This window comes from Micromonospora chalcea, assembly GCF_028768405.1.
GTDB lineage: Bacteria > Actinomycetota > Actinomycetes > Mycobacteriales > Micromonosporaceae > Micromonospora > Micromonospora chalcea.
This window is the reverse complement of sequence record NZ_CP118233.1, coordinates 6641799-6757141: the sequence shown is the minus strand read 5'-3', so window position 1 is coordinate 6757141 and position 115343 is coordinate 6641799. Positions and strand designations below refer to the sequence as shown.

General features: G+C 69.0%; 96 protein-coding genes and 3 pseudogenes (1 of these 99 only partly in view). 52 read left to right on the top strand and 47 right to left on the bottom strand.

Annotation, left to right across the window (positions count from 1 at the left end; translation table 11 throughout):
- Positions 1–390, top strand: partial view of a pentapeptide repeat-containing protein gene (locus tag PVK74_RS31265; RefSeq protein ID WP_420800542.1) — the 3' portion only. It extends 186 nt beyond the left edge of the window; 390 of the gene's 576 nt are visible here — the last part of the coding sequence; its start codon lies beyond the left edge, outside the window; it ends in the stop codon at positions 388–390.
- A 203-nt stretch (positions 391–593) separates the two neighbouring features.
- On the opposite strand, the gene PVK74_RS30640 is transcribed toward PVK74_RS31265, so the two are convergent.
- The 3 genes and pseudogenes from PVK74_RS30640 to PVK74_RS30630 all read right to left on the bottom strand — a co-directional run bounded on the left by PVK74_RS30640 (position 594) and on the right by PVK74_RS30630 (position 3237).
- On the bottom strand, positions 594–1352 hold the full coding sequence (locus tag PVK74_RS30640) for a formylglycine-generating enzyme family protein (protein ID WP_274477832.1): 759 nt from the start codon (positions 1350–1352) through the stop codon (positions 594–596).
- Between the two features lie 192 nt (positions 1353–1544).
- Positions 1545–2441, bottom strand: a pseudogene (locus PVK74_RS30635) (IS5 family transposase).
- 571 nt (positions 2442–3012) lie between these two features.
- Positions 3013–3237 carry a hypothetical protein gene (locus PVK74_RS30630; RefSeq protein ID WP_274477831.1) on the bottom strand — a complete coding sequence of 75 codons (225 nt, stop codon included), beginning with the start codon at positions 3235–3237 and terminating at the stop codon, positions 3013–3015.
- A 126-nt stretch (positions 3238–3363) separates the two neighbouring features.
- On the opposite strand from PVK74_RS30630, the gene PVK74_RS30625 reads away from it, so the two are divergent.
- The 3 genes from PVK74_RS30625 to PVK74_RS30615 all read left to right on the top strand — a co-directional run bounded on the left by PVK74_RS30625 (position 3364) and on the right by PVK74_RS30615 (position 6372).
- A complete protein-coding gene (locus tag PVK74_RS30625; RefSeq protein ID WP_274477830.1) occupies positions 3364–4617 on the top strand; it encodes a hypothetical protein in 1254 nt (417 codons plus the stop codon).
- 890 nt (positions 4618–5507) lie between these two features.
- Complete coding sequence (locus tag PVK74_RS30620; protein WP_274477829.1) at positions 5508–5906, top strand: hypothetical protein; 399 nt, start codon at positions 5508–5510, stop codon at positions 5904–5906.
- A 61-nt stretch (positions 5907–5967) separates the two neighbouring features.
- Positions 5968–6372 (top strand): hypothetical protein, encoded by a 405-nt coding sequence (locus tag PVK74_RS30615; protein WP_274477828.1) that lies wholly within the window; start codon positions 5968–5970, stop codon positions 6370–6372.
- Here the strand turns inward: PVK74_RS30615 and PVK74_RS30610 are convergent.
- Positions 6310–8259 (bottom strand): NACHT domain-containing protein, encoded by a 1950-nt coding sequence (locus tag PVK74_RS30610; protein ID WP_274477827.1) that lies wholly within the window; start codon positions 8257–8259, stop codon positions 6310–6312. The genes PVK74_RS30615 and PVK74_RS30610 overlap by 63 nt on opposite strands.
- A 1021-nt stretch (positions 8260–9280) precedes the next feature.
- Here PVK74_RS30610 and PVK74_RS30605 point away from each other — a divergent pair.
- Positions 9281–9517 (top strand): hypothetical protein, encoded by a 237-nt coding sequence (locus tag PVK74_RS30605; RefSeq protein ID WP_107162202.1) that lies wholly within the window; start codon positions 9281–9283, stop codon positions 9515–9517.
- Between the two features lie 24 nt (positions 9518–9541).
- On the opposite strand, the gene PVK74_RS30600 is transcribed toward PVK74_RS30605, so the two are convergent.
- Complete coding sequence (locus tag PVK74_RS30600; RefSeq protein ID WP_274479332.1) at positions 9542–10006, bottom strand: TraR/DksA family transcriptional regulator; 465 nt, start codon at positions 10004–10006, stop codon at positions 9542–9544.
- A 357-nt stretch (positions 10007–10363) separates the two neighbouring features.
- Here PVK74_RS30600 and PVK74_RS30595 point away from each other — a divergent pair, with 357 nt between their 5' ends.
- The 4 genes from PVK74_RS30595 to PVK74_RS30580 all read left to right on the top strand — a co-directional run bounded on the left by PVK74_RS30595 (position 10364) and on the right by PVK74_RS30580 (position 17272).
- On the top strand, positions 10364–13477 hold the full coding sequence (locus PVK74_RS30595) for a hypothetical protein (RefSeq protein ID WP_274477826.1): 3114 nt from the start codon (positions 10364–10366) through the stop codon (positions 13475–13477).
- A gap of 13 nt (positions 13478–13490) precedes the next feature.
- Entirely contained in the window at positions 13491–13616 is a 126-nt protein-coding gene (locus PVK74_RS30590; protein WP_274477825.1) for a hypothetical protein, read from the top strand.
- 103 nt (positions 13617–13719) lie between these two features.
- Positions 13720–14562: an esterase/lipase family protein gene (locus tag PVK74_RS30585; protein WP_274477824.1), complete on the top strand. Its 843-nt coding sequence runs from the start codon at positions 13720–13722 to the stop codon at positions 14560–14562.
- Positions 14555–17272 carry a hypothetical protein gene (locus PVK74_RS30580; RefSeq protein WP_274477823.1) on the top strand — a complete coding sequence of 906 codons (2718 nt, stop codon included), beginning with the start codon at positions 14555–14557 and terminating at the stop codon, positions 17270–17272. The genes PVK74_RS30585 and PVK74_RS30580 overlap by 8 nt, the downstream gene beginning before the upstream one ends.
- 244 nt (positions 17273–17516) lie before the next feature.
- Here the strand turns inward: PVK74_RS30580 and PVK74_RS30575 are convergent, their stop codons facing one another.
- The 4 genes from PVK74_RS30575 to PVK74_RS30560 form a co-directional block, all read right to left on the bottom strand.
- Positions 17517–18230, bottom strand: coding sequence for an alpha/beta hydrolase (locus PVK74_RS30575; RefSeq protein ID WP_274477822.1), 714 nt, complete (start codon positions 18228–18230; stop codon positions 17517–17519).
- A 45-nt stretch (positions 18231–18275) separates the two neighbouring features.
- Positions 18276–18437, bottom strand: a complete 162-nt coding sequence (locus PVK74_RS30570) for a hypothetical protein (protein ID WP_274477821.1) — start codon at positions 18435–18437, stop codon at positions 18276–18278.
- A gap of 376 nt (positions 18438–18813) precedes the next feature.
- Positions 18814–19347, bottom strand: a complete 534-nt coding sequence (locus tag PVK74_RS30565; protein ID WP_274477820.1) for a hypothetical protein — start codon at positions 19345–19347, stop codon at positions 18814–18816.
- Complete coding sequence (locus tag PVK74_RS30560; RefSeq protein WP_274477818.1) at positions 19340–21871, bottom strand: tetratricopeptide repeat protein; 2532 nt, start codon at positions 21869–21871, stop codon at positions 19340–19342. Before PVK74_RS30560 ends, PVK74_RS30565 begins: the two co-directional genes overlap by 8 nt.
- A gap of 1348 nt (positions 21872–23219) precedes the next feature.
- Between PVK74_RS30560 and PVK74_RS30555 the strand changes: the two genes are divergently transcribed.
- Both PVK74_RS30555 and PVK74_RS30550 read left to right on the top strand, forming a co-directional pair.
- On the top strand, positions 23220–23537 hold the full coding sequence (locus tag PVK74_RS30555) for a hypothetical protein (protein ID WP_274477817.1): 318 nt from the start codon (positions 23220–23222) through the stop codon (positions 23535–23537).
- 107 nt (positions 23538–23644) lie between these two features.
- Positions 23645–24427 carry a transposase family protein gene (locus PVK74_RS30550; RefSeq protein WP_274477816.1) on the top strand — a complete coding sequence of 261 codons (783 nt, stop codon included), beginning with the start codon at positions 23645–23647 and terminating at the stop codon, positions 24425–24427.
- A gap of 488 nt (positions 24428–24915) precedes the next feature.
- On the opposite strand, the gene PVK74_RS30545 is transcribed toward PVK74_RS30550, so the two are convergent.
- Positions 24916–25809, bottom strand: coding sequence for an IS5 family transposase (locus PVK74_RS30545; protein WP_274477815.1), 894 nt, complete (start codon positions 25807–25809; stop codon positions 24916–24918).
- Positions 25810–25987: 178 nt separating this feature from the next.
- Between PVK74_RS30545 and PVK74_RS30540 the strand changes: the two genes are divergently transcribed.
- Positions 25988–26647, top strand: coding sequence for a hypothetical protein (locus tag PVK74_RS30540; protein WP_274477814.1), 660 nt, complete (start codon positions 25988–25990; stop codon positions 26645–26647).
- Between the two features lie 40 nt (positions 26648–26687).
- Here PVK74_RS30540 and PVK74_RS30535 read toward each other — a convergent pair.
- The 3 genes and pseudogenes from PVK74_RS30535 to PVK74_RS30525 form a co-directional block, all read right to left on the bottom strand.
- A pseudogene (locus tag PVK74_RS30535) lies at positions 26688–27137 on the bottom strand (tyrosine-type recombinase/integrase).
- 656 nt (positions 27138–27793) lie between these two features.
- Positions 27794–28621, bottom strand: a complete 828-nt coding sequence (locus PVK74_RS30530) for an RNA polymerase sigma factor (protein WP_274477813.1) — start codon at positions 28619–28621, stop codon at positions 27794–27796.
- Positions 28614–28838: a hypothetical protein gene (locus PVK74_RS30525; RefSeq protein WP_274477812.1), complete on the bottom strand. Its 225-nt coding sequence runs from the start codon at positions 28836–28838 to the stop codon at positions 28614–28616. The genes PVK74_RS30530 and PVK74_RS30525 overlap by 8 nt, the downstream gene beginning before the upstream one ends.
- A gap of 282 nt (positions 28839–29120) precedes the next feature.
- Here PVK74_RS30525 and PVK74_RS30520 point away from each other — a divergent pair, with 282 nt between their 5' ends.
- Entirely contained in the window at positions 29121–29876 is a 756-nt protein-coding gene (locus PVK74_RS30520) for a hypothetical protein (RefSeq protein WP_274477811.1), read from the top strand.
- A 607-nt stretch (positions 29877–30483) separates the two neighbouring features.
- On the opposite strand, the gene PVK74_RS30515 is transcribed toward PVK74_RS30520, so the two are convergent.
- Positions 30484–30651: a hypothetical protein gene (locus tag PVK74_RS30515; protein WP_274477809.1), complete on the bottom strand. Its 168-nt coding sequence runs from the start codon at positions 30649–30651 to the stop codon at positions 30484–30486.
- 420 nt (positions 30652–31071) lie between these two features.
- Here PVK74_RS30515 and PVK74_RS30510 point away from each other — a divergent pair, with 420 nt between their 5' ends.
- Positions 31072–31593 (top strand): hypothetical protein, encoded by a 522-nt coding sequence (locus PVK74_RS30510; protein WP_274477808.1) that lies wholly within the window; start codon positions 31072–31074, stop codon positions 31591–31593.
- A gap of 16 nt (positions 31594–31609) precedes the next feature.
- Here PVK74_RS30510 and PVK74_RS30505 read toward each other — a convergent pair whose 3' ends face one another.
- Positions 31610–31834: a hypothetical protein gene (locus PVK74_RS30505; protein ID WP_274477807.1), complete on the bottom strand. Its 225-nt coding sequence runs from the start codon at positions 31832–31834 to the stop codon at positions 31610–31612.
- Between the two features lie 231 nt (positions 31835–32065).
- On the bottom strand, positions 32066–32905 hold the full coding sequence (locus PVK74_RS30500) for a hypothetical protein (protein ID WP_274477805.1): 840 nt from the start codon (positions 32903–32905) through the stop codon (positions 32066–32068).
- 236 nt (positions 32906–33141) lie between these two features.
- On the opposite strand from PVK74_RS30500, the gene PVK74_RS31260 reads away from it, so the two are divergent.
- From PVK74_RS31260 to PVK74_RS30485, 3 genes are all read left to right on the top strand, one after another.
- A complete protein-coding gene (locus tag PVK74_RS31260) occupies positions 33142–33363 on the top strand; it encodes a hypothetical protein (RefSeq protein WP_420800510.1) in 222 nt (73 codons plus the stop codon).
- Between the two features lie 157 nt (positions 33364–33520).
- Entirely contained in the window at positions 33521–33766 is a 246-nt protein-coding gene (locus PVK74_RS30490) for a hypothetical protein (RefSeq protein ID WP_274477804.1), read from the top strand.
- Between the two features lie 208 nt (positions 33767–33974).
- Positions 33975–34592 (top strand): RNA polymerase sigma factor, encoded by a 618-nt coding sequence (locus PVK74_RS30485; protein ID WP_274477803.1) that lies wholly within the window; start codon positions 33975–33977, stop codon positions 34590–34592.
- Here the strand turns inward: PVK74_RS30485 and PVK74_RS30480 are convergent.
- The 4 genes and pseudogenes from PVK74_RS30480 to PVK74_RS30465 all read right to left on the bottom strand — a co-directional run bounded on the left by PVK74_RS30480 (position 34568) and on the right by PVK74_RS30465 (position 37008).
- On the bottom strand, positions 34568–35575 hold the full coding sequence (locus tag PVK74_RS30480; protein WP_274477801.1) for a hypothetical protein: 1008 nt from the start codon (positions 35573–35575) through the stop codon (positions 34568–34570). The genes PVK74_RS30485 and PVK74_RS30480 overlap by 25 nt on opposite strands.
- Positions 35526–36137, bottom strand: coding sequence for a hypothetical protein (locus PVK74_RS30475; protein ID WP_274477800.1), 612 nt, complete (start codon positions 36135–36137; stop codon positions 35526–35528). Before PVK74_RS30475 ends, PVK74_RS30480 begins: the two co-directional genes overlap by 50 nt.
- Positions 36138–36329: 192 nt before the next feature.
- Positions 36330–36614 (bottom strand): annotated as a pseudogene (locus PVK74_RS30470) (integrase core domain-containing protein); the annotation flags it as partial.
- A 1-nt stretch (position 36615) separates the two neighbouring features.
- The gene (locus PVK74_RS30465; RefSeq protein ID WP_274479339.1) at positions 36616–37008 is read right to left on the bottom strand and encodes a hypothetical protein; all 393 of its coding nucleotides are present in this window, start codon (positions 37006–37008) and stop codon (positions 36616–36618) included.
- A gap of 337 nt (positions 37009–37345) precedes the next feature.
- On the opposite strand from PVK74_RS30465, the gene PVK74_RS30460 reads away from it, so the two are divergent.
- From PVK74_RS30460 to PVK74_RS30450, 3 genes are all read left to right on the top strand, one after another.
- Positions 37346–38377 (top strand): hypothetical protein, encoded by a 1032-nt coding sequence (locus tag PVK74_RS30460; protein ID WP_274477799.1) that lies wholly within the window; start codon positions 37346–37348, stop codon positions 38375–38377.
- Positions 38377–39354: a hypothetical protein gene (locus tag PVK74_RS30455; protein ID WP_274477798.1), complete on the top strand. Its 978-nt coding sequence runs from the start codon at positions 38377–38379 to the stop codon at positions 39352–39354. Before PVK74_RS30460 ends, PVK74_RS30455 begins: the two co-directional genes overlap by 1 nt.
- A gap of 1011 nt (positions 39355–40365) precedes the next feature.
- A complete protein-coding gene (locus tag PVK74_RS30450; RefSeq protein WP_069089497.1) occupies positions 40366–40998 on the top strand; it encodes an adenylate kinase family protein in 633 nt (210 codons plus the stop codon).
- A 156-nt stretch (positions 40999–41154) separates the two neighbouring features.
- On the opposite strand, the gene PVK74_RS30445 is transcribed toward PVK74_RS30450, so the two are convergent.
- Together PVK74_RS30445 and PVK74_RS30440 are read right to left on the bottom strand one after the other, a co-directional pair.
- Positions 41155–43419: an AAA family ATPase gene (locus PVK74_RS30445; RefSeq protein WP_274477797.1), complete on the bottom strand. Its 2265-nt coding sequence runs from the start codon at positions 43417–43419 to the stop codon at positions 41155–41157.
- A gap of 325 nt (positions 43420–43744) precedes the next feature.
- A complete protein-coding gene (locus tag PVK74_RS30440; protein WP_069089495.1) occupies positions 43745–44218 on the bottom strand; it encodes a hypothetical protein in 474 nt (157 codons plus the stop codon).
- A 234-nt stretch (positions 44219–44452) separates the two neighbouring features.
- Here PVK74_RS30440 and PVK74_RS30435 point away from each other — a divergent pair, with 234 nt between their 5' ends.
- Positions 44453–45697 (top strand): IS701 family transposase, encoded by a 1245-nt coding sequence (locus PVK74_RS30435; RefSeq protein ID WP_274479311.1) that lies wholly within the window; start codon positions 44453–44455, stop codon positions 45695–45697.
- Between the two features lie 241 nt (positions 45698–45938).
- Positions 45939–46961 carry a hypothetical protein gene (locus PVK74_RS30430; RefSeq protein WP_274477796.1) on the top strand — a complete coding sequence of 341 codons (1023 nt, stop codon included), beginning with the start codon at positions 45939–45941 and terminating at the stop codon, positions 46959–46961.
- Here PVK74_RS30430 and PVK74_RS30425 read toward each other — a convergent pair.
- Entirely contained in the window at positions 46931–48175 is a 1245-nt protein-coding gene (locus PVK74_RS30425) for an IS701 family transposase (protein WP_274479311.1), read from the bottom strand. The two genes, PVK74_RS30430 and PVK74_RS30425, sit on opposite strands and share 31 nt — an antisense overlap.
- A gap of 89 nt (positions 48176–48264) precedes the next feature.
- On the opposite strand from PVK74_RS30425, the gene PVK74_RS30420 reads away from it, so the two are divergent.
- Positions 48265–48936, top strand: coding sequence for a hypothetical protein (locus tag PVK74_RS30420; protein WP_274477795.1), 672 nt, complete (start codon positions 48265–48267; stop codon positions 48934–48936).
- A gap of 1155 nt (positions 48937–50091) precedes the next feature.
- Here the strand turns inward: PVK74_RS30420 and PVK74_RS30415 are convergent.
- On the bottom strand, positions 50092–50925 hold the full coding sequence (locus PVK74_RS30415) for a hypothetical protein (RefSeq protein WP_124778998.1): 834 nt from the start codon (positions 50923–50925) through the stop codon (positions 50092–50094).
- A 260-nt stretch (positions 50926–51185) separates the two neighbouring features.
- Between PVK74_RS30415 and PVK74_RS30410 the strand changes: the two genes are divergently transcribed.
- Positions 51186–51830, top strand: coding sequence for a hypothetical protein (locus PVK74_RS30410; protein WP_274477794.1), 645 nt, complete (start codon positions 51186–51188; stop codon positions 51828–51830).
- Between the two features lie 240 nt (positions 51831–52070).
- Here the strand turns inward: PVK74_RS30410 and PVK74_RS30405 are convergent, their stop codons facing one another.
- From PVK74_RS30405 to PVK74_RS30365, 9 genes are all read right to left on the bottom strand, one after another.
- The gene (locus tag PVK74_RS30405) at positions 52071–52229 is read right to left on the bottom strand and encodes a hypothetical protein (RefSeq protein WP_274477793.1); all 159 of its coding nucleotides are present in this window, start codon (positions 52227–52229) and stop codon (positions 52071–52073) included.
- Positions 52230–52647: 418 nt separating this feature from the next.
- Positions 52648–53556, bottom strand: a complete 909-nt coding sequence (locus PVK74_RS30400) for a septum formation family protein (protein WP_083297101.1) — start codon at positions 53554–53556, stop codon at positions 52648–52650.
- Between the two features lie 661 nt (positions 53557–54217).
- Positions 54218–54751: a hypothetical protein gene (locus tag PVK74_RS30395; protein WP_069089491.1), complete on the bottom strand. Its 534-nt coding sequence runs from the start codon at positions 54749–54751 to the stop codon at positions 54218–54220.
- A gap of 380 nt (positions 54752–55131) precedes the next feature.
- On the bottom strand, positions 55132–56268 hold the full coding sequence (locus PVK74_RS30390) for a tyrosine-type recombinase/integrase (RefSeq protein WP_274477792.1): 1137 nt from the start codon (positions 56266–56268) through the stop codon (positions 55132–55134).
- A 63-nt stretch (positions 56269–56331) separates the two neighbouring features.
- Entirely contained in the window at positions 56332–56634 is a 303-nt protein-coding gene (locus PVK74_RS30385; protein ID WP_209960675.1) for a helix-turn-helix domain-containing protein, read from the bottom strand.
- Between the two features lie 80 nt (positions 56635–56714).
- Positions 56715–56882, bottom strand: a complete 168-nt coding sequence (locus PVK74_RS30380) for a hypothetical protein (protein WP_274477791.1) — start codon at positions 56880–56882, stop codon at positions 56715–56717.
- A gap of 463 nt (positions 56883–57345) precedes the next feature.
- A complete protein-coding gene (locus PVK74_RS30375) occupies positions 57346–57828 on the bottom strand; it encodes a DNA cytosine methyltransferase (RefSeq protein ID WP_233607751.1) in 483 nt (160 codons plus the stop codon).
- A gap of 171 nt (positions 57829–57999) precedes the next feature.
- On the bottom strand, positions 58000–58923 hold the full coding sequence (locus PVK74_RS30370) for a TRM11 family SAM-dependent methyltransferase (protein ID WP_274479331.1): 924 nt from the start codon (positions 58921–58923) through the stop codon (positions 58000–58002).
- 58 nt (positions 58924–58981) lie between these two features.
- Positions 58982–59902, bottom strand: coding sequence for a hypothetical protein (locus PVK74_RS30365; protein WP_274477790.1), 921 nt, complete (start codon positions 59900–59902; stop codon positions 58982–58984).
- 834 nt (positions 59903–60736) lie between these two features.
- Here PVK74_RS30365 and PVK74_RS30360 point away from each other — a divergent pair.
- From PVK74_RS30360 to PVK74_RS30295, 14 genes are all read left to right on the top strand, one after another.
- Positions 60737–61621, top strand: coding sequence for a hypothetical protein (locus PVK74_RS30360; RefSeq protein WP_274477789.1), 885 nt, complete (start codon positions 60737–60739; stop codon positions 61619–61621).
- Positions 61622–62261: 640 nt separating this feature from the next.
- Positions 62262–62654, top strand: a complete 393-nt coding sequence (locus tag PVK74_RS30355) for a pilin (protein ID WP_420800541.1) — start codon at positions 62262–62264, stop codon at positions 62652–62654.
- Between the two features lie 2 nt (positions 62655–62656).
- On the top strand, positions 62657–63571 hold the full coding sequence (locus PVK74_RS30350; protein WP_274477787.1) for a TrbL/VirB6 family protein: 915 nt from the start codon (positions 62657–62659) through the stop codon (positions 63569–63571).
- Positions 63568–64530 (top strand): PrgI family protein, encoded by a 963-nt coding sequence (locus tag PVK74_RS30345; protein WP_274477786.1) that lies wholly within the window; start codon positions 63568–63570, stop codon positions 64528–64530. Before PVK74_RS30350 ends, PVK74_RS30345 begins: the two co-directional genes overlap by 4 nt.
- 92 nt (positions 64531–64622) lie before the next feature.
- The gene (locus tag PVK74_RS30340; RefSeq protein ID WP_274479330.1) at positions 64623–66368 is read left to right on the top strand and encodes a VirB4 family type IV secretion system protein; all 1746 of its coding nucleotides are present in this window, start codon (positions 64623–64625) and stop codon (positions 66366–66368) included.
- Entirely contained in the window at positions 66365–68875 is a 2511-nt protein-coding gene (locus PVK74_RS30335; protein WP_274477785.1) for a helicase HerA domain-containing protein, read from the top strand. Before PVK74_RS30340 ends, PVK74_RS30335 begins: the two co-directional genes overlap by 4 nt.
- A 362-nt stretch (positions 68876–69237) precedes the next feature.
- A complete protein-coding gene (locus PVK74_RS30330) occupies positions 69238–70077 on the top strand; it encodes a replication-relaxation family protein (RefSeq protein ID WP_274477784.1) in 840 nt (279 codons plus the stop codon).
- 471 nt (positions 70078–70548) lie between these two features.
- A complete protein-coding gene (locus tag PVK74_RS30325) occupies positions 70549–71361 on the top strand; it encodes a hypothetical protein (RefSeq protein ID WP_274477783.1) in 813 nt (270 codons plus the stop codon).
- A gap of 408 nt (positions 71362–71769) precedes the next feature.
- On the top strand, positions 71770–72606 hold the full coding sequence (locus tag PVK74_RS30320) for a hypothetical protein (RefSeq protein ID WP_274477782.1): 837 nt from the start codon (positions 71770–71772) through the stop codon (positions 72604–72606).
- The gene (locus PVK74_RS30315; protein WP_187691977.1) at positions 72603–72920 is read left to right on the top strand and encodes a hypothetical protein; all 318 of its coding nucleotides are present in this window, start codon (positions 72603–72605) and stop codon (positions 72918–72920) included. Before PVK74_RS30320 ends, PVK74_RS30315 begins: the two co-directional genes overlap by 4 nt.
- A 261-nt stretch (positions 72921–73181) precedes the next feature.
- Complete coding sequence (locus tag PVK74_RS30310) at positions 73182–74333, top strand: FAD-dependent monooxygenase (protein WP_274477781.1); 1152 nt, start codon at positions 73182–73184, stop codon at positions 74331–74333.
- 32 nt (positions 74334–74365) lie between these two features.
- Positions 74366–74716 (top strand): histone-like nucleoid-structuring protein Lsr2, encoded by a 351-nt coding sequence (locus tag PVK74_RS30305; protein ID WP_013284992.1) that lies wholly within the window; start codon positions 74366–74368, stop codon positions 74714–74716.
- 177 nt (positions 74717–74893) lie between these two features.
- Positions 74894–75889 (top strand): MarR family transcriptional regulator, encoded by a 996-nt coding sequence (locus PVK74_RS30300; RefSeq protein WP_274477780.1) that lies wholly within the window; start codon positions 74894–74896, stop codon positions 75887–75889.
- 95 nt (positions 75890–75984) lie between these two features.
- A complete protein-coding gene (locus PVK74_RS30295; protein WP_274477779.1) occupies positions 75985–76632 on the top strand; it encodes a GGDEF domain-containing protein in 648 nt (215 codons plus the stop codon).
- Positions 76633–76867: 235 nt separating this feature from the next.
- On the opposite strand, the gene PVK74_RS30290 is transcribed toward PVK74_RS30295, so the two are convergent.
- From PVK74_RS30290 to PVK74_RS30275, 4 genes are all read right to left on the bottom strand, one after another.
- The gene (locus PVK74_RS30290) at positions 76868–77014 is read right to left on the bottom strand and encodes a hypothetical protein (RefSeq protein ID WP_274477778.1); all 147 of its coding nucleotides are present in this window, start codon (positions 77012–77014) and stop codon (positions 76868–76870) included.
- On the bottom strand, positions 77011–77874 hold the full coding sequence (locus PVK74_RS30285) for an EcsC family protein (protein ID WP_274477777.1): 864 nt from the start codon (positions 77872–77874) through the stop codon (positions 77011–77013). Before PVK74_RS30285 ends, PVK74_RS30290 begins: the two co-directional genes overlap by 4 nt.
- A gap of 615 nt (positions 77875–78489) precedes the next feature.
- Entirely contained in the window at positions 78490–79008 is a 519-nt protein-coding gene (locus tag PVK74_RS30280; protein WP_274477776.1) for a hypothetical protein, read from the bottom strand.
- A gap of 172 nt (positions 79009–79180) precedes the next feature.
- Complete coding sequence (locus PVK74_RS30275) at positions 79181–79729, bottom strand: aspartyl/asparaginyl beta-hydroxylase domain-containing protein (protein ID WP_274477775.1); 549 nt, start codon at positions 79727–79729, stop codon at positions 79181–79183.
- Positions 79730–80787: 1058 nt separating this feature from the next.
- Here PVK74_RS30275 and PVK74_RS30265 point away from each other — a divergent pair.
- The 11 genes from PVK74_RS30265 to PVK74_RS30215 all read left to right on the top strand — a co-directional run bounded on the left by PVK74_RS30265 (position 80788) and on the right by PVK74_RS30215 (position 91895).
- On the top strand, positions 80788–81825 hold the full coding sequence (locus PVK74_RS30265) for a hypothetical protein (protein WP_274477774.1): 1038 nt from the start codon (positions 80788–80790) through the stop codon (positions 81823–81825).
- A gap of 108 nt (positions 81826–81933) precedes the next feature.
- A complete protein-coding gene (locus PVK74_RS30260; RefSeq protein ID WP_274477773.1) occupies positions 81934–83004 on the top strand; it encodes a M23 family metallopeptidase in 1071 nt (356 codons plus the stop codon).
- A gap of 113 nt (positions 83005–83117) precedes the next feature.
- Entirely contained in the window at positions 83118–83789 is a 672-nt protein-coding gene (locus tag PVK74_RS30255; RefSeq protein WP_274477772.1) for a hypothetical protein, read from the top strand.
- Positions 83786–84964 (top strand): DUF4314 domain-containing protein, encoded by a 1179-nt coding sequence (locus PVK74_RS30250; RefSeq protein ID WP_274477771.1) that lies wholly within the window; start codon positions 83786–83788, stop codon positions 84962–84964. The genes PVK74_RS30255 and PVK74_RS30250 overlap by 4 nt, the downstream gene beginning before the upstream one ends.
- 57 nt (positions 84965–85021) lie before the next feature.
- The gene (locus PVK74_RS30245; protein ID WP_274477770.1) at positions 85022–85504 is read left to right on the top strand and encodes a hypothetical protein; all 483 of its coding nucleotides are present in this window, start codon (positions 85022–85024) and stop codon (positions 85502–85504) included.
- A gap of 339 nt (positions 85505–85843) precedes the next feature.
- Positions 85844–87004 carry an AAA family ATPase gene (locus PVK74_RS30240; RefSeq protein WP_274477769.1) on the top strand — a complete coding sequence of 387 codons (1161 nt, stop codon included), beginning with the start codon at positions 85844–85846 and terminating at the stop codon, positions 87002–87004.
- A 30-nt stretch (positions 87005–87034) separates the two neighbouring features.
- Positions 87035–88672, top strand: coding sequence for a VWA domain-containing protein (locus PVK74_RS30235; protein ID WP_069089470.1), 1638 nt, complete (start codon positions 87035–87037; stop codon positions 88670–88672).
- A gap of 294 nt (positions 88673–88966) precedes the next feature.
- Positions 88967–89578, top strand: coding sequence for a hypothetical protein (locus PVK74_RS30230; RefSeq protein ID WP_274477768.1), 612 nt, complete (start codon positions 88967–88969; stop codon positions 89576–89578).
- A gap of 41 nt (positions 89579–89619) precedes the next feature.
- Positions 89620–90615 (top strand): HAD domain-containing protein, encoded by a 996-nt coding sequence (locus PVK74_RS30225; RefSeq protein ID WP_233607748.1) that lies wholly within the window; start codon positions 89620–89622, stop codon positions 90613–90615.
- A complete protein-coding gene (locus PVK74_RS30220) occupies positions 90608–91069 on the top strand; it encodes a DUF4262 domain-containing protein (protein ID WP_274477767.1) in 462 nt (153 codons plus the stop codon). The genes PVK74_RS30225 and PVK74_RS30220 overlap by 8 nt, the downstream gene beginning before the upstream one ends.
- Before the next feature lie 220 nt (positions 91070–91289).
- Positions 91290–91895, top strand: coding sequence for a hypothetical protein (locus PVK74_RS30215; RefSeq protein ID WP_141707687.1), 606 nt, complete (start codon positions 91290–91292; stop codon positions 91893–91895).
- Between the two features lie 498 nt (positions 91896–92393).
- Here PVK74_RS30215 and PVK74_RS30210 read toward each other — a convergent pair whose 3' ends face one another.
- The 6 genes from PVK74_RS30210 to PVK74_RS30185 form a co-directional block, all read right to left on the bottom strand.
- Positions 92394–93143, bottom strand: coding sequence for a hypothetical protein (locus PVK74_RS30210; RefSeq protein ID WP_069089466.1), 750 nt, complete (start codon positions 93141–93143; stop codon positions 92394–92396).
- Between the two features lie 157 nt (positions 93144–93300).
- The gene (locus PVK74_RS30205; RefSeq protein ID WP_420800540.1) at positions 93301–94233 is read right to left on the bottom strand and encodes a DUF2637 domain-containing protein; all 933 of its coding nucleotides are present in this window, start codon (positions 94231–94233) and stop codon (positions 93301–93303) included.
- Between the two features lie 101 nt (positions 94234–94334).
- Entirely contained in the window at positions 94335–97388 is a 3054-nt protein-coding gene (locus PVK74_RS30200) for a BTAD domain-containing putative transcriptional regulator (protein ID WP_209960625.1), read from the bottom strand.
- A gap of 732 nt (positions 97389–98120) precedes the next feature.
- Entirely contained in the window at positions 98121–101348 is a 3228-nt protein-coding gene (locus PVK74_RS30195) for an RHS repeat-associated core domain-containing protein (RefSeq protein ID WP_233607721.1), read from the bottom strand.
- A 639-nt stretch (positions 101349–101987) separates the two neighbouring features.
- On the bottom strand, positions 101988–103934 hold the full coding sequence (locus PVK74_RS30190) for an AfsR/SARP family transcriptional regulator (protein ID WP_274477766.1): 1947 nt from the start codon (positions 103932–103934) through the stop codon (positions 101988–101990).
- 46 nt (positions 103935–103980) lie between these two features.
- A complete protein-coding gene (locus PVK74_RS30185) occupies positions 103981–105822 on the bottom strand; it encodes an Hsp70 family protein (protein ID WP_274477765.1) in 1842 nt (613 codons plus the stop codon).
- A 203-nt stretch (positions 105823–106025) separates the two neighbouring features.
- On the opposite strand from PVK74_RS30185, the gene PVK74_RS30180 reads away from it, so the two are divergent.
- Complete coding sequence (locus PVK74_RS30180; RefSeq protein ID WP_274477764.1) at positions 106026–106976, top strand: DUF6745 domain-containing protein; 951 nt, start codon at positions 106026–106028, stop codon at positions 106974–106976.
- A gap of 190 nt (positions 106977–107166) precedes the next feature.
- Here PVK74_RS30180 and PVK74_RS30175 read toward each other — a convergent pair whose 3' ends face one another.
- Positions 107167–107841: an HNH endonuclease family protein gene (locus PVK74_RS30175; RefSeq protein WP_274477763.1), complete on the bottom strand. Its 675-nt coding sequence runs from the start codon at positions 107839–107841 to the stop codon at positions 107167–107169.
- A gap of 273 nt (positions 107842–108114) precedes the next feature.
- Between PVK74_RS30175 and PVK74_RS30170 the strand changes: the two genes are divergently transcribed.
- Positions 108115–109059 (top strand): endonuclease/exonuclease/phosphatase family protein, encoded by a 945-nt coding sequence (locus PVK74_RS30170; RefSeq protein ID WP_274477762.1) that lies wholly within the window; start codon positions 108115–108117, stop codon positions 109057–109059.
- Between the two features lie 423 nt (positions 109060–109482).
- Here PVK74_RS30170 and PVK74_RS30165 read toward each other — a convergent pair whose 3' ends face one another.
- The 3 genes from PVK74_RS30165 to PVK74_RS30155 form a co-directional block, all read right to left on the bottom strand.
- Complete coding sequence (locus PVK74_RS30165; RefSeq protein ID WP_274477761.1) at positions 109483–109791, bottom strand: hypothetical protein; 309 nt, start codon at positions 109789–109791, stop codon at positions 109483–109485.
- A 226-nt stretch (positions 109792–110017) separates the two neighbouring features.
- Positions 110018–112420 carry an ATP-binding protein gene (locus PVK74_RS30160; protein ID WP_274477760.1) on the bottom strand — a complete coding sequence of 801 codons (2403 nt, stop codon included), beginning with the start codon at positions 112418–112420 and terminating at the stop codon, positions 110018–110020.
- A gap of 28 nt (positions 112421–112448) precedes the next feature.
- Entirely contained in the window at positions 112449–113048 is a 600-nt protein-coding gene (locus tag PVK74_RS30155) for a formyltransferase family protein (RefSeq protein WP_274477759.1), read from the bottom strand.
- A gap of 222 nt (positions 113049–113270) precedes the next feature.
- Here PVK74_RS30155 and PVK74_RS30150 point away from each other — a divergent pair, with 222 nt between their 5' ends.
- Entirely contained in the window at positions 113271–114515 is a 1245-nt protein-coding gene (locus tag PVK74_RS30150) for an IS701 family transposase (protein WP_274479311.1), read from the top strand.
- Positions 114516–115343 lie beyond the last annotated feature (828 nt).

Here is a 115343-nt window from a genome sequence, read left to right as displayed (position 1 = left end):
GCCCGTTTCAGCTACGTCATGACGCACGATCCGGAGTACGGACGCACAGACGTCAACGGGGCACGGTGGAACGGAGCCAACCTTCGAGGCGTCACCGCCGAGCGCGTCATCGGGTGGACGCACGATCTCGCAATCCGCGGATACGTCCGGCTGACGTTGGACCAACCGACCTGGCACCGCGTTCACCCGCCTGTCCGCGCTACCCCAGCTAGTCACCTGCACCCGCCCCAGCCACGACGAGCGCCGCACTGGAGGACCCCGCTTACCACGCCGGTGACCGGGCCGTCCTGCGCCACGTCGGGCACCGCCGGCCAATCAGCATGCCCGCACGTCCTGGCGGTCCACCGGACAGAGCAACTGCCCTGGGCCACCGCTTCGATCAACAACTAGCGAAAGACGGAGGCTAACAGCGGTAGGTGCGGTCGCACCTGCGAATCTCTACCAACTCCGCCATGGCAGATTTAGCGCGCCTCGGCGATGCAGGATCGCCCCGGCGACTGGAGTCGGGCCGGGCCACGAACCAGTTCAACTGCAAGCGCCATTCGCGATATGAGGAGACGTTGCGGCGTATCCGTCTCGTCCGGCGGCTCTGGCTAATTCCAGGATGGCAGTGGTGCGACCGGGCGGACCGCGGTGAACTGATCGTGCTCATACCGGGTGGCGGCGAGCAGCAGTAGCCATTCGTCGCAGCCCTGCCATGGATAGAGGTCGGCGGCACCGCCGCGTACGGCCCTGGGCCCGTCACCGGTGCGTGGGCGGGCATCTGCCGGGGCGCCCACGAAACCGGGAATCCACACGTCGGCGCAAATCTCGGCTGCCGAGCCCATCGCGGCCAGCCCGAACGCGTTCTCAGCGGCGGCTGTCCGCCGCTCATCGCCGAAGTCGTCGAGCAGTTCCTCCTCGCCGGGTTTCTCGTCGCCGCGGAAGGTCAAGGTGGTGGTGCCGGCTCGGGCTGCGTACTCCCACTCGGCCTCGCTGGGCAGCCGGAACGGCAGCGCGTCGAGCAGCTCGTCCAGGTCGTCCTCGAGCCGGGCCGTGCCGGAGTCCGCGTTGGCGTAGTCGTCCTCGTACTCAGGCAACCAGTGCTGAACCTGCGCGACCGTCAACGGGTGCCGAGCAATCAGGAACGGTTCGACCCGCACCTCACGTACCGGCTGGGCGTCCCCGGCACCGGCGAAGAACGACTCAAGAGTGTCCTCTACTCCCCCACTGCGCTCGATCGCACGCACCGCCGCCAGTTCCGCCTCGGACAGACCCATGCGAAAGGTCCCGCCCGGCACCGCCCGAAAGACCACGCCGGACGGGACATGCCGCCAGGCCGGCCGCCCAGCCACGATCTCTTCGATCCACACGACGCCGAACGCTAGCAGCCCAGGCACCCAAACCGCACGGCCTCGGATGAGTACGAGCAGGCATGCCGCATCGACCGGACGAGCACGGATGACGCCGGACAGGGAGAGGCCGTCATTCCTCACCGTGCCTCACCAGTCACGTCAGCGTTCTCCCCTGGCAGGTGCGGACGTCTCAGGGGCCGCGGAGGCTGACTAGGCCGTGTTTCGTAGGGCACGAAGCCATTGGTTGATAGCGGCGATGGTGAGGGTGGCTTCGTAGCGCACGGCGAGTCTGTCGTACCTGGTGGCCATGGCGCGGTGTTGTTTGAGCTGGTTGATACCGCATTCCACGGCGTGGCGCAGGCGGTAGAGGTTGGGGTCGAAGGCGGGCGGTCGTCCGCCTTGGGATCCTTTGGCCTTGCGGTGCGCGTCCTGGTCGGCCTTGCTCGGGATGCACGCGCGGATGCCTCAGGATCGTAGGTGGGCGCGGTTGGCCTTGGACGTGTACGCCTTGTCGGCCAGGACGGTGTCGGGGCGGGTCCGTGGCCGGCCACCACCGGCTCGGGGGATGCGGACCCTGGCCCATACGGGGATGAATTGTGGGCTGTCGCCGCGTTGTCCGGCGGTCACTACCAGGGCCATCAGTTTGCGGCCCTGCTCGCAGGCCAGATGGGTCTTGGTGGTCCAGCCGCCCCTCGATCGGCCGAGCCCGTGATCTGCCGGCTCGGCCTGCACACCACCAGGAGGCTCCTTCTGCGCCTGACCCTCGCGGCGGGCTCCCGCCGCGTGCTGGTGGGCGCGGCTGATGGTCGAGTCCACGCTCACCGTCCAGTCGACCAACCCCGCCGCGTCCGCCCTGGCCTGCAACGAGGTGAGGATCTGCGCCCAGACACCCTCACGCTGCCACCGCCGAAACCATCGATACAACGTCTGCCACGGCGGGTAGGGCGCAGGCACGTCGCGCCACGGCGATCCGGTCCGGACCCGCCACCGGATCCCGTCGATGATCAGTCTCATGGTCCATCTGCGCGGCCGAGCACGACCTGTTCCGGCAGGCAGCAACGGCTCCAGCGCCGCCCACTGCCCGTCGGTCAGGTCATGTCGCCTCACCGCCGTTACGCTCGGCACGAGGTCTCCGGTGCGAAGTTCTAGCTTGGTCGCTGAACCAACTACCGGAGACCTCTCCCATTAGCGACCACCGCCACGCCCCAACAACGATGCCCTACGAAACACGGCCTAGGCGGATCCGATTCGATCGAGCCGGGTTCGGAGATTGAGCCGAGCCCGGGCATAGACGCAAAGCCGGATCCCCACGAGCAGGTGAGGACCGCCGAGGAGAGCCGACCGCCAGGTCGAAACTTGCGCCGAAAGGCGTAGGTCCATGCTCGACGTTCCTTGTGGATGTAAGCCAACCGCCCGTCAATCCACTGATCGATTGCACTGTCATCGACATGAGCCGACATCGCCGGCCCTTGAAGCGGAGTCTTCGGCTCTGACGCTTTCGGGCTCGCCGAACTGGTCACCGCCCAGGATGCCCTGCTCAGAAGCTTGCCGATGAGATTTGGGTCTCAGATCCCGGGATCCATACCGACGCCACCACGTCGACACCCAGATCCGGGCGTCGATGCGGTAGGACCCTTGTGATCGGCTTCGACAGCCCCAAGCCGATGGCCGCCACCAGTCAGACGGGAGCAGCGAAGCGTGACCACTTCGACTTTCTCTGGGAGGTCACGCCGAACCACTCGGCCGCCCCACCGGTGCTTCCGGTCAGCCAGAGAGCCACGTCGTCATCAGGGATGATCTCGCCGAGGTGCCGAGTCACCGTCCACGCGTGGACCTCATGCCCGTTGGATACAAAGTCATGGATGCGCCACTTGATCGGGTTGCATTGCAGGAGCCACTGCACGGAACACCTCCGAGAGCCATCTCTCGGATAATGCACCGCAGCTGGCGGTATCTCCTGCCGGCGCCTCACGGCAGGACGCCGAGCCCGTGTAGGCACGATCGCCATGGCAGGACTGAGGGAGGCGGCATGGCGAAGGATCCCGAGATCACCGAGTTGCCTGGGCAGGTCTGGGGCCTGGCGGCCGCTGACCCGGGCGGCCCGATCTACCTGACCAGCTATGCGGGTCGTAGCCCGAGCACACGCACCCTCTACACCACCGTCCTCACAGCGGTCGACGTGACCGGAGCGAGGCTCTGGCAGCGCTCATTCGCAGGCCACCCGTTCCCACCACGCGTCGGCGCGGACGGGATCGTGTGGGTGACCCACCACGATGGCGCCAGCGCACCCGTATTCACTGTCACCGGCGTGGGCGCCGACGGGTCGGTGCGGCATGCGGTGACGCTGAAGCAGGATCCGGGTGAGCATCTGGGCGCCGTCGTTCGGATGCCAGACGGCTTCTGCGTCCTATGGCTGCCCACCGCGCCACGTCGGTGGCCTCCTCATGGCAGCACTGCGCGCCTGGCTCGCCACAGCGACACCGGCAGCACCCTATGGTCTACATCCCTGCCCCTCCAGGCGGTTTCCTACCCCGGCGTGGTCGAAGCTGGCGCAGCGACCGGATGGCACGTCCGACCCAAGAAAGCGTGGACGCCATCCACCCTGCAGGTGGATCACCGTCAGCCGCTGCTCGTGGCCGGTGATCGGATCCTCGCTGGGATCAGTGACGGAGGCAGCGGCATCGGGATGTGCACCTTTCTCGACACCGCGAGCGGGCACATCATCTCGACCACCGATCCCGGCCCCTACCACCACAAGGCCATCGTCGGCCCCGGCAGTTTCCTCGTCGGCGCCCAAGGGTACGGGGCGTTCTCCAGCACCCTTTACGAGCGTGACGGCCAGGCAACACAGACCTGGCCAAGCCACGGCCAGATGGTCATCGACCAGCAGGGCACAATCCGCGGTCCGGAGTCAGAGAACATCCTGCCGTCCCGGTCACGGTTCCGAATCCTCCAACCCGACGGATCAATGTGCGACGGCCCGCGCCTCAACGGCTACTACACCAGTTACCCCGCGCTCGACGCCGACGGCACCACGATGTTCTGGCGCGACGGGACGCTCCTCGCCATCGACGCGGGCTTCGACCAGCACGAACTGTTCCGCGCCGATGACGACAGGACCGTCATGAGCAGGACACTTCTCCTCCACGACGCCACAATCGCCCTCGCGCTCGACAACGAACTGCTCCTGTTCCGCGACACCGGGATGGCACCACTCGCCACCGGCCCATGGCCCTGCGCGGACGGCAACATCCACGGCAACCCTGTCGTCCCGATCGCGTAACTCCCGTCCCCAGACACCAACCTGAACCGCCCCGACGGTTACTCGTTCGGGTACGCCGAAGAGGCCTCCGAGCAACAAGCACTGGTCAGAGGCTCGCTGATGGGATTCGAGTCTCAGTTGCCGGGATCCACACCGACAACAGAACAGCCCATCCCAGGGACATGCATCGATGCAAAAGACCGTCTGAACCGGCGCCAGCGGCCTCCACGACGACAGCCGGCACCGACCAGGCGGGGAGCAGCGAAGGCTGACCTCTTCGGTCTTCTCTGGGAAGTCACGCCTATCCAGTCGTCTGTACCGCCGCAGGTCAGAGCACCCGACTCGGCGCGATCTCGATGAGCACTTCGGGCGCGGTGACCACTTCGCCAACGTGCACCCAATCTGCACCCACCTGCAAGGCATCAACGCTTCCGAGGGCCTTACTGATTTGACCTGCAGACACTCTCCTACCAGGAGACATAGAGTGCCGTTGACTGCTGTTCAGTGCCGTTGAGTGCAGTTGTGTGAAGCAGGACGCCCCATCGACTCTGACCTGCGGAAACGAGAAGCCGCAGGCAGGGGTGGGTGCAGTTGCGTGCAGCCGGATGCCGTTCGGTGCAGTTGAGGGCCGTTCAGTGCACCCTGTTGCTCCCAACCTGCTCCCCCGGTCCGGGCCCGTGACCGGGTTGCTGCAGCGAGGCTGGGATGGGCCGTCCTACAGGTCGTAGATCGTGGCCGCTTACCCGAGCGGTCCTGGCTGGCATCAGCGCCCGGCCAGCGACCGTGAGGCTCAGTCGCTCCTGACCCGCTCCTACGGTCCGCTCGTCAACCGGACGTGCTCAGGAATGCCGCGCCTTATCAGCGGCATGAGAGGAAGCTGGATGTGGGTCCAAGTCCGCTACGGTTGGCTGATGCGGCGACTTACCGACGAGACGGTCATGGCCGTTGGCAGGCTGACGTTAGCCGCGACCGAGTTGGAGTACCTTCTCGCAGGCATCGGCGCCAGCCAGGCCGACGACGATCGTGCCGCGATCTTCACCGCTGCCGACGAGCCGTTGCGCACGGCGCGACGATCCGCTCAGCTCGCTTCACCGGACCACCGTGACGAGTTCACCGGGCTGATCGAGGCCGCCGCGACATACCTGGCGCAGGGCCGGACCGCCGTGCGCGCGATGTGGTTCGAGAACGGACTCGTCAGCGCGGCGACCTTCGACGAAATCTCCAGCCTCATCCTGCGATGCCGCGACCGGTTACAGGCACTGCTTGACGAATTGGATGGGACGCCTGCCGCTCTACCTCGATCTCGGTAGCAGTCAGGGCCACGTCCCCAGCGCGGCAGAAGAGGATGTCGCGTGACGGTATTCTGCCGCCGTGCCGAACCGCTTCTATCGCCGTCGTTGGAACGAGACCAGAGGCGATGAGTTCGACGACTGGGGCCACTCGCTCTGGTATCTCGAGGTTGGCGATGACGGTTGGCCCGTCCGCCAGATCGAGGTGTACGACGCAGGCCACGTCCTTCGTTATGGGCCCAGGTGCGGCGAAGACCGCTACGGAGGCCTCGGCCAAGCCAGCCTCTACGACTCGGATGAAGACTGGAGTGGCTTCGAGATCACGGGTGTCGAGTTCGAGCGGATCTGGCACTCGGACGGCGAGTATCGGCCCTGCTGGTCAGTACGCCCGGAAGGCGGCATGTCCGTGCGTCTCGTCGTCGTGTTAGTTGAGCCGATCGCGGAGCAGGCCGTGTCGAAACTGGTAGACGCCGCCGGCTTGGCGTAGTACGCCTCGTCGGTGGGCATCGGCGAGGAATGCCATGATTGGCCAGGGTAGATCGTTTCGAGTGCACCACCACAGCCGCGCGTACTGAAACGCACACCATGAGTTCGTCGCGAGCCCGTACGTGAGCCCGCCCGTGAGCCCGAACGTGAGCCCGAACGTGAGCCCGCCCGTGAGCCCGAACGTGAGCCCGAACGCGAGCCCGAGCGTGAGCCCGAGCGCGAGCCCGACCGCGAGCGACTCTGCCAGCGCTCGACGCCGGTCGTTGCGCAGGAGTGCGAGCGGGTCGGACGCCGCGATGTCGGCGTCGCCGCTGTCGAAGAAGGTGGTGAATTCCTGGACGAGCCCGAACGTGAGCCCGAACGTGAGCCCGAACGCGAGCCCGAACGCGAGCCCGCCCGCGAGCCCGACCGTGAGCCCGAACGCGAGCCCGCCCGCGAGCCCGACCGCGAGCCCGGATCCTATGCGATGGATCAACGGCCGGCTCGACCGACGCCAGCGAATCTGCCGTTGAGTGGGAGTCGCGAGCCCGACCAGGATCCCGCCGGTGAACCCGACCAGGAGCCCGACCGCGAGCCCGAACGTGAGCCCGAACGTGAGCCCGACCGCGAGCCCGCCCGCGAGCCCGAACGCGAGCCCGCCCGCGCGTCGTATATGGAGGGGAACGGCGCGGGCGAGTTCCCACCAGGCGAGGTCTTGGGTGTTGCGGCGGTGCATGTGTTTGGCGAGGTTGCGGAGGTATCGGTCGGCGTCTGCGCGCTGCCAGGTGTGGCCTGTGGGGTCTGGTTCGGGTGGGTCGGGGTAGGCGGCGGGGATGAGCCGGTCGAGGAGGTAGGTGTGGATGGTTTCGGTGTCGGGCAGGTCGAGGAGTTTGGCTGGTTGGTTGTCGGGTTGGTCGGGGTCGGTGTGGGTTATGCGGGCGAGGTCGATCCATAGAGGTGCGTTGAGTGCGGTGGCCAGTCGGCCGTCATGTTGTGTGGTGTCGCGGTTGAATGTGGCTTCCCAGTCGGCGGGCCGGCTGGTGGTCTGTGGCAGGTATGCGCGTACAACGTCAGCGTGGATGGGGGTGAGTTCCAGGACGGCAGCGGCGGCCATCGTGGTGTCGGGCAATGTGGTGAGGGTGTCGAGGTATTCCGTGGTGCGGCTGGTCAGCACGAGTGGCTGGTCGGGGTCGAACGTGTTGCTGATCGCTTGGACGGCGCGTGCCCGGCGGGGGGCGGGCATCTCGTCGAGGCCGTCGAGTAGCGGGAGCAGTTGGCGAGTCGGGATGGGGCTGCGGTAGCCGTATTCGGTGGCGAGCTGGCTGTTAATCCACTGTTCGAGGGTTTGCTCGTCGGGGTTCCATGTGGGTAGGCGCAGCAGCACTGGCACCCGGTCGGTTGGGGTGCGCACCTGGAGGAGTTGCAGGGCTTCGCGTAGCAGCAGGGAGGTTTTGCCCGCGCCGGGTTCGCCGAGGATGACGACCCTGCCACGCAATCGTTTGTCCCTGAGGACTTGGTGCAGGGCGTCGGTGTGTCGGAGGTCGAGGCACCCGTCAAGGTTCAGTGGCGTCGGGTCGCCGTCGCTGCGGATATTGCTCCAGTGATCGGCGATCGGCGGGCCGACCGTGGTCCAGGCGACGGGCAGAGGATGCGGGTTGGCAAGCCGCCGGCGGCTCAGCTCCCGACGCCATACCTGCTCCACCGCAGCAGCCAGTCCGTCCAACGCCGCCGGATCCGCATGCCTGCCGGGAGTACCGGTCGGGCCAATAGCAGACGGCAGCGCACGGACCGTCAGAACGAGCCCGAGGAAGCCGGATAAGCCCCCGACGACGCTGAAAACTTTGTCAAGCCCTTCCAGTACGTCGTTGGCATGAAAGGACTTGGCTAGCCCGAAGAGGACGGCACACATCAAGAGGAGTCCCAAACCCCACCCAAGGCGCTGCCCTCGGCCACCGAACCTCTTACCAGCCACTAACGCAGGGTACTCACGGTGATCAAAATGTCACTCACTCGATCATCCGATATGGCATCCGCTCATCGGCATGAGCGGATGTCGCCGACCCATGAGGCGGAGTCTTCGGCGCTGACGGTTTCGGGCACGCCGAAGAGGTCATCGCCAAGGAAGCGCTGGCCAGCGCGTTGCTGGTGGGATTCGAGTCTCAACCCTCGGAATCAACTCGACGCGAGCACGGCACGAGCCAGAGCCATGCGTCGATACGGCAGGGCCCTCTCGACCGGCGTCACGGATCCCCGGCGGCAGCCGGCACCAGCAGGACTGGGAGCAGCGCGCTCTGACCACTTCGGTGTTCTCTGGGAGTTCACTGCCACTCGCTCCCCAGCATCGTCGCAGGTCACGGCCCCCTCTCCGCCCAAAGCCAGTGAGCACTTCGGACACGATGACCACTTCGCCACGCTGCACCCAATCTGCACCCACCTGCAAGGCATGAACACTCACAAGGCCCTTACCGCCTTGAGCTGCGAATACTCCCCTACCAGGCGACATAGAGTGCCGTTGACTGCTGTTCACTGCCGTTGAGTGCAGTTGTGTGAAACAGGACGCCACACCGAGTCTGACCTGCGGAAACGAGAAGCCGCAGGCAGGGGTGGGTGCAGTTGCGCACCGTTGGGTGCCGTTCGGTGCGGTTGAGGGCCGTTCAGTGCACCCTGTTGCTCCCAACCGGCTCCCCCGATCCCGGGCCCGTGACCGGGTTGCTACAGCCAGGCTGGAACGGGCGTCCTACCGGTCGTTCGTCAGCGATCGTGGCCGCTTACCCGAGCGGCCTTGGCTGGCGTCGGCGCCCGGCCAGCGACCGTGAGGCTCAGTCGCTCCCGACCCGCTCCCACGGCCCGCTCGTCAACCGGACGTGTTCAGGAATGCCGCGCCCTATCAGCGGCATGAGCGTGCACCTCGCCTGAGGTAGCTTCTGCGGATGCCTCATGATCCGTTGCAGGACATGCCCGCCGAATCTCGCGCGGAGCTGACGGCGGCTGTCTGCGCTGCCATCGACATCGATCCGGCTACTGCGGAGGACATCATCCGCTCGACTGAGCCATTTTGGGACGCGATGGAACGAGCCGGTGGCCTCGTGGACTCATGGGGTGGCGGCGAGTTCTGTTACGTCCTGCCGAGGGTCTTGTCGTTCATCCGGCAGACCGCCAATCCGTAGCGCAATCGGCGATCCCCCGCCCTGTCACCGACGCGACCGGACGGCACCTGACTCACGCGATCGTGACGCTGCGCGGCGCACGGTCCGCGGCATGTGCGGATACCCCTGGCTGGGCCTGGGTGAACTACGCTTCGAGGCCGGCCTGCCCAACGCGCGGCGCCGGTACCGCGCGTCACTGAGCCAGGGGTGGCAGCACCGTTCGAGTCGGGCCAGGCTCCGGGGAGCCCGCTCATAATGAGCGGGCTCCCGAAAAATAACCCAGTCGGACCCAACCGTGCAACTGCAACCGCGCGGAGGGCGGCAGTTGAGCGCATCAGGTCGTGGCCTGCGTAAACGCTCCGCTAGAATTAGTGAGCGCCCCCAGTGTTCACTCTCCTTGATGCCCCATGCGCATGCCAAGCAGAAGCGGGCGAACGGCCGCGCGGCGAGCCATTCATCGCCGATCGGCTGCCCGCATCGCTCGCAGACGCCGTGGGTCGCCGCGTCCACCCGGCGCAGCGCGTCGTCAACGTCGGCTATCCGCTGCCGTGCCCTGGCCAGCAGCGCGGTCAACTGGGCGGCTGGCTGTCCCGCCCGGTGTGCGGGCAAGAGGCCTGCTTGATGAGGACCCCCAAAGGGACGGACCGCCGGACCTGGCAGCCTAGTTCAGCACCGTTTCGTCAGAGACCGCCGCTGTTGGGATTAATCCCTTTCTGGGGATCCCAGGTGGGGGTGCTGCGGCTATACACCGGCCGTGGCGTGGATGCCGGCCACCCGAGGTGGAATGATGGCCTTCATTCCCCGGTCATCACCATCCCGGGGGAATCCAGCCGCCACACCAACCCGCGCCTGGGACAATCGTATCCGATGATCAGCAACAGCTCCGGCATACAGGTCGGCGACGGCAACACTCAGCACAACCACTACTACGGGCTCCCCACCCCCGGCGTCCCGCTGACGGAGTGGTGGAACGACACATGGTTGCCGTTCACCGACCCGCCCCTCGGCGCGGAGATCGTGCTGGCCGGGCGCCAGAAGCAGGCCGCAGCCCTGTGCGCCGCGCTCGACACTGGTCCGGCCGTCGTCGAGGTTGGGGGCGAGCTAGGCGCGCTGGAGCTGAAGGCGTTCATCGCGGCGGCCCTGAACGGCACGCCGCTGGGCGATCGCACGCTGCTGATCGACGGTCAGGCGGCCCTCCGCGCGCACCTGGCGGCGCAGGAGCCGCGGATCCTGGCCGTGCCGACCAGCCTGCCGCTGAACGAGATCCCGCTCCGGCGCCCGCACACCATCCTGGTGTACGGCAAGCTCGTGCCGAGCCCGGCCGTGAAAGTGCCCGCGCTCGACGAGGAGGAGGTCGAGAGGCAACTGGCCGCCCCGATCGAGCCGGACCGGCCCCGGTCCCTCGGCGTCCTGGCCCGGCGTGGGCTGGGCCAGCTGTGGCGGGCCCTGGCCAAACACCGCTCGCTCGCGATCCCGCCCTGGGCCCGGTCGGCCGATGTCCGCCTCCGGCGGCTGGCGCTGTTGGGCGGCTGGCACGGCGATCACGACGGCGATCGGGCGATCGTCAGTGAGTTCACCGGGGTGGATAACGCCGAGATCGCCGAGATCGCCGCTCAGGCGGCCGCAGACCCCGACACGGCGATGCTCGGGCACCTGGGTCAGCGGTGGTACGTGCAGGCGCCCGAGGACACCATCGTCCTGCTGGCGCCCAGCTTCACCGAGGAGGATCGGGCGGCATTCGCCGGCCTGGCGGTCCGCGTCCTCACCACGCACGGCGGGTCGTTGGCGATCCGACGCGGCATCGCGGAGTCGCTGATCGTCCTCGCGGTCCGCGGTGGTTCGGCCGACCTCGTGCACCGGGTGGTGCGTGAGGTTATGAGCCAGGCGAACGTCTCCCTCGCGGACGTGTGGACGTATCTGGCTGAGGCATCCCCCACCGCGTTCCTCGACGCCGTGCGGACCGGCCGCCCCTCCTCCCGGGCGGCCCTGGAGCTCCTCGCCTGGCCGACCGAGCATTTCGGCGGTGCGGTCGAGGCTCTGGCCCGGATGGCCGCGGCCGATCCGGGCAGCGATCAGCCGGACCGGCCGGGCGCCTCGCTCGCCGACATCTTCGAGGTCACACGGCCCCAGACCAACGCACCCCGACCGGTCCGGCTGCGCGCCCTGAAGCGGATGCTCCGCGACCAGCCGGAGGTCGCCCGGATGCTGCTGCTCGACCTGCTCCGGTCGGCCCGGCACGGAACCATCGGTACGCTCCACCCGACGCCGCTCCTGCGGGACTGGCCGACACCGGGGGCACCGCCTCCGGCCGAGACCTACGCCGCCTTCCGGGACGTCGCCAGCCTGACCCTGGACGACCTCGACGACGATCCGGAACGCTTCCTCGCCCTCATCCCGCTGTCCGACAACCTGCCCGACGACCAGCGCTCCGGCTTCGTGGAACGGCTGATGTCCCTGTCAGGTTCGGTCGACGACCAGGAGATGCGGCGGCGTCTGTCTGAGGCGCTCCGCGAACTGATAGCTCTGCACATCGACGTCGGCGACGCGCCGTGGGCGATGTCGGCCGACGAACTCGCGCCGTTCCGGCGGGCCGCCGACGCGCTCGCACCGTCGCAACCGGCCGACCAGACGTTCTGGCTGTTCGGCGACCGGTGGCCCCAGCCAGAGGGCCTCACGAGGAGACGGTCCAGCGCGGAGTACTTCACCGAGCTGTCGCGGCTGCGGGCCGAGGCGGTGGCCCGGATCCTGGCCTCCGGTGGTCTCGACACGCTGGTAGCGCTGGCCGACCGGACCGGGAACGGCGACCTGATCGGGGCCGCCCTCGCCCAGTCGCCGTCCACCGAGCACGACGACGTGCTGCTGACCTGGCTGTCCGAGGACCGCCCGGCAAGCCGGCCGGACATCGCGTTCGAGTACTTCGCGCTGCGGATCTGGCGCGGCGCCGACTACCTCGACCGCACCTCGGATCCGACTGCGCGGGCGAGGCTGCTGCTGGCGCGGCGCGATCCGGAGAACACCAATCCCGGTCCCGAGGCGGCCGCCGTCTACTGGCGCGAGTTCGGGGTCAACGGCCTCGGCCCGGAGTTCACCGGTGTCACGAAGGCGGCGGCCGGCCTGCTCAGCGTGGGCCAGTTCGCGGCGGCCCTGGATTTGATCGCGATGTACGCCGAACAGGTCGACACGCGCGAGATCGCCGTCGAGGCGGCCACCGCCTGCGAGGGATTCGTCCGGTCGGCGGAGGACGACCGCCGGCTTTCCGGATACGACCTGCAGATCGTCGTCGAGCTGCTCGAACGTCACCGGGACGCGCTCGGGGCGCATCGGGTGACCGAGATCGAGCTGAGCCTCGTCCCGCTCCTGCGCTACGACGCCCGTACGCCGACGATCCATGCCCGCCTCGCCGAGGACCCGGCCTTCTTCGCCGAGCTCGTCGAGACGGCTTTCCGGGCCGAGGGCTCCGACGAGACCGTCGACGATCCGGACCAGGTCGCCCGGATCCGCGCCATCTCCCAGGTCCTGCGCTCCTGGCGCTGCTGCCCAGGCACCGGCCCGGACGGGACCATCGACGCCGAGGCCCTCGCGGCTTGGGTCGAGGAGGCGAGACGACGGCTGTCGGCCTCGGGCCGGCTGCGCCTCGCCGACGGGAAGATCGGCGCCGTCCTCGCTTTCGCCGAGCCGGACGAGGACGGCTCGGTGCCACCGCTGGCCGTACGCGAGGTGCTGGAGGACGCCGGCAGCGACGCGATGGACAATGGTCTCTGGGGTGGTCTTTACAACCGGCGCGGGGTGACGTGGCGAGGCGCCCGGGACGGCGGCGCTCAGGAACGGACGCTCGTCGAGCGTTATCGGGAATACGAACGACAGGCCGAGGGCTGGCCTCGGTCGCAGCGGATCCTCCGGCAACTGGCCGACACGTACGAGCGGGAGAGCCGCGAGCAGGACCACGATGCCGAGGTCCGGCGCCGCGGAATCGAATGGTGACGATGGAGATGGCATGGACCCGATCGACGTTCTGATCGTCGCGGCGATCCCGCTGGAGCACGAGGCCGGGAAGGCCGGCATTGAGGACTGGACACTCTGCGACGAGGACGACCCGCATCCCTACCTCCTGGGCGAGTAGCGATGCTCCGACGGTCGGCGGTTGTCGCTGGCGCTCGCCCGGCCGGGGGCCTGGGGTTCTACGCTGGGCGGCGAGTGAGCACTGCGACGGCGCGGAGGAACCCTTGGCCGGCGGGCATGTCATCCTGATCCACGGCATCTTCTCGTCTCCGAAGACGTGGGACAAACTGCACGCGACCTGGGCGGACGACCCCGAGCTGTCCGCTTTCACCGTGCACCGCTTCGGCTACGAGTCGCCGAGGCTGCCGCGGATCGGCGCGCTGACCCGGATCCCGGACTATGACAGCATCGCCCAGTCGCTGCGGCCGTTTCTGAGCGTGCACGCCCGGGAGGGTGACATCAGTTTCGTCACCCACAGCCAGGGCGGGCTGATCCTGCTGCGATTCCTGGCCTGGATGCTCAACGAGGGCCGCGGCCGGGAGTTGGCCCGGGTCCGGTCGCTGACCACGCTCGCCTGCCCACACGAGGGTTCCGACTTCCTCGCTTCGTTGCGCGCTCTGGTCGGGCGCCGCTTCAATCCGCAGGCCGAGGAACTCAAGATCTTCGACCGGAGCGTGGCGGCGTCCCGGCGGACCGTGCAGAACCAGATCGTGCACGCGAGCATGGTCAGCGACCGCGAGTGCCCGATCCCGCTGCACGTCTACGGCGGCAACAGCGACAACATCGTCAAGCAGGTTCCGGCGCAGGGCACCTTCCCGGACACCGCGATGCTGCCCGGCGACCACTTCAGCATCCTCGACCCGGCGCACCCGGGCAGCCTGACCGCGGCCGTGGTCAAGCTCCACCTGCTGCAGGATACCGCCGGATCCCGGCCGGCCACTTCCGCGCCACCGCCCGCCGCCACGCCCGCCTCGGCGGGGAAGTTCAACGTCACGATCAACAACAGCCGGGACATAACGGTCGGTGACGGTCACCAGGCCACCCGGCACTACACGATCGATGACTGAGCAGTACGACGTTCACGTCAACGATTCGTACGGAGTGATGACCGGCTCCAACAATTCGATGACGGTGAACGTCCAGCAGGCGATCGCGCCGGTCCGCTGGCCGGTCACCTACGGGCGGGAACCCGCCACGATCAACGGCGCCGTCGACCGGCGTAGCCGGCTCGCCGACGCGGTTTCCGAGGGCATGCCGATCGTCCTGGTCGGTGACGGCGGTGTCGGCAAGACCGAGCTGGCCGCGCAGGAATTCCGCGCCCATCGCGCCCGGATCGCCCTGTGGGTGACCGCGACGTCCCGGACAGCGGTTCTCAGCGCCTACCGGTCGGCGGCCGGGAAGCTCCGGCTCGACCTCGGCGGCGACGACGAGAGCACCGCCGACGAGCTGCTCGGCTGGCTGGCCCGCACCGACGAGCCCTGGGTCGTGGTGCTCGACGACATCGCTCACCCGGCGGACGTGCACGGCCTGATCCCGCAGGGGCTGGCCGGCCTGACGCTGCTCACCACCCGGTGGGACACCTCGGCGGTCGACGCCTTCGCCACTCGAGTCGACGTCGGTGTCTACACGCTCGAGGAAGCCGCGCACTTCCTGCGCAACAAGCTCCGCTCGCTCAAGATCCCTGGCCTGCTGGACGCCGCCACCGAGCTGGCCGCCGAGCTGGGCCACCTGCCGCTCGCCCTCGGCCATGCCGCCGCGGTGCTCCGCGAGGATCGGCTGACCTGCGCCGCCTATCTGGCCAAGCTCCGCTCCCCGGAGACCATTGCCGAGCTGATGCCGCTCGACCCGCAGGAGGCCGGCATCCAGTACCGGACCCCGGTGGCCGCCGCCTGGCAGCTCGCCCTGGACCGCGCCGACGCCCGGCACCCGGCCGGCCTCGCCCGCCCGCTATGGTCGGTGATCTCCTGCCTCGACTCGAACGGCATTCCCGAGGGCGTGCTGCTCACCGAACCGGTCCGGACCCGGCTCAGCGCCTCGCAGGGTGTCCCCGTCACCCGTACACAGGCGAAGAAGGCCCTGCACAACCTGGCCGCGCTGAGCCTGATCCAGCTCTCCCCCGGCACCATCCGCACCCACACCATCCCGCAGCGCGTCACCCGGGAGACCCTGGGGCCCGGCCTACTGCACCTGTCCGGGCGCCTCGCCGCGGACGCCCTGGCGGATTTCTGGCCGGCCGACGAGACCGATCGGGCGACCGCCGACCGTCTAGCTGCCAACATTGACGTGCTCCGCACGGTGTGCCCTGAGCCGCTCTGGGAGCCCGACGCACACGCCCTGCTCTTCAGCCGCGGACGCATCTTCGGCAAGACCGGCCGGCCCGCCAAGGCGGCCGGATACTTCCGCGCCCTGGCCGGGGAATGCGCGGACCGGCTCGGACCGGCGCACGAGGACACCCGTCTGGCCCGGGAGGAGCAGGCGGAGTGGCTGGCCGAGGCCGGTGACTACGACCAGGCGGTGGCCGTACTCCGGACGCTGCTCGCCGAGTCCGGCCCGACGGCGAGCCTGGGCCTGCAGCTCAGGCTCGCCGGTTACCTCGGGCACGCCGGCGATGCCGCCGCGGCTCTGACCCTGCTGGACCGGGTGGTCGGTGAGGCGGCAGAGCGCAACGACGTCGACGCGCTGCACCTGCTCAACCTGCGCGCCGAACGGGCTCGCTGGCGAGCTGTCGCCGGCGACCCGGAGCGAGCCCTGGCCGAACTCGGGGACCTCCTTACCGCGCTACGAGCAATCCGAGACCCGCGATCGGCGGAATTCGGGGTCCGGTCCACCATGGCTGAATGCCGAGAAGTCGCCGGCCAGCCGGCCGCGGCCCTGCGGGAGTGGCGGTCCCTGGCCGAGGAGGCGACCCGTGAGCTGGGTCCGACCGACGCGACCACTCTCACCATCCGGCATCGCCGGATCCTGGCCGAGGCGACGGCCGGCACCGTCGCCGCCGCCGCGGCGGAGCAGCAGCGGCTGTACGACGATCTCTCCGCCGTGTTCGCCCCGGAGGCTCCCCGGCTCATCCGCGCCCGCCTGGACCTGGCCCGCTACCAGGGCCGGGCGGACAGCCCCGGCCGGGCGGTCGAGGAGTTGACCGAGGCGCTGGCCGACGCGCGCCGGAGGGCTCGCCCGGAAGCCGAGCTGTACGGCATCCGGGAGAGCCTGGCCAAGTGGCGCGGGCGGAGCGGCCAGCCCGACCTAGCTCGCCGCGACTACCAGGAACTGCTGGCGGACCAGCGCGCGGAGCTGGGCGAGGAGCATACTTCGGTGCTGCTCAGCAGATACCAGTTGATCTACTGGTCCGGTGTCGCGGACCAAGATCTGATCGCCATGCGACAGCCGCTTCTCACCCTGCTGGAGGACGCCCGCCGGTTCGTCGGCGACGATCATCCGATCACTACCCGGTGCGAGATCCAACTTCTCACGCTGCGCCAAATCGACGGCGACGACGTAACCCCGGAAGCCGCCGCCTTGCTCGACCGCCTCACCGCCCGCGGTGAACGGGACACCTTCGACGGCTTCACCCTCCAGAACGCCTTGCTCGCCGACCGCCTGTCGCGGGGTGACCCCGAGGCGCTGCGCGAGTGCCGCCGCCTCCTACCGCTGGTCGAGGCCCGTCATGGGCCCGGGCATCCGATCGCTAAGGCGTTGCGCCACAACATCGGCAAGTTCGCCCCCGAATCCCTCGCCCGGGGTAGCCGCATCGTGCACAACAAGAACGGCTGGGCCCGCTGAGCGCAGTGGTGGCGCTCGCGGCGGAGTCGGCTCGGACGCTGCCGGCGCATGAAGCCAACCGGCACCTGGCGGCAGTCACCGCCGAACTCGGCCCCGCAGAACCAGACTTGGCAACTGCGGTGGAGCTGATCGATCCTCTGTTGCGACTCCCGAATCGGGGCACCGCCTTAACGTCCGACCTTCACGCTATGCAGCTAAGTCAGCAGCACTGCCGCCGCGGATCGCGGCATGAGCGTGCATCGGCTCATCCGGCTGGTGAGCCCCACCCTGCGGTAGTGGTGACGATGTGAGCGGTCACCGCGTCCGGGTCGATGAGTTGATGTAGGTGGCCGCCGGGAACCTCCGCAACGCTCCAGCCCCGCGTCCGTGACTCCTGCGCCATGCGGTCGTACGGCGGCCCGAACAGCAGGTACCCGCATGGCCGATGATCCCAGCCTGGGGGCACCGGGAACTGCTGCTCGTAGTAGCTCAACGGGAGCCGGGGCTGCTCGGCCGAGACCATTGATCTGGTCCGGGGATCGGGAAACAGCGGCGCGATGGTGTTCTCCTCCCACCATGTCGTCCACTGCGGCAACCGACCCTCCGCCGCGATCGACCGCAGGTAGGCCAGCCGTTCGGGTGACGCGGCAGGCGTCGGCCCGCAACGCGAGGGCAGACTGGCATCGACGAACAAGCAGCTAACGACCGGACGACCGGCCGCCTGTACGACAACCGGAACCAGAAGACCAGCGTTGCTGTGGGCAACCAGCACGATCGGCTGGTCCTGCGGTAGATGGGAGACGCTGTCTTTGACAGCGGCGCCGATCCGTGGCCAAAACGGCGGGTCGTCGGCATCGGCCACGTGGACTAACGACGGCACGACCGTAGCCGCGCCCAGGGCCCTCAGCTTGGCCGCCACCGGAGCCCAGGTCAGAGGACCCAGCAACAGGCTGTGCAGCAATACAAGCGCGGGCTTCACCCGTTTACCATCCACGACGGCGCCGGGCGACCGCCACCCCAGCCGTCACGCCGTGACGAACAAGCTGCCTGAAGCAGGCAGCCCGGTCAGCGGCAGAAGCGGATGGCCTGAGGCGCCACTGTTTGCCTCTTCGCCGAGGAGGCTGTTACGGAGTCGGACCAGCCGTCCCAGGCTGCGATGGAGGCGGCGACGGCGGACCTGCTCCATCTGAGCCTCCTGGCTATCCGGTTCCTCACTGCGCCACCGTTCGAATTCAACCGCGGACGCACGGGCGCGATGTCGCGAGCGCGCGAACATCTGCCACCAGATCCCCAGGACCCCCTCGCGCCCCGGTGGCGCGATCAACTCGCCGACGGGCTGCGATTTCAATAGCTAAAGGCGAGCGCGACCTAGCGTCAGTGGCTGCGGTCTCGCTGGGACCACCTGGACTACGACCACCTTTGGCTGACCGAGCGGCAACTGAAAGGCCGACCCGACGAAAACAACCGCAACGGTCAAGCGCCGGCCCCACCGATGAACCCAACGCCCAGTGACCTCGGACAGGCCGCGATGCCCCCGGCAGGTAGGTGCGCCGGAATAGGAACTAGCTGAATAACCCATTGATCTTGTCGGCGGCGTCGGCCAACTCGGAGATTGCCGGCAGTGCCGCTAGGGTGCCTACCCATAACGTCTTGAGGATCGCCTTCCTTGGCTCCGGTTGATCGAGTTCCTCAGTCATGGCCCCGAAATTCTCAGCTGCTTCGCCGTTGCCCGACTTCTCGATGAATTCGGCGACGCTCCGCAGAGCCTCTGCGATGTCGCTCTGCCCTTTCTCATGCAGCCGGTTCATAGAGTTGGACAGCACGCTGCGATTGATGATCGTTGCGCCTGCACCGATGTTGCTGAAGATGTCGCCGGTCACTTTGATTCCTTCGTGTTGGCTGTGGTTCGAGATGGTCACTCCGGTGCTCTGGATGTTGAATACGGTCTGACCCACCGCTTGCTTCAGGCCCTCCAGGTGGGAGGCAAGGCCAGCCGTCGGGGTGTCATTACCAGTTGTGACTAGTTCGCCGAGAATGTCGAGTTGCTTCGCGATGATGGTGAATACCAGTGCACGCTCGTCGGCCGGGTCAGGCATTCCCGTCTCCCGTTGAACCGGGCGCGGCGCGGCCGGCCTGCCGATACGAGGCGGCGAGGTTGGCGCGGCCGATCAGTGTCTGTGGGTGTTCGGGGCCGAGAAGCCGTTCGCGTTCGGCGACGACCTGCTCAAGGAGGGCGATGGCCTCGCCGGTGCGGCCGGATTGCTGGTAGGAGGCGGCGAGGTTGGCGCGGGCCGTCAGCGTATCGGGGTGTTCGGGGCCATAGATCCTCTGACTGTCGGCCAGGACCTGTTCGAGGAGGGCGACGGCCTCACCGGTGCGACCGGCCTGGTGGTACGAAAGGGCGAGGTTGGCGCGAGCGGTTACCGTCCTCGGGTGTTCGGGGCCGAAGATCCTCTGACTGTCGGCCAGGACCTGTTCGAGGAGGGCGATGGCCTCACCGGTTCGCGTGACCTGTGAATAGGAAAAGGCAAGGTTGGCGCGGGTTGTCAGGGTGTCCGGGTGTTCGGGGCCGAGGAGCCGTTCTCGGTCGATGAGGACTTGCTCGAAGAGGGCGATAGCCTCGCCGGTGCGACCGGATTGTTGGTAGGCGGTCGCCAGGTTGGCGCGGGCTGTGAGGGTGTCCGGGTGTTCGGGGCCAAGGAGCCGTTCTCGGTCAATGAGGACTTGCTCGAAAAGGGCAATAGCCTCGCCAGTGCGGCCAGCCTGCCAGAAGGAAACGGCCAGGTTGGCGCGAGCGGTCAGCGTATCGGGGTGTTCGGGGCCGAGGATGCGCTCCCGGTCGGCTAGGACCGTCGTCTCGATGACGGTGGCGTCGTCGGCGCGACCCGCCTGCTGGTAGGAGACGGCGAGGTTGGCGCGGGCGGTCAGTGTCTGTGGATGCTCAGGACCGAGGATTCGTTCGCTGTCGGCCAGGAGCTGTTCGAAGAGGGTGATGGCCTCGCTGGTCCGGCCGGCTTGCTGGTAGGCGGTGGCGAGGTTGGCGCGGGCGGTCAGTGTCTGTGGATGCTCAGGACCGAGGATTCGTTCGCTGTCGGCCAGGAGCTGTTCGAAGAGGGTGATGGCCTCGCTGGTCCGGCCGGCTTGCTGGTAGGCGGTGGCGAGGTTGGCGCGGGCGGTCAGTGTCTGTGGATGCTCAGGACCGAGGATTCGTTCGCTGTCGGCCAGAACTCTAGCGAACGTCGTGATAGCAGCGCCGACGTTGCCCTGATACTGCAGGTAAACCGCCGCCCGATCTTGTAGGGCCATTGTGGTGATGGACTGATAGCCATCCGAGGTGTGCTCCGTGAGCGCGATTATGTGCGGCAGCAGCGTCGCCCACAATGGCCATCCTGCGACATTGTTGACTGGATCCTCAGGTGCCGCCGTCAACAGGAGCCAAGCCGCGGTCTCGCACACCGCACTTGCCCGCCCGTCAGCCATAATCGAACGTCGGGCAGCCGATTGCACTAGCGGATGCACCGAGATCGTGCCTGACCTGCGCGTGATCATGGAATAGGACGCCAATACAGCCAGCGCATCAAGAACGTCCCTTGGGTCGTCGGCCAACGGGTAGACGACCTTCTCCGGCAGGTCCTCGTGAGCGAACCAGGCCAGCACTTCCATCACCTTGGCGGCCACAGCGTCAGCGGCGGCGATGGCACTCATGGTCACCGTCCACACTGTGGCGATACTGCGATCGTCCGTACCACCGAGCCCTTGGGGGCTGAGCGACTGCTCGAAGCGCTCCCTCAGCAGCGCGTGGTAGCGGTCGAAACTCATCCAATCGCGTTGCCTGATGTAGGCTGCAGCCTGCTTCAACGCCAGAGGTAGGCCTCCCAGCTCGGCCGCCAGCCGAGCCGCTCCGTCAGGATCATCCAGTCCGGTCAGCTCTCCCAGCAACCGGACACTGGCAGCATGGTCCAGCACGTCGAGGTGCAGACTCTTAAGGCCTCGCAGCCGCCATTGAGGACCGGGAATTCGTCGGGTCGTTATTAATACACGTCCATGTCCGGCCAACTGGCCGAGAAGACTTGCGATGTCGGTCAAGTCCTCCACATTGTCAAGTATCAGCAACCACTCGGCGTTCGACTGTAACCAGCCGAGTGCCCACCCCTGGGCGTCCGCCAGCGCCACGGTTGGATGCAGCCGACGCGTCAGGGCGGCAAGTCCCAGTTCGATTGACTCGGGGCTGTCCGAGGTTACCCACCAGACCAGCTGGTACCGGTCGAGGTTGGCGCGGGCGTATTGATTGACGAACTCACTTTTGCCCACTCCGCCGAGTCCATGCACCACGACCTGAGCGGGTGGCGCACCGGTCTCCCGGTCACTCAAAAGGCGACTGAGTACCGTGATGTCACGACCTCCGAACGCCACCGCGGGCGAGGGCAGGTTGTGCGTAGTGACGCTGCGGTCGGACGTCGCATAGGCATACGAGGGGGTTATGAAGTTGATCTGCGAATTGTGAGAACCGACCTGAACACCGACGCTGCCGCTTACGGTCACGTTGTATTTCGGAACGCCCGGTCCAGCTGTCATTGGTTCATTGTCCCTTCCGTCGAAGGACTTGTCACGCACGCGCATGGGGAACCTGTCAGCCCGCTTGACAGGGTCAACTAGACCTGGTATGAGGCGATTGCCCGCTTCGCCCGCGAGCGCAGACGCGGGTGCGGGCAGCTTCACTCCGGCCTGCCGACGGGTCGCCGCACGTGGATTGAGTGCACTCAACTCGGCAGAAGAGGATGTCACCCGAGCGACTATGCAACCCGCCGGAGCTGACCCCTTCGAGCTCGCCGAAGTGGTCACCGAACAGGAAGGCCTGATCAAAGGGTTGCCGGTGGAATTCGAGTCTCAGATCCTGGGATCCATACCGACACCAGGGCCGCAGAAGCCAGAGCCACGCGTCGATGCGCAAGGTTTCTTGAACGTCGTCAACGAACCCTGAAGCGACCGCCGGCATCAGCCAGGCGGGGCGCAGCGAACCGTGACCACTTCGGGCTTCTCTGGGAGGTCACGCCGGACCGCTCATCCACGTCACAGCAGGTCAAAGCCCTCGACGCTGCCCGGTGTCGGTTAGCACTTCGGACACGGTGACCACTTCGCCACGCTGCACCCAAGCCGCGCCCACCTACAAGGCATGAAAGCTCACAAGGTCCTTACCGCCTTGAGCTGCGAATACTCCCCTACCAGGCGATATTGAGTGCCGTTGACTGCTGTTCAGTGCCGTTGAGTGCAGTTGTGTGAAGCAGGACGCCGCAGGGACTTTGACCTGGGGAAACGCGAAGCCCCAGCAGGGGTGGGTGCAGTTGGGTGCGATCAAATGCCGTTCGGTGTGGTTCAGCGCCGTTCAGGGCACCCTGTTGCTCCCAACGTGCTCCCCCGATCACGGGCCCGCGACCGGGTTGATGCCTCCAGGCTGTGCCGGACCGTCCTGCACGTCGTTCGTCAGACTCCGTGGCCGCATGCTCAAGCCGCCCTAGTGACGCCAACGCCCGCTCAGCAACCATTGGTCTCAGCTGCTCCCGATCCGCTCCCACGGCCCGCTTGTCGACCCGACAAGCTCAGACATGCCGCGCCTAATCAGCGGCATGAGCGTGCACCAGATTGGAACGACCACGGGACGTCAGAGGTGACCTCCGCTGCCTTTCCATAGATAGAGGTCCCGCAGCAGCGATATCTGGGCCTGAGGGTAGTTGTAAAGCGTTACCGGCAAGCGGCATGTCCGCTGGCCGAGGCGAGGTCGACGGAAGGCGGTGGCGTAGCTGCCGGCTACGTCGCCGTCTTTGAAGCCAGTCGCGGGTTCACGAGCTTTTGGAGGGATCGGGCCTTGGGCGACGGCAAGGGCGCCCTGCACCGGGCGGGGTCCGGGCAGCCGGGGTTCACAACGCTGCGCTGGCACAGTTAGGCTGAAGGACGACCGTGGTGGTGATCAATGCAGGTCTTCCTGGTGACGGCAACGGACGCCGACCGGCCCGTTGTGCGACAACTGTTGCGCAGCTTAGACATCACCACCATTGAGGACCTGCCAGCCGATCGGCTGCGAGTCGACGGGCTGCCTGAGGCCCTGCAGCCGTGTGACGCCGTAGTTGCAGTACCGTTCGGGTCCGCCATGGCGAGCCTGGCCCGAGTGGTAGGTGCCGCCTTCAGGTTAGGCAAGCCAGTCATCGTCCTCATCCCGGACGGCACCAACCCGGACCGGCTGCCGTTCAGCCTACGAGGCGGACCCATCATTGAGCCTTTTCCAAGCTGAGCTTGCAGCTCAGGGCAGGGGCGGCGGGCCCGGTGATCGATGGGCGCGAGGCTCCAGGTAGGACAGCAAATCGACCAAAACCCGATGCCCCGACCGGGAGCCTCGCCATGCTGTCCTACCCCGCCACGATCCCGTTGTCCAGCCGAACCCTGAACCACCTTGCCGACCGCATCCGCGCCCACCGCCAGCAGTGCCGATCCCGCTGGCGGCGCCTGAACCCGGGCCGGCAGGCGCTACTCGCCCTGGCCCACTTGCGCAACGGCGACACCTACACCCGCCTCGCCGCCGGCTTCGAGGTCGGGGTCGCTACCGCCTGGCGCTACGTCCAGGAAGCGATAGCACTGCTCAGCGCGGCCGCCGAAAATCTTGGCACCGCCATGCAACGCATCCGGCTGCTGGCCTACGCGATCCTGGACGGCACCCTCATCCCGATCGACCGCGTCGCCGATCAGAAGCCGTACTATTCCGGCAAGCACAAGCGTCATGGCGTAAATGTGCAGGTCATCGCGGACGCGGTCGGGCGTCTCGTATGGGCTTCGGCTGCGCTGCCCGGTTCGACGCATGACCTGACCGCCGCCCGCGTCCAGGGCATCATCGACGCTTTGACCAGCGCCGACGTGATGACCTTCGCGGACAAGGGGTATCAGGGTGCCCGCGGCAGCGTGCATACGCCGTTCAAGCGGCGCCGCTTCCGGCCGAAGCTGTCACGCCGGCAAAAGGCCGTCAACCGGGCGCATGCGAAGATCCGCGCTCGCGGTGAGCGCGCGATCGCCACGCTCAAGACCTGGAACATCTTGGCCAAGCTGCGCTGCTGCCCACGCCGCGCAACCGCGATCGTGCAGGCCATCCTCGTGCTTCACCACGTCGAAGCCAACCGCTACGCACGATGAAAATGGCTCATTGAGTTGGGCGGCGATCCTGATGTAGACGCCAAGCGCATCCTCGAAGCCATCGAGCAAGTGCAGCTCGTCCCGGCGACCCAGGCGAAGGGTGCCAGGCCGCCGGGGGCCCGGCGGTCCCCGGTTGATCCCCTGGCGGACGATGAGCTTATGCCGGCCGTGCTCGCTGCGGCCAGTGTTGTCGCCGCCGACGTTGTCCGGTTGGCCGGCCGGACGGAGTCGCCAGCCTTCGTGGCGCCATACGACGCATTGTTCTTTCCGGATAAGGTTGTCGACAGGTATGGCACCCTGCGGTTCACCGTTGATGATCTTGCGCATGCCCTGTTTGTGACCGGCCGGGCGCCAGGCGACAGGATGCGTTACGGCACGGCCTCGATCTGGGAGTGGCTGCACCGAGCATCGCTAGTTCCCGCGTACGTCCGTCGCCACCACACGGGCCGCCTGGTGCGGTCGCGCCTAAGGCGTGTTTCATAAGCCGGTCAGAGCCACTCGCAGATGATGGTGATGGTCAGGATGGCTTGGAACCGGACGGCCAACTTGTCGTAGCGGGTGGCCACGCCGCGGTGGCGCTTGAGTCGGGCGATGCCGTTCTCGACGGCATGTCGCATCCGGTAGAGGTCTCGGTCGAACTTCGGCGGCCGCCCGCCGCGGCTGCCCTTGGCTTTGCGGTGGGCGTCCTGGTCTTTCTTGCTCGGGATGCACGCCTTGATCCCTCGCTTGCGCAGGTAGGCGCGGTTGCCGCGGCTGGTGTAGGCCTTGTCGGCCAGGACCAGGTCGGGGCAGGTGCGGGGCCGGCCCACTCCGAGGAGGGTCACCTTGATACGGCGCAGGACTGGGATGAACTGAGGGCTGTCACCACGGTGCCCGGCGGTCACGACCATCGATAGGACCTTCTGTCCCTGCTCACAGGCCAGATGCGTCTTTGTGGTCAGACCGCCGCGAGATCGTCCGAGGGCGTGATCGGCGGGTTCGTCGTGCACGCCACCGGGTGGTTCTTTCTGCAGGTGGCCGTCTCTGCGGGCGCCGGCGGCGTGTTGGTGGGCGCGGCTGGTCATCGAGTCCACGCTGACTGTCCAGGTGATCCGGCCTTGCGCATCGCCGGTGGCCTGTGACGCGGCCAGGATCTTGTCCCAGGTGCCGTCGCGCTGCCAGCGACGGAACAGGCCGTAGAGCGTCTGCCAGGGTCCGTACTCGGTCGGGACGTCACGCCAGGGCGACCCGATCCGGATCCGCCACCTGATCCCATCGATGAGCTGCCGTTTCTCCCACTTCGGCGGCCGGCCCTTCGCCGACGCGGCAGGCAGCAGCGCGGCGAGCCGCTGCCACTGAGCGTCGGTGAGGTCGTGCCGCCTCGTCACCGCTAAGGTGGCCACGAGGTCTCCGGTATGACGTTCTTGCTTGGTCGCAGAACCAGATACCGGAGACCTCTTCAGTTGTCGATCACCGCCACGCCGCGACCTTCACCGGCCACCACGACTTCTGAAACACGCCTTAGCGCTGGAACTCGACCGCTCCGAGCTGGTCGGCTTCTCCTACGCGCTCGGTCAGGCCATGACAGCGCTGTTCTGCCGCAACGCACTTTCCGTCACGCACCTGATGCACGTCGACAGGTACGCCAACCATCACGGCATCACCTTTGGTAACACGCGCAAGCGTCCCGACCTCTTCGGCCCCGCTCCGTCGGGATGGGTCGTCGCCGAGGCGAAAGGCCGATCCCGGGCGATGGAGACAACGCTCCGCACTAAGCTACGGCAGCAAAAGCGCTCCATCGCCGCCATCGGCGGCGTCCGGCCATGGATTGCCCTGGGCTGTGTGGCCGCGTTCCCCAAGGATGAGGTAGGCATGCGGGTCCACACCGTCGACCCGGTGGAGGATGGCCCGGAGCCAGTCGAAATCCCGGCTAGCGTCGACGACTACATGCTTGCCTACTACGCCCCGTTCGTGCTCGCCATCGATGCCGGAGACGCGGTCGTCCGCGACGATAGAACCGTCGCCGCCCGGTTCGCCTCGATAGGCGTAACAGTGCGCGTGTGGAGCGACATCTACATGCGTGTTCATCAGGCCGCCGCTGGTCGGGTTGAAGGGCTCTACCAGGACCTCCAACAGATGCTGGACGAGGGTTTGAGCCAACCTCTCGGGCTTCTATCGGATGGCACTGCGGTGGAGACAGCCTGGCCGGTCGTCGTAAGCGCATCAGACTGGGAAGTCTGAGATCGCGTTGCCGGAAGGGTGAAGCCGCCCGAGCCGCCCTTCAGTCGAAGATTCGTTCCACCACGGCAGCCTGCTCTGCAGCACCGGCCCGAAAGTAGCGGGCGGTGGTGTCGAGAGAGGCGTGGCCGAGCAGGGCTTGCACCTGGGCGGGATCGGCACCGCCTTGGCGGAGCCGGGTGGCGTAGGTGTGACGGAGTCGGTGCGGGCGCAGGCCGGGAAGGTTGGCGTCGGTGCCGACGGCCAGGACAATCTGGGTGATGCCGGAGGTGGTGAGCCGGCCGCGTTAGCCGATCCACAGCGGTCCCGGTTCGCCGCCGCGGTGGCGGCGCCAGGCAGTGAGTCGGTCGCGGGCGGGTGCCGGGACCGGGACTTGGCGGGCTTCGTCGCCCTTGCCGTGCAGGCGGATGGTGCCGGTGCGGGCGGTGAGGGCGAGGTCGTCGATGTCGAGGCGGGCGCACTCCTGCACCCATGCGCCGGTGTAGAGCAGCACGGCGATGATCGCGGCGTCGCGGTTGGCGCGGCGGTCGGCGGCGCGTTCCACCGCGCCCTGCTCCTTCGATGTGAGCGCGTCGGGCTTGCCGGGGCGTGGCACTCGGGCGCGCTTGATTTCAGCCGTAGGCCGGCGCCGACCTCATAGAGGAGGTCGGCGGCGGCGAGGGCCTGGTTGACGGTGGACGGGCTGGCCTTGGTGGCGATGAGGTGCCGGCGCCAGGCGGTGACGGCGGCCTCGGCGCCGACCTGGTCGACGAAGGCGTCCGGGTGCTCGCCGACGTGCTGGGCGAGCCAGGAGGCGTACGCGCGGGCGCGGGCCCGGTACGCCTTGGTGGTGTTGGCGGCCAGGGCGCACCGGTCGAGGTGCCGGTGCAGCGCCGCGACGGCGGACTCGACCGCTGCGGTCGGGTCTGCAGGGCGCAGCGAAATGACCTTCGCGGTCGCGGTCCGGGCCACTGTGGTCCACCAGCCTTCTTATCCGCTGAGTTCCGGCCGGACTTTCAGCCAGGGCTAAACCGCGTTATCCGCTGAGATGGTCGCACCACTCAACGGATAAGGAAGCTTATCCACTGACATGAAGTGCTGCGGCTCGACGGAGGGTTTCGGCCCTCAGCACAGCGACTGAGGGCTTCTACCTCGCGGCCGGCGAGGGGATCATCTCTTATCGGGGCGTCTCCTAGGGCGGATCCGGGCCCGAAGGCGCTCGTACTTCCGCACCGCCCGACTCAGTAAATCGAGCAGGCCGAGCGGACCCTCGCGGATGATGTGCCGCACCGCATCGATCACGAGCGCGGCGAGCCCGAGCCCCGAAACGACAAGGACTCGGATCGCGTCCTGGTCATGCAGCAGCCAGGCAACGACCGGAACGACGACCCAGAAGAAGGTGATCGCCACCGCTTCGACCAACCGGCGCAGACCGCGGGTGCGGTGCGACGAGACCGCGCCCGCGCTGACGCCCATCGCCTCGGCGATCTCCTCACGGGTAAGCTCGCCGGCGGTGGTGAGCTGCACTGCCCGGCGCTGCTTGTCAGGCAACTGCTGCATCGCCGTCTCCACGGCTTCGCGCAGGAAGCGCTCCACCTCGCGCTCGATGTAAAGGTCCTCGGGACTTGGTAGCGAGGCGGCCGTCTGGTCCACGTCGTTGTCAGGTGCTGGCTTGCCGCTCCGCCTCTTGAGCTCGTCGACCTGCACGCGCACGAAATCGTTGAGGACGGTCCCGACACCGTAGCGACCCGGGTCCTTACCGGCGAAGTCATCGTTTGGCCACCTCGTGCACAGCTCGACGTAAACGCTGTGGGTGGCGTCGTCCACGTCAGCTAGTGCGCGAGGAACACGAGCGCGGCGCAGCTTGGCTCCTGACACCCGGCGAATCACCGGCTCCCAGTTCGACCAGAACAGGGCGAAGTCCGTGGTGGTTCGACCGGAGGGGACCGGGGGAAAGGTCAGCCGCTGCCGCGTCACCTCAGTACTGGCCTCAGTCATCCTGACCGCCGTCATTGACCGCCGCTGCGGCAACAGAGGCAACCGGCATAGCCGGCACGCTGATGCCCCAGTTGCCGCCGCAGCCTGTGATCTGCGTGCCGAACGGCAGCGCGGCGACGGCGCGGGCAAGATCCGCGCAGGCCCGTAGCCGACGTGTCTCGGCATGCGCGACGGCCACCTGGCTGCCGGCGGTGACGCCGGCGACGATCAGAGCCACGGTCAGGGGATCCATCATCAGCCTCTCGGACGTTGGGCTCGCCGCGCCGTGCGGCGGGCTCAACGGGTAGGGCCTCAGACCATGATCAACGTTACCGTCACCTCCAAAATTTTCGGCGCAGCGCGGTCTGAGACGTGATCCGGCTGCCGGGCTTCCTTCCGAGCTGACCGTCACCGCGATCCGGCACCCCTGATCGTAGAGCGGGCTGCGGCCGAGGTGCCGGCGCAGATGTCTAGGCGCCTAACCTTCCGGGGCAGGGTCCACCGGGGCGAGAGGAAGACGATGACTGAGTCCGACATCGAGACCGAGATCGTGTCGGGGGTGCCCGTGCACTACCACGGCGACCACACGCTGAATCTGGAGAGCGACTACGAGCACATCTACCTTGAGGACTGCCACGACAACGAGCACGTGAATGCGCTCGGCGACGACGGGGGCGCCACGACCGCGCTGTACGCCGTAGCCAGCGCCCGCTACCTGGCCGAGAAGACCGAGACGCTGGGCAACGTGCTCCGGGAGCCGTACACCCTTCGCACCACCCGCGACGCCGAGGCGACGCTGGCAGCGCTACGCCAGCACATCGAGGCCCTGGCCGACGTCGCGGAAGGGCTGGGCGTGTGGCTGGACGCCGCGCACCAGCGTGGCGAACTCGAGGAAAAGCCGACCTCGGCCCACGAGGAGCTGACGAAGGCCGCGGTTCTGCTGCGGGCCGCCGGCCTGCCGCTGCGCGAGGTGACCCTCCCGGGCGACCGCAGCCCCGCCCTCGACATGGACACGCTGGTCGCGGGAGTGACCGAGCAGCTGCGCGGGCACGGCATCGAAGTCGCCGAGGTGCGCGTCTACGAGTGGCAGACGGTGTGGGAGCTCGGCGAGGGTCGCCACCTCTTGTTGAGCCGTGAAGGGGGCTGGGATCTGGGCTTCCCGACGGGCGACGGAGAGAGGTGGACTTCCGTCGGATTCGGTCTGTACTGCTGGTACGCGCACCCAGCGCAGATCGCCGCCCTAGTCGCCAAGAAGCTCGCCGAGTACCCGGCGTAGGCACTCGGGAACTCGCCGATTCCGAGGAATCGGCAGGCGTGGCCTCCCGTACGCTCGCCGGCGTGGTGTCGGGGCGATGGGTACGCAAGCGCAGCGGCGAGCGGGTCTGGCAGGAGTGGGCCCCCGCCGCCTGCCCGTCCGATCACCCTCGCCCGTTGTCGGCGCACGGCGAGTGCCCGGCCGGCTGTCGGTGGATGGGGCGGGTGTGGAAGTGCCGGGAGGAAGACTGTCCGCAGGTGGTGGTCGACCCGGACCACCTGCCGCGCTGCCCAAGGGCCGATCCGGAGGGCACCCGAGCCACTGAACGGCTCGACCACTGAGCTGCCGCAGCGGTCGACCTCCGGGCAACCCGCTGTGTCAGAGAACGCACCGGATCGGCGCGCTACCGTTACAACCGGCCTATCTGCACGTCGCGGGGGCCGGACGGTATCGCAACAGGCGGGAATTTGGAAGTCGGATGGCCGGCTTGCCTACTGTCTAACAGCGGTTTATGACACACTGCGGGGGCTGCAACACGTCGCAAAAAATGAAGAACGCCCCGCCCTCTGGCCGCGAACCTTCGAGCGGAGCGTCCTTCGACCGGTTCATGTAGCCCCGCTATGCGGGGCTACATCCCTTTCCAGGTCCGGTAGACCGTCACCGCCTTGGCCGCGACCTCCATCAGGAGGAGCACCGTGTTGGTGACCTTCTTCCACTGCCACCGGTGGGTGGAGCGGCCGGGCTTCGGAGTGCACCGGCAGATCTGCCGGCGTACCCGGGACGAACGGTGGAACATGACGTGCCTCCATCTCCCGGGGGTCTCGGCTTCGGACCCGGGCGCCCTTACAGGTGGGTGCGACCCGGAGTCCGTCCCGAGGATGGGATTGGAACGTCACGTCGGAGGGTTACTCTACTGCCCCGCTACCCCATCGGGCCGCACTCTGTCCGTCGATGCCTGGCACTCCCTTTCACCCGAAGGCGTTTGCCCAGCTAGATAGCCTTGCCGTTGAAGTCGATGGTGGACCATTGGCGGGACCATTGGCAGGAAAGACCTTCGCCCGGACGTCCCGTTCGGGGCTGGAACTGGGTCCACGCGATCAGCTTGACCTGGGGTCACAGCTCAAGTCCCGTGACACGTATTCGAGGCGTGCGGCGGCGCGGTGTGCGAGGCGTCGGCCCTCACCGATGCGCGCCGGCCGCCAGTACGGTGACGGTCATGGATACCGAGCAGCCGCAGTACGGGTACGGCAGAGGCGGGCGGCCGTTGGGGTCGTCGCGGGACCGCGACGCGGAGGCGCTGCGGCGAGCGCTGCGTCGGGCGGGCCTGTGGGACTTCGACGAGCGGCACCTAGACGGCTTCGCCGTGGAGGGCGCCAACGCCAGCCTGGACGGGCCGGAGCCATTCAGCGTCGCCTACTGCGGCACCGCCGACGTGCCCCAGACGATGGCCCGCTACCGGACGGTCTTGGAGCAGGCCGGTTACCGGGTCGACGCGGACCCGCTCGGCGAGCACATGCTGCTGGTACCACGACAGCCCGCACAGACGGCGACGTCGTCGGAGCAGAGGCTGATGGCCGCGGCCGTGGTGTGCGCGGTCGTAGCCGCGGTGGCGCTGCTCGCCTCCTGGATCGCGTCCGGCTCGGTGCGTTTGGCCGGCGGTGTCGGCTCGGCCGTTCTCGGTGCGGCGGCGGTGTTCCTGGCAGGCCTGTGGTACCGGCGCCGCGCGGGCCTCGACTGACGCTGTTGCCTCGCCGTCACCCCGAGGTGAGGGTCGCCCAGACCTGGCTGGTTCCGATCGGGTCGATCGCGCGCAGGTTCACCGGCACGTCGAGCACGACCAGGTGCGCACGCTCGCGCTCGCCCCGTCCGGGCGAGATCAGACCGCGTACCGCGTGCTCGCCCTGGTCTTCGTCGACGCAGGGCTCCGGCGCCCCCGGCGCCGCGCGGCGACCTCGGCCGGAAACGGGCCACCCTGCCACTCGATCTCCCAGGTCCGGCCACCGTTGCCCGGCCACCAGTCGAGATGGGCGGCACCGTTGAGCGCGCCGGTCTCGCGCAGGGCCGACATGACCCGTCCCAGCACCTCGTAGTAGCGCGCCGGTTCTCCCGCAGGTGGTGCACATCCGTCATGGCCTGCTCAACGATGCGGGCCGGGGTCAGGTCCGCCCTGACCCCGGATGATCCTGCCGTCGGTTGACCAGCGTTGCCGTTTAGTACAGGGCTGGGGCGGGAGTGCGGTTCTTGGCCAGCCGTTGGGCGCGGGCGTAGAGCTCGTCACGGGGGACGGTGGGCGGCACCCAGCCATCGGCCCAGGCGGCAAGGAAGCGCTCGGCGGCCTGTTTACGGGCTGCGGCCGATCCGGCTCGTTTGTAGGCCGGGTCGGTGAGGAGGCTCGCGGCGAGCTGGTCGTAGTGGTCATCGATGTCGGCGTACCGCTGCCGGGTTAGGTCGTCGGCGCGGTCGCAGGCCAGCCGCACAACCGTGCTGGTGACCCGCTCGTCCGTGCCGTCGGGGATGTGGCGCTGCGCGAACCGGTACCGTCCGCCGCCGGGCTTCTCAGCGCGGAACTCCGGCATCGCGAGCAGGGCCTCTACGGCGGGTGCCGCGAGCGCTTCGCTCTCGCCCTCGCTCAGCCAGCGCGGCCGATCGTCGTCGGCGTCCAGCTCATCGCGGGCAGCGGCTCTGGTGGCGTCGATCAGGTCTTCCCACTCGGTGTACCAGGCGGCGGTGTGCTCCCAGTAGTGCACGACGCCGCCCGCGACAAACGCCACCTGGACGGCATAGAGCTGCCCCCGGCGGGCAAGTACATGCTGCGGCAGCTCGACGTCCACCAGGTCCAGGTCCACGTCGAACGGGTCGGCATCCAGGTACAGGGCCTGCGCGCCCATCTGACGCGCGAGATTCAGGAAGCTCGGCAGGTCGATGCACTCCGCATCGAGCAGAACCTCCGGTCCGCCTTGGCCCTGCACTGGCACGGCAGGCACCACGGTGATGGCGTGCTCCTCGGCGAACGTGGTCACCGAGGAATTCAAGCTGCTCACGTCGTCCATGCCGCGGACCATAGCCGCGTCGGTCGGGCTGCCCGGTCCCGCCGCGCCGGGCGCAGCCGGCGATACGGCGCGGCCTCTTCCCCGTCCGCGCCTTGGAGGTCATGGCGTCTCTTCCTCTGCTGATTCCGGGGAATGCTCATCGCCGGCAGCGGTGAGGTACGCGGCGAGGGTGTGGCCGGCGCCCGGTCGAGGCGCTGACCGCCGTGGTCGTAGCGACGGGTGGTGCGGGCGTCGGCGTGCCCGAGTTGCTCCTGGACGTCTTCCAGGCGGCGCCGGCGTCACGGGCCAGGGTGGCACAGGTGTGGCGCAGCACGTGCGGGCTCATCTTCACCGGGATCTTCGCCCGTGCTGGCGAGGCGGCGCAGCAGCCGCCACACCGCGCCCCGGTCGACGCGGGCGCCGCTGGCCTTGGAACCTACTGCACGCTGTTCGCCGCATCGCTGAGTGCTGCACGGTGAGGACTTAGACCTTCGGGCGGCCGGTTATCGCGGTCGTGCAACGTTGTGTGCTAGCCCTCACGCCTGCACCAGCGCCTACCGGACCTGCACTAACTCGGCAGACGGGGCGTGCCGGCCAAAGGTGCCAGCAGCCCTCTGAGAGCGAGGAGGTCTGCCCATGTTTCCTGAGGCGCGCGCCAACACGGCTCCGGCCGATCCAGGTCCGCACGGTAGCAGGACGGTCAGGCGTCCACGCCGCGGTGCCGACGAAGCCGGCAAGGTGCTGGTGCTGGTGAACGCGATCTTGATCGGGGTCCCCAGCGCCTATCTGGCATCGGGGTCGCTGGCGGTCACCGCGCTCGCGGTGACAACCGCGTGCCTGACCGTCCTCTTCTACCTACGGCTCGGTCGTCACGCCGCATGATGAGCCGCGCAGAGCGCCGGCACCAGTCCGGTTAAAAATCTTGACGAGCCGTTGCACGGCAACGTCACCTCGTTGCACTCCCTTGATAGAACCGAGGAAGCTCGCCGCCGGCGGGCTTCCTGGCAGTCACGGCCGAGGGCCGGGCTGACCAAACCTCATCGCCGGAAGGAGACGTAATGGCTAGCCCATCTACGACACACCTCATCGAATGGAGGCCATTCCTATGGCTCGTACCGGCGACACGACACACGCGGTAACCGACCAAGCCTTACAGGAATTTCGAGCCTTCTTTCGGACGTACACCCTGCGGGTCGAGAGGTTCCTCGTGAACCAGGGCGCGACCCGACACGACGCGGAAGACGCCACCCAGCAGGCAATGCACGACTTGTATCGCCGCTGGACCCTGATCCAACAACCGCGCGCTTGGATCTTCAAGGCCGCAAAAGGTCACTTCCTCCGCAGCGTCGACCGGCAGCGCCGGGAACAGTTGCACGACGACATGCAGCCCGCCTGCGACGACGCCGCCACTCGCACCGCCTGGAATGGCATGCCGCCCCGACGTCACGACCTCGGCGGCGGCAGCGAGGAGACGCAGTGGGTCATCGCGCGGCTACAGCAACTACCACCCGCTCAACGCCAAGTGATGGCGCTCAAAATAGACGGCTACGAGGCACCGGAGATTGCTGACATGATCGGCAGCCCGGCCGAAACGGTGCGGTCAAACATCCGATACGCCCGCGCCCGACTGGCCCAGGTGCTGCAGGCCGACCTGGCCAAAGCGCCAGCTCACGCAGGAGGCAGTCATGCTAAAGGACGAACAGTTTGACCTTGACGAGATCCTCGCGCGCGTCGCCGCAGACACCCTGGAGACGCTGCGCGCCACCACCGACATCGAGCGCCGCCTCCAGGAGGTGACCTCCACGTCGCCCCGCCAGGAACGAAAAACCCACGTCTTGCGACAGCGTCGGCGACCTGGTCGTCGTGGTTGTTGAAGTCGGCCAGGGCAGCGTGGAGTTGCTCCCGGGCGTCGACGAGCGCGGGGTGCGCGGTGGCGAACGCCGTGCCGGCCTCCCGCTGCCGCTCGGCGGTGGACGGTTGCATCTGCAGGGCCTCGTACCGGTGGGCCGCGTCACCGAGGATGCCGGCGACGCCACCGACTTCCTCTGCCCGCTCCCCCGTCGCCGCGACGGCCTGGCTGAACGCGGCGCGGATCTGCTCCGGACCGCTCGCCTCGACGATCATGCGCTCTCCTTGGTTGGGTCGTCGACGACGGCCAGGTCCCGGACCAGCCGGCCGAGCTTGCGCAGCCCGGCCGCGGTGGCGGTACGGGTCGGTGGCGTACCCGGCGCTCCACTGCTCGTCGGCGTCGGCTGGGCGCCGGTCGACGCGGTAGCTCACCCCGACCTCCTCCTCTTCTTGCAGGGCTTCGATGACCAGGGCGCCGCCGTTGCGGGCGGGGATCTCCACCGTCGCGCTCAGCCACCCGCCCTGCTCATCCAGAACCCGGCCGATCGCGTCCAGGTCCGAGGTGACCTGCTGCAGCGCGGTCGCGGTCGCCGGTTCCAGCGGCTGGGCGGTCGCTTCCATCGCCGTCTGATGGGCGCGGGCCTCGGCCAGGTCCCACTTGCCGTTGTGGTGAGTCTCCAGTCCTGTGCGGTAGCGACTGCGCAGCTTGTGCGTCTCCCGCTGGTTGCTGCCGGTCGCGGCGTACAGCTCGTCCAGGCGGGCCTGCTCGGCGGCGGTACGCATCCGGCGGCCGTCAAGGTAGGCGTACCGGCGCTGCGGCCGGATCGCCTCCAGACGCTCCATCTCCCGGTACTCGGCCGGAGTCAGCCCACACCAGCGCCGCCTGCTGCCCCAGCAGCGGCGGCAGGATCGGGTTCAGGCAGTCACCGCCGCCGTACTGCAACTCGTTGACCCGCTTCACCTGCTTCACCTGCTCGCTGCTCTGCCGGCACCCGTCGACCCGCTCAATCGCGGTGATCTCCGCGAACTGCTCGGGGGTCACGTCACAGACCTCGGCGGCCTCGACCTCCCGCCCGGGCTCCCAACCGTCGCGCCCGGCGGCGTCTATGCGCCGCTGCCGCGCGTCGTAAACGGCCCGATCCTGCGGGCTCAACCGATCCGCGACCTGCTCGTACTCTCGGCGCCGAACCCCCTGGTACTTCAGCGAGTGCTCCACCCTCCAGTCCGCGCGGATCTTCTCCTCACCACGGCCGGGAAAGCGTCGGCTCTCCAACCGGAGCCGCTCGTCGTACAGCCGGTTCCTCTCCTTGATCAACCCCCGGTACTCCTTGTCCGCCGCTACAGCCGTGGCGGTCACCGCCTCGATCTGCTCAGGCAGCCTGGCCGCGTCGACGGCGTCCAGCACGGCGGTGGTGTCGGCACCGGTGTCGACCGTGTATTCCCCCGTTACCTTCTTGATCGTCCCCAGTGGGGGACCCTCGGAGACCCGCTACGCCGCGACCGGCGGAAGCAGATCCGAACGTCTCCTCAGAGGGCGTCTCGGACAGCCACCGTTGTCCACTGCTGGGTCTGCTGCACCGATAGGTGACAGTTTCAGTCACGCGGCCTGACTGGCCGGTGGGGTCATGATGGTCTCGTACTCGATGGGGGTCAACCGGGACAGGGATCGTTGGCGTCGACGGCGGTGGTAGGTCCGTTCGACCCAGGTCACGATCGCGGTCCTCAACTGCTGTCGGGTCGTCCAGGTTCGGCGGTCGAGGACGTTGTTCTGCAGCAGGCCGAAGAACGACTCCATGGCGGCGTTGTCGCCGGCGGCGCCGACGCGGCCCATCGACCCGATCATGTGGTGCTGGTGGAGGGCGTGGACGAATTTCCGGCTTCGTTTAAGTTTCGTCTGGTCGCCGGTTCGCTGGCGTGTTCTCGATGGGCAACGTGATCCCGCGCCGATTTCCCGACGCGGGGATGCCGTGGCCACCTCCTCGGAGGCGATACCGGGTCTCGAGCGCGTTCGCGATGTATGCCGCATGCTCGTTCACGAGATCGAGATCCGCCTGCTCGGCCATCAACTCGGTCTCGAGCTCATCGACGACCTCCATGAGCCAATGGTCGTCGCCCAGCAGCCGGCGCGCGGCCCTGAGCCGCTCGGCTAGCACGTTCGACACCGATCGGCGCATTGTCCCGCTACGCCTTGCCAGGTCGCCGGACTTCCTCTCTAGCTCGCGAAGAAAGCCCGCGACCTCGAAGGCAAACTGCTGCTGGGACTCCTCAAACGGCATCGACCGACCCCGCGCTCGTTGATCGCCCGGTAGTGCCGGCACTGTCCATTGTCACCCTCACGGGCCGCGGAACCAGTATGCGAGCCTGATCGTAGGATCGACGCTGGATGGTTCGTATAAGAGTATGGGCCCCTGGGAGGTGCCCATGACCACCATGCCGCAGCCCGCGCACCGCCCGGGTCCGGACAGAGCTCCGCAGGACCCCCGAGCTGCGTACGGTCTCCCCGAATCCGCTCGTGGACCGGCCGGTCCACCCGGTCCTCCGCCGAGTCCCCCGCCGCCTTCCCTGGGTGGTGGCGGGCCGGCTGGCCGACGTGGGCGCACTCTCGCCGAGCTGATGGACGACGTGGCCGGAAGCGAGCCCGCACGGCCACTCGCCTTGCAGGGGCCGGCGGCACGGGCCTTCGCCCGCGCGGTGGGCAATCCCGGTCTTGCCGAGAGCCTGCTCGCCGGGATCTTCTGGTGGTCGTTCACCGATACGTCGGGCTTCGACCGCGTCCTCCAGCGGCTGTCGGCCTATCCGATTTTCGGCCGCCGCATGCTCGTCGCTCATGCCGGCGGCACACGGCTGGACCTGCTTGTCCTGGTCCCGCAATTCGGCCGCCAGCCGCGACACCTGGCGGTGAACGACTATGTCGAGCCGGCCGATCTGGCCCGGGACACCCGCTGGCGTCGCGGCTCGCGAACTCGTTTCGGCAGGCTCCTGGCCTCGGGTATTCGCATCCCGCCGGAGGCAGTGGCCGACGCCGTGACCGAGGTCGCGCAGGCGCGCACGTTCTCCGTTGTCGTGGCCTCCGCTCCAGACGAGATCCCGACGGCGGCGCCCAGTCCGGCCGTCGAGATCCGTCTTGCCGACGGCTCGGCCGGAGCGACGCTCGGTGTCTTCCTGCCGGACAGCCGCGGCCGGTTTCTGGGCACGACGGCTCTGCATTGGATTCCGCCCGCCTGCTCGATGGTGATGATCGGCGGGATTCACGCGAGGGTGGTCGAGCGACATGAGCCGACTGACAGTTGTCTTCTCGAGCTGTCCGGGAAACCGCCCGGCCTGCGACTCTTCGGCATGGCCGGGCCGCTGCGCCGAGTGATGCCGACGATGTACGGGACGGCTCAGTTCGACGGCGCCGCCTCGGGGCGCAAGGCCACGACGATTCTGGCGGCTGATCTGGACATCCTCGACCCCGCCCGGTATCTCGCTGCAAAGGTTCACACCAAGGCGGACACGCTTCCGGGTGACTCCGGCGCCGCTCTCGTCGACGAGACAGACCACATCGTCGGCTTCGCCTCGACCCGCTCGGCGTTCGGCGTCGACCCCGCGTACTCGTCGTGGGTCTGCGCCGAGCAGGTCCTGCGCATACATAAGGTCATCTGATGGGTTGGTTCAGCGAAATCTGGCGCACGCGAGCACAAGACTGGTCGTTCGGCAGCGTCGGACCCGCCGGGACCGAGCTGGTGCCCGACGAACAATACGTCTCGGTCAACCTCCGCGAGTTCCACATCGCCGACGTACGCCTGGGACGGCAACGCCTCTACGGCACGGTGACGAGCAGCTGCAGCGTTGTCCGGCGAGCGGGCGGGCGAGCCGAATCCATCGTCGTGACGACACCCGGGGTGCTCCGCGACGTGGACCCAGACAACCTGGATCGGGTGGTCACCGGAACCACCAGGCTGCTCGGCCCGGTGCCTTATCGAGGCGGCGGCATTGACCTCGAGCTGGGCCTTTTCACCGTTCCCAGCCGAGATCTGCTCGGACCGTACCTTAATTTGCTGGAGCAGGCGGCGAGTCTGGCCGGCGTGGGGCTGGTCGCGAAGGACGCCGGGATCGTCGGGCTGGTGAAGGAGGGGCTGAATACCATCCTCGCCGGGCGCTCCGGACCCGAGCTGGAAATCGGGCTCGCCCACACCTTCGATCAGCCCGTGACCGGCACGTACGCGGTGATCCGGACCGAGCGGTCGCCCTCGCGGGAGATGCCGGCCTATCAGCCGGGCCATGGCCTGCGCTGGAGCGATGGCAACACGGTCGCCGAGCCGTACATCGTCTTCAGCATCGACGCCGACCAACGCAGGGAAGACTGGCCCGACATCCCGAACCTGGCGGACGCGTACGACCAACTGCGCATCGTGGCGGAGCGTGGAGACCTCGTCGGCGCTACCGAGCTTCTGGCGGCGTTCCGACGCATGGCCGTGTTCAGTTCGGGCCTTCTGGCGCGGGACGGCGAGCGCCTCTACGACCTCATCCGCAGCGAAATCGCGCGTGCCTTCCCCACCACCGCGACGGGCACGCGCACAGGGAGGCCAGGCCTTCCACCGCTGGCCGAGCTCGATCCTTTCGATGCGACCAAGTCATAACGATGGGGGCGTCACAGATCGGGCAGCTTCAGTCGTCGTCCTCAATCGATGTGGCGAGGTGGCCGGGTGAGCCTACCGGCGGGTCACCTGACCGGCGGCGCCGAGCCACCACCAGGCTTCCCCTCCGACGTATAGCAGTGGGGCCAGCATGCTCGTGAGCCGCAGGTCGTCGTAGTCGGTGTCGGGAATGAGCAGCTCAACGGTTTGGCCGGGCAGGGGGACCAGTCAGCTGATGCGGCCCGCCCGAACGGCCGACACCCTGCTGAGACTTCCACGAGGCTAACTGCTTCGTGACCTCTTCGGGCACGCCGAAGAGGTCTCTGAGCAACAAGCACTGGTCAGAGGCTCGCTGATGGGATTCGAGTCTCAGTTGCCGGGATCCACACCGACAACAGAACAGCCCATCCCAGGGACGTGCATCGATACAAAAGACCGTCTGAACCGACGCCAGCGGCCTCCACGACGACAGCCGGCACCGACCAGGCGGGGAGCAGCGAAGGCTGACCTCTTCGGTCTTCTCTGGGAAGTCACGCCTATCCAGTCGTCTGTACCGCCGCAGGTCAGAGCACCCGACTCGGCGCGATCTCGATGAGCACTTCGGGCGCGGTGACCACTTCGCCAACGTGCACCCAATCTGCACCCACCTGCAGCATCAATGCTTGCGAGGGCCTTACCGATTTGACCTGCAGATACTCTCCTGCCAGGCGACATAGAGTGCCGTTGACTGCTGTTCGGTGCCGTTGAGTGCAGTTGTGTGAAGCAGGACGCTGTACCGACTCTGACCTGCGCAAACAGATACCTGCAGGTCGTGGTGGGTGCAGTTGAGCGCCGTTCAGTGCCGTTGGGCGCTGTCCAGCGCCGTTCAGTGCACCTGCCTGCTCCCATCCTGCTCCCCTAATCTCGGCCTCCGGGCATCCGTCAGGCAAGCTCACCGAACCGATCGCAGCCGTACCCAGCGACGACCGTCACGACGCCCGTCGCCGTCCACTGCCGCACCTATAGGCTGCGCGGGTGCGCTTGGCTGTTCTCGGACCACCCGGCTCCGGTCGTGAGACCGTCGCCGGCGCCATTGCCACGGGTCTCGGCGTTCCCTCCATCAGCCTGGCGAACGCCGCCCAGGCCGAGATTCGGGCGAACACCCCGACGGCGCTGCGGGCCCGGCAGCATATGAGTGCTGGTGAACTCGTACCGGATCATGTGCTCCTGTCCATTGTCCGCAGCCGCCTCACCCAACCTGACGTTGCCGGCGGCTTTGTCCTCGACGGTTTCCCCAACCATGTCGTGGCCGCGGTGGCGCTCGACGCCCTGTTGTCCGACCTCGGTACACCCCTCGACCGGGCAATCGACCTCGTCCTACCCGACGCCGAGGTCCTACGCCGCCTGGCCGGCCGTCGCACCTGCCGCGGCTGCGGCAGAACCTGGCACACCGAGCTCGCCGCCCCCACACGCCCCGGCGTCTGCGACGGCTGCGGAGGCGAGTTGTTCCAACGCGCCGACGACAGCCCCGACCGCATCAACGCGGGCCTGCAGTCCTACCGACCATCCGCAGTAGTCACGCTCAACCACTACCGCGCATTGGGCAAGCTGACCTCCATCGACGCCGCCCTCACCCCGGCCGAGATCACCACGGAAGCACTCGCATGACCCGGCGAGCGCCCCGCCAGGCGGACACAGCAAAAGCCACCCACGCGCCAGCTCCGTGAACTACTCGGCCGCGTTGACACTCGCCACGCCTGGCCTTCACCCGCGTCGGCGACCGGACGGTATCAACGAACGCCGAGTTCGACCGATGCCATCATGTCAGTCCGGACCTTGCTCCACGAGCTCTAGGAGCTGCTCGGCTGCGCGTTGGAAACGGGCGTGGGGAACGTCCTCCGGTCGGCAGTGTTCGATCACGTCACTGAAGAAGGCCGTGGGAAACCTCTTGGCCTTGGGCAGCGCCATGGCCTTGAGCGCCCACCTCTTGAACGGCGAGGACGCGCCAGTCGACGTTCGCTCCTCCTTCCACCGCTGCAGCAGTGTGTCCCAGCCGGGGAAGGTGGCGCCGGGATACGCGCGGCGGACGGCGTTCTCCGGTAGTGCACAGATGACGTCTGGGTCGTCGTAGCGAACGAACCGTAGGCGGTCGCCGAGGTGTGTCGAGAGATCGAGAAGGGCGCGCTCGGCCTTGGTGAGGGGCGGGGTCAGGGACTCCAGCTCCTCGCGAGAGCGGCCCCGCACCTCGTCGAGAAGGGCGACGACCGGCAGACCCAACGCTGGAATGACGGCGGCATCCGCCAGTCCGCCAAGCTCGTTCGAGCCCTGCAACGGCACCACCAACACACGCTGCTTCGCAAGCTGGGATCCGTAGAAGTGGTGTAGGAGGCGGCGGTCCCAGTCCCCCTCAACGACGACGATGGCGCGAGTCAGCTGAGCAAGCGCATCGCGGCCGAGTCCCAGCTCGAAACCCAGCTCCCAGGCGCGGAAAGCGACATCGGGCCCGTGGACGGGCGGAAGCGCCCGGACTTGGGTGGTGGCGCCGATCCTCGTGACCTGGCAAACGGTCGCTGAATGTGGTGGAAGCGCAATGAACACGGGTGAGTGGGTGGCGACGACGACGGCTTGGTGAGCCCGCGCCTGATCTAGACACCAGACAGCCACTTCCGCCTGCGCCGCCGGGTGCAGGTGCTGCTCCGGCTCGTCGATGAGCAATATCCGCGGCGTGAGATCACTATCGCCCTCGGCGCAGGAGTCCGCAGCCAGCCGTACGGCAGTCGCGACCCATCTTTGTATCCCCGCTCCGAGGTGCGCTAGGGGTATGGCTTCGCCTAGATGCTGCTGGGGATAGTCGGCGCCAACGACGCCGACTGGCCCGTTCCAATCGGCTTCGATGCGACGAGCCTCGCCGACGCGATGCTTGAATGTCACTTGGCATCGGCTCGCCGATGAGTCCCACTCTGGCACACGCCGCATTTCCAGCCGGATCTTCCCTTGAGCGGCGACGAATGGAATCAGCCGAGCGTTCGCTGCGTGCTCGATAACACTCAGCGCAGAACGCAGCTGCGGTCGTACGCGAAGCCACTCGTTGTTCTGTTCTAGCCAGTCGGAGCTCCCGGGATACACGAACTGATCGTCAGATACATGTGCTTCGTCCGGAGCATAGAGCGACGGATCGACCCGGCCAGCATGATCGGAATGAAGGCAGCGGTCGCAGTACTCGTCGTGGCCCGGCGATCCGTCGCCAAAATCCGGCTGATGGAACAACCGATCGTGAACTGTCTCGAGCGCCCGGTCCAGGTACCGTTCCACGGCCACCGCGTCACCGTCGACGACTCGCACGCCCCCCAGCCTGCTGGTGACCCATTCGAAGCCGGCGGGGATGGCGGGTGATCCGCTCGACGGCCCACGGGTGAAGCCGGTCAGAGGTGGCCAGCGGCCGGTCCACGCCGTCAAGACACCGACTATGTCCCGAAGCGCTCCCTCGAACAGAAGCGGCTTGATGCGTCTCGCCAGCACCATGGCCTCCTGACCAGCTGCGGAACTACGGTCACAGGCCAGCTCGACCTTGAAGTCTTCCTGCACGATCAGAACTGGGTTCATGAGTAGGAGGTCCACCAGCCGCTGCACGTCCGGCGCCGCCGATTTTGGTATCCCCTGGCTCAGGCACCGCCGGACGACGTCGTAACAGTCACTCAGCGTGGCGCTATCAACGACGTCGTACAGATCGCCTCCGTACAACCACCACGTACTGCCACAGTAGGCACCGATTCCGTCGGTGATTTCGTCCGCATCGAGACCCTCTTGCCAGGGCCAAATCATCATCTGCCTCAGCAGCTCGGCATCAGCACCATGCCCCATGGAGTCGATGTCGAACTTGACGACAAGGCCCACGCGTGCACGAGGTGCGAGATCGCTGTCGGAGCGGCGAAGGAGGTGACGCGCTACGGGGTCATGTGCACCAACCGCCTCGATGATGTTGGTCTTGCCCGCTCCGTTGGGGCCGAGAAGGACGGTCAAACCTCCCAGGGGCACTTCAGCCATACGGACAGATTTGTAATCAGCAACGATAGCGCCGACGACTCGCACGACACCTCCGGGTAGAACTGCGAGAAGCAGGAAGAAGAATCGCACGTCGGCGGCCGCAGCGCCTCCTACCCTCGGGCAGAAACTCACCAGCGGCTTCGACTCGCCGCACTGATGCACGGCCATGGCTGCGACCAAGTCCGGAACACTGCAAGACAGACGCTTCGGGTTCGCGCAGGACGACCGACTGACACGATGTCGCTGGCGCGAGGCCTCTGACTCGGCCGCTGTAGCTGCAGACTTCGTGCCGGGCACCTGATGGGGTAGCCGCGACTGGGCTCTGTTCGCGGGTGTGAGGATGACTGCGCGGTCGCCGAGGGTCGCGCACTTAAGGCGGTGGTCCCAAAGGGGCCGACGGCGACGGCCCGCTTGGGTGTCGTGAGCCGGGATAAATGTCAGGTACGCGAGCGAGCCTCTGCAGGTGGTTACGCATCATTGATAGATCGCTGAGGTGCATACGTACCATCCAGGGATCTTTGGCGCCGTACCGGTAGGGCTCGTAGCGGAACACCCGCTCGCTGGGCCGAACGGGGCTTCTACGCAACTGCTTGGTGGCCTTCAGGTCCATCGTCACATCGAGCCACCAACGACGGCCGGACCGGTATGGACTGGACGCGGCGCGGGCCAGGCCCGAGGCTCGGCGGAATGTGCGCTCGAAGACCCACAGCTCGTCGCCCTCACCGACGGGGTCCCGGTTGTCAAGACCGATGCTCATCGTTCCGTAGCGGATGAACAAGTCCAGGCTTACCTCCTCGCCGTCGAAGAGGTCTGTGTCATTGTGATCGATCACCAGCCACCACATCGGCTCAGCCTGCCGACAACAGGTTTGCTCGTCAACAAGGTCGAAGCCACAAGCATCTGGTCCTAGTACTCCAGCCGGGGATGTTGACCTCGGCTGAGCTGCGGTTCGGTGCGGTGGGGGTACGAGGGCAGCCACCGTCGATCATGGGCGGTTGTGTGGACTGACCATGATGCAGCGGTGGCTGCCGGATACAGGGTAGACGCCCAGCGGTGGCGGGTGTTGTTCGACGACCTGATGTTGACGGTCGGGCAGCGTTTCCGCAGGCCCGAGCCGCGTCGGCGGGTGTGTGACTTCGTTCGGGGGCTGTTGGCGCCGCTACCGCGGAAGAACTGCTGGAGCATCGCCGAACACGCCGGGGACGCCGGCCCGGACGGGATGCAGGACCTGCTGACCCGGGTGACGTGGGACGACGCCGAGGTTCGTGCCGATGTCCGCGAGTTCGTCGGTGAGCATCTCGGTGATGGTGAGGCCGTGCTGGTCATCGATGAGACGGGTGATCTGAAGAAGGGTCGGCACACCGTCGGGGTGCAGCGGCAGTATTCGGGCACCGCCGGGAAGATCGAGAACTGCCAGCTCGCCGTGCACCTGGTCTATGCCACCGAGGCTGCTCACGCGATGCTCGACACGGCCCTCTACCTGCCGAAGTCGTGGTGCGACGACCCCGAACGACGTGCCGAGGCCGGTGTCCCTGAGCAGGTGCGCTTCGCGACGAAACCACAGCTGGCGGCCCGCATGATCGCCGCCGCGGTCACCGCTGGGCTGCCGTGCCGGTGGGCGGCCGGCGACGAGGCCTACGGCAACGACCCGCGGCTGGCCGCCCGGCTGCGTCAACTACGACTGGGCTATGTCCTGGCCGTGGCCTGCTCACATCAGGTGATCACCGGCCTCGGCGTCTACCGCGTCGACGCCCTCGCCGCCGAGCTTCCCGACACCGCCTGGCAGCGAATTTCCGCCGGCCGGGGCGCAAAAGGCCACCGCTACTACGACTGGGCCTTCATCGCCCTGCCCCACGCCATCGATGACCAGAGCGGGCACCACTGGCTGCTGATCCGCCGCAGCCGTCGCACCGGTGAGCTGGCCTTCTACCGCTGCTGGTCACCCGAGGTCGTCGCGCTCGGCACTCTCGTCGCGATCGCCGGCCGCCGCTGGAAGATCGAGGAATCGTTCCAGGCCGCGAAGACCGGCCTCGGCCTCGACCAGCACCAACACCGCCGCTGGACCTCCTGGCACCGCTGGAACACCCTGGCGATCCTCGCCCACGCGTTCCTCGCCGCCGCGACCGCCGAGCACCGCAACCACTACCAGCCGGTCGGGCTGATCCCGCTGACCGTCAACGAGCTACGCCACCTGTTCCACATCCTGATCATCGAGCCCACCCGCCGGCGCTGCGACCCGCTGCTCTGGTCAATCCGCCGACGTCGCCACCAAGCCAAAGCCATGACCAGCCACTACGCCCGGCAAGCCCTCATCGAGCCGTGATCACGATCCCCGGCTGGAGTACTAGCTCATGCCATTCGGGCGAAACCCGCCCAATCGATCGATTCACGGCAAGCCGCTACACCACCGTTCCGGCCGCGAGAAGGCATCGGCGGCCATACGCCCTCAGCGGAGCAGCCCGCCTACAGAGACCTTGCGCGCCGCAGTATTCTCCTTTCGCGCGATTATGAGCGACACCTGCCCAGTCAGCCCACAGCTACTCCTCGGATGGTCGGAGCGGACGATGAGCCTGCTGTATCGCACTGTCTGGAAAGACACGACCGAGCCCGACCGGCATGCCGTGATTGATCTGGCTCTGGAGTACTTCAGCCGATGGGCCCTTGATAATCCTGAAGCGACAGCGCTTTGTGAAGGCGAGACCATCGCTGATGGCAAGGTTGTCACAGTACGACTTCTCGACAATGACAGCGGGTATGGCGTAGAGGCATGTTCGCGAGACGAACGTCTTTCGGCCGTCTGGTCAGTCACGATGCGTGCCCTCGCCACCGACACGGCCGTTCACGTCTGGATCGATGTCGACATGGAGACGGACGACCCCACGCAACGGGTCGTCGTCGGTGGTCCCCGTCTGGTCAACGACCTACTTGCCCTGCCCGGCAGGCCAGCTCTCGGCGTGAACAACATCGTCGCTGACGTCGTGGGCATCACCGCCACTGAGATCGCCCTTCTCGTCGACTTGCTGCGCTCGGCCGATCGGACTCTGCCGTTCATCGTGGTGTCCGCTCCCGCCAGCGGCACCGACCCCCTATGGCAAGAGCGTGCACGGCGGATCGCGCAACGTACACGCGGCATCGCGACGGTCATCGTGCTTGACGAGACCGCAACCGCATCGTTCAAGGCAAAGCTTGGCCCACTGGCAGTCTGGAACGGCGCGGTGCGGACGTACGTGCCCGCACCGCTCGAAACGGAGGCCGACGGTTGGCGACACCGGTATGTCCCATCATCTGCACTTGCTGGAGCTAGCGGAGCGGCAGCTGCTGACCGAATCGTGTATGCGGTGGCCCAGCTGTCGACTCGGCGCCGGGTCCCCGCCGAGTTGCGGGTCTTTACCGGGAACGACCGGAACTCAGTCGACCAGACGCTAGTGGAGCAGGTCCGCGAGGAGCTCCAGTTCGAGGTCGACCTCGCCCATGATGAGCTCGCCGATGTCCAGAGGGAGCTAGCCAGGGCGAACGGCCACCTCGAGCGGCTTAGTACTCCAGCCGGGGATCGTGATCACGGCTCGATGAGGGCTTGCCGGGCGTAGTGGCTGGTCATGGCTTTGGCTTGGTGGCGACGTCGGCGGATTGACCAGAGCAGCGGGTCGCAGCGCCGGCGGGTGGGCTCGATGATCAGGATGTGGAACAGGTGGCGTAGCTCGTTGACGGTCAGCGGGATCAGCCCGACCGGCTGGTAGTGGTTGCGGTGCTCGGCGGTCGCGGCGGCGAGGAACGCGTGGGCGAGGATCGCCAGGGTGTTCCAGCGGTGCCAGGAGGTCCAGCGGCGGTGTTGGTGCTGGTCGAGGCCGAGGCCGGTCTTCGCGGCCTGGAACGATTCCTCGATCTTCCAGCGGCGGCCGGCGATCGCGACGAGAGTGCCGAGCGCGACGACCTCGGGTGACCAGCAGCGGTAGAAGGCCAGCTCACCGGTGCGACGGCTGCGGCGGATCAGCAGCCAGTGGTGCCCGCTCTGGTCATCGATGGCGTGGGGCAGGGCGATGAAGGCCCAGTCGTAGTAGCGGTGGCCTTTTGCGCCCCGGCCGGCGGAAATTCGCTGCCAGGCGGTGTCGGGAAGCTCGGCGGCGAGGGCGTCGACGCGGTAGACGCCGAGGCCGGTGATCACCTGATGTGAGCAGGCCACGGCCAGGACATAGCCCAGTCGTAGTTGACGCAGCCGGGCGGCCAGCCGCGGGTCGTTGCCGTAGGCCTCGTCGCCGGCCGCCCACCGGCACGGCAGCCCAGCGGTGACCGCGGCGGCGATCATGCGGGCCGCCAGCTGTGGTTTCGTCGCGAAGCGCACCTGCTCAGGGACACCGGCCTCGGCACGTCGTTCGGGGTCGTCGCACCACGACTTCGGCAGGTAGAGGGCCGTGTCGAGCATCGCGTGAGCAGCCTCGGTGGCATAGACCAGGTGCACGGCGAGCTGGCAGTTCTCGATCTTCCCGGCGGTGCCCGAATACTGCCGCTGCACCCCGACGGTGTGCCGACCCTTCTTCAGATCACCCGTCTCATCGATGACCAGCACGGCCTCACCATCACCGAGATGCTCACCGACGAACTCGCGGACATCGGCACGAACCTCGGCGTCGTCCCACGTCACCCGGGTCAGCAGGTCCTGCATCCCGTCCGGGCCGGCGTCCCCGGCGTGTTCGGCGATGCTCCAGCAGTTCTTCCGCGGTAGCGGCGCCAACAGCCCCCGAACGAAGTCACACACCCGCCGACGCGGCTCGGGCCTGCGGAAACGCTGCCCGACCGTCAACATCAGGTCGTCGAACAACACCCGCCACCGCTGGGCGTCTACCCTGTATCCGGCAGCCACCGCTGCATCATGGTCAGTCCACACAACCGCCCATGATCGACGGTGGCTGCCCTCGTACCCCCACCGCACCGAACCGCAGCTCAGCCGAGGTCAACATCCCCGGCTGGAGTATTAGACGGGCACTGGAGGCACAGGGCCTCGTCGACCTTTATTGGGGCACCTCGCAGGCTCAGGAAGACGTCGGCGACGCCAGTCGGCCGGAGACCGTGCAGGACGTATCCGAGGCGGTTGCCGCGGCACGGACATACCTGAGCGCTTGGCTAACGATCGCGCCAAGCGCAGCCCGAGAACTACAAGGCATCGACACCAGCCCGAACGCATTCGCTCTCGGCAACTCGGCCTGGCGTGGCCTACAGGCCCTCGCCGCTTACGCACAAGCGAAGCAGGCTGGCGCGGGCGGGAACTTCTGGTCCTGGTGCGAGCGTGGAGAAGCCTTCAGTTGGCCTGCCAGCAGCAAGCGACTCGCAATGCGGGAGTCGGAAACATTGCGTAACGGCAGACATGCTGAGTCGCGGATTTTCGAGGTCGACCCGCAGGTCGGGCTCGGACCGCGAGTCTTTATGGAGGCGCACCTGAAGGTCAGCGAGGGAGGTGGCGCCCTAGCCCCACGCATCTACTTCTACGATGACACCGACGGAGCCACCGGCCGGATCCATGTCGGATTCGTCGGTCCCCATTTCCTCGTGCCAAATTCAAAGGCATGAAGGCAACTCGCGCCTCCCTTCGATCGTTCAAAGACACAGCGCCTAACACTGTCCCGTACATCAGCAGTCGGGCAGGGCGAGGCTGACAACTTCAGGCACGCCGGAGAGGTCACCGAGCAGGAAGCGCTGGTCAGCGCGCTGCTGCTGGGATTCGAGTCTCAGCCCTCGGAACCGCATCGACGCCAGCACGGGCGGAAGCCAGAGCCATGCGTCGATACGACAGTACCCTCTTGACCGGCGCCAGCGAGTCCCCGACGGCAGCCGGCACCAGCCAGGCGGGGAGCAGCGAACCCTGACCACTTCGGTGTTCTCTGGGAGTTCACTGCCACTCGCTCGCCAGCATCGTCGCAGGTCACGGCCCCCTCTCCACCCAAAGCCAGTGAGCACTTCGGACACGATGACCACTTCGCCACGCTGCACCCAATCTGCACCCACCTGCAAGGCAGGAACACTCACAAGGCCCTTACCGCCTTGAGCTGCGAATACTCCCCTACCAGGCGACATAGAGTGCCGTTGACTGCTGTTCACTGCCGTTGAGTGCAGTTGTGTGAAGCAGGACGCCGCACGGACTTTGACCTGCGAAAACGAGAAGCCCCAGGCAGGGGTGGGTGCAGTTACGTGCCGTCCGATGCTGTTCGGTGCGGTTCAGCGCCGTTCAGGGCACCCTGTTGCTCCCAACCCGCTCCCCCGATCACGGGCCCGCGACCGGGTTGATGCCTCCAGGCTGTGCCGGGCCGTCCTGCACGTCGTTCGTCAGACTCCGTGGCCGCTTGCTCAAGCCGTCCTAGTGACGCCAACGCCCGCTCAGCAACCGTTAGGCCTCAGCTGCTCCCGATCCGCTCCCACGGCGCGCTTGTCGACCCGACAAGCTCAGACATGCCGCGGCTTATCAGCGGCATGTGAGTGCGTCAGAGCGGTGGAGGAATCTAAACCCAGCTAGTGGACTCGTGGGGTGGCGGCGAGTTCTGTTACGTCCTGCCGAGGATCTTGTCGATCAGCCGGCAGACCGCCGATCCGTAGCGCAATCGGCGATCGCTCTGACCCATAACCGGCGAGACCGTACAGGCACCTGACCCAAGCGATCGTGACGCTGCGCGGCGCGCGGTCCGGCGGCAGAAGCGTGCGTGCTGGTCGAGGCGAGGCGAGGCAACCGTGTCATAGGTTGTCGATGTAGATGACGACCGCGTCCGACGGTTGCGCCGGTCGCAGCGCCGATGCCGGCTCGACGTCGGCGTCCAGCCACATCTTGTGCGCTGTCCAGTTCAGGATCCCGCCCGTCTCCCGTGAGCCGCGACAGACGCCATTTTCGGCCTGGAGCAGCCAACCGCGGCTGCGGAGGTGTTCGACGAGCCGAGCCACGGTCGTTGTCCTGTCGGCACCATCGGCGGCCGTCACCACGAACTCGGCTGTGCAGTTGCCGCTGCTGCCACCATCGGCGCACCTGTCGGCCGACACCAGGCGCAGCGACGCCGGCAGTGGGAGGACCTCATCTTCGCGGGTAGGAAACCGCAGCCTGCCGTCGCCGTCGAAGACGACGACGCCGAGACCGCAGCCGCACAGCGCCACCACCGTTACCAACGTCGCCATCGCGGCAACCCACTGAACTTCGCCCGCCGTCCGGCTCCGCCCGTCGAGGTGAGAGGTGGAAACGGCGTGCAGGCGCCGATCGATGACCAACGCGGCCAGGCACCCGACGCCGACCAGCAACCACACCGCGAACCAGTCAAGCCATGGTGCCGCTACTAGGCTGCCAGGCCACTGCGAGACAGCGAACACGGCGGCCAGCCCGGCGATGAAGACGACGCCGACAGCCACGCCGACGGCACCGCCGCTACGGGTGCCCCACGCCCAAGCGCCGACCACGATCGGCCCGCAGATCGCCGCCACTACAGCGACCATGGGCGCACCCTGCCCGAGCGGCAGTACCACAAGCGCTACGCCGCCCGCAGTCAGCCACCAGCGCCAACTATTGCCCGCCGCCATCGCCACGATGAGACCTAAGATCATCACCGAGGCGGTTGGCAAGCACCCTCACAACATCATTTGGACGGCTCCTCCCATCCACAGGCCAAGCCAGGCGTGCACTGGCGCTGAACCGGCTATAGACGGCAGGTCCTGTCTACTTCCGCACATCGGCACATCCGGACGCCGACGAACGGCGCCGATGGCACTTGGGTGACGAGCGCTTCGCAGCATGAGCGGCCGGCGTAGCGATAGAGGATCGAACTAAAGACGATGCGCTTACAGGTATGACCAGCGATGATCGGTCGGTGGGAAAGGTGCGCGGGGCCGATGGTCTGCGCGGCCGTTTCGAGGGCGCGTTGCGCGACCTGCGGGGGCGGCGCCTGACGTCGGTCGACTACTGGGACGTGCACAACTTCGGCCCGGAACGCGCGCCGTGGGACTATGGCGACTGGCATCACGCCGTCATGGGCGTACAACTCGGCACCGACCTCGGCGCCGTGACCGTGACCTGGACCGACACGTTCTACCCCTATGGCGTCGAGGTCTTCCACGAGCCGATCGGACATCACCTCGTCCTCGGCGAATCCGGTCCGGCCCGCGTCGGCCCGGATGTCGAGGGCCAGAGTCGCTGGGCTCCACTTCTCGGGTCAAGGGTGCACAGCACGGCCTGCCACTGGGAGCAGTTCCAGATCGGGCCGAGCCGGCGGGCGAACGGCAGCATCGCCGCGCCGGCGCATTCGGTCGACGTGCCTGTCGCGTTGCGCCTGGATTTCGCCGCAGGTTCGATCTGGTTCGTCGCTGCCATCCCGCAGCTGCCCGACCCGCAGGGCGTCTTCATCCCCGGCGACGAAATCATGGTGGTCTTCTCCGCCGAGAAGATGCGCGACCTGGGCTTCGAGGACCCCGCGTTCATTGGCCCACCCTCCTGACCAGCTCGACCAATTCAGCCGAACCCGAACCCGAACCCGTGCCCATAGGTGCGCCTGATCAAGAGGTTCGGTCGGGCGTAGCCACCACGACAGGCGGCAGATCCGTGCACGCACGGACCCTGCTGGCCAGGGCGTGTCTAGAGCGGATCCAGGAGCAGCACCCCGTCCGGTGAGTAGAAGTAGGCGCGCACGTGCCGCGCCCAGTATTCGATCTTCGGGTCTTCCGACTGCGACAACCACTCAAGACAGACGCGCGTGCTCGTCGGTGTATCCGTTCTCCAGGAGCCACCGAAGCGTGTCGCCCCGGCCCGCTCCGAAGATGGCCTGGGCGTCGAACCCGATGCCCAGGTCCATGTCGCCCGTGCAGAACTTCGCCCCGTACAGGCGCGGCGAGTCCACGGGATCGCCGATTAGGAACAACAGAAAGGCCGTTCTGTGCGCCCACACCTACCTCGCCGTCACCGCCGCGCAGGCCAAAAAAAGGGGGCGCCGAATCCGATGACGGCCTCATTCCCCTCACCCTCGGCGAGGTCCGACGTCTCCTGGCACACCTGATCACCACCATCCGACCCTTCGACCACATCGATCGATGGTCACGATGGCGACGACGACACCAGTACCGCGCCAAAACAACCCACTACCAGCGAAGACTCCGACTCCATCAGGTACGGCTGGAGTACTAGGCGGGCGAGCACGTCCACCTCGCGCAGGCCGGCGCTGGTGTGGGCGCCATGAGCACCGGTCGACGGTGGGCGGGCGCACCGGCCTGGCTCACCCGGTTTTCCCGCCCGCCTCTGCCTCCGTCGGTGCGCCGCGTTCAACGGACCGGTAGCGCCTTTGTGCCACCGCCCTTGATCGAACGGGTCACCTTCGTACCCCCCGACCAGTAGAAGCAGCGGATCCCCCGGTCACCGCGCGCCCACGCCTCCGCGGACGGCACCAGGTACGAGGTGCCCGTCCGGTAGCGCAGCACGCCGTCGACCGGGACCTTCGCGTACCGGGCCACGAGGATCCGGCACTTCGCGTGCACGCCGTCCTCGTCGCGGCCCGCATCCGCGTACGAGGTGCCAGGCGCCGTCCACGAGCCGACGTACTCGAACGTGTGCGGCCGAGCGCAGTCGGTCTGCTCGAAAGCGCCGTACCGGTCCTCGTTCAGGCACCCGAAGGCCAGCGGTGACGGGCCCTTTAGCGCATCCCGCAGGCTGCCGGTGTGCTGCACCGGGTGGTCGTCCGGATGCCGTTGCTCGGAGCCGCCATCGGCCGTGTCCAGCTCGAAGATGTCGCACCGGAACCAGCGACTGCCACCCTGCCACCCGCCCGGGGACGGGGGCGCGACCTGCACCGTCAGGCGAGCGCCCCGCCAGTCGCCACCGACGAACGCGGTCGCCTTCGCGTCGCATTCGGCGAACGCCGGTCGCAGCACCGCCGAACCCACCAGCGGCGGGGTTTCCCGCTCGGCTACCGCGCCGGTGAACGTGCCCAGGTGAAAGGTCTCCAGCAGGTGCTGCCGCGAGCAGTCGACCGGCTGGTAGCTGGTCAGGTAACTCGACGGTTCGGCAATCACGTGGCAGTCGCCCACCTTCGGGGTGAACTGCACGGCCGCCGCGGCGAGCGGCCAGTCGTCGGTCAGGTCGCCGTCCAGCCCGGCAGGTGCCCCGCACCCCACCATCGCCACCACCGCCCCGGCCAGGGCAGCCACCGCCACCCGCACCACCCACCGTCGCAATTCACCCTCCCCGTCGCGCTGGCGCAGCATATGCCACCCGGGGGCATCACCAGGGTCTCCATCCGTCGTGTGACATCCCGAGAAGGCCCGGCGCTGCTGTGCTCCGGTGGACAGGGCGTTGATCCTGTCAGCCACGACACGCCGGTTAGGAGGGCGGCGGCTTCGGCGCGCTGCCGCCCGCGTGCGGGTACGGAGCTGCGCGGCGCGACCGGGCAGCTCCGTGCCGCCAGGCGTTACTCGGCGGGCTGCGCACCATCCGCAAAGGGCTGGTGCACCCGGTAGCTGACATCTGAGATGGTTTGCCTGGGACCGGTCGGCCGGCAGCGAATCCGGCCGAACTGCGCGAGGCTCGCAAGCGGACAGGAGCCCTCGTCCGACCGTGGTGTCGGCGTTCGCACCGATCCCTTCGGTGCTCCTACCGGTAGCGACGTTGCGGGATACCCCGTCATTTGAGTGTGGTGTGTGCGGAAATCTTCATGCAGAGGGCAACGGTAAGGGAGGCAGCGTGCTGGTCGCGGACCGCAGACTGGTGGGCCACGAAGTTGCCCTTGACTGCGGCGATGTATTGATCAACGACCAGGGCGACGACGGCAACGGCGAGAAGATCCTGGTGGACGACGAAGCCCTTACCCGCCTGGATGACAACTTCGCTCTTGTGCGGTTACTCGGTGTTCAGGGTGACGATGACGCCCTGGTTCGCGCACGCTGTCTGCAGACCCGACATGTGCATCGTCATTGGGCCCATGAACGCCAGCGCGCCCATCTCCTGCCCATTCGGGATCTGCGACATCTGCCAGGCGAGGTCCATCAGCGCGGTGCCGTGCTCGCGGATGTCGTCGTGGCGGGAGTCCTCGAACACCCTGCGCGCCTGTCGGTACTCGGCTTCGGTGAGCTTGTCATCGCCGCCGCCCTTAGCGCTGCCGTCGGCCTTCTTCCCCTCGCGCATGGCCTTGCAGGCGGCGACGCCGGTGTCCTCGCGGATGAACCGGTCGTACAGGCCGTAGCCGCCGACGGCGAGCAAGAGCGCAGCGAGGGCCGCAGCGACGGCGACGATCAGCGGCTTGCGGCTGGGCGCGGCCGGCGGTGCTGACGGCGCAATCCCAGCGGCGGTCGGCGGCCACTCGGCCGGCTGGTGCTGGACGGGCGGCTGGCCGTAGACGTCGTGCGGCTGCTGCGCCTGGTACGGGTTGGTCAAGACTGTCTCCCCACGTGACGTGTCGTGTCGATGATGGTTGGGATGCGGCTGCCGCCCCGCCCGTTGTCGGGTAGGTGACCGTTGGTGTGGCCGGTCAGCTGGTGCGGGTCGGTCGGAACATGCCGACGGTGGCGGCCACATCGCCGGGCTTGTGGAGCCGCTTGTCGAACACGTACGGCTCGAGGAGGGTCCAACCGTCGGCGCTGAGCTGCGCGAACCAGGCTTGACGGCGGAGTCTCAGGTGCTCTCCGCAGCGGTGCTAGTGCCCGCGAATGCGCGGCACAATCCCCCGCTCAACCAGTGCTCGCTCATGTCCAGTGCTGGGGCGAGATGGTGCGGCCCCTATCGGCTGGACACCTATGCGCACCTCAGCAGCCTGATCAAGCGACCGGTCGCAGATGCCGCAGCGTGCTGTTGGGTCGGTCGGGTTGGGTTGTCTCCCAGCGTCGCTGCAGCGCGTCAACAAGGTTGGTGATCATGGTTTCGGTGACGTGGCTGTAGATGCCTCTGACGCCGGCGAGGCGGTGGCCGAGCCGTCGGGCCTGGGCGATTTCGGGGATGCCGTCTTCGATGAGCCAGGTTTTGTGGGTGTGGCGTAGGTCGTGGAAGTGCATGCCGGGCAGGATCGGCGGGATGGCGCGTTGGGGGTCGCCGGTGAGGGCGGGGGTCCAAGCGCGGCGGCTGAAGTTGGAGCGGCGTTGGTGGTAGCCGCGGGCGCCGGGGAAGACGGTGTGGTGGGGGTGGTCGGCGAGGTGGGTGGCGAGGAGGTTGGTGAGGAAGCGGGGTAGGCGGATGTGGCGGACGGAGTCGTTGGTTTTGGGTGGGCCGAGGTACAGCTTGCCTTCGACTTCGTGCAGGGCGCCGGTGTCGGGGTGGACGTAGATGCTGCCGAGGGTGAGGTCGAGGTTGTCTCGGTGCAGGCCTGCGATTTCGCCCCAGCGCATGCCGGTGTAGGCGGCGGTGAGGATCATGAGGCCGTCGGATGGGCGGGCTTGGCGGGCGACGATGGCGGCGACTTGTTCGGCGGTGGCGTGGGGTCGTTCGGCGCGGATGCCTTTGGGGATGCGGATGCCTCGGCAGGGGTTGAAGGGAAGCCGTCGGTCTTCTACGGCTTCTTGTAGGACCATCGATAGGACCATGATCACGTCGGCGACGGATCGGGGTGCGAGGCGTTTGCCGAGAGCGACGGCGAGGGTCTTGATGTGTTGGCGGCGGATGTCCACCAGGGGTAGCGGGCCGAGGGTGGGCAGGATGTGCAGTCGTAGGTGGCTGCGGTAGGCGGACCAGGTCGCGGGGGACGCCTGGTGTGTGGACTCCCAGATGGGCACCCATTCGGCGAGGGGCATCCGTCCGCCGCGGGGGTCGATGAAGGTGTCGCGGGCGACTTCGACGTCGATCTCTTTAGCGCGGATGACGGCGTCGGCGCGCCGGTCATGGGTGGAGTCGGTGGTGACGGTGCCGTCGGTCGTGCGGAGGCGGACGCGGAACTTCATGCCGCGTTGTTCCACCCAGGCCATGGGTTACTCCATTCGGTGCGGGTGCGGTGCGTCGGTGATGGACGCGTGACTTCGCGGGCTGGGTCAAGTCGGCGCTGGCGGGTGGCGGCGCCGGTGGGTGCGCCGGCCGGTGGCCGGTTCGGCGGAGGCGGCGATGAGGGCGGCGAGGTCGGCGGCGGAGAAGCGCAGGTGTTTGCCGAGGAAGGTGCAGGGGATTTGGCGGCGCCCGGCGCGGCGGCGTAGCCAGGATTCCGGGATGCGCAGCAGCGCTGCGGCTTCGGCTGGTGTGTAGAGGCGCGGTTCCTGCTCGTCGTGGTGTCCTGTCGCGTGGGCGGGTGTGGGTGACGGCGGTGGGCGCCGTCGGGGGCGGTGCGGGTTGTCGCGCACGGTGAGCTCCTCGCAGGCGCGGGTGGGGCGGGCTCTTCGCGGGCGGATGCCTGGTCGGCTTGCGAAGAGCCCGCGGGTGGTCAGTGGTGGCGGCACAGCAGAAGGCGCAGGGCGGTCGCCGCTTGGGCGGGGACGACGCCGTTGCCAAGGACGCGCAACGCGCCGGTGCGTGGGAGATCGAGGGTGGGGTCGGTGACCCAGTTGGCGGGTTGGCCCATGAGCCATTCCACGAACGGCGGTGCGAGCACGGGCTTACCGTGCTGGCCGGGCTGGGCGGGCGCGGGAACGGGACGGCCGATCAGAAGCTCCCAGCGTGCGATCGCCGGGGCGTAGATCTGCCACGTGGTCTCGTCGGGTCTTCCGAGCGCGTCGCTGCTGAGCTGGGCGGGGGCGGTGCGTAGGTCGGGGTCCTCGTCGCCATGGTGGCCGGCGCTTCCCGTGTAGGAGGTTCGGGGCTTCGATAGGCCAGGCACCAGAGGCGGCAGGGGGACGTCCTCGTGGGAGCCACATTGTCCGGGGCAATCCTTCTGCCTGTCCGTCACGCGCGGCGTGGGGAGGAGCACCTGTGACAGCGGCGGTCGGAAACCGTCACCTGCGCGGCGGCCGGGGGTGCCGGTGTCGCTCGCGGGTGGGGTCGGCAACAGCTGGTGGCGGATGCCGCTCGAGGCGACGACGTCGGGCAGACCGCGCTGGTGCCCGGGTCCTTTGCCGTCACGGGCACAGGGCGTCGGCAGCGTTCGTATCTCTTCTCCCCTCTCCGGTGGTGGCGAGCAGGAACAGCCGGTCCCGTCGATGCGGGGCGCCGATGTCGGATGCGCGTAGGCATAGCCAGCTCGTGTCGTACCCGAGCGCGGCCAGGTCGGCGTGGACGACGTCGAGTCCGCGTGTGCGGAGGGCGGCGACGTTTTCCACAAAGACGACGGGCGGTCGAAGAGCGCGAACAGCGTGAGCGACGCTTGTCCACAGGTTGCTGTGGACACCGGTGATGCCGGCGCGTTTGCCGGCGTTGGAGATGTCTTGGCAGGGGAAGCCTGCGGTGAGGATGTCGACGGGTGGCACGTCGGTCCAGTCGATGGTGCGGATGTCCCCGAGGTTGGGCACGTCGGGCCAGTGGTGGGCGCAGACGGTGGCGGCATGCCGGTCGGTTTCGGCGTACCAGGTGAGCTGGCCGCCGAGCACCAGCTCGACGGCCATGTCGAGGCCGCCGTATCCGGTGCACAGGGATCCGATGCGCGGTGCGGGTCGGTGGTCAATCACGCACCTCCGCCGCGTCGAACTGCGAGGGCTCACCGCGCGCGGCCAACAGCAGACGGCAGCAGCTGTACAGTCCCGCCGCGCGACTCGGGTGGCGGTGGGTAGGCCTACTCACGCGACCATCCCTCCCCCGAGGGTGTCCTTCAGGCTCTCTGAACGCGAGTCGGTCTGGCTCTTGCTGAACACGAGGACGTCCTCGTGTGCGATCAGGTGCATGGGGGTGCCGGCCGCCCGGGCCTTGCGGACGGCCTGGAGTTGGAAGAACGACGGCCGGGCGACGAGCCCGCCGTCGCGGATGGCGGCGAGCAGTGCCACGCACCGGTCGACGGGGGTGAGGCCGGCGCGGATTCCGGCGCCGATGACGGCCGAGGGGAGGTCGACGAGTTCGCCGTGCTTGCGCCACGGGCGGGCGGTCACGACGACGACCCCGCCGGGGCGCAGGAGGGTGTGGCAGCCGGTGAGGATCTGGGCGAACCCGTCGGCGAGGCCGGTGAGGTCGCGGTAGGCGAGGTTTCCGCGGTCGGTGCCGTCGTTGTAGGCGTTGTCGAACTTGGCCACGCCGTCGGTGCCGGGCCGGACGAGGCCGTGCACGGTCGGTCCGTACGGCGGCGAGGTTACGACGAGGGCGATCTGCCCGGTCAGGGCCGCGGGTACGAGCGAGAGGATGCTGGTGGCGTCGCCGCGGATGACGCCGGCCCGGCCGGTCGCGCCCTGGGTGTGGGCGTGTTTGATGTTGGCGTCGGCGATGTCGGACCAGCGGGACTCGTACTCCACGCCGATCGCGTCGCGGCCGGCGTGGATGGCCTCGACGAGGGTGGTGCCGATCCCGCACATCGGGTCGAGCACCAGGTCCCCCGGTTGGGTGTAGGCGGTGACGGCGTGCGCGGCGATCGCGGGGAGCATCCGCGCCGGGTGTTGCACGGACTCGCGGACGTACCGGCCTCGGCGCTGGACCGGTCCGGTGGCCTGGGCCGTCGCCCACACCGTCAGGCCCTCAGCGCCAGCAGCAGCCCGATGGCCTCCGATCGGGTCGATGGTGGCGGCGGTCGGTGTGCTCTGCTCGTCGGGGTCGCCGACGGTGTCTGCGCGGTGCTTAGCCACGGCGACCACCGCCCTCGCGCCCGCCTCGTCCACGCGGGGCGCGGCTCTGGGATCGGCTGAAGACCATCAGGTCCGCGTGGATGCGCAGGTGCGCCATCTGCCACCGCTGGTCGGTGGTGGTGAGGGTGAGCAGTTCCTCGTCGGTGACGTGGTAGACGAACGCGTCGCCGTCGGTGTCGGCGGTGACGGCGACGATGTGCTGCAGGTAGCCCAGTCCGACGCCGGCGGCGGCCTGGACCACGCCGGAGAAGTCTTCCGGGCTGGCGGTGGTGCCGACCGGGACGGTGACGACGAGGATCAGGCAGCCGCCCGGTTGCAGCAGGGCGGCGCAGGCGGTCAGCAGCCACGCCAGCCGGACCCGGTTGGCGGCGGCGTGCTCGTGCAGGGGCCAGCAGGCGACCACGAGACTGGTCGACTGCTGCAGGGACTTGTCGGGTGGCGGGTCGGCCGCCGTGTCGGTCGGTGGGTGCAGTTGCGGGTCGGTGAGATCGTCGCCGAACCAGGCGCCCATCTCGGGCAGGTCGTCCTCCTCCCCCGGTTCCGTACCGACGGTGGCGCCGGCAGGCGGGGCCGCGGCGCCCGGGCCGATGATCAGGCTCGACGTGTCGGTGAACCACGCGGGGTGGTGACGGCGCGCTCCAGCCGCGCAGGCCTGGATGAGGGCGTGGTCGCCGGTGAGGTCGACGACCGCCTCGCCGGGGCGGCTGTAGGCGGCGATGAGGCGGCCGGCCAGTCGGGCGCCGATGCTGCGTCCGGCGTCGCCTGGGGTGTGGGCGGTGCGCCAGACGGTGAGAGGTACCGGCGGGTCGCCGGCGACCAGGTCGGTCGGTGTCGGGTCGGCCTCGGCCAGCGGGCCGGTGTCGGCGGTGGGGTCGGGATGCGGGTTGTGGTGCTGCGGCGTGTGCTCGCTCATGTGGTGTCGGCTCCGCGCCGCGCCGTGGTGCGCTGACACCCTCAAACCGGTGTTTGTCAGCTGTGGCGAACACCTGCCCCTCTCACGGTGATCTCACGATTCTCTGACAGCGGGTTCCCGTCCGCTTGGCTGTCCTGGGGCTCCGGGATGTTCACGCGGGCGCCGACTCCATGGGTCGGATCAATATCGGGAGGCTGCCAGAGCCGTCGATCGTTCCAGTTTTGTCAGCCGCCCAGTGTCACGGCCACCTCGGCCATGCCAGCGGCGTACGCCAATGACACGGGGTGCTGGCCGGCATTGTCGGACCGCTGTCCGACTTTGCCGGACAGCAGCGGCGTCACCGGGGGGCACCGGCTCCGGAGCTGTCATTCGGACGGCGGCTCGTCAGACCGTCACGGCCCGGCGGACGGACGCTGTCGGCCGGCACGCCGGCGCACCTCACGCCTCGTGGCCGCCGACAGGCGGCGGGGCGTCAAGCCGATCGCGGTCTGTCATTGTTCGCTGTCCAGCGCTGTGAGACGGGCTGGGATGCGTCGTCGGGCCCGCGCTGCGGTGGCGCGTCCTCTCATCCGGCCGCGGCTGCGGAGTGTGTGTCCGTCTCTGGTCGTGTCAGCGCGCAGGTCAGCGTGGCGTATCAGAACGGTGGACGTCGACGTCGGTCGTCGGTGAGCGGTGGTGTCGCGAGAGGCGACTGATGGCGTCGACCCGGTGTCCATGTCGGCCGGCCTGCGTTGTCAGGGGTCTGTGAGGCCGGGGTGGCGCAATGGCGGTCAGGCGTGCCGGCTGCCGCTTCGACCCGTCCCGACATTCGTCTCTGACATGGGAGTTCCTGACATGACCTCCTCCGCCACCGGCTGGCCCGACTCGCCTCTGGACGCCGTGGACATCGCCTTCGCCGACCTGACCTGCGACCCCGACCCGTTGTCCCTGGACCTCGATTCGCTTGTCGGGCAGCTCGGCGCTGACACCGGTCTGCCCAGGGGTGTCATCGCGCTGCCGGCGTTGCGGCAGTGGCTGCTGGAGCATCCCCGCGCCTACAGGGTGCGGGACGTGGTGTGGCGGGAGCTGATCTTGCGCGCCCGCCTCGATGGGCCGGCCTGGGTCATCGCCGCGGTGGCCATGGCGATGCCGGCGCTGCGCCGCTATGCCGGCCGGCTGCATACCGGCTGGGCTGGCGACGCCTACGACCTGGACGCCGAGATCCTCACCGGTTTCCTGACCGCGCTGCGCGACCGGGTTGACCTGGCCCGCCCGGCGCCGTACGCGTCGTTGTGCATGGCCGCGTGGCGGGCCGGCCATGAACTGCGGCAGCGTGCTGGCGCTGAGGCCGTGCCGGTGGACGACCTCGAGCACGTCACCGGCCCGCGTACTCCGAGGCGGCCCTACGGGCATCCGGACCTCCTCGTACGCCGCGCCGTCGAGGTGGGCATCGTCGATGAGTGCGATGAGCAGCCCTACATCGACCTGCGGCTGGGCCGGCGGGCCATCGAACCCATCGCCGCACGGCTCGGCGTGGAGGTCGACACGCTGCGGCGGCGCGTCGAGCGCATCGACGTGCGCATCGCCGAAGCGCTCGCCGCCGGGCTTCTCACCGAGGTGATCTCATCGCGGGTGCAGGAGGACCTCGCCGCGGCGGCCGAGCGACGCCAGCACATTCGGGCCGCCCGCGGCGCCGGTCCGCGACCGGCTGCGGCGCGGGTGAGGCTGGCAGCCGCCTGAGGTGCCGTCCCCGTTGAGCGCCCCGACGCGGGCCCGGCCATCTGGTCGGGTCCGCGACCGTGTGCGGCGAGCCTGCCGTGCCGCAGCGGCCGCCGGTTCCCACCCCCGGGTACGGCGGCGAACCGCCGTGAACCGCTGCGGGGCGGGCTGTCGGAACTCTCACAGCGGCGCTCAGGGGATGTCGAGGAGGCGGCTGTGAGGTTCCGGCACCGACGCCGACAGGCGGTTCCGTCACCAGCGGCATGGTCGTCGGAAGGGTGTGCTGGCCAGGGTCGTTAGAGGTTTGTGAGGTGGTGTCGGAGCGCTGTGGGACCGGCAGGTGTTCGCCAGGGCTCACAAACGCCGGTTTGAGGGTGCGGAACTCCTCCGGCGCCACCACGGCGTGACGCGGAGGTTGGTTTCGCCCGCCGTCGGGCCGGGACATAGGGCTGACACGAGACCGGGTGCCTCGGGTGCCGCGCCACGTTGATGCGCTGACACCTCATCGATCGCCGCTGACCCGAACGGGAGGACGAGCTCCTCCCGAGGTTCACCGCGCTCCCCTGTCCGGCATGTGTCTCCCGCGCCCGGCGGCGGCTTCCCGACCGCCGTTTCGACTATTCGCGCCGGCCGTGAGCCGGTGCGGGAGGTGCAGCCACCCATGTTCCCCATGTTGTGGGCACGTTCTCGTGCTCTGACCATTGCGCTGTCCATGCTTCGCCGCGTCGCCCGGGTCGCCGCGCCCGCCGCGGCTGCCCTCGGGATGCTGGCCGTGCCCGCCGTCGCCTACGGCGACGCCGGTGAGCCGGTCATCCTGGCCGTCAACGACCTGCCCACCGTCATCGCCAACCTGCAGGCCTGGGTGATGGGCATCCTGGCCGCCGTCGCCACCCTGTTCCTGGTCCTGGCCGGTGTGTACTGGGCCACCGCCGGCGGCGACCCCGTCCAGGTCGACAAGGCCAAGGGCGCGTTGAAGAACGCGCTGATCGGCTACGGCCTGACCGTGCTCGCGCCCGTCCTGCTGAGGGTCGTTCAGGGAATCGTCGGAGGCTGACGATGGCCTGGGCGCTCAACCAGATCCTCGACTGGTTCGCCGGTCTGCTGCTGGATTGCCTGAACGGGCTCATCACCGCGATCACCCGCGCGCTGCTGATCACCCCGGACGTCACCAGCCTGCCGCAGGTGCAGGCCCTGACCGGACGGTCGGTCTGGGTCGTCGACACCGTCTTCGTCCTGGCGTTCGTCACCGCTGGTGTTCTCACCATGGTCGCCGGCGGTGACGAACGCGCCCGCTACACCGTCAAGGATCTCCTGCCGCGGTGCGTGGTCGGGTTCGTCACCGCCCACTTCTCGCAGCTGATCGCCGGCACGCTGATCGAGGTCGCGAACGCGTTCACCACCGCCCTGACCGCGCAGGACTTCAACGGTGACGGGGCCCTCGACGCCGTCAAGACCCACCTGATGGCCGCGCGGGACCAGAGCGCCGGGCTGCTGTTCGTCGTCTGCCTGGCGATCATCGTTGTCCTGCTCGCCGCCACGGCCTGCAGTGTGATCGTCCGCTTCGCGGTCGCGCTGGTGCTCACCGCGGTCGCGCCGATCGCCCTCGCGTGCCACGCCCTGCCGCAAACCGACGGCGTGGCCCGCCTGTGGTGGCGGTCGTACGTCGCCATGCTGGCCATCCCGGTGGTGCAGGCGTTCGTGCTGTTCGCCGGCCAGTGGATGCTGCTGGACACCAGCAGCATGCTGCCGCTGCTGGGCCTGCCGGTCGAACCGGGCGGGACGCTCAACCTGTTCGTCGTGATGGTCCTGCTGTGGACCACGGTCAAAGTGCCGGGTCTGATGCGCCGCTACGCCACCAGCGGCGCAGGCGGGCACGGCGGCAATCCGCTCGGCGCGGTCGTGCGGGTCGTCGTGGTGCAGCAACTCACCCGCGGGCTGCGCATCCCCGGCCTTGGGGCGGTGCGCCGATGAACCGCGACCACCGCGACGAACAGCCCGTCACCGCCCGCATGCCCGCCGATGTAGACGCGCCGGACAAGGTGCTCTACGGGCTGACATTCCGGCAACTCGCGATCGTGGCGGTGGCCGCCATCGCCTTCTACGGCGGCGGGAAGGCCCTGCACACCATCGTGCCCGCACCGGTGCTGCTCGGCGCGGCCGTCGTGCTCGGCGGCCTGGTGTTCGGCCTCGCTGTCGGCCGCCGCGACGGACTGCCCATGGACGTGTGGCTGGCCTGCGCGGTACGCCACTGGCGGGCGCCGCGCGCGTTGTCCACCACCGACACCACCGCCAAGACACCCGACTGGGTACAGGCCCCGACGTCGACGGTGACACTGCCGGCCCCGCTGAGGTTGCCTGCCGACGCCATCGACGACCGCGGGGAGATCAGCCTCGGCGCGGTGAAGGCGGCGATGGTCGCGGCGACCAGCGTCAACCTCGCGTTGCGTACCGCCGACGAGCAAGCCGCCCTGGTCGACACGTTCGGCCGCTGGCTCAACAGCCTGTCCACGCCGACGCAGATCGTGGTGTCGGCGCAGCCGGTCGACCTGCACTCCGCCGCCCACACCGTCGCCCAGGCGGCGGACGCCCTGCCGCACCCGGCTCTCGCGGACGCGGCGGCCGACCACGCCCGGTTCCTCGACGACCTCGCGCAGCGGCGGGATCCGTTGCGCCGGCAGGTCCTCATCGTCACCCGCACCACCCGCGGCGAACGCAGCGAGCACGCTGCCCGGCGCCGCGCCGACCAGACGGTCCGGTCGCTGTCCGGGCTGGGCGTCACCACCCGCGCCCTCGACGGCCACGCCACGACCGCCGCCCTGGCCGCCGCCGCCGACCCGTACCGGCCGCCCCGCCCCGGCGGACTCGCCGCCCCCCACACCACCATCACCGGACCTCCGGTCAGGAGGCCACGCACCAGGAGGACATCGTGATCTTCGTCAGGCGCCGACGCGCCCCGCACGACGACAACCCCAGCGCCCGCCCGCCGTCCGCAGGACTGGCGGCGGCGGTGGCACCGGCTTCGATGGAGGTGACACCCCGGTTCCTGCGCGTCGGAGACGGCTACGCCGCCACGCTGGTGGTGACCGGGTATCCGGCCGAGGTCGGGCCGGCGTGGCTGGAGCCGCTGCTGTCCTGGCCAGGCCGCCTCGACCTCGCGTTGCACATCGACCCGATCCCCGCGCCGGCGGCGGCGTCCCGGCTGCGCAACCAACGCGCCCGGTTCGAATCGTCCCGGCGGGCCGATGCCGAGAAAGGGAAGTTGGCCGACCCGTACGTGGAGGCCGCCGCCGACGACGCCGCCGACCTCGCCGAACGCATCGCCCGCGGGGCGGCGAAGCTGTTCCGCGTCGGCCTGTACCTGACCGTGCACGCCCGCACCGAAGCCGAACTCCTCGACGCGTGCGCGCAGGTGAAGGCCGCCGCCGCGTCCACCCTGATCGAGGTGCAGCCCGCGACGTGGCGGCACCTGCCCGGCTGGACCACCACCCTGCCGCTTGCCACCGACAGCCTGCAGATGCGCCGCACCATGGACACCCAAGCCCTGGCGGCCGCGTTCCCCCTCGCGTCGGCGGACCTGCCCGCGCCGCTGCCCGGCGACCCGGCCACCACCGGCGGGGTGCTGTACGGGGTCAACCCGGACTCCCAGGGCATCGTCTGGTGGGACCGGTGGGCGCAGGAGAACCACAACAGCGTGATCCTGGCCCGCTCCGGCGCCGGCAAGTCCTACTTCGTCAAACTCGACATCCTCCGCCAGCTCTACCAGGGGGTGCAGGTCGCCGTCGTCGACCCCGAGGACGAATACCTCCGCCTCGCCGACGCGGTCGGCGGCACCATCGTGCGGCTCGGCGCACCCGGCGTGAAGATCAACCCCCTGGATCTGCCGGCCGGCGACGGCCGCCCGGACGTGCTCACCCGCCGCGGCCTGTTCCTCCACACGTTGATCAGCGTCCTACTGGGACAGGTGCCGCCGCCTGCCGAGCGCGCCGCCCTGGACCGGGCGATCCTGCAGGTGTACCGGCAGGCGGGCATCACCGCCGACCCGGCCACCCACCACCGGCCCGCACCACTGCTGAAGGATCTGGCCGCGACACTGCGGGCCGACGACAACCCGGCCGCCCACGAGTTGGCCGCCCGGCTGGCGCCGTGGGTGGCCGGCTCGTTCTCCGACCTGTTCGACTCACCGACCACGACCCGCCCGGACGGGCACCTCGTGATCTGGAGCCTGCGGCACCTGCCGGACGAACTGCGCACCGTCGGCACCCTGCTCGCGCTGGACGAGATCTGGCGACAGGTCGACCTCCCACCCCAATATCGGCGGCGGCCCCGCGAAGGATCCCGCCCGCAGGGCCGACGGCTGGTGGTGGTGGATGAGGCGTGGCTGCTGATGCGCGACGGGGAAGGCGCCCGGTTCCTGTTCAAGATGAGCAAGGCCGGCCGCAAGCGCAACGCCGGCCTGTCGGTCATCACCCAGGACGTCGCCGACGTGCTCGGCACCGACCTCGGCCACGCCGTCGTCGCGAACGCGGCCACGCAGGTGCTGCTCAAGCAGGCCCCGCAGGCCATCGACCAGGTCGCCGACGCGTTCGGCCTGACCGCCGGAGAGCGGCGGATGCTGCTGTCGGCCCGGGTCGGGCACGGTCTGCTGATCTCCGGCACGAACCGGACCGCGTTCGAGTCGATCTCCTCGCAGGCCGAACATCTTCTCGCGACCACCACACCGTCCGACCTCGCCGACCTCGACCCCGACGACACGGAGGAGGACCTGTGACACCGTCCCTTGTCGCATCGCCGGTACCGGCGCCCAGTCCTTCCGGGCCGGGCGGCGGAGTCATTGCCCCGCCGAGCGCGCCCACGCGCTGGGTTCTGCACGCCGCCGAATGGGTGGTAGACCGGCCGTGGCTGCTCGGTGTCGCCGCCGCCCTGCTGGTCGCGTCCGTCGCCGGGCGCACCCTGCTCGACGGGTGGCGGCACCGCCGCCACGCCGACCGGGCCCGCCTCGTCACGGTCGCCCCACCACCGGAGGTCGACCCGCACAGCGCCGCCGCGCTGTGGGCGAACCTGCACGGCACGCTCACCCCGTCGCGCCGACGGCGGCTGCTGTACGGCAGTCCGCACGTGGTGTGGCAGTACACCTGGACCGGCCGGCAGCTCCTCATCTCGATCTGGGTGCCCGGCACAGTGCCGGCCGGGGCGGTCGAGGCCGCCGTGCGGGCCGCCTGGCCCGGCGCCACCTGCACCACCGACGACCAGGCGCTACCGCCGATCCCACTGGACGTGCCGGCCGCCGTCGGCGGGCACCTCCTGCCGACGGCCGCCGAGTGGCTACCGATCAACACCGACCACGACAACGACCCATTACGAGCGCTGATGTCCGCCGGCTCGCAGCTCAAACCGGACGAGTACGCCTGCGTGCAGATCCTCGCCCGCCCCGCCACCCCCCGCCGGGCCGCACGCGCCCGCCGCGCCGCCGGCCGGCTCCGCGACGGCAAGACGGCCGTACCGGCCATCGATCCCGCCACGCCGCTGCTGTGGCTGATCGAGGCGTTTCTTCCCGGCCGCACCACCACCCGCAGCGGCGGCCCGCCGGCCGGCCGCCGGGACCCCGGTGTGGAGCGGGACGTGCGGGCGATCCTCGACAAGACCGCCCAGCCGCTGTGGACGATCGGCATCCGCTACGCCGTCGCGAAGAACAACCACCGTGGTGGGTCCCGGCCGCAGGCCAGGCTGCGGGGCATCGCGGACGCGGTCGCCTCGTCGTTCGCCGTGTACGCCGGCCGCAACCGGCTCGCGCACCGGGCGCGGATGACGCGACCGGTGGTTGTGCTGGCCGCCCGGCGGCTCGGGGCAGGGTTCCTGGCCTCCACCCCCGAGCTGGCCGTCCTCGCGGCGCTGCCGCGGGATCTGGCCGTGCCGGGGCTGGATCGGGCGCGGGCGAAGTCGATGCCCGCCCCGGTGGCGGTGCCGACCGGTGGCCGTGGCACCAAGGTTCTGGGTGACGCCGAAGTCGGTGGCCACTCGGTGGCCCTGCCCGTCGCCGATGCGAGGTATCACCTGCATGTGGTCGGATCGACGGGCTCCGGGAAGACCACCCTGCTGGTCAACATGGCCGTCGACGACATCAAAGCCGGCCGGGGCACCGTGGTCATCGACCCGCACGGCGACATGGTCCTCGACATCCTCGACCGGCTCCCCGCCAGCGTCGCCGGGCGGGTGGTGCTGTTCGACCCCGACCAGCCCAACCCGCCCACCCTCAACCCGCTGTCCGGCGACGACCCGGACCTGGTCGTCGACAACCTCGTGTCGATCTTCGGGAACATCTTCGCCAAGGCGTGGGGGCCGCGGATGGACGACGTCATGCGGGTGGCCTGCCTGACCCTGCTGCGGCACGCCAACGTCACCCTCCAGCACATCCCGCCCCTGCTCAACTCCGCGCAGTTCAGAAGCGCGATGACCGTCGGCCTGGATGACCCGGCCGGCCTGTCCGGGTTCTGGCAGTGGTACGACCAGCTCAACCCGGCCCTGCGCTCCCAGGTCATCGGTCCCGTCCTCGCGAGGTTGCGGGCGTTCCTGCTGCGGGACTTCGTCAAGCGCACCATGCGCTACCCCCGGTCCAGCTTCGACATGGGCAAGGTTCTCGATGGTGGGGCGTTGCTGGTGCGCATCCCGAAGGGGCAGTTGGGTGAGGACACCAGCAAGCTGCTCGGCTCTCTCGTGCTGGCGCAGGTGTGGCAGGCCGCCACCGCCCGCGCCAGCGTGCCCGCCGACAGACGCCGGGACGCCACGTTGATCATCGACGAGTGTCAGAACTTCCTGACCCTCGCCAACAGTCTCGACTCGATGTTGGCGGAGGCGCGGAAGTACCGGCTGTCGATGGTCCTCGCGCACCAGGACCTGGCCCAGTTCCCGAAGGACCTACTGGCAGCCGCGTCGGCGAACGCCCGCAACAAGCTGTACTTCTCCGTCGCCCCGGAGGACGCCCGCGTCCTAGCGAGGCACACCCTGCCCGAGCTCGACGAGCACGACCTGACGCACCTGGACGCCTACACCGCTGTCGGGCGCCTGATCGTCGGTGGGCGGCAGACGCCGGCGTTCACCCTCAAGACCCGGCCGCCGAAGCCGGTCGTGGGCGAGCCGACGGCGATCCGTCAGGCCGCGGCGGAGGCGGTTCCGGCGCAGGACACCAGCGCGATCGACGACCTCGTAGACCGGTTCTCGGCCCGACCCGACGACAACCGCCGGTCCCGGGGCAAGAGCGCTCCGAAGGCGAACACCTGAACGCCGCAGGACGGTTGAAGCAAGATCGACAGATCGGTCGACCGAGTCCCGGTCGCCCCTTCCGTGCGGGCTTCACCAGCCCTTCACCACCGATCATCACACCGCACTGACAGATCCGGCCGTCCGGGTCTGTCAGTGCCGCTCACCGGCCGTGTCCAGCCTCCGGTGACCACCTCACCGAACTCAGACACCCTCCCTCGGAGGGACCTCCTCTTCCGCTTGGAGCATCCACCGTGTCCACCAACAACTCCGTCTCCCGCTCGGCTTCTGCCTCCTCCGCCTCTTCGCCTGGTTCCCGTTCGTCGTCTCGTCTTGCTCGTCTTGACCGGCTTCGTCGGTTGACCGCCCGTGATCATCAGCTGTTGCGGTGGCTCGCCGAGCACTACGTGCTGTCCACCGACCAGATCACTACGGCGCTGTTCCCATCGCGTCGCTCGGCCCGGCTCCGACTCGCCCAGTTGCACCAGATGGAGGCGGTCAGCCGGTTCGTCGACGTCACCACCGGCAGCGGCCAGTACCTCTACACCCTCGGACCGCTCGGCACCGTGGTCCACCCCTCCCAGTTCAACGACCCGAACCACGCAGGCGTCCGCGCTCCCCGGACCAGCATCGACCGCACCGAACGCATCATCGGCAGCCGCCGCCTGCCCCACCTGCTCGGCACCAACCAGCTGTTCATCGACCTGCTCGGCTACGCCCGCACCGACGAGCACGCCCGGCTGGCGCGGTGGTGGTCCGAACAGCACACCACCGCCGCCTTCGCCGCCGCCTCCTACGCCGCCGGCAGCGGCACCGGTGTCCAGCCCGACGGACACGGCATCTGGCACGCCGGAGGGCGCACCGTCGGGTTCTTCCTCGAACACGACAATGGCACCGAACCCCTCGGTACCGTTCTGCGGAAGCTGCGCGCCTACGAGCAGCTCGCCCGCTACGGGCCCCGCTACCCGGTGCTGCTGCGCGTCCCCGGCCGCCGCCGCGAGCAGCACCTCCTCGACGCCCTCGCCGGGGTGCCCACCGCCATGCCCGTGGCCACCGGCCTTCACGGCGAGCACCCCGCCGGGCCTGCCTGGACGTTGACCACCGACCCCGGGCCGCGCCGCTGGCTGCACGAACTGCCCTGCGACCACGGCCCGGACAACCCGGCCACCAACCCGCACCGCTTCCCCGACACCGACCCCAGCGGCCCCGACCCGGAGCCCTGACCTTCACCTTCACCGCACGCGCAGGGGAGCCGTCCACTGTCGTGGTCGGCTGTGAGACCGACCGGATCTCACAGTCCCGCCGTCCCTCGCCCGCGTAATCGAGCGGTCGTCTGACAGTGCAGGTCGACGGCACTACTGACGATCATGACGGCGGCCGGCGCTGACAGATCCGGCCGCTACCTTCATCGGCACCACCTTCACCCATATATCGCTCCACCCGGTCCGGTCCCGCCTCGGGAACCACCGCCGCACCTCACGGTGCGCTCTGCCCACCCGCCCTTGTCGGCCGGTCGGCGCCCGCGCCGCGCGGCGACCCCCAGGTCGCACCGCACCACCCCGCACCATCCCGCTCCACCAGCAGCCACTCTGCTGCACCCATCCCCTGTTCGTCCCGTGAGTCGACCCATGTACCCGGTGGGCCGGCCGCTTCCGCGCGCCCGACAACGCGCCCTACCGAAGGAGGAACCCCAGATGACCGCAACCAACGGTGCCGCGACCCCGCTGAGCCGCTTCGGCACCCGCGTGCCGACGGTGACGCCCCGCCCGGGCCGCAAGCTCACCCCTGCGGCCACCACCGCCAGCACCACGGCACCCACCAGCCCGGTGGTCACGCAGACCGCGACGATCAACACCATGATCGTCTGCCTGCCCGACGGACTGCCGTCGCAGGCCCTGACCGCCACCCAGCTCGACCGGCACTTCGGCGTGTCCGGCACCCTGCAGCCCCGCTTCTGGGCCATCCCGGACATGTGGCTGTGGCAGCGGCGCGACCTGGTCGCACCGCGCAAGGGACGTCCGGTGTACTGCGCCGGCGGACCGGTGAAGCTGCTCGACCTCGCCGCCATGCGCCACGCCGCCGGCGTCGGCGCCGGCATCCGCCACCAACTGTGGCAGCAGGTCGTGCACGGCACCCGGCCGGCCACTCCGTGGCCGACCCTGCTGGCCCGCCACCTGGCGGATCCCGCCCGCTACCCGCGCGAGCGGGCCGAGGCGGACTTCCACCAGCAGGCCCGCGTCAACGCGATGCGGATGCACAACGCGGCCAGCTACGGCGCCGCCCGCCTCAGCCCAGGTGAGCTGGAGATGTTCCAGGCAGGCCCGATGGCCTACCAGCACTACAGCGCCACCACCGCCGTCTGTGGCGACGCCCTGCTCACGCCGGACGGGCACAAGCTCGCACCCGCGAGCGACGCCCTCACCCACCGGGTGACCTACCTCGAGCAGGCGATGCGGTACCTCGACACCGTCGAGACCGACCAGCGGCTGCTCGCCGTCGCCCTGTAACACCACCGCACCGGAACCGGTCGGGCACCACCACCCATCCCCTGCTTCCCCGGGGATCGGCGGCGGCCCGACCGGCTCCACGCAACTCCGCCCGCGCCGCGCTGGCTCCTGGCCGCAGACGCAAGCTCTACCGCCGCGCCCCTGAGGCTTCCCGAGCCCTGCGACGCACACCCCGCCACGACCAATGCGGCCACTGCCCCTACGCCACGTCCATTGCCACCTGAACCACGCCCGACCCGCTTCTGCGGGCCACGCGTCGTCGTATCCGCGGGCCAGAGCAGCGTGGCGTGGACTCGCTGCCGGCCCCGTGCGGGCACCGCCCGGCCCCCGGGGCTGGGGCGCCTCGCAAGCCCGGCCAGCGAAGCGGCCGACCTTTCCCTCTTCCACACATCAGGAGGTTTCCCCGCCATGTCCGATCGACTCTGGTTCCGCGTTGACGACGTCCTGCCGCTCGCCGAACACGCCGCCTCCACCGGCGCGCACCGTAGGACCCGGCAGCAGTACCGGGCCGGCGTCCCGGACCAGGCAGCGCTCATCTGGTCCCACGACATCGACGGTGACTGGTTGTCCTCCAACGGCGTCCCCCGCTGGTACGACACCGACGGCGCCGACCACCGCGTCCGCGCCGAAACCTGGACCCACACCGCCACCGGCGCCACCGGCAACCCGATCCCTACCGACGACGGACACGGATTCCTGCCCCTGCACACCGAACACGTCGACGGCCGCCGGGACCTGCTCGACCTGCTCCGCTACGCCCGCCGCCACGAGATGCGCTGGTTCGGGCTGCACCCGGACCCGGCGAGCGACGTCCGCTACCGCATCGTCCGCAGCCGCGGCGACATCACCCCGCCGCTTGCCACCTGGACCCCGGCGACCGTGACCTGCGACGTGGTCGGCGGCGGCGCCTACCGCGCCATGGTCGCCACCGGCTACACCACCCTCTCCCGCGCCGGGGTGCTGTGCCGCTTCCCTCGGTTCGCGGTGCAGCGCATGGCCGCCCACCTCGACGCCCTCCACCCCGGTGACATGTCCGGCGAGCATCCCCGGCTGCGGTTCGACGGCGACGAGGTCACCGTCGAGTGGGAGGACGACGACGGCCTGGACAGCCGCTGGGTCGAGCACGACCGCATCGCCCCGGACGCCAACGGCTGCTACGCCATCGGCGCCTACCAGTGGCCCTGGAACCGTGTCGCGTCCGAGGCGACGACCGGCGCCACGGACCCGGAGGGCCGGTCGCGGTGATCGTTGACGAGGTGTTCCATCAGGGCGGCCCTGGCAGCTACGAGCTGACCCGGGTGCACCACTCCGACGGGTACGTCCTGCGGGTGCGGGTCTGCCGCGACAGCTACGCCACGCAGAGCACGGCGGTCGCCGAAGTCCTCACCCCGCTGTTCACCTGGACGATCATCGCGAGCAGCCCCGGTAGTGGCTGGCACCGCACGACCCCAGCCACGCCCCCGGACGCGACACCGCTGATCACGGTCGCCGACGAGGTGCTGCAGCGGGCCCGGCGGATCCTTCCCGTGCCGCCTCCGTTCAACACGCCCGGCCGCTAACCCGCCGAGACCACACCTTCCGCGCCGCCCTGCCGGCCCGGTCGCACCTCGCGCACCAGCGGACGCAGCCCGGCGCGCCGCGCCTTCCGAGCCTCCATCCGCCCGCCGCATCAAGCGGCTGGCCTGTGTGTCCGCGGTCCACCGTCGCTGACCCGCCTTCTCACTAGCACCACCTGGCCGATGCCCGGCCACCCGCGCACTCGCGCGCACCCGGGCACGGCCGTGCCCGGGTTTCCCGCCCTCCAGAAGGGAACCCCTCTCATGACATCCGCCACCAGGCCGTCCTCCGGCCGGCATCCCAGCATCGCCGTCATTGGCGGCAGTATCACCGGCCCGGTCACCGCGCTGCTGTTGCTGCGCGCCGGATTCGACGACGTCACTGTTTTCGAGGCCGCGCCGGCGTCCGCGCCTCTGGGCGGCGGCCTCATCGGCCTGGAACACCCCGCCCTCGACGTGCTCGACCGCCTCGACATCGACCAGCACGAGTTCGTCACCCACGACTCCGAAGCCATCGTCCAGATGACCGTCCGCAACCGCCGGCCGGCCGAGACGATCCGGCGTACCTATCCGGGGCGGAACACCACCTGGACGCTGCTGCACCAGGCGCTGATCCGCCGCCTGCCCGCCGGTGTCCTGCACACCGGTATGAAGGTCACGGCCCTGGTCGAGCAGGACGGTCGGCCGGTGCTGCGGTTCCGCGACGGCCATACCGCGGCCGCCGACCTGGTCGTGTTCGCCGACGGCCGGTCCTCCACCGGCCGCCGGCTGCTGGATCCCGACCGGGCCCTGCGCTACGCGGGCTACGTCGCCCACCGCGGCGTCGCCGGCATCACCCCGCAGCCCGGGCTGCGGGATTTCCTGCGGTTGCAGCCCTGCCCGGGCGTGCAGTTCAACCTCGCCCCGGTAGCCGGAGGATGCGACTGGACCTTCTACCTCAACTGCACCAGCAGCGAGTACGCGCAGCGGTTCGGCGCCGACCCCACCCGCCGGGTCTTTGCCCTGCCCCGGCACGTCAGCCCCGCCGCCCGCGCCCACGTCGACACCCACGCCGACCTGTTACTCCCGGCCGACCACGCCGCCGTCGTGCACGCCACCACCACTCGCATGGCGGTACCGGTCCTCGACATCACCCCACCGCAGCGCATGGTCTGGCCCGTCGGCGCCGGTCACGCCGTTCTGCTCGGCGACGCCCTCGCCCCCGTGCGCCCGCACACCGCGCGCGGCGCCAACAACGGCATCGAACAAGCTGCCGGCCTCGCTGCCGCCCTCACCCAGCACCGCAAGTACCGAGCTGACCTCACCGCCGCCCTGCACGGCTGGCAACGCCGACACCTGCCCGCCGCCGTCGCCGCTGTGCACCGCGGGCCCGTCATCGGCCACCAGCTCGGCCTCGGCACCCACCAGCCCGCCTAGTAACCCACCCGAGAGGAAAGGAGGTGGCCCTCGTGGCCACCAAGACCACCGCCATCCTCATCGACGACCTCGACGGCTCCACCGACGACGTCGCCACCTACCAGTTCGCCTTCAACGGCGTCACCTACGAGATCGACCTGTCCGCCGGCAACTTCGACCGGATGGCCGCGGCGTTCGGCCCGTTCATCACGGCCGGACGGCGCCTGCCGAAACAGCCCCGGCCACCACGGCGGCAGGACGACACCGCGACCGGCCGCACCCAGAGCCAGGAGATCCGCACCTGGTGGTGGACCGTGAACTGGCAGGAGCTGAACCTGCCCCAGCCACGAACCGGGGGCGTCATCCCCGCCGCGGTGCGCGACGCCTACCACGCCGCCCACTGACCCCGGTCCCTACCGTGCCGTCCGGCGTGCGATCACCGGGCGACACACCTGGACGCGCCCCGCGGAGTCCCGCATCCCGGGCAGACGACTTGATCAAAACCCGATCCGAAGCGTGCATCAGTGCACGCCTCACTCGCCGACCCCTGCCGAGGGCAGGAGAAAGGGGGCCACGCGCCCATGACCAGCACCCCCACCAGCACGACCACCGACACGGCCGCACCAGCGCCACTGGCACCCAGCGTCGAGAAGGTCCTCGCCGCGCTGGACCGGCTCGGCGAGGCCACCGCCGCTGCCATCGCCACCGACGCCGGCCTCGGCTACTCCACCACCACCCCGAAACTGCGCACCCTGCACACCGCGGGGCTGGCCGAGCCCACTCGAAGCGACACCGGACCCACCCTGTGGCGGCTGACCGACGCCGGCCGCGCGCACACCGAACAGGGCGGACACGGTGAGCCCGCAGCGGAGCCCGCTACCCGCGACACCGACACACCCGGTACCTCCGCCGGTCACGGTCCGATCGGCGACGACAGGCAGGGCACTGGGGAGGCTGACGACAAAGACGGCGACGATCGGCCAGCCGTTGAGGCCGCCGGCGGGCAGCCGAACGCCCTCCAGGAATCGGCATCGCCGGCTCCTGGTGATGCCGACGCGGTAGCCGAGGCGGCCGCTGAGGCCGAGGGCACCGACACCGAGCACGGCGACGACAACGCCCGCTCGACTGCCGAGCTCGAGGTGCCAATCGCGGCCGACAGCATCGGCCAGGCCACCGGAGCGACGTCCGCAGCGAACGATGCGGACGCCAAACCGGCCACACCGGATGGTCTGCCTGCCGGCACGACCACCGACAGCACCACGGGTGAACCCAGCACGGAAGCACCGGCCGCACGGCCGACCACGCAGACGACGGGCGAGGCGGCACAAACCCCTACCCGGCGGGCGTCGGGCTCCCTGCGCGGCGCGATTCTCGACGTCCTCGAGGCCAACCCCGGCCGGCAGTACAAGGTCAGTGAGCTGTGCAAGCTGGTCGACCGGGCCAACGAGGGAACCGGCGCGAAGAAGGCCAGCGCGGGCGCGGTCCACAACGCCGCCGTGAAACTCGTCGGAACCGGGCGAGCGGTCCTGGTCGCCGAGAAACCCGCCACGTTCGCCCTCGCCGACCCGACCGCCTGAACGACCCCGCCCTGCCGGTAGCCCGGAGGCGGGCGTCGAACTTCCCGGAACCACGCCCGCCCCCGGTGCTCCTTCACGGACAAGGAGCTCCCGAAGTGTCTCCCATCCTGACCTCGATCGTCACCGCCGCCGGTGGAGTCCTCGCCGGTCTCGCCCTCGCCGCAGCGCTGCTGTGGCGCCAGCAGCAGGCGCTGGCCCGCGCCCGCTACGCCGCCGGCCACGACGACACCACCGGCCTGCCGAATCGGCGGGCCCTGCTCGCCGCTCTCACCCGCGCCACACGCGCCGATGCCCCGTTCGGGCTCGTCCTGCTCGACCTCGACGGCTTCAAAGCCATCAACGACACCTTCGGCCACGAGGCCGGCAACGACGTCCTCACCGAGGTCGGCCGACGGCTGACCGCCCTGCGAGGACCGGTGCGACTCGCCGCGCGCCTGTCGGGCGACGAGTTCGCTCTGCTGGTCGACGGCGGCCCCGACGACGTCGCCGCCGCCGCTCGCGCCGCCTGGCGGGCGGTCGTCCGCTACCCCGTCGACCTCGGCGAGCACGCGCTGGCCGTGCGCGCCAGCGTCGGGCACATCAGCGCCGCCCTCGGTGTCGGCCCGCGTACCCTGTTGCACCAGGCCGACACCGCCATGTATCAGGCCAAGCAAACCGGAGCCGGAGTCCACGGTGCCACCGCCACCACCGGCCACACCGGGCCGCCGCCAGGTACCCGTCTACGCGACCTACGGCACCGCTGACCGCTCACGCACGCCACGAGGGTCTCGCGCCCGTCGACGTGCGCGAGGTCCTCACCGTGCCCCTGCTGCCATCCGTCCAGCCCTCGCCTTTCCCCATCAGGGGCAACGGTCGCCGAGACCGTGTTAGGAGTACATCCGCCATGAGCAGCCCCTACCCATACACCCTGGGTGAACGTAACCACCAACCCGACAGCGGCCCGTGCAGCACGCTTCAGAATCCCTGCCACTCCATCAGTTACGTGGCGTTGGCCTCGGGGTCGACGTCGTCCCGGTAGGTGGCCAATGCAGCTGGTAGCGGCAGCCCGTACTTGTCGCAAAGGAATCGGGTTTGGCAGTACCGCTGGGCGTCGGCCGCCACGCTGCCGAGGACTGCCGAATTCATTCCGGCACCGATGAGGACGCCCACGAATGGCACAACCTTGGCGACGTTTTGAACTGGAACCCTGGCGCCGGCCGGACCCAGGTGCTGCAGCAGCTTCTCAAGGGCGGCCACGAGATGATGGTCTTGTCCGACCATCTCACGCGGTCCTTGATCGCGCTGGCCGCTCGCGCCGTCTCGCGCAGCGGCCCTACTTTGGCCGCTTGTGCCATGAAGGACCGTCGTACCAGGCGTTCGATGAAGAGCTGCTCGGCGGGATCCTTGGCGTCATAGCCGTAGGAGTACGCGATACGCGATGCGATCGACGCGCTCAGAACCTGGATGACGAGGATGTCGGCGGTCATCGCGACGGGGATCCCTGCGACGGGGACCATGGCCAGCAGGCCCATGGCGCCGCCTTCAACCGCGCCGGCGGTCCGCCACCTAAGTGTGTTGCGGGTTAGCAGCCGGTCGCACACCCTGAGGTCCTGCTGCCGCAGCTCAGCGAAACTGCCGATCTCGAGGCCGCGCTTGCGGGCGACCTTCTCGACGCCCGTCGGGTCGTTGAGCTCCAGGGCCCAGGCGTTGACCAACTCCAGCAGCGCTGCCGCGGCTCCGACGGCCGGTCGCAGGGCCACGCTGGCAACCGCATCGCCCCCGCGACGGACCGGTTCCTTGATCGCCTCCGGCACAGCCCTGGTAGCCCGGGCCGCGGCGTGACGCGCGACATCACCGGAGCGATCGAGCGCAGCGCTCGCCCAGTTCGGCAGACCACGGCGGTTGCTGCGGCGCTCCCAGTGTTCGTTGAGCCTGTCCCACACCTGCCCTTCGTACGCGCTCATCGGGGTGGCGTCGTCAACGAGCGGGTCGATGACAGTGCTCATCGAGGTTTCTCCATCCGACTGCGAATACTGGAGCCATGATGGCACTCCGGCCAGGAGCGTGGCTGATCCCGCTGCTGCCCGCAGTCGCCGCGATTTCCGACCGCGTATGTCGGCCGCAGCACAGTTCAGCCGAAGCGGAAGTCCTAGCCGTTGCGGTCCGGCCGGAACCGTAGGAGTGCGGGTCGGACCGGAGGTCGCCCCGATGCCAGCGGTCATGACCAAGCGAGGTGGCCACAGATCCGGACCGGGATGGATCACAGGGGCGAACCGAGGGCCTCTCCGGCGTTGTCATTGATCCGCTGCGTCGGCACGCACTCATATCGCGACTATCCGGATGGCCCTGCCCCCATAATCCCGACCATGGCGGGCCGGACGGTCCACTTCGTCGCCACGGAGCCCACAGGAGTGCAGCCCTTCACGGTGCTCGTATTCGAGCGTTCACAAGCCGCTCCAGCTATGCCACATCATCAGGATGCAGGAAGCCCGCCGCCAGTACGCACCGGACCGGTACCGACCGCGACGGCATTCTTCTGGCCGCGAGACGGGCCGCGCTGGCCGCGGGATGGGGTGTACCTCGCGCCTCGGACCACCATGCCGTCGAGTTCAGAGTTGCGCTCAGTTCAATCGGTGTCGGCGGTACTGCGGTGAGATCTCGCCGACCTCGATCCCGTTCTCGTCGAGCGCGTTGTAGATCGTCAGCCAACCATCGGCGAATCGCAGACCCAGGGCCACGCTGCCGTCGGCCAAGTCGCCCCCGACGTACTCCAGGAGCTCCACCTCCGTCAGGCGCTGCCCGTGTCGAGCAGCCAACGACGCGGGAGCATCGTCGCGCCACCGCAGGCGAAAGCCATCCGATGTCGGCCATACCGGCGCCCGGGTCACGTCGATCGTGCACCAGGTGATCGAGATGTCGTCGAACTTCTGATGGTTGATCTCCAGGCGTTCCTCATCGAAGTCGAGCACCATCGGGCAGTCGGCGAACCACGAATCGTCGTCGTCATCCCAGACCACCCAGGTGGACGTCAGCCTGCGGCCCACGAGGCCCCGTAGTCGCTGGGCGTGACGGCTGGCGATGTCGGATATTCCGTGGCGCCAGTCTGGCTGGTAACCGGGGATCCCGAAGTTGAACGTCATCGAGGCAAGGTAGTCCTGGTCCGGGCAGCCAACGACACGGCATCTGGGTCTACCGCGTAGGGCGCTGCGCGTAGCGTGACGTCCTCAGGTGTTGCAGTGGCCTCGTATGCGGTCGGGTTCCTCGAACCGGCAGGATGAAGCAGGGCCGCGGAGCTGGGCCGGCCTGTCTCGCTCATCCGCCGCGCCGCACGAAGCTTGCCACCGCGGCCGGCAGTTCGTCTTGCGGCATGTCCTCATAGCCGGGACGGGCGAAGTCGAACAGAAGCACGATGCGGTCGCTGGAGCCGTAGTTCCACACCTCGTGCGTGACGGTGTCGTCGAAGACGAGGCTCTCGCCCTCGCTCCATTGCCGGGTCTCGTCGCCCACGCGCAGCGCGCAGTCCTCTGGCACGACCAGCCCGAGGTGGGCGCGGTAGACGGTCGTCACCCATCCCTGGTGGGGCTTGATGTGGGTACCAGGAGCCATTCGAGAAAACCCAGCGGTCGTCAGGTGAGGGACCTTCGTCAACGCGGAGGCAGTGTGCGGGCACGCGTCGAGCGCTTCCTCGATCCGTTTCCCGAAGGCGACGAGGCCGTACACGCTCCAGCCCTGGCCGTACATCTCGCGTTGCACCCACGGCTGATAGGTCTCCCGCGGCAGAGCAAGGCACTCGTCCCGGATGACCTCCCACTGTGCCCGAAGATCGGCCAGGAAGGGAAAACGCCGCTGATCCACGAACATGAGACAGCATGATGCACCAACGAGGGGCGATGTGGGCTACGGCACCGCCTCGTGTAGGCGGTGGTGGCAATGGCCCTTGTTCACAGCATTTACAGCTCTAGCCGCACGTTCATGCACGTTCCGGTCACCGGCCCACAGCGGCCGGTTGCCAGCGAGTAGCAAACCTGGGCCGGTGGCCGGCCGTCGCCACCGCCGGCAAGGCTTCGCGCCTCGACCGCTGCACGTCCGGCGTATCCGGCTCTGCTCCGGAACTCAACCGCCGACACCGATGACGCCCGACGACGGCATCCATCGCGCCTTCATAGGCCCGCTCGGCGACAGCAACGGCCAGCCGTCTCCCGGCCGCTGCTCACCACCGTCGGTCCCACCCGCGTGCGCCGTGATTGCGCGCAGACCACCTGGGCGGTGACCCCTCGCTGCTGTGAGGGCCGGTGACCTCTCACCTCGTCCAGCACGACTTGACCTCGGTCAAGAGATGAGCGTCGATCAGTGCTGGTCGTCGTCTGTCGTCCGGACGTCAGCATTTCCCAGGGCCCTGGCGTGTGTCGGGCGGCGACTGTGCATGCCCGCGATCCGTCGACCGAAGGGCCACCCGTCATGGCACATCCCGCACACCCTGAGGACCGCAGCCGGCGTCCCAGCGACCGCACCGCGCTACCGGTGGACGTCACCGACAGGCTTCTGTGGGCGCTCGCGGTTGACGTCGCCGCCGCCCACCACCCGGGACCCGACGGTGCCTGCACGAACCTGCAGTGCCGCGGACAGCAGGGTCCTTGCTGGGCGCTGCGCACCGCCCGGCGCGCCGAACAACGCGCCCGCCGCGCCGCCGTCACCCTCGCCCCGCCGCCTTCGCCGGGTCCGGCCGCGATCGCACGCGGGCGCGCCCCGGTTCCCGCCGTGCCGCGTCGCTTGACCGGCTGGTTCACCCCGGCCCATCCGCCGGCACCTGTGATGCGGCCTGCGTCCGTACCGGGCGCGGTGCCGCCGGAATCCCGGCTGGACCGGCGTCTACCAGTGGCGGCGTCGGCCGCCTGAGCACACACCCTGGAGGCAAACTAGTGAACTTCCTTCCGAACGACACTCTCGCCGGTTACGCCCGCACCGCCGTGGACCTGCGCGCCCGCATGGTCGACTATCACCGCAGTCCGCTCGCGGCGCAGTACCTGCAGGCGTTCTTCGGCAGTCGTCTCGCCGACCGCCCCAGTCCCAGTTCGGGGGGCATGGCGAAGGTCCTCACCGCGGTCCGTGCCATTACCGCCTACCCGTGGCGATTCGGCGAGTCGTATGTCATCGCCCCCGCGATGACCGCGATCATCGCCGCCGCCGCGGCGGCCCTCGACCTGACCGGCGAGGTGCTTCCCGCCGACGTCGCCCCCGACGACGGCGGGGTGCTGTTCCTTCCCGAACCGATCTACCACCGCGGCGTCAGCGGTGAGGTGTCCTCGATCGGGGCGATCACCTGGGCCCGCACCACCAACACCAGCAGCGGTCGGTCCTTCTGGGCCATCGCCGGCTGGGCTGACCACCACGACGCGCACGACCCGGCGGCGGTGCGCCGTCGTGCGCAGCTCGCTGACCGGCCCGACCTCGCCCGTCAGTTCGGCCCCTATGTGCTGACCGATTTTACCGAGATCCCCATCGGCCGGCCCGTTGACCCCCGTCCCGACCTGCCGGTTCTCGACGGGGACGACCGCGACTGGGAGCCGGCGCCCGACGGCCGGTTCTGTATTGACGAGACCACGACCGCGATGCGGGCCTGCGCCGCTGTCGCCTATGCCTTCTGGCGTATCCAGGCCCAACCCCTCGCGACCGTCGCCGCCGCCCCCTTGGACCGCGCGGCGCGCCGCCGTGCTGTGCGGGCCAGCATCCGCCATGACACCCGTGTGGTCATGCTGCGCCGCACCAGCCCTCTCGCCGAACCGCCCGACGGCGAGCCCAAGTGGCACTACCGGGTGCGGTTCGTCGTCCGCGGCCACTGGCGACGCCTCATCGACCGCGACGGCCACCCCTACCGCATCTGGATCAACGCCCACATCAAAGGCCCTGACGGGGCGCCCTTGCTGCACGGCGAGAAGGTGGCCGTCCTCGCCCGCTGACTCCTGTACGCGCCCGAAGGCCGCGCGCCGCCGCTCCACAGGCTCGCGGCCTTCACCGTCCTCGCGACCTGCCGGCCCGCTGCTGGCCCTGCCTCGAAGGAGTCAGTTATGACCGCCCGCGTGCTGTCCGGGATCGCCCTCGCGGTCACCGGTGTCCTGCTGCTGTGCTCCGGGCTGGCCACCACCTTGATCTTCGGCGGCGGGGCGGGCGCGTGCGGGCCGGCTACCAGCGTCACGCCCGCCGCTTCGTCGGCCGCGCGCAGCCCTGCTTTGGGTGGGATCGGTCCGATCGGTGACTGGAACGCCGAGCAGGTTGGCAACGCCGCCACCATCACCACCGTCGGCATGCGCCTCGGCGTCCCGCCCCGCGGCTGGGTCATCGCCGTGGCCACCGCGATGCAGGAGTCCTCCCTGATCAACATCTCTGGTGGGGACCGCGACTCGGTCGGCCTGTTCCAACAGCGCCCCTCCCAGGGCTGGGGCACCCCCGAGCAACTGCACGCCCCGCGGTATGCGGCGACGATGTTCTACCAGTCGTTGCAGGCCGTCGACGGCTGGCAGGCGATGCCACTGACTGAGGCCGCCCAACGGGTGCAGCGGTCGGCCTACCCGGACGCCTACGCCAGGTGGGAACCCGACGCCGCCAGGATCGTCGCCGCCCTGACCGGGGCCAGCGCCGGCCCGGCCGCCTGCGGCGTGGCGGTCAGCGCGCAGGGCTGGGCCCTGCCGGTGCACGGGGATGTCGGCTCCGGTTTCCGCACCTCGGGCCGTCCCGGGCACGACGGCGTCGACCTGATCGTGGGCAAGGGCACCCCGATCCACGCCGCGTCCGTCGGCACCGTCTCCGTCGTGCGCTGCAACGCCGTTGACGTTCGCACTGGCCGGGACTGGGGCTGTGACCGCGACGGCGACCCCGCTCTGACCCGCGGCTGCGGCTGGTACGTCGACATCAACCACCACGGTGGGGTGATCACCCGCTACTGCCACATGCTCACCCGCCCCTCCGTCGCCGAGGGTCAACGGGTCGCTGCCGGTGACGTTATCGGCGTCGCCGGCAGCTCGGGCCACTCGTCCGGACCGCACCTGCACTTCGAGGTGCACCTCGGTGATCACACCTCCGGCACGGCCGTCGACCCGGTCGCCTTCATGGCGTCCGTCGGCGCGCCCCTGAATCAGTAGTCCCGATCGCGGATGCCGGCGGCGGCTCCGTGATCTAGCCCCAGCCCGTCGGTCGACCCGTGCGGGGACGACCGCCGCGACCCATCCACACATCCCTTGAGGAGGACAAGGCCGTGAGCACACCCACGCTCATCGGTGTCGCCGCGTTCCGCGGCAGTTACACCGCCCGCTTGGTCCAGTTCGGTGAGAGTCCGGAGGTTCTGGTGCCGCTGCTGCGCCGGATCTGGACCGACACGTTCGGCCGTGACACCGGCGCTATGGCCGCCGCGCTGCTGGCCCACGACTGGTGGTCCCTCGCCGTCAACCCCAAGCCACGGCGCTGGGACCGGCAGCCGCCCGTGCCCGGGCTGGGCTACCCGGTCGTCGCTCAGGACGCCACCGTTCGGCGGGGCGCGCTGCGCGAGGACGTCGGCGGGGCCCTGGAGTGGCTGTGTCTGCTGCACCTCGACCAGCGGCGGCTGGTGGTGTACGAGGCGACGATCCACGGCCGCTGGCTGCGGCACAGCGCGCACCACCTCGACCCGGTCGAGGACCTGTTCGTCACCGCGCCCGCCGACGACGGGGGCGGCCCGGAGATGACGGTGTGCACCGTCTGCGGCGCGGTCGACGAGATCGACCACGTCGAGGTGCCGTCCATGGCCGGCTACGGCTACGACACCGTCACCAGTTGCGTCCGCTGCGGTTCCTCGGTCGCCAGCGACCCGATGTTCGGCGATCACGTCACCCGCAAGCCCTGGCCACCGCAGACCCGCACGGCAGGCGACACGGCGGGCGAGACCCGATGAGCACCGACCGCCCGCCGTCAACGGCCACCGACGCCGGCGGCCCGTCCACCGGCCTCGACGGCCGATCGGAAACCGCCATGCCTAGCTACGAGGCCGGGCAGCGTGTCGCCCTGGTCCACACCGACGACCCGTACACCCTGCTGCGGCCCGGCGACACCGGCACTGTCCGCCGCCACGACCAGCGACAGAACCTCGTGGAGGTCACCTGGGACAGCGGCTCGACGCTGGCGATGTGCCTCGACGCCGGCGATCGCATCGCACCGGCCACCACCACCCCGCCTCGCACTGGCGGGGTGGTCGGCGAGGCCACCGGATGGGCCGCCGCGCTGCAACGGATGCGCGCCGCCGGCGCCGAGGCCGGACGCACCGCCGCCGAATGGTGGGCGCAGGACACCATCGGCGCCCGGGCCGGCGGTGACCCCCGCCTGGCCGCGCGCCGGATCCTGGCCGGCATCCACGACGGCGATCCCGCCGTCCTCGACGCCCTGCCCCACTTCTCCTCGGTCGGAGAGCCGGTCGACGTCGCCGGGTGGGAGCTGTTTGCCGCCGCCGCCGGCGACAGCGCGGGCTGGTTCGGGCTGCGCATCCCGCAGCGCGACGAGGCGATGGCCGTCTACCGCGACGCCTACGACACCGCCGTCACCGACCGCGTCGCGGAACTGTGTCATCTCGCGGCCAGCCCCACCGGCACGGATGTGTCCCACCTGCACCCCGACCGGGTCCGGATCGGCGGTGTCGGTGTGTTCGCCGGCGACTGGGCGCGCACCACCGGCCCCGACGGCGACGACCGGGTCGAGGTCGGGTTCGTCGGCACCCTGATCGACTACTGGAACGGGTGGGCGGTGTTCTCCTGCACCCGCGACGTGGCCGAGGCGATCGTCGCCGACCAGCAGCGCCACCGCGACCGGTACCGCGACAGTCTGCGCGAGCAGGGCGTGCCGGCCGGCGACCTGGACCAGCAGGTCGACGAAGCGTTGGCCGGTCTGTCCTTCGACGGCGACGTCCTCGTCGCCGACGAGCGTGCCCTGTCCGGCGACCCGGACGCCATCGATCGCATCACCGCGGACGGGGACGGCCGGTACGTGGTGATGGGCCGCAGCTGGTGCTGGGAGGCCGTCGATCCGTACGTCTGCGACCGGATCGTCGGCGACCTGCCCGACACGGACAACGCATAGGCCGGCATACCCACCGATGCCCTACCTCGACGGGTGGGGCCGACAGAAAGGAAACAAGTGACCATCCGCACCCAAGAGGAGATCGTCACCCGGGTCTGGGCTCTGCGGGCCAACCGCGGGGACATCTTCGGCTTCCGGGAGGAGGTGCTCGTGGAGGCACTCGACCTGGACCACGCCCGCCAGGTCATCGTCCCTCGTCAGCCGGGCGAGTGGACCCGGCGGGTCGACCACGAGACCCGTGCCCGGGACTACCTGCGATTCGCTATCGGGAAGATCCTCGACCACCGCGGCAACTCGGCGAGCCGGTCGGTGGACAAGCTGAGTGAACTCGCCTGGCTCCTCGGCCGCGACGACGTCGTGGCGGCGATGGAGCACGCCGGCTACCCGATGTACGGGGCGGCCAAGGTCAAGGCGTTCGCCGACGGGTTCGGCTGGCCGTTCCACGATGACCTCGACGGGGGCGACGGGCTGGCCCTGGCCCGGATGGCCGAGGGACAGCAGTGCGACCCGCAGGGCTGCGAACGGGGCTGCGCCGACTGACCACGACCCCGCCGGCAGCATCGCTCGACGCTGCGTCGCACACGTAGTCAGCCGGCGCTCCCGCGACGCGCGCACCCATTCGACTTGATCGATTGGGCTGGCGGGGGTTCCATCGTCGGCGCCGACACCGCCCGCGCGGCCTCGACACCGACCAGCACGCATCAGCGGCGACCTGACGTGTCGCCGTCACCCTTCAGCACCACCAGGGGTGTGGTCGCCGACCTGCCCGGCCCGATGAGGGCCGGCGTGGTTGGCCCCGCCCGTCTCCGCTGTGCGGTACCCACCGCCCGCGCACCCGGAGACGGGTGCGCGGGCCCTACCCCGAATCGAGGCATTCCCATGACCACACCACACCCACCGGCCGGTTCGCCGCAGAACGACCCGGCGCCGGCCAGCGGCGCCGGCACTCCCACTACCGGGGCGGGCTCCGGTCGGTCCGGCTACCTCTACCGGAAAGTCGCCCTGCACCTGGCCGACCACGCCGACCAGGTTCTCAAGGTCGGTGAGATCACCCGGGCGATCGGGGCACCGTCGTCCGGGGCGGTGTTCGAGGCGCTGAAGAAGATGGCCGCCGCCGGGCACGCCACCCACCACCGCAACCCACACCGGTTCCAGATCACCCAGGCCGGCATCGACGCCGCCGGCGCCCTCCCGCCCGCCGCACCCCGCACCCGCTCCAGCGGCAACGCTGGTGGCCGGCAGTCCCGGCCCGCGCCGGTGCCGCGACCGAACGGGACGCTCTATCACCCGCGGCGGCTCGGCAAAGGCTGGGACGTCGAGGAACTGCGGCGGCTGCGCGCCCAGCAGGTGCCGGTGCTGCTGTACGGGCCGCCCGGCACCGGGAAGACCGCGATGGTCGAGGCGGCGTTCCCCGACCTGCTGACCGTCGCCGGCACCGGCGACACCGTCGTCGACGACTTCCTCGGCTCCTACAACCCGGTCCCCGGCGGCGGCTACGAGTTCGTCCACGGGCCCCTCGTCACCGCGATGCGCCAGGGGCGGGTGCTGCTGGTCGACGACGCCACCCTCATCCCGCCCCGCGTCCTGGCCGTGCTGTACCCGGCCATGGACGGCCGCGGCACCGTCACCATCCCCGCGCACGGCAACGAAACCGTGCAGGCCGTCGACGGGTTCTACATCGTCGCCGGCCACAACCCGGGCGTGCACGGCGCGGTGCTCACCGAGGCCCTGGCCTCCCGGTTCACCGTCCACCTGCACGTCACCACCGACTGGGACCTCGCCCGCCAGCTCGGCGTCCCCAAGCCGGTCGTGGCCGCCGCGATCGACCTCAACGCCGACCTCGCCGCCGGCAAGACCGTGTGGGCGCCGCAGCTACGCGAACTGCTCGGCTTCGTGAAGGTCCGCGACCAGCTGGGTATGAGCGCCGCCCTGGCGAACCTGGCCGGCATCGCCCCGCAGGACGCCCGCGACGACGTCACCGCCGCCCTGTCCCGGCACACCGGCACGCCCATCACTGCGCTCGCCCTCGGCAAGCGCTGACCGCCCCCTTTTCTGGAAGGAGCCCCTTTCGTGTCCCACCCGCACACCCACCTGCGCCCCGGCACACCGCCGCCGCCGGCCGGTGCCGCCGACTGGCGGGCCTGGTCGCAGGCGTGGACCCAGCACGTTCCGCTGCTGACCGGCCGTACCGACCTCACCGTCCTCGTCGCGCCCGGCGCGGCCGGGGACGCGCCCGAGTGCTTCTACCCCGCCCTCAACCGGATCGAGGTCGACGCCACCTACATCGCCGACAGCCCGGACGTCACCGACCCGGCCAAGGCCCGGCACAAGCGGATCGTGCCCACCGGCTACGGGCTGCTCGTGCACGGCGCCGCGCACGCCGCGCACAGCCGCTGGACCACCCCGCCCGGCACCCCGCCGATCCTCGCCACCGTGGCTGACCTACTCGAGGAATCCCGGGCCGAAGGACGCCAACGCGCTCGCCGCCGCGGCGACCGCCGGTGGCTGCGCCACGTCGTGACAACCCTGCTGCACCCCGACGACGCGGCCGTCGACGACGCGTGGCACGCCGGGCAACTCGCCGCGCTGCTCCTGGCCCGCGTCGACGCCCGCATCGTCACCAGCAAAGACGTCCGCCCCGTCCGCGCCGCGGTCACCGGCGTCCTCGGACGCAAGCGCCTGCGGCAGCTGCGCGACATCTGGCGGGAGGCCCACACCTGCGACGACACCGACGCCGACACCATGATCTGCCTGGCCCGCCGGTGGTGTCAGGTCCTCGGCATCGACCCCGACCAGCAGTACGACACCCCCGTACCGGACGCCGGCCTGTTCCCCGGCCGCCTCGCCGCGGCCCTCGTCGACTACCTCGCCGTCGCCGCCGGCGTCACCCCAGCCGAGTACGCGACGGCGCTGCTCGCCCACCGGCACAGCCCACCCACCGAGTGGGACCGCACCGACCCGACCGAGCAGGAACACCGCGCGGCCCGCGACCTCGCCAACCGGCTGCGGCAGGCCCGCACCCGCCACACCGAACCCGGCCGGCGCCCCTCGCCGATCCCACCCGGTCGGCTGCGGACCCGCCACGCCATCACCGCCGACGCGCAAACCGCCGCCGGGCAGATGCCGACCGCCGCCCCGTGGCAGCAACGCGCCCAGCTGCCTCCGGAGAAGCCCCGCCTGCATCTGGCTGTCCTGGTCGACCTGTCCGGGTCGATGGCCCGCTACACGCAGGCGATGTCGTCGGCCGCGTGGATCTTCGCCAACGCGGCACGCCGCGCGCAGGCGACGACCACCACCATCGGGTTCGGTGACCGCACCACCGTCCTGGTGCCCCCACGCACCTACCCGAGGCAGGTGCTGCACATGCGCACCGAGCTGGCGACCGCCACCTTCCCGGAAGCGGTCAAGGTCGCCGACCAACTCCTCGACCTGCGCCACGGCCGCGCCCTGCGGATGCTCGCCGTCGTCTCCGACGGCTACCTCGACGACATCCCCGCCGGGCAGCAACTCGTCACCACCCTGCACCGCGCCGGCTGCGCCGTGCTGTGGCTTCACCCCGCCGACCCGCCCACCGACGGCGAACCGGCCGACCCGGACCAGATCTGGGGGCACACCTTCACCCACGCCACCACCCTGACCGTCACCGACCCGACCGAGGCCATCGCGGCGATCGCCGACGCCGCCGTCACCGCCCTCACCCAGGCCTGAACCCCAGCCGAGCGGGCCCCGAGCCGGCAGCCGACCAGTCCCACCCCGCGCCGCGGCGCTGCCTGGCCGCTGCCCGGCGGCGCCGCGCACCGCGACCTCGCGACATACCGGGCCTGGAATGCGGGGCTGCCGCAGGCGGCCCTACTCCCATCTCGCGGAGGGCCGATGCCGAACGGCATCGCTGCCGCCCCCGGCGACTTGACCATCCCGCGCCATCGAAGCGTGCATGCATCGCGCCCCGACCGATCCAGATCCCGGGGCGCGGCTACGACGCTGCCCGACAAGGAGTTCCTCATGCGTTACGGCACCGACGACGAACACCCCTTCGACACCGACAACCGCGCCTGGCGGCGCCTGCGCGACGTCACCAGCGAACACTTCGACGCCATCACCTGGAACCGGGACCCGGACGGACGGCCGGTCCTGCTCACCCTGCGCGACATGCGCACCGGCGACACTGTCACCCTCGCCGTCCTCGACTCCCTGGAGATCCGCGACCCGCACGCGCTGATCGCCGTCCACACCAGCGGCGACCTCGACGCCCACGGCCCCACCAGCGGCGCCGACGCAGCCCACTCCCACGCCGCCACGCTCGCGCTCGACAGCACCACGCTCGCCGTGACCAGGCCCGTACCGCTGCACGACCCCGCCATCACGGATCTCCCCGCCACCGGCTGGGTGGACCTCCCGGCCGACCTCGCCCACGTTCTCCGGCCGGCGCTCGACGACGCCCGCACCGCCGTTCTCGTGCTGCTCGACCGCACCGACGGCAGGCTCGCCGCCGTCGGCCCGTTCCCCACCCACGCCGCCGCCGACACGTGGCAACCCGCCGACCGGCCCGGCCGCACCGCCGACCGGCTCACCGTGCCCCTGCACCCGATCCTCAGCGAGCAGGCCCAGCCGTGACCACCACCCGACTACCGGCACAGCCCGCCTCATCCCCTGTCGTGGCCATCGACGTCGACGGCGTCCTCAACCCCGCCGACCCCGGCCGCGCCGAGACACTCGGCTACCGGCCGCACCGCTACGACGGGCCCGCCCCCGACGGCCGGCACGTCACCGGCACCGTCTGGCTGAACCCCGACCACGGGCCCTGGCTGCGGGAACTCGCCGAGCACGCTCAACCGGTGTGGTGCACCAGCTGGAACCACCTCGCCGCCGCATGGATCGCGCCACGGCTGGGCCTGCCGACCACCTGGCCGCACGTCCCCGTTCACGCCGGCGGGGTCCGCTTCGGACACCAGAACAAACTCAGCCCCCTGTACGCCTGGGTCGCGCGGCGGCCACTCGCCGTCCTCGACGACGAGTTCGGCGGCAAGGACCCCACCACCGCCGACCATCGCACCGCCGACGGCGCACCCACCCTGCTCCACCCGGTCGACCCGTACGACGGGCTGCGCCGCGCGGACATCGACACGGTGCTGACCTGGCTGCGCCGGCTCAAAACCACGCCGCACCAGCACCACAGAACTCCGATCACCCGGACTCACGGGTCCCGCATCCCACGCCAAGCGGGCCCGTGCCGCAACGACAAGGAGCTGACGATGGACAACACGTTCGACGCCGCCGACGAACCGGACGTCGACCGGCCACCCCGACTCAGCGTCGGCGACCCGGAACTGCGCAAGACCCGCCGGCTCGCCCGCGAATGCGACACCTGCATCTTCAAGCCCGGCAACCCAATGCACCTCACCCCCGGCCGGCTCCAGCAAATGGTGACCGAAGCCCGCGGCGACGCGGGATACATCATCTGCCACTCGACGCTGCCCTACGCCGGCAGCCCGATCCCGCCCGCGCTCTGCCGCGGCTTCGCCGACCGCTACCGCACCTGGCAACTCCAGGTCATGGAACACCTCTGGGGCTTCGTCGACGTCGAGCCACCCCACCCAGACACAGACCCCGCCCCCAGCGCCGAATGCCCAGGAGACACCGACCATGCGTGACATCAACGAGCTCCTCCGGCGTCAAGAACGGATCATCGACACCATCGGCTGGGCCGTCACGTACGTCCTGCCCACCGACGACGGCACCGTCACCACCGCCCCATTCGCCTACACCGTCGGGCTCACCGCCCACGGCCACCCCGAACTGATCACCGCAGGGCTGCCACCCGAGGTCGCCCACAGTCTGTTCAACGACCTGGCTCGCCGGGTCTACGACACCGCCGAACGGTTCACCCACGGACAACGCCTCAGCGACGTCATCGCCGGCTACGACGCGATCATCATCGACGGGCCGCCGACCGACGAACTGTTGCCCGGGTTGGCGATCAGCCGCTACGGCCGCGACCAGGTCCGCCTCCAGCAGATGGTGTGGCCGGACCAGCAGGGCCGATTCCCCTGGGACGACGGGTACCGCTTCGCCCCGCGGACACAGCCGCTGATCGGCCGGCTGTAGCCGGACACCCGACCTCCGTCGTCCGCGATCGGCGCCGCCGTGGTGGTCAGCCAACCGTATGAGTCGCTGCGGTCCAGCGCGTGCTCATCGCCGCCATCATGTAGCTACGAGGACCGACAAAATCTAGTACCCCAACGTCACTGGCTTCGACGTTGGGGATGGCGTGGCATGATCACGCGGTAAACCGTACGCCCTAGTTGTGACACAAGGATGTGGCCGCATGGCGGGGACAGGTCAGGCGGGCAGCGGACGGCGTGCGGCGGCTGCGGGCATGCTGGCCTTCGCGGTTCTCATGATGGCCGGCGGCTGTGCGAGGGCCGCAGAGACGGTGGAACGGGAGTCGGCGCCACGTTCAACCTCGCCGTCTCCGAGTGCGGCGATGCGTGTGGTGCAGCCGGAAACGTTGACCGGCATCCCCGAGTCAGCAAGCCGCAGGTTGCGCGAGCAGGCCCAGCAGAACACCGACAACCTCAAGCAGTTCCTCGACGGCGAGGCGACCAGCGAAGTCGGCTCCGTCTATGCCCTTCGCGATTCCAGTGTCACCTACCTTCTCAGTGCAGTGTCCGGCAAGGTAACTGATCCCAAGGCAAGCCTGGACAAGAGTTTCGCCGATCTGCCGAAACTGGCTGGTGTCAAGCCCAGCCGACCGGGGCCGATGGGCGGCGAGGCTCGCTGCGGCTCGGGCGAGACCGAGGGGGTTCCGGTAACCGTTTGTATGTGGGCAGACAACGACACCATCGGTATGGTCGCTGTCCTCGGCATGCCGGGTGTCTCGCCGAGCCTCTTCGTGCGGGTACGCTCCCAGGTCCAGCGGGCGGTCGCCTAGCTCTCCTAGTAGTCCAACGTCATTTGATCTTCCGGTCGGCGGCATGACCGAGTTTGCGCTGGTAGTGGGACCGGTGGCGCGGGCTTGGGATGTTCGTCGCCAGATCGACCAGTGCAGGGTGTGCGCTGGCTGGAGTGGTGCGGCGAGGACGAAGGCGTTGAGGAGTCGGCGGATCTCGGCGACGGTCAACGCCGCTGCATCGCCTGTGGACCAGCGTGACCCGCCCGTTCAGCAAACGCCCAGCAGGTCTTGCGTTCCACGCCCGACAGCAGTCCTTCCACGAAGTGCCCGGCGGTCCGACAGGGCTCCGCCCGCACGACCGGTCAGCGACACGCGTCACCGCCTCGTCGAGGATGACCGCCATCCGGCGGGGTCTACGCTGTGGCACGCGGCCACCGCACGATCTTCGGTTGCCCTCACAAGCCATCGATGATCAACGCGGTGGCCGTCGTCATGCCCGCACCAAGCCCAACGCCGAAGCCGAGTGACGTTGGAGTACTAGCCGGACCATCTGGCGGTGATGGCCTCTTCAACACGGAAGCGCTCGCCGCAGGCCGGGCAGTCCGCTCGGCCAAACACGTAGGTCAGCTTCTCGGCGACGTCGGGATGGTGGTCGGCGATCGCCCGATCGTGCAGGCGTTTTCCGACACTCGTCAAGGCGGCAGGGTCAGCGGGCAGCAGTGGCAGCCGCTTGGAGCCGGAGTCGTGCATGTACATGCTGTCCAGCGTGGTAAACGTTCCGTACTGGCCGAACGCGACGAAGATTTCTTCATCGCATCGCGGGCACGCCACCTCGTATTCCTCGTTGTTCAGTCCGTCGAGGTGTCTGCCCCAGACCTCGGCGCCTTCGAACGCCAGCAGCGCCTGCAACATATAGACGTAGGTGCTGGGGTCGTCATCGGAGCCGGAGCTTTGGAGCGTTTCCTCGGTCAGCGCTCTCAGTCGAGCGATTTCGCAGGAATAGGTGACGTGCGGGTCGAGATCCCCGTAGGGCTGATCCACGCTGGACACGATGTCAGCCGCCAGCGCCAGCGGCATCGTCCGCTGCGCGGGCGACCAGCGGCCCGCGATCTCCGTCAGGACTGACAATGCCGGGAAGCTTGCCGGGTATACCGTGCCCTGATGGCACAGCCGGGACCACAGTTCGCCCCAGACCGGGCTGCGCGGGTCCGGTTCAGCCCTCGCCAACAGACCCGGGACGTCATCTGCCACGCCGTAGGCATGCCTGAGCTGGGACCAGTCCGTCATGCCGGTGATCTAAGCAAGTCCCCACCGCGCCCGCACCACCAGAACCTGCCTGACTCCCCCATGACAAGATCGACAGGATATTGCATGGGGCTCCCTGGCACGCCTTCCACAGGCTCCGTCGGCACCTCCTCAAGGAGGGGACAGACACCAAGAGTCTCTACAAGATCGAGGGCGGGTCAGGGTTAGGACGCCCGGGGACGGTCGGTTGCGGGCCGTGGTGGTGGGCGTTAGCCCGCTGCAGTTTGGCCGGCGGCCAGTACCGGCGCACGGTGCGCTCGGATCTGCCGATCCGCTCGGCGATCTGCGCGGGATGCATCGACGGATCCCGCTGATACCAGTACGCGACGGCCGCCGGAGTAGCCGCGGCGACCTGGGCGGCGTTTCCGTGGTCGGAGGGGATCGTTGCTGGGGTCTTCGCGTCGCGGGTTGGCGTCCTGCCGGCGCGATCGCCGGCAGGACGGGACGGCTCGGAATCGCCACGGACGTCGTCGCGGTCGGGCTGAGCCGGGCGGTCTGGTGACCCATCGCCTTGCGTGCTCGCGGCCTGTCCTCGCGATGGAACCGGGGTAGACACGGCGCCCGGCGACGCAGAGGTGGCCATTGGTTTGGTCTCGGTGACCGTTTCGGTGAGGCGGGGCGTTCGCCGCCTGGTGGTCCGGTCGGCGCTGGTCCTCGGGGTGTGGTGTCCTGGCCGGTCCTGAGGGGCCGCTGGTTGCTGCGGAGACGTGGGCTGCCCGGTGCCGGCGCGGATCCTTCCGGTGATCTCCACGAGGCTGATGCTGGCCACGACGACAAGGCCGTCCACGGAGATCGGCAGCAGGTAGGAGGCGCCGGCGTCGATCTCGCCATAGCGGGCGGCGACACCGACCATGTGCCAGTAGCTGACCCAGCCGGCGATGCCGGCGATCGCCGCGGTGGCCAGCAGCCGCAGGGCGGCCAGGGACCTGCGGTGGCTGGGCACCCGGGAGATCAATTCCACGGTGAGCAGCAGCGCCAGCGGCGGCCAGGCGGCGATCAGCTGGCTGATGAGGTTCGGCCGGGCGTGCAGCACGTTCGCCGCGATCGACGCGGCGACACCGAGAGTGAGCACGGCACGCACCGCCCACCGCAGCGGCCGTAGACCGACCAACTGATCCCGACTGGCCGCGTTCGGACGGTCACGGTGCGAGGACGGCGAGGTGGAGATGCCGGTCATGCAGTCGCTCCGTCCTCGTCGCGGGAATGACGCTGCGCCTGCGGGCGGGGCCGGGGGCGCTGCTGGGCGGCGATGAGCTCGTGGGCCAGGGCGAGGGTGTCTTCGTGGGGTTCGGCGTCGATCTCTGCGAGAGCCCGCGTCAGTGCTCGGCGCAGGGAGCGGATCGCGTCTGCCTGGCCGAGGGCGGCGCGGGCGCGCATGGCGTGCTGGTAGAGCTCCTCGGTGTAAGGGCTGTGGCGGATCGCCTCGTCGAGCACTGAAAGCTGGCGGGCGGGATGGTCGGCGAGAGCGTCGGCGAGCGCGAGGTAGGTGTCGAGGGCTTGCTGCCGTACGGCCTCGCGGTAGGGCTCGATCCATTCGTAGTCGACGCCGTCGGCGAGGTGCCCGCGGTAGGTGTCGACGGCGCGCCGTAACGCGGCGACCCGCGCTTGCGGGTCGGTGGCGCGTTCGGCGTGGCGGATCGCCGCGCGCATCCGCCACAGGTCCACATCGACGAGGGCGGGGTTGAGCGTGTAGCGGTTCTGGGGATGGGTGAGGTAGTCGCCTGGGCCGGCCGTATGCCGCATGACGGCGCGGAGGTTCGACACGTAGGTATACAGCCGGCCTGGCGCCTTACTGGTCGGGGCGTCGGGCAGCAGGTCATCCAGAATGGCGTCCACGGTCGCTTCGCCGTCGTGGACTGCCAGGTACACGAGTAGCTCGAGGGCCTTGGCGCGCAGCGGCGGATGGGACGCGGCGTCGGTGATGCTGGGCCAGCCGAGCACCGACACCTGCACGCGGCGGGGCTGCCGCTGCTCGCCGTCCACGGCGGGGGGCACATTTGTCTGCTCTGCGGAGGGTGCGGTGTCGTGACCACCGGCGTCGACCGCGGCGTGCGTATCGGCGATCGGATCGGGCCGGGTGTCGATGATGCCGGTCGACCTGTCCGATGCCTGGGGATGTGCGGTGGCCGGGTCGCGGCCGGTGGCCTCGACGGGGGTGGGTGACGTGCTGGCAGTCGTCGGGGTGGGCGTCGCGGCCGGTCGCGGCCTCTCGGCCGGGGCGCTGCGGCCGGCTTCGGTCGAGTTCGCGGTGGCCGGTTGCCGGTCGTCTGGCTGCGGCGCGGCGTCGATGGGGGCCGGTGGTTGGCCGGTATGTGATTCGGCGAGGACGCGGAACAGGGCGAGGGTGTCGGCCGAGGTGAGCACGGCCAGACGCTCCACTGGGACGCGGTGATCACTCTGGTCGGTGCGGGCGTCGGCGAGGGCTGTGGTGCCGTCAGCGGCGACGCCGACGGTGTCACCGTCGGGCCATGCGCCGAGCAGCACCCCGTGGATGTCCAGGCGTGTGCCTTGGGTAAGCAGCGCGGCGATGCGGGTGTCCTGCCGGGCTGCGGTGGCGTGGGTCAGCAGCAGCACCGGCGGCAGCGGCTCCCCCGCGGAATCGAGCGTCCGCAGGTCGGCCACCGTGTCAGCGCCGCGGGTGTCGACGAGACGGCTGCGGTGCAGGATCTGCGCTTCGATGAGGTCGAGGGCCTGCTCGACGGTGGCGGTGACCGTCAGACGCGGGGTGTGGGGCAGGGTCGCGGTGTCCGTGTCGAGGAGGGTCGTCGCGGTTGCCGCTGGCATCACCACCTGGGTGCGTTCGTGTAGGGCGTCGAGGCCGCCGGCAGCGAGCGCGGCGGTCAGGAAACCGCGGGCAGCGGCGTCGGCGCCCGGGCCGATGAGCCCGAGACCTGCGGACGGCCAGGCCTCGGCCAGCGGGTGCGCCAGGGACGGCACCGCCGGGCGCGGCACAGGTGTCGGGCCGACATCGGTTTCGGTTTCACCGTTGACGCCGGACGCGTCTGGTCCGGTGTTTCCGTCGCCAAGGCCCGGGGGCGAGTCGATGTGGCGCCGTTGGTGGCCGGTGGTGGGGGGTGTGGCGGTGCGTGGTGCGACGCCGCGAAGCCGTCGGCGGATCTGCATGACCACCGTCGGCATCGGGGTCGTGTCGGGGCCCTCGACGTGGGTGGTCGAGGGCGGGCGCGGGGTGTAGCGGCGACGCCGGTGCGCCCAGACCAGCGCGGCTGCTGCGGTGATCGCCGCAGCCAGGCCGATGTCCACCCAGCTGCCGCCCGGCACGTCGATGCCCGGGGACCGGTTAGGTGTGGGCAGCGGAGCGCGTGCCGGTGGCTGCGAGTCGCCGCGGGAGGGTGGAGTCACACCGGCGGTGCCCGGCGCGCTCGCGGTGGCCTTGGGGTCTGCCGGGGGTGGTTCTGTCGCGGGTGCTGTCGGGCCTGCCGTGGTGGTGGTCGTGGGTGTCGGTGTTGCGGCCGAGGAGTCATGTTTCGTGGGTGGCGCGGGGGTGTCCGGGCGTTCGGGTTCGGTGTGGGGCTGCTGATCTTGGCCGCGCGGCGGAGTCTGGTCACTCCTGTGGGTGGCGTCGGCCGGTAGGCGGAGAACCCAGCCCGGGTAGATGAGGTCGGGGTTGCGCAGGGTGCCGCCGACGTGGGGAAAGCGGGCGCCCCGGTTGAGGGCGAAGATTTCCGGCCACCGGTCGGCGTCGCCGAGGGTGCGGGCAGCGATCTCGCACAGGCTGTCGCCGCGGCGCACCGTGTAGGTGGGCGGCGGCGCGGCCGGCTGGTGGCTCGCAGCGGGGCGGTGGGAGGCGGGTGAGGCGGTCGACTGTCCGGCCGCGGCTGGTTCATCGGACGTGGTGCTCGCGGGAGTGGCGTGTGCGACCGCGCCGGTAGCGGTGGTGACGGCGGTCGCGCCGAGCAGCGCCGCGGTGAGGCCCCGGACCGGACCGGGAAAGCATAGAGCGGGTACCCGGCGCAGCCGGCGAGCCAGCGACGCGTACGTATGGGCAAGGACGGCAGTGGCCAGCAGCAGCCAGAGCGTCACAGCCCCGGCTGCGGCGAGGACGGCGACGACACCGCTGCTCATCGGGTCGGCTATCCACAGCCGCATAGTGGTCGGCGCTGGCAGGTGCGGAGTCCAGCCGCTACGCATCACCAGGACGACCGCGATGGCGGCGGTGGACAAGACGCTGGTGACGACTGCAGCGGCGAGAGCTCCTGACGATTTCACCTGCCTCCTCCTGCTCGCCCGTCCACACCAGCAGGGCTACTGGTGGGGGGCGATGCAGTGACGCTATGAACCCAGTACGGCGTGGTGGGGTTATCGGTAGCTGACGGCACCTCACGGCGCCTTACACGACCTCACAACAGCAAGTCAGCGAGCATCGGCGGATACTGGGCGGGTCAACTACGCCCCTGCGTTAGCGCTCATCAGGCTGGTCCGCGACCTGGCCGGTGCCGACGATCCGGCCCAGGAGAACGGATGATTGTCGAGGCACGACTACCGGCGCGACACCCCAGAGTCCTCTGCATAGTCGGCGGTGGACGATGGGTCGAACCGACCGGTTCGACCCATCGTCCACCTGCCGTACCTGAGGAGATCTGCTCAGTCACGTACTACGAAATGCACCAGGTATAATCGCGCTGCCGGAATCCGGTTGGGGTAGTAATTACGGCCGCTACCCTGAACGGGATACCGAGCATCTACTCGGTCCCAGGACTGCAAACCGCGACTGCCCCGGAGCGCACGCTACTGGCTATCGTGGCGAACGCCACGCTTCTTGCTCTCGCGGATGACCGTTGCGATGATCACGATAACTGCGACAGGGGCAAGGGTAAGGAGCGCTTCCCCAAAGCCTCCATCGCTGAACATAGACCACGTCGCAGCTGCTACGAGCCAGAGAGCAATTGATATCAGTGCCGCTAGAGTTACTTGCTTCATCTAGTAGCCTCTTTCTGTATTTCAGTAGCCATCCGCCTCAGCACCGCTCTCCACGTACGCGGTAGTAGCGTAACCCAGTGTGGCGCAACCGGCATTTGCAAGAAGACCAACGCCTCCCGTCGCCATGGTGACGATCATCGTGCATGAGCCATACATGGCCCCACCTGCCACCGCGCCGAAGAACTTTGCCCATGCACCCTGCCCGGTGAGATCGATGTAGTTGATGGGATCGCCGTTCACATAGGCGTACCGATTGCCTTCACGAGGGTTGCCGATGAAGCTGAGGCTGTCCTGCTGGGTGAAGCGGCCCTGCTGCGGGTTGTACCAGCGCTGGCCGAGTTTGGTGAATCCGGTGCTCTGGTCGTAGGTGCCACCGGTGTAGCGGATGATGTTGCTGGCGCCGAGGTTGTACTCGTCGGTAGTGGTGGCGTTGCCGTAGGGGTCGTATTTGTAGGTGGCGGCGAGGGTGCCGTTGGCCTTGACCGCGGCGACGGGGGTACCGAGGCCGTCGAGAACGAAGGCGGTGTCGGTGCCGTTGATCCGCAGGCCCAGCGGGGTGCCGAGGCCGTCACGTTCGACGTAGACGGTGGTGCCGCCGGCGCTCCAGGACTGGAGCCACGGCATGCCGTGCTGGTCCTCGTAGCCGTACTGCATGGTGGTGGTCCCGGCGCGGGTCAGTTCAACCTGGTCGGTGCCGGCGTAGGCGTAGGTGCCGGAGTTCGCGCCGGTCATCTGGTTCGCGCTGTTGTAAGTCATGGGGTTGACCGACGGGTTGCTGGCGCGGGTCTGGTTGCCGCGGTTGTCGTAGGTGTTGTTCGTGGTGGTGATCTGGTTGGCGGTGTTGAACGTCAAGGTCTGGGCAGTGGTGCCGTCGACCTTGACGGTCTCGCGGTTGCCGTTCTTGCTGTAGGTGTAGTCGTAGGTCTTGCCGTTGTAGTTGGTGGCCTTGGTCAGCCGGTTGGCCTTGTCGTAGGTGAACTGGCTGATCGCGCCGGAGGTTTCGTCCTTCTGCCACTGCCGCAGCCCGGTGTCGTCGCCGGTGGCGGTGGAGCAGGGCTGCCCGGAGGTGTACTTGGCGTAGCAGTAGGTCACGTCGAACACCGTCGCGGGACCGGCGGAGTTGCGGGTGGCCGTGATGCGGGTGGGCCGGTCCGACTTGTCGTAGACCGTCTTGACGCGCAGCGCGTAGACGCTGTTGTCGGTGTTGGCAGCGAACCAGGTGTTGGTGCGGTTGCCGTCGTTGTCGTAGGAGTAGTTGTAGCGGGTGCCGCTGGCGGTGTCGGTGCGGACCAGCCAGTTGCGGGTGTTGTAGTAGTGCTTCGTGGTGCCGCGGCCGTCGGTGATCGCGGTGAGGTTCCCGGCGAGGTCATGGTCATAGACGAACGTGGCGGTGCCGGGGTTGGTGCGGCGGTGTAGCCGGTTGAGGTTGTCCCACTCCCAGGTGGTGGTGCCGGTGGAGTCGGTGCGGCTGATCAGGTTGCCGACGCGCCCGTACTGGTAGGTGACGGGGGTGAGGGTGCCGCAGCCGGAGTAGCTGGTCTTCTCGAGCCGGTCGTCCTTGGTCCAGTCGTATGTGATGGTGCAGCCGCCCTGAGCGACGGTGCGGACGCGGCCGAGGACGTCGTAGGTGAACGTCTTGACGGCCAGGCCGTTGCCGGTGGGCGGGGTCAGGGTCGTGATCTGCTTGTCGCTGTCGTAGGCGTAGGTCGTCGGGTTGCCGGTGTTCGCCGGGTCCGTGGAGGTCTTCACCGTGCCGTCGCTGTTGTAGTCGACCTCGGCTTTGGCGGCGAGGGCGTCGGCGGTGGAGGTGCGGTTACCGGCGCCGTTGTAGGTGTAGGTCGACGAGTTGCCCTGAGTGTCGATCGACGAGGACGGCTGGAAGTTCGCCGTCGGGTTCGTCGAGGTCGACGCGTTCGCGTACGCCGCGGATGCGCTGGCGCCGGACGGTGAGGCTGACTTGGTCAGCGATTGACCGGCGTTGGCGCCGTAGGTGTTGGTGACCGTGCTGCCCTCGGGGCTGACGGTGGTGGCCACGTCCTGCCACGGCGTGTACGTCTGGGAGCGCTCGTTGCCGGCCGGGTCGGTGGCCTTGGTAACCCGCTTGTCGCTGTTCAGGTCATACGTGGTGTGCGGCACCGACGCGACCGGCTGCGACAGGTCCTGGCGGGGGTCGGCCATCTTCGTCTGCGACGACGTGGGATAGGCGAACCTGGTGGTCGCACCCTGGCCGGTGGTGGTGTCGGTGACCTGCGTGAACGAGGTGACCCGGTGCTGCCCGTCGTAGGTGACGACGCTGTAGAGGTCGTCCTTGGACCAGATCTTCACCAGGTCACCGGCGGTGTTGTACTCGAACGCCCACTGCCGGGTCGCCCCCAGCAGGTCGATGGCCTGCAGCCGGTTGTTGGTGTCGTACTTGTAGGACACCTCCCGTACCACGTTGTAGGCGTCGCTCTGCTGGTACTTCGTCAACCGGCCACCGGCGAACGTGGCCGTGGCCGTGCGGGCGTACTGGCCGCCCCGGTCGGAGACGACCTTGGTCAGCTGCCCGCCGTTGTAGGAGTAGTCGGTGACGTTGTCGTTGCGGTCCTCGGTCTTGTCCAGCAGACCATCAGAGGTGAAGAACAACTCCTTGCCACTGTCGTTCTCGGTCAGCTTCCACCCGCTGCCGTTCTTGACCAGCTTGGCCTTGAACTCACCCGGCGTCGTGTAGGCCGACCCGGACCAAGCGAACTTGCCAACCACCCCGTCCGCGGCCGCGTAGGTGACCGACCCGTCGTCAGCCGGATACAACTTCACGTCCTGACCGCCGCGGGTCCGCCAACCCGGGCCGTGTGCACCAACCGAGAGGTCACTGCCCACCATGAGGCTATTGAACGACGCGCCCAGCGTCACGTTCCCGGCGATGCCCGGCAGCGTCAGGTCGGTGGTGTTCACCATCAGGTTCCCGGACCCGACGTTGACCTTCACCTCCATCCGATCAGCCAGCGAGAACGACACCTGCGTGCCGTTACGCACCGGCCCGGTACCCTTGGGCACCGACGGCGCCGCCCCCGCCGCCGCCCGAGTCACCGCACGCTGCGGCGAGTCGAACAACCACACCTTCGACGACGACCGCGGCGACACCTGCGGCGCCTCCCCGGCCTCCTGCGGCGCCGCAGGCGCGGCGGAGGACACAGCCGGCGGAACCGCCAGCACCGACGTGGCCAGCAGCGCGGACGCCACCCCCACAGCCACTCGACGTTGACCCATCAATACTCCTTCTTGACATGCACCCGACGGCCAATCCGCCAGGAGGCAGGCAGAACTCACCCCGCCACCGAATGATCAATCCATCAGGTGGCGTGGCAGTAAATCGGCACTTGCGAAGCGCAGGCACCGACCCGGAATTCGGCTATGCAGCGCGAAAAGATTGTTGGCCGATGCCTCACAAAGATCAGGCGAGGTGGCCCGCTCGCATTTCTGGCACGAGGCAGCAAGGGGTGCCAGCTCGCGGTCGATGCGACACATGGCCTCTGCGAGCAGCGGAAAGAGCAACCCCGGTGCAAGAAAAGCCCAGAGAAGAGCGCGACGATGGACGTCGTCAGCGCTAAGCGAGGTGGCGCGTCAGCCCGTCATCATGATTTACGTATCCCCCGTTGTTTTCAACGGTTGCCGTCAGACAACCGTTGCGCTGGAAACAAGCTATCCATTCACTTAGTCTCGGGTCAATAACAATTACAACTTGCTAGGGCGAAGGCCGCATACCGCACCAAAGTTGTGAAGTTCGTGACGGCACGTGACCATGGTGCGGTTGCCCGGGTGAGCAGATCCGTCCCATCTGCGGGGGCCAGCGGCTTGCCTCTTTGTCGTGCGACCTCGGCGTGCAGCGACCGGTGGACCTACCTCGGTCTAGCGAGCAGTGATCATGGGTTGGTCGAGGATGCCGGCGAGGCGCAGGCGTTGCCGGTGGGTGTGGAGAAGGTCGGCGGCTGCGGCGGAGTCGCCGAGGGCGTTTAGTTGATCGGCGGCGCGCTGATGGAGCTGCTGGTTGTAGGGGTCGATGCGGATCGCCGCTTGCAGCAGTCGCAGGCGTTCGTGCGGGTCGGTTTGTGCTTCCGCGGCGGTGGTGTGGGCATCGAGGACCAGGCGGCGAGTGGCCTCACGGGGTGGGTCGATCCACGGCCAGGTGTGGCCGGCGGCGAGGTCGCCCGTGTAGGCCTCCATCACGGCCTGCCAGCGGCCGGGTGCGTCAGTTGTGGCGGTGTGGTGGGCGGCAGCCTGCAGCCGCCACAGGTCCACATCGGTGCGTGGGTCGAGGTGGTAGCGGCCCTCAGTGTGGACAACCACTTGGTCAACGCTGGTGGCGCGGAGGGTCGAGCGGAGGTCGCTGAGGGTGGTGTACAGGCGGCCGGTGACGGTGTGGGCGGGTAGGCCGGGCCAGAGGGCGTGTACGAGTTGCGTGGTGGCGGCGCCGTCGGGGTGCACGGCGAGGAAGACGAGGATTTGCAGGGCGGCGCTGCGGCGGATGGTGACCTCTTTGCTGTCGATGAGCAACGCTGGACGGCCGAGCACCCGAAGCTGGACAGCGGTCGCTGCGGCTTCGGTGGGCCGCTGCGGTGTGGGCGGTGGGACTCGGGTGGCTTGGCGGGGGATCTTTGCCTGTGCAGGGTCGATCGGCCGGGCTGGTACGGACGCGACGGGTTCGGGTGCTGCGCTGGCGGGTTGGGCCAGGACGGCGAGCAGGTCCGCCGCGGCGACGCTGTCGAGGACACACATCCGTGGTCGAGGTTGCCCAGTCTGGTAATCGACGGTGTGGCCGTGGCGGTCGACGCGCCAAGCGGGTAGTGGTGCTGCGGCGTCGAGGGTGACGACACGGGCGCCCGGGAGGTTCGGCGGTGCTGGCGTTGCGGGTTCGGCGGTCAAGACCAGGCTGGGTATGCCGTGGTCGGCTGTGGTCGACGTGCTGGATGCAGGTAGTAGGGCGGCGGCCTGTTCGAGGGTGTCGATGACGTGCAGTCCGGGGATTGTGGCGGTGGTCTCGGCGACGCTGGGCAGGAGCTTGGCGAGGGTGTTGCTGGTGACGAGCACGGGTGTCGTGTCGGTGGGGTCGCGTAGCGCGGTGAGGAGCCGGGTGATGAGTAGACCTCGGGCGGCGTGGTCGGCCCCGTCGCCGGCGAGACGTATGCCGGCTGGGGGCAGCGGCGCCTGCATGGCGCCGGTGGTGGCTGCTGGTGGCGGTGGTTGGTCGGCGATGGCTGCTTGGACGGCGGTGACGGTGGTGGGTAGGGGTGTCAGCTGGGTGGCGTCGGTGTCGGGTTGGCCGGGTTGGTGGGCGCGACGGCGGCGTAGCCACACCAGGGCCGCTGCGGCGGCGATGTGGTGGGCGGTGTCGTCGGGTATCCAGCCGCCGGGCACGACCACCCCACCGCGCTCGGTTTGGGGCGTATCGGAGGGGTGCTGCAGTTCATCGGCGGTGACTGGTGTCGGTGGGTTCGGCGGCTGGGTAGTGGGGGTGTGGGCGGTGGTGAGGGCGGCGGCGCCGGCGATGCTGGTGGCGGCGGCCTGCCATGGGGTGGGTAGCGGCAGGTGGCGTACCCATCGGGCGCCGGCGCGCAGCCGGCGGGCGGCCGTCACGGTGACGGTGTAGGCCATGCCGAGCCACAGCAGCCAGGCCACGGTGATGAGCCCCGTGGTGAGGGTTGCCGGGGTCAGCGGGTCGGCGAGCCAATCGCGTAGTCGCGTGCTGGTCGGCCAGCCGGGCAGGTGCGCTCGGGTGAGGGTGGCCAGCAGCCACGGCGGTACCGCCAGGACGGCCAGCACGACGGTGGCGCCTGCGAGTCGCCGGGCCCCGTTCACCGCAGCTCCTCCCCCACGTGCATCGGCTGGTATCCGGTTGGTGGAGTCATTGCGGCGGCCGGTGGGGGTGGTGGGGACGCAGCAGGTGGGTCCACATCTGGCGCAGCCACCAGGTGGTCACGGCGATGGCGTAGATGGCGCCGAGGATGCCGGAGGCGGGCCAGGAGACCAGGGCGGCGGTGATGACGGCGAGGGGTGCGCTGAGGATCAGGCGCAGGATCGGCTGGGACACGACGGCCATGACGGTGCCGATGCCCAGGAGCAAGCCTCCGACTCGGCCGGCGAGGTCGATCCAGAGGATCAGGTGGGGCCACCGGTCGGCGGTCAGGCTGTATTGGATGAGCAGCATCCCGGCAGCGGCGGTGATCACGGAGCTGGTGGGGAAGGCGAGCAGTTTCGACCATCCGCCGGCCGGCGTGCGCCATTGCCGGGCGGCGATGAGGGCCATGACGGCGGCGGCGGTGATGGTCGGGGTGATGGGTAGCAGTGTCCAGCGCAGGAAGCCGTTGACGGGGTAGCCGACGTAGAGGCTTCCGACGACGGCGTACATGCCGCTGACGGCGACGCCGAGGGAGGCCGCGGCGAGGATTCCGGTTCCGGTGTGGATGCCGGGGCTGGTCGGGGTGGTGGTGCGGTTGGCGATGGTGGAGGCGAGGACGGTGCCGGCGCTGAGGCAGGCGATGACGGCGAAGACGGCGGCCATGGTCAGCTCGCCCCAGTTGAGGATCGCTTCGCGGTACATGAGGGAGCCGCGCCACTCAGGTGTGAGCAGGAACTGGGAGACCAGGGCGAGGGAGGCGAAGCCGGGGAGGGCGATCGCGGCGGCGCGCCGCACCGGCGGTAGAGGTTCTTCGGTCGTGGTGGGGTCGATGGTGTTGGTGGCGCCTGCGTCGGCGGCGCCTCGGGCGGCGGCCAGGGTGGGCTGGTCGACGAGGGTGGAAGTGATGCCGGCGTCGGTGAGGGTCTTCGCCAGCAGGGGTAGGCGGGCGGTGCCGCCGACGCAGTAGACGCCGGTGAGGTCGCGGGGTGTGAGTTCCGCGGCGGTGATCGCTTCGGTGGTGAGGTGGGCGATGCGGTGCAGGACGGGCTGGGCGGCTTGGTCGAGCAGGCCGGTGTGGAGCACCACGGCCGGCCCGTCGGGTAGTGGCACGGTGACGGCCGGATGGTCGGTCAGGGCGTGTTTGCCGGCGCGGAGGCTGGCGACCATGGCCCATCGTTGCCCGCCGGTGCCGGGTGGGCTGGTGGTGAGTGTGGTGGTGAGGGCGTCGTCGATGGCGGTGCCGCCGGCGGTCGGGTCGGCGAGGGTGGCGAGGACTTCGAAGCCTGCGGGGCCGCGGCGCAGGACGCTGACTTCGGCGGTGGCGCCGACGTCGCAGACGGCGATGTAGGCGCCGACGGGCAGCTGCAGGCCGGTGGCGAGCAGGTGCCCGGCGACGGCGGTCGGCGCGTCGATCAACTGTGGTGGTGGGAGGCCGGCGCGGTGCGCGGCGTGGCGCATCCAGGTGCGTCGTCGTGGGCCCCAGCCTGCCGGGACGACGAGCCGCACGTCGTCGATGCCGGTGCCGGCGAGCTGGTGGGCTTGCTCGGCGACGTGGCGCAGGGTCGCGGCGACCAGGTCGAGCGGGTCGACGTCGGTGTCGGCGACGGTGAGTCGCTGCTCGGAGGGTTGGCGGGGGTGCGGGATGAACCGGTGCGGTGTGACCGGTGCGGCCCGCCAGGCGTGGTGGCCGGTCACGGTGGTGCCGTCCTCGCTGAGGAGGACGGCGCTGGGCAGGGCGGGTTCGCCGTCGAAGAGCAGCGGCGTCCAGGTGCCGTCCGGCCATGCCAGTACGGCGGTGGTGTCGGCGCTGCCGTAGTCGATCGCCAGCCTCGCCTGCCCCGATCGCATGGATGTCAGTCAAACATGAAGATCTCATTCACGTCATCCCTGAATCACTCACCGCAACCAACCTTGGTGCCCGACACGGTCACAACAGCGAACGCCGGGACTGACGATCGGCCCTGGTTCCTCCAGGTCGCACGTGGCCACTTGACCTGCAGCGGCATCGTCAACGGCATGCCGCACCATCGATCATTCGTCAGGAGGACACCATGCATGACTCCACCAATCCGATCTCAGCGCACGGACAAGCCGTGGCGAACCGATGGACGCAGGCGGCGTTGTCCTGCGAGCCCGCGGACCAGGCGCGCGCGGAGGCAGCCGTCCGCCTCGCCTACCGCAGCGCCGGGCATCCCGAGCCGTCGCGGTTCCTGTGGTGCCCCTCTCCCCCGGCCGCCCTGCAGCAGGTGCGGCAGCTCCTCGACGACGGGCACCCGTCGCTGGTCGCCTCGATCCGCCGCGACGCCCTCAACAATGCGCTGGCAGCAACGCGAGCCCCGATCTGGGAGCAGACCAGCGACCACGACCAGTTCACCGCTTTCGGCGATTTCCACGACTTCATGGAATGGCACGGCTACTACGGCGAGCAGCGCTACGACGGCTTCGAGGCCCGCTACAACCTGATGGAGCACCGGTACCTCTGCAACCCGGTCACCGAGGGCGAGCGGTCCGCGCTCACACCGGTACTGCAGGCGGTACGGCAGGTGTACGAGCAGGTGCTGGGTCCGGTCTGGGCGGCGGTCGACCGCACCCTCACCGGCAGCTACATCATGCAATTCGCCTGGTATTGGAGCGACGAGCAGACGATCGTGAAGCGCAACGACGAGGGACGCGCCGTGATCCGTTACTGCCTGAATCCTCGCGACTGGTTCTTCGATCCGGCCTGGAACCTCTACCCCGACTGGCTTGTGCTCGCCGCGATCGACACCTACCAGCAGGTGCTCAGCACGGCACCCACCCCAGGGTGGGAGGGATGCCGTGACGTGGCGCTGGCGGCCGGGCCGTGGTGGCCCCTATCCGGGGCGGCCGTGATGATGCAGCGCCCCACCGTTCTGCGACTCACCGACGACGGCCGGCTGCACGGCGTCAACGAGCCGGCGGTTGTCTGGCCCGACGGCAGCACCCTGTGGGCCCGTGACGGTGCCATCGTCCCAACCGGGTGATCGCCCCGCCGGCGGGATCAGCGCCTCATCCGATTGCGCCTCGGCGCTGGAGGGCGGGTCCGTGTGGCGACCCGCCCTCCAGCGCGTCGGCGCCGCCGTCCGCGGGCGCGCGGGCGGAGCCGATGACGAATGGCTCAGACGTTGCCGTGCGTCGGTGCTTGTGCGGTCAGGCCTGAGGCGGTGCGAGGAGTTAGGAGCTGCAGGTGTTCAGCATGCTCTGCAGCGCGGACTTCTCCGACGACTGCAGGCTCAACCCCCAGTTGTACTTCACGGTGATCCACATCTTGCTGTAAGTGCACCGGTACGACGACAACGGCGGCTGCCACGTCGACGGGTCCTGGTCACCCTTGGACTGGTTCACGTTATCGGTCACCGCGATCAACTGCGGGCGGGTCAGGTCGTTGGCAAAACTCTGCCGCCGGCTGGTCGTCCAACCGCTGGCGCCCGAACGCCACGCCTCCGCCAGGGGCACAACGTGATCGATGTCGACGTCCGAGGCGGCGGACCAGGTCGCGCCGTCGTACGGGCTGTACCAGCGGCCCGAGGTTGACGCGCAGCTGCTGTCGGTGACCACGGACGTGCCGTCGCGCTTGAGGACCGTCTCGCGCGTGTTGCAGGCACCGCTGATGGTGATCCAGTGCGGGAACAGAGCCCGGGAGTACCCACTCGTCGACCCCTCGCTCTTCACCGTCAAAGCGTTGAGCTGCGACTGGGCGCTCGCCTTGGACGGAATACCGGGCGGTGTCGCCGAAGCCACCGAGGCGTCGACGGCGACCAGGCCAGCGCTGGCGACCACCGCCACCGCTGCTCCGGCTATGGCACGCCGCGCCAACGCAGATGTGGCGAGTCGTCGGGTGAGTCGCATGAGGGCCTCCTCGGGCATCCGTCGTGGACAGCGACCATCTCGCCCCATCATGTCGATCGATGGTCACCACTGTGAAGAGTGGGGAAGGCTCCCACGAACACTGATCACAGCCATTCCCTGTACGCGCCACCGGCCCCGGGGGCACTCGCCGGTCCGCTGCCCCGCCGCCGATCGCGCCTGTCGAGATGGCGACGAACTGGCGATCAGCGACAATCCGACGCCCTAGAGTGCGACTCTCAGGCTGGCACGACACCTGCTATTCCGGGAGCGACGGTGGCCAACAACCTGATCGTCATGACATGGAACGTCGAGAACCTGTTCGCACCCGAGGACACCGACACGTCGGCGGCCGGCACCTACACCGCGAAACTCACCTACCTCGCCGGTCTGATCGCCGGCACCGGCGCCGACGTCGTCGCCCTCCAAGAGATCGGCAGCCTCCGGGCCGCACAGGACCTGCGGGCTGCCCTCGGTGAGCCCTGGCAGGCCGTCGTGTCCTCCCACCCGGACAGCCGCGGCATCCGCGTCGCCGTCCTCGCCCGGCATCCCCTCACCGAAGAAGCGCAGATCCTCGCGCTGCCGCCCTCCGGGTTGCCTGCGGTCCCCGACGTCGACGGCGACACCCTCACCCACATGGGACGCGGAGCGCTTCAGGTACACGTCGACTGCGGCGGCGCCGGCCTGCGGCTGCTGACCGCGCACCTGAAGAGCAAACTGCTCACCTACCCGGGCGGGCGACGCTACCCCCTCAACGAAGACGAACGCGCTCGCGGCGCCGGCTACGCCCTCCTGCGGCGCACCGCCGAAGCCGTCGCCCTGCGCGTACACCTCAACGAGACCCTCGCCGCGGCCGCCATAGACGGCCAACCAGGCATGCCGACCGTCCTCTGCGGCGACCTCAACGACGGCCCGGACGCCATCACCACCGTCCTGCTCGAAGGCCCAGCCGACGGAGACGTCAACCGCCCCGACAAAGGCGACGCCGTCCGGCTGTACAACCTCGGACGACGCCTCCCTCCAGCCCGCGCATACTCCCGCATCTACCAAGGCCGCGGCGAGCTCATCGACCACATCCTGGCAACCCGCGACCTCCAACTCCGCCTGATCACCGTCGACTCCCTCGTCGACGACATCACCTCCATCGGCGCCTCCACCCGCAGCCGAGAGAAGGCCGTCGTACCAGACCACGCCCCCGTCGTCGCCCGATTCCACGGGTAAAACGCGGGCGGCCGGGAAACGCAGCGACCGACGCTGCGCGCCACGATGTCGTCGAGCTCGGCGGCGGTTGCGACGCGATAAATGGCAACGTTAGTTGGGCGAGGGCGGTCCAGAAGGCACGACTGACGCTGCGGCATCTCGCCTGTCAGGGCACATGACCGACCGCTAGCTGATCTTCGAGCTGCCCCGGCAAATGCGGACTGGCCACACACGGTTGAGGAAGTGTGGGGAACGGACGGGAGCCGCTCGGCAATCACCTGGCTTAGCTGCGTCGCTATGCTGGCCGTCACACCTGGAGCTGACCGTAGTTGACGGTCGTCGCCCACCCCATCGGGCACGCAACGGGCACGTGGGCCGGTTGCAGGTCGTTCCGCTCGGCTGACCAGCCCGGCAAACCGCCGCAGGCTGGTCGAACCGATGCGGCTACCAGTACGTCAGGCGGAACACGTCTCGGGCAACCAGGCCGCCCGGCGGCCGCAACGGGTCGTAGCCGTCACCGAGATACCCCGCCCGCTGATGGGAGCGGAGAACGAGACGATGGCCGGCGAACACCAGGATGAAGCCAACGGCAGCCATCGTCGCCGCCCCCTGTGGGGACATCAGCCGCACACCCGCCGCCCGGAACACCCACGGAGAAACAGCCAGGAGGATCGCCAAACGGTAGATCCAGATCCCCGCACGGTAGGGGAGAAGCCGCCGGCACGCCTCGAACTCGCTGCTGCTGATCGACACCGCGTCAGGTTAGTCCCTGAACGGCTCTCATCGCTGGCCCCGCGGTCGCCGCTGTCCTTGCGCCTTCGGCTGTCGGTCAACCCTCCTCTCCCCGAAGCCCATCTCCGCCGTGTCCGCACATCGTGGAACGGGCCTGGTCCCCGACGTCAACTCGGCGGTGACAAGTTCGGCCTTCCTGCCCCGCGCCACGCCGGCTAGGGGGCCGCGGTCGCGCATCGGTATGGCATTACTGCTGGTCGCCCTGACCGATGGCGTCGGCGACGTGGTTCCGAAGCTCCTGGGCGGCTGGGTCATCGAACTGCCGGAGGATCTGCTCCGCATCGGTCCATACGTTGGAGGCTTCTGCGTTGCGTCCTGCTGCGCTGAGCGCATCACCGAGATGCGCGAGCGCTACCGCCTGTAACCAGCTGTCTGCGAGGTCGTGGTGCATCGCTGCGGCGCGGTGGTGGAATTCGGCAGCTTCGTCGAAGCGGCCGAGTTGCTGGTAGGCCAGCCCGGTGGCGTCGAGCGCGGTGGCTTCGCGGCTGCGGTTGCCGAGGCGGCGTTGAAGGACGGCCGCGCGTTGGTAGGAGGCGAGGGCTTCTTCTGGCTCTTCGAGGTCTTGCTGGATGCGGCCGAGTTCGATGAAGCCGGCGGCGGTGATGACTTGGTCGTCGGTGTCGGAGGCGATTGTCAAGGTCTGGTTGGCGACGTCGCGTGCCTGTTCGAGTTGGCCTACCTGTCGCAGCATGTCGCATTGCTTGACCAGGACGTCGATCTCGGATGCGCGGTCGCCGAGCTGCCGCATGGTCGCGGCCGCGGCAAGGCTGTGTTGGAGTGCCTCAGCGGGGCGTTGCAGTTCCAGCAGGGCCCAACCCGTCAGGTGGCTGGCGAAAGCCTCTTGGTGAGGGTCGTCGAGTTGGCGGGCTGCGCTTTGAGCTTGGCGGAACATCGTCAAGGCTTCATCGAGGCGACGTAGGCGCAGGCACGCGAGGCCGGCTCCGCAAAGTGTTTCGGCTTCACCGGCGAGGTCGCCGGCTCGCCGTTGCAGGGCGATGGCCTGGGTGAGGTAGCCGAGGCCCTCTTGGTGCCGGTTCGCCTGCGTGTGGGCTTTGCCGAGGCTGTAGAGCAGGAACGCTTCGGCTTCCTGGTTGTGCAGGTATCGGGCGGATGCTAGGCCGATCTCAGCGGTGGTGAGCCATTCGTGGATCGGGTGGCGGAAGTTGTAGATCTGGTGAAGCAGGGCGGGTAGCTGCCAGGCGTGTTGGTGCATGCCGTGTGCGTTGGCAGCGCGAGTAGCGGCAACGAGGTTAGTGCGTTCGGCCTCGTACCAGGAGATGGCTTGCTCGTGCGTGGTGAAGGTTGCGGGGGTGACGCTGTCGGGGTGTGGCGCGAGGTCGAGGGTGGGGTGTCCGTACATGCTTGCGGTGATGGCGTTGTGGGTGCTGTGGAGGTACCAGGAGAGGATTCTGTCGAGGGCGGCGGCGCGTGATTCGGCGGTTTCGTCTTGGAGGACTTGATCGGCTGCGTAGGCGCGGAGCAGGTCGTGGAACTGGTAGCGGTCGCGGGCCTTTTGTTCGAGCAGGTGCGCGCCGACGAGGACGTCGAGGATGCTGCGGGTGCGGTTGGGTGTTATGCCCGCTAGCGCTGCGGCGGCGCTGGTGCAGAAGTCCGGCCCTGGGTGGAGGCCGAGTAGCCGAAAGAGTGTGGCCGCGTCTGCGGGTAGGGCTTGGTAGGACCAGGCGAAGACGCTGCGGATTTCGCTGGCTTCGTCGTCGTCGTCGCTGGTGAGCAGGTCCCACAGGCCGGATTCGTCTCGAAGGTCTTGGATGAGGTCGCCGAGGGCCTGTTGGGGGTAGCGGGAGGCGCGTTCGGCGGCGATCCGTAGGGCAAGGGGGAGGCGGGCGCAGAGTTGGGCGAGTTCGGCGAGTTCTTGGGGGTCGTCTCCGCGCCGGTAGCTGTCGGTGGTGAGTTGCAGGAGTTTGACGGCGTCGGGGTCGCTGAGGACGTCGAGGGTGAGGCGGCGGGCGCCTTCGCGGGCGACGAGTGTGGATAGTCGGCTGCGGCTGGTGATGATGGTCAGGCTCCTGCCTGTACCGGCCAGGAGTGGGCGGACCGCGGTGACGGTGGCGGCGTTGTCGAGGACGACGAGGGCTCGGCGTTCGGCGAGTAGCGAGCGGTAGAGGTCGGTACGGCTGTCGGTGTCGGCGGGTATGTCGTCGTGTGGAACTCCGAGAGCGCGCAGGAAGCGTTCGAGGATGTCGTGTGGTTGGGCGGGCTGGCCGGGGTCGTAGCCGCGCAGGTTGGCGTAGAGCTGTCCGTCGGGGAAGTGTTCGCGGACCTGGTGTGCCCAGTGCAGGGCGAGGGAGGTTTTTCCGACGCCTGCGGTGCCGGCGATGACGACGATGACGGTAGGCGTGCTGGTGTCCGCGCTGGAGGCGAGTGAGGCGCCGAGGTGTTGCAGATCCTCGGTGCGGTTGACGAAGTCGGGTACGCCAGGTGGGAGCAACCGTGGGATGGGTCCGGCGGGGTGGTGCGGGGCGTGGAAGTGGACTCCCCCGCTGACGCTTCGGGCTTGCACGACGTCACGGGCCGCGCCGGAGAGCTCGGACCGTGTCTGGTCGCCCCGCTCGGAATGCGCGTCGTGCACGGCGTCCTCCCTGCGCTGCTGCTGCGCCTCAGACAGGCTTGTGGTGAAAAGTGGGCTGGGTCTGCAGAAGGCCGTCGGTGAGCGCCACGATCCAGCCGCGGCTCAGTCTCGCGGTGACGTGGCCAGGCGGGTATTGGTGCTGGCACCGCGAGGCGGCGGTGGCGCGTACCTGGGTCGGGTGCTCGTCGTCGGTGTGCAGGAAGAAGCCCAGCTGCCCGAAGCGGGCATGCAGGTGCAGTGCGTCGGCCACGGTTGCGGTGGCGGCGTCCAGGGTGCGTTCTGCCTGCGGCGGTTCGGGCCAGTAGGAGCCGCCGGCCGGGTTCTGCTTGTTGGCGAAGTAGTGGTCGACGTCGTCGAGGAGGCGCCGCAGTGCGCGAGGCGCGTATGCCCAGAGTTTGAGGAAGATCTCGTCGAATCCGTCGCCGGGATCGCGGTCGAACGGCTCTTGAACAAGGATCGGGCCTTGGTCCAGCTCGGGGGTCATTTCGTGGATGCTCACACCGTTGAGTTGCGGGTAGTCGAACGTCAGGTAGGCCAGCGGGTTGGGGCCGCGTCCCTCGGGCAGCAAGGTGGGGTGAACATTGACCGCGTATCGGACGTTTAGCTCTTCGATCGGTATGCGGTGCATGTATGCGGCGCATACCAGCAGGTCGATGCTGATGTCGTTGAACTCGTCGGTTAGTACTCCAGCCGGGGATGTTGACCTCGGCTGAGCTGCGGTTCGGTGCGGTGGGGGTACGAGGGCAGCCACCGTCGATCATGGGCGGTTGTGTGGACTGACCATGATGCAGCGGTGGCTGCCGGATACAGGGTAGACGCCCAGCGGTGGCGGGTGTTGTTCGACGACCTGATGTTGACGGTCGGGCAGCGTTTCCGCAGGCCCGAGCCGCGTCGGCGGGTGTGTGACTTCGTTCGGGGGCTGTTGGCGCCGCTACCGCGGAAGAACTGCTGGAGCATCGCCGAACACGCCGGGGACGCCGGCCCGGACGGGATGCAGGACCTGCTGACCCGGGTGACGTGGGACGACGCCGAGGTTCGTGCCGATGTCCGCGAGTTCGTCGGTGAGCATCTCGGTGATGGTGAGGCCGTGCTGGTCATCGATGAGACGGGTGATCTGAAGAAGGGTCGGCACACCGTCGGGGTGCAGCGGCAGTATTCGGGCACCGCCGGGAAGATCGAGAACTGCCAGCTCGCCGTGCACCTGGTCTATGCCACCGAGGCTGCTCACGCGATGCTCGACACGGCCCTCTACCTGCCGAAGTCGTGGTGCGACGACCCCGAACGACGTGCCGAGGCCGGTGTCCCTGAGCAGGTGCGCTTCGCGACGAAACCACAGCTGGCGGCCCGCATGATCGCCGCCGCGGTCACCGCTGGGCTGCCGTGCCGGTGGGCGGCCGGCGACGAGGCCTACGGCAACGACCCGCGGCTGGCCGCCCGGCTGCGTCAACTACGACTGGGCTATGTCCTGGCCGTGGCCTGCTCACATCAGGTGATCACCGGCCTCGGCGTCTACCGCGTCGACGCCCTCGCCGCCGAGCTTCCCGACACCGCCTGGCAGCGAATTTCCGCCGGCCGGGGCGCAAAAGGCCACCGCTACTACGACTGGGCCTTCATCGCCCTGCCCCACGCCATCGATGACCAGAGCGGGCACCACTGGCTGCTGATCCGCCGCAGCCGTCGCACCGGTGAGCTGGCCTTCTACCGCTGCTGGTCACCCGAGGTCGTCGCGCTCGGCACTCTCGTCGCGATCGCCGGCCGCCGCTGGAAGATCGAGGAATCGTTCCAGGCCGCGAAGACCGGCCTCGGCCTCGACCAGCACCAACACCGCCGCTGGACCTCCTGGCACCGCTGGAACACCCTGGCGATCCTCGCCCACGCGTTCCTCGCCGCCGCGACCGCCGAGCACCGCAACCACTACCAGCCGGTCGGGCTGATCCCGCTGACCGTCAACGAGCTACGCCACCTGTTCCACATCCTGATCATCGAGCCCACCCGCCGGCGCTGCGACCCGCTGCTCTGGTCAATCCGCCGACGTCGCCACCAAGCCAAAGCCATGACCAGCCACTACGCCCGGCAAGCCCTCATCGAGCCGTGATCACGATCCCCGGCTGGAGTATTAGCTTCGGCTGACCAACCGGGCGCGAGTGCGGTCAGAGATGAGAATCCGAACGCGTTCCGGCACTCCGGCAGGACGGCTCTCCGCTCGCGGTGAGGACGTGCATCGTGGTCGCAATCCGCAGCTGTGCCGCGTCCTCTGCTGCACTCCTTGCAGGTCGGTGCCGATCAGCTAGGTCGTGAAGCCATGACCTGTGCTGTCCTGATAATGATCGACGGTGGATGGCGATCGCAGATTACGACAACTAACGACCGCGTTGCTCATACTCGGCGGCTGCGCCGAGTAGTAGTTGCGGAGAGATCTTCACTGCTGTCTCTCCCGCCAGGACATTGCTCAGCTCACCTTCGGTGTCTTGGTCCAGCCGTAGGCCCTGAACGACGATATCGCCGTCCTCCGCAATGTAGATTGTTGGGCAGCTAGTCGAAGACGTGCTGTATAACAGCCGCAGCTTCATAGAGGTCCTCGCTATACGGGTAGCGACTTGAAGGACAGTTCAGGCAAGTATCCGTCACATCACCCTTCGTGGTCAAGGCTTGCCGTCGCCCGCCTGGTGGACTGTCCAGCGTCCTGACCTGCGGCGATGTGGCAGCGGACTCGACTTCTATCGATGGGATTGGCGCAAATGCGGGTAGAACTCGTCCTCAGTGTCTCCAACTGCGGACACCGGTTGCCGAGGACGCAACGCGGCATTGATCCACCGCAGCAGGCGTGCGCCATAGGGACCTCAGGCGATAAGTTGTTCGGACAACTTTGGTCGCCCACAAGTGATTGGACGGGCCATGACGCGGTTGCGTGTTGCCTACGCCG

Coding starts and splice junctions, on each gene's coding strand:
- PVK74_RS30625 (WP_274477830.1), top strand. CDS start 3,364: ATGGCGAAGGATCCCGAGATCACCGAGTTGCCTGGGCAGGTCTGGGGC.
- PVK74_RS30620 (WP_274477829.1), top strand. CDS start 5,508: ATGCGGCGACTTACCGACGAGACGGTCATGGCCGTTGGCAGGCTGACG.
- PVK74_RS30610 (WP_274477827.1), bottom strand. CDS start 8,259: ATGTGTGCCGTCCTCTTCGGGCTAGCCAAGTCCTTTCATGCCAACGAC.
- PVK74_RS30605 (WP_107162202.1), top strand. CDS start 9,281: ATGCCTCATGATCCGTTGCAGGACATGCCCGCCGAATCTCGCGCGGAG.
- PVK74_RS30595 (WP_274477826.1), top strand. CDS start 10,364: ATGATCAGCAACAGCTCCGGCATACAGGTCGGCGACGGCAACACTCAG.
- PVK74_RS30590 (WP_274477825.1), top strand. CDS start 13,491: ATGGACCCGATCGACGTTCTGATCGTCGCGGCGATCCCGCTGGAGCAC.
- PVK74_RS30580 (WP_274477823.1), top strand. CDS start 14,555: ATGACTGAGCAGTACGACGTTCACGTCAACGATTCGTACGGAGTGATG.
- PVK74_RS30570 (WP_274477821.1), bottom strand. CDS start 18,437: ATGGAGCAGGTCCGCCGTCGCCGCCTCCATCGCAGCCTGGGACGGCTG.
- PVK74_RS30565 (WP_274477820.1), bottom strand. CDS start 19,347: ATGCCTGACCCGGCCGACGAGCGTGCACTGGTATTCACCATCATCGCG.
- PVK74_RS30560 (WP_274477818.1), bottom strand. CDS start 21,871: ATGCGCGTGCGTGACAAGTCCTTCGACGGAAGGGACAATGAACCAATG.
- PVK74_RS30555 (WP_274477817.1), top strand. CDS start 23,220: ATGCAGGTCTTCCTGGTGACGGCAACGGACGCCGACCGGCCCGTTGTG.
- PVK74_RS30550 (WP_274477816.1), top strand. CDS start 23,645: ATGCTGTCCTACCCCGCCACGATCCCGTTGTCCAGCCGAACCCTGAAC.
- PVK74_RS30540 (WP_274477814.1), top strand. CDS start 25,988: ATGACAGCGCTGTTCTGCCGCAACGCACTTTCCGTCACGCACCTGATG.
- PVK74_RS30530 (WP_274477813.1), bottom strand. CDS start 28,621: ATGACTGAGGCCAGTACTGAGGTGACGCGGCAGCGGCTGACCTTTCCC.
- PVK74_RS30520 (WP_274477811.1), top strand. CDS start 29,121: ATGACTGAGTCCGACATCGAGACCGAGATCGTGTCGGGGGTGCCCGTG.
- PVK74_RS30515 (WP_274477809.1), bottom strand. CDS start 30,651: ATGTTCCACCGTTCGTCCCGGGTACGCCGGCAGATCTGCCGGTGCACT.
- PVK74_RS30510 (WP_274477808.1), top strand. CDS start 31,072: ATGGATACCGAGCAGCCGCAGTACGGGTACGGCAGAGGCGGGCGGCCG.
- PVK74_RS30500 (WP_274477805.1), bottom strand. CDS start 32,905: ATGGACGACGTGAGCAGCTTGAATTCCTCGGTGACCACGTTCGCCGAG.
- PVK74_RS30490 (WP_274477804.1), top strand. CDS start 33,521: ATGTTTCCTGAGGCGCGCGCCAACACGGCTCCGGCCGATCCAGGTCCG.
- PVK74_RS30485 (WP_274477803.1), top strand. CDS start 33,975: ATGGAGGCCATTCCTATGGCTCGTACCGGCGACACGACACACGCGGTA.
- PVK74_RS30480 (WP_274477801.1), bottom strand. CDS start 35,575: ATGGAGCGTCTGGAGGCGATCCGGCCGCAGCGCCGGTACGCCTACCTT.
- PVK74_RS30465 (WP_274479339.1), bottom strand. CDS start 37,008: ATGCCGTTTGAGGAGTCCCAGCAGCAGTTTGCCTTCGAGGTCGCGGGC.
- PVK74_RS30460 (WP_274477799.1), top strand. CDS start 37,346: ATGGACGACGTGGCCGGAAGCGAGCCCGCACGGCCACTCGCCTTGCAG.
- PVK74_RS30455 (WP_274477798.1), top strand. CDS start 38,377: ATGGGTTGGTTCAGCGAAATCTGGCGCACGCGAGCACAAGACTGGTCG.
- PVK74_RS30440 (WP_069089495.1), bottom strand. CDS start 44,218: ATGTGGTGGCTGGTGATCGATCACAATGACACAGACCTCTTCGACGGC.
- PVK74_RS30435 (WP_274479311.1), top strand. CDS start 44,453: ATGTTGACGGTCGGGCAGCGTTTCCGCAGGCCCGAGCCGCGTCGGCGG.
- PVK74_RS30430 (WP_274477796.1), top strand. CDS start 45,939: ATGAGCCTGCTGTATCGCACTGTCTGGAAAGACACGACCGAGCCCGAC.
- PVK74_RS30425 (WP_274479311.1), bottom strand. CDS start 48,175: ATGTTGACGGTCGGGCAGCGTTTCCGCAGGCCCGAGCCGCGTCGGCGG.
- PVK74_RS30420 (WP_274477795.1), top strand. CDS start 48,265: ATGATCGACGGTGGCTGCCCTCGTACCCCCACCGCACCGAACCGCAGC.
- PVK74_RS30410 (WP_274477794.1), top strand. CDS start 51,186: ATGACCAGCGATGATCGGTCGGTGGGAAAGGTGCGCGGGGCCGATGGT.
- PVK74_RS30390 (WP_274477792.1), bottom strand. CDS start 56,268: ATGGCCTGGGTGGAACAACGCGGCATGAAGTTCCGCGTCCGCCTCCGC.
- PVK74_RS30375 (WP_233607751.1), bottom strand. CDS start 57,828: ATGGCCGTCGAGCTGGTGCTCGGCGGCCAGCTCACCTGGTACGCCGAA.
- PVK74_RS30365 (WP_274477790.1), bottom strand. CDS start 59,902: ATGAGCGAGCACACGCCGCAGCACCACAACCCGCATCCCGACCCCACC.
- PVK74_RS30360 (WP_274477789.1), top strand. CDS start 60,737: ATGACCTCCTCCGCCACCGGCTGGCCCGACTCGCCTCTGGACGCCGTG.
- PVK74_RS30355 (WP_420800541.1), top strand. CDS start 62,262: ATGTTCCCCATGTTGTGGGCACGTTCTCGTGCTCTGACCATTGCGCTG.
- PVK74_RS30350 (WP_274477787.1), top strand. CDS start 62,657: ATGGCCTGGGCGCTCAACCAGATCCTCGACTGGTTCGCCGGTCTGCTG.
- PVK74_RS30345 (WP_274477786.1), top strand. CDS start 63,568: ATGAACCGCGACCACCGCGACGAACAGCCCGTCACCGCCCGCATGCCC.
- PVK74_RS30340 (WP_274479330.1), top strand. CDS start 64,623: ATGGAGGTGACACCCCGGTTCCTGCGCGTCGGAGACGGCTACGCCGCC.
- PVK74_RS30325 (WP_274477783.1), top strand. CDS start 70,549: ATGACCGCAACCAACGGTGCCGCGACCCCGCTGAGCCGCTTCGGCACC.
- PVK74_RS30320 (WP_274477782.1), top strand. CDS start 71,770: ATGTCCGATCGACTCTGGTTCCGCGTTGACGACGTCCTGCCGCTCGCC.
- PVK74_RS30310 (WP_274477781.1), top strand. CDS start 73,182: ATGACATCCGCCACCAGGCCGTCCTCCGGCCGGCATCCCAGCATCGCC.
- PVK74_RS30300 (WP_274477780.1), top strand. CDS start 74,894: ATGACCAGCACCCCCACCAGCACGACCACCGACACGGCCGCACCAGCG.
- PVK74_RS30290 (WP_274477778.1), bottom strand. CDS start 77,014: ATGAATTCGGCAGTCCTCGGCAGCGTGGCGGCCGACGCCCAGCGGTAC.
- PVK74_RS30285 (WP_274477777.1), bottom strand. CDS start 77,874: ATGAGCACTGTCATCGACCCGCTCGTTGACGACGCCACCCCGATGAGC.
- PVK74_RS30280 (WP_274477776.1), bottom strand. CDS start 79,008: ATGACGTTCAACTTCGGGATCCCCGGTTACCAGCCAGACTGGCGCCAC.
- PVK74_RS30275 (WP_274477775.1), bottom strand. CDS start 79,729: ATGTTCGTGGATCAGCGGCGTTTTCCCTTCCTGGCCGATCTTCGGGCA.
- PVK74_RS30260 (WP_274477773.1), top strand. CDS start 81,934: ATGACCGCCCGCGTGCTGTCCGGGATCGCCCTCGCGGTCACCGGTGTC.
- PVK74_RS30250 (WP_274477771.1), top strand. CDS start 83,786: ATGAGCACCGACCGCCCGCCGTCAACGGCCACCGACGCCGGCGGCCCG.
- PVK74_RS30240 (WP_274477769.1), top strand. CDS start 85,844: ATGACCACACCACACCCACCGGCCGGTTCGCCGCAGAACGACCCGGCG.
- PVK74_RS30230 (WP_274477768.1), top strand. CDS start 88,967: ATGCGTTACGGCACCGACGACGAACACCCCTTCGACACCGACAACCGC.
- PVK74_RS30220 (WP_274477767.1), top strand. CDS start 90,608: ATGCGTGACATCAACGAGCTCCTCCGGCGTCAAGAACGGATCATCGAC.
- PVK74_RS30215 (WP_141707687.1), top strand. CDS start 91,290: ATGGCGGGGACAGGTCAGGCGGGCAGCGGACGGCGTGCGGCGGCTGCG.
- PVK74_RS30210 (WP_069089466.1), bottom strand. CDS start 93,143: ATGACGGACTGGTCCCAGCTCAGGCATGCCTACGGCGTGGCAGATGAC.
- PVK74_RS30195 (WP_233607721.1), bottom strand. CDS start 101,348: ATGGGTCAACGTCGAGTGGCTGTGGGGGTGGCGTCCGCGCTGCTGGCC.
- PVK74_RS30185 (WP_274477765.1), bottom strand. CDS start 105,822: ATGCGATCGGGGCAGGCGAGGCTGGCGATCGACTACGGCAGCGCCGAC.
- PVK74_RS30180 (WP_274477764.1), top strand. CDS start 106,026: ATGCATGACTCCACCAATCCGATCTCAGCGCACGGACAAGCCGTGGCG.
- PVK74_RS30175 (WP_274477763.1), bottom strand. CDS start 107,841: ATGCGACTCACCCGACGACTCGCCACATCTGCGTTGGCGCGGCGTGCC.
- PVK74_RS30155 (WP_274477759.1), bottom strand. CDS start 113,048: ATGCACCGCATACCGATCGAAGAGCTAAACGTCCGATACGCGGTCAAT.
- PVK74_RS30150 (WP_274479311.1), top strand. CDS start 113,271: ATGTTGACGGTCGGGCAGCGTTTCCGCAGGCCCGAGCCGCGTCGGCGG.